This window comes from Arenimonas oryziterrae DSM 21050 = YC6267 (genome assembly GCF_000420545.1).
Lineage (GTDB): Bacteria > Pseudomonadota > Gammaproteobacteria > Xanthomonadales > Xanthomonadaceae > Arenimonas > Arenimonas oryziterrae.
The window spans coordinates 57,020-171,587 of sequence record NZ_ATVD01000002.1; the positions used below are offsets into that span (position 1 = coordinate 57,020).

Annotated in this window: 103 protein-coding genes, 2 tRNA genes, 1 other RNA gene and 2 pseudogenes (2 of these 108 cut by a window edge); 45 read left to right on the forward strand and 63 right to left on the reverse strand. The window is 65.1% G+C overall.

The window, feature by feature from the left end; genetic code table 11:
* Both G467_RS18490 and G467_RS0105045 read right to left on the reverse strand, forming a co-directional pair.
* Positions 1-654: the beginning of an efflux RND transporter permease subunit gene (locus G467_RS18490; RefSeq protein WP_022968644.1), read on the reverse strand. Its footprint begins 2,814 nt before the window's first position; the window shows 654 of its 3,468 coding nt (coding positions 1-654); the start codon lies at positions 652-654; the stop codon falls past the left edge of the window.
* Complete coding sequence (locus G467_RS0105045) at positions 651-1,790, reverse strand: efflux RND transporter periplasmic adaptor subunit (RefSeq protein WP_022968645.1); 1,140 nt, start codon at positions 1,788-1,790, stop codon at positions 651-653. Before G467_RS0105045 ends, G467_RS18490 begins: the two co-directional genes overlap by 4 nt.
* 253 nt (positions 1,791-2,043) lie before the next feature.
* Between G467_RS0105045 and G467_RS0105050 the strand changes: the two genes are divergently transcribed.
* Positions 2,044-2,373, forward strand: coding sequence for a c-type cytochrome (locus G467_RS0105050; RefSeq protein WP_022968646.1), 330 nt, complete (start codon positions 2,044-2,046; stop codon positions 2,371-2,373).
* A gap of 14 nt (positions 2,374-2,387) precedes the next feature.
* Entirely contained in the window at positions 2,388-2,735 is a 348-nt protein-coding gene (locus tag G467_RS0105055; protein WP_022968647.1) for a c-type cytochrome, read from the forward strand.
* 66 nt (positions 2,736-2,801) lie between these two features.
* Here the strand turns inward: G467_RS0105055 and G467_RS0105060 are convergent, their stop codons facing one another.
* Together G467_RS0105060 and G467_RS0105065 are read right to left on the reverse strand one after the other, a co-directional pair.
* Positions 2,802-3,692, reverse strand: coding sequence for a hypothetical protein (locus tag G467_RS0105060; protein WP_022968648.1), 891 nt, complete (start codon positions 3,690-3,692; stop codon positions 2,802-2,804).
* 52 nt (positions 3,693-3,744) lie between these two features.
* Positions 3,745-4,329, reverse strand: coding sequence for an NfuA family Fe-S biogenesis protein (locus tag G467_RS0105065; RefSeq protein ID WP_022968649.1), 585 nt, complete (start codon positions 4,327-4,329; stop codon positions 3,745-3,747).
* A gap of 101 nt (positions 4,330-4,430) precedes the next feature.
* On the opposite strand from G467_RS0105065, the gene G467_RS0105070 reads away from it, so the two are divergent.
* Positions 4,431-4,769 (forward strand): 4a-hydroxytetrahydrobiopterin dehydratase, encoded by a 339-nt coding sequence (locus G467_RS0105070; protein WP_022968650.1) that lies wholly within the window; start codon positions 4,431-4,433, stop codon positions 4,767-4,769.
* Between the two features lie 188 nt (positions 4,770-4,957).
* Positions 4,958-5,431: a hypothetical protein gene (locus G467_RS0105075; RefSeq protein WP_022968651.1), complete on the forward strand. Its 474-nt coding sequence runs from the start codon at positions 4,958-4,960 to the stop codon at positions 5,429-5,431.
* A gap of 44 nt (positions 5,432-5,475) precedes the next feature.
* On the opposite strand, the gene G467_RS0105080 is transcribed toward G467_RS0105075, so the two are convergent.
* Positions 5,476-6,429: an RluA family pseudouridine synthase gene (locus G467_RS0105080; protein ID WP_026802377.1), complete on the reverse strand. Its 954-nt coding sequence runs from the start codon at positions 6,427-6,429 to the stop codon at positions 5,476-5,478.
* Positions 6,430-6,795: 366 nt separating this feature from the next.
* On the opposite strand from G467_RS0105080, the gene G467_RS15510 reads away from it, so the two are divergent.
* Complete coding sequence (locus tag G467_RS15510; protein WP_022968653.1) at positions 6,796-9,957, forward strand: Rne/Rng family ribonuclease; 3,162 nt, start codon at positions 6,796-6,798, stop codon at positions 9,955-9,957.
* A 62-nt stretch (positions 9,958-10,019) separates the two neighbouring features.
* Here the strand turns inward: G467_RS15510 and G467_RS0105090 are convergent, their stop codons facing one another.
* Positions 10,020-10,655: a response regulator gene (locus G467_RS0105090; protein WP_022968654.1), complete on the reverse strand. Its 636-nt coding sequence runs from the start codon at positions 10,653-10,655 to the stop codon at positions 10,020-10,022.
* A 253-nt stretch (positions 10,656-10,908) separates the two neighbouring features.
* Here G467_RS0105090 and G467_RS0105095 point away from each other — a divergent pair.
* A tRNA-Ser gene (locus G467_RS0105095) sits at positions 10,909-10,998 on the forward strand.
* A 63-nt stretch (positions 10,999-11,061) separates the two neighbouring features.
* Here the strand turns inward: G467_RS0105095 and G467_RS0105100 are convergent.
* The 8 genes and pseudogenes from G467_RS0105100 to G467_RS0105135 form a co-directional block, all read right to left on the reverse strand.
* Positions 11,062-11,535, reverse strand: coding sequence for a YbjN domain-containing protein (locus tag G467_RS0105100; protein ID WP_026802378.1), 474 nt, complete (start codon positions 11,533-11,535; stop codon positions 11,062-11,064).
* A gap of 62 nt (positions 11,536-11,597) precedes the next feature.
* A pseudogene (locus tag G467_RS15515) lies at positions 11,598-12,521 on the reverse strand (LysR family transcriptional regulator); the annotation flags it as partial.
* The gene (gene serS, locus G467_RS0105110; protein ID WP_022968657.1) at positions 12,518-13,798 is read right to left on the reverse strand and encodes a serine--tRNA ligase; all 1,281 of its coding nucleotides are present in this window, start codon (positions 13,796-13,798) and stop codon (positions 12,518-12,520) included. The gene serS and the pseudogene G467_RS15515, both read right to left, overlap by 4 nt.
* Positions 13,799-13,912: 114 nt before the next feature.
* On the reverse strand, positions 13,913-14,479 hold the full coding sequence (locus tag G467_RS0105115; RefSeq protein WP_022968658.1) for a hypothetical protein: 567 nt from the start codon (positions 14,477-14,479) through the stop codon (positions 13,913-13,915).
* Between the two features lie 67 nt (positions 14,480-14,546).
* Complete coding sequence (gene crcB, locus G467_RS0105120) at positions 14,547-14,933, reverse strand: fluoride efflux transporter CrcB (RefSeq protein ID WP_022968659.1); 387 nt, start codon at positions 14,931-14,933, stop codon at positions 14,547-14,549.
* Positions 14,930-16,201, reverse strand: coding sequence for a replication-associated recombination protein A (locus tag G467_RS0105125; protein WP_081644611.1), 1,272 nt, complete (start codon positions 16,199-16,201; stop codon positions 14,930-14,932). The genes crcB and G467_RS0105125 overlap by 4 nt, the downstream gene beginning before the upstream one ends.
* A gap of 99 nt (positions 16,202-16,300) precedes the next feature.
* On the reverse strand, positions 16,301-16,960 hold the full coding sequence (gene lolA, locus G467_RS15520; RefSeq protein ID WP_022968661.1) for an outer membrane lipoprotein periplasmic chaperone LolA: 660 nt from the start codon (positions 16,958-16,960) through the stop codon (positions 16,301-16,303).
* Between the two features lie 56 nt (positions 16,961-17,016).
* Positions 17,017-19,341: a DNA translocase FtsK gene (locus G467_RS0105135; protein ID WP_022968662.1), complete on the reverse strand. Its 2,325-nt coding sequence runs from the start codon at positions 19,339-19,341 to the stop codon at positions 17,017-17,019.
* 210 nt (positions 19,342-19,551) lie between these two features.
* On the opposite strand from G467_RS0105135, the gene trxB reads away from it, so the two are divergent.
* From trxB to infA, 4 genes are all read left to right on the forward strand, one after another.
* Positions 19,552-20,505 (forward strand): thioredoxin-disulfide reductase, encoded by a 954-nt coding sequence (gene trxB, locus G467_RS0105140; RefSeq protein WP_022968663.1) that lies wholly within the window; start codon positions 19,552-19,554, stop codon positions 20,503-20,505.
* 23 nt (positions 20,506-20,528) lie between these two features.
* Positions 20,529-21,677 (forward strand): GNAT family N-acetyltransferase, encoded by a 1,149-nt coding sequence (locus G467_RS0105145; RefSeq protein ID WP_022968664.1) that lies wholly within the window; start codon positions 20,529-20,531, stop codon positions 21,675-21,677.
* Positions 21,643-22,377: a leucyl/phenylalanyl-tRNA--protein transferase gene (gene aat, locus G467_RS0105150; protein WP_022968665.1), complete on the forward strand. Its 735-nt coding sequence runs from the start codon at positions 21,643-21,645 to the stop codon at positions 22,375-22,377. Before G467_RS0105145 ends, aat begins: the two co-directional genes overlap by 35 nt.
* A 90-nt stretch (positions 22,378-22,467) precedes the next feature.
* The gene (gene infA, locus G467_RS0105155) at positions 22,468-22,686 is read left to right on the forward strand and encodes a translation initiation factor IF-1 (protein ID WP_022968666.1); all 219 of its coding nucleotides are present in this window, start codon (positions 22,468-22,470) and stop codon (positions 22,684-22,686) included.
* A gap of 86 nt (positions 22,687-22,772) precedes the next feature.
* Here infA and clpA read toward each other — a convergent pair whose 3' ends face one another.
* Positions 22,773-25,052, reverse strand: coding sequence for an ATP-dependent Clp protease ATP-binding subunit ClpA (clpA, locus tag G467_RS0105160; RefSeq protein WP_022968667.1), 2,280 nt, complete (start codon positions 25,050-25,052; stop codon positions 22,773-22,775).
* A 55-nt stretch (positions 25,053-25,107) separates the two neighbouring features.
* A complete protein-coding gene (gene clpS / locus G467_RS0105165; protein ID WP_022968668.1) occupies positions 25,108-25,434 on the reverse strand; it encodes an ATP-dependent Clp protease adapter ClpS in 327 nt (108 codons plus the stop codon).
* A gap of 111 nt (positions 25,435-25,545) precedes the next feature.
* Here clpS and G467_RS0105170 point away from each other — a divergent pair, with 111 nt between their 5' ends.
* The 5 genes and pseudogenes from G467_RS0105170 to acnA all read left to right on the forward strand — a co-directional run.
* Positions 25,546-26,022: a type III secretion system chaperone family protein gene (locus G467_RS0105170; protein ID WP_022968669.1), complete on the forward strand. Its 477-nt coding sequence runs from the start codon at positions 25,546-25,548 to the stop codon at positions 26,020-26,022.
* Positions 26,023-26,487, forward strand: coding sequence for an NUDIX hydrolase (locus G467_RS0105175; RefSeq protein ID WP_022968670.1), 465 nt, complete (start codon positions 26,023-26,025; stop codon positions 26,485-26,487).
* Positions 26,484-27,632 carry a tRNA 2-thiouridine(34) synthase MnmA gene (gene mnmA / locus G467_RS0105180; protein ID WP_022968671.1) on the forward strand — a complete coding sequence of 383 codons (1,149 nt, stop codon included), beginning with the start codon at positions 26,484-26,486 and terminating at the stop codon, positions 27,630-27,632. The genes G467_RS0105175 and mnmA overlap by 4 nt, the downstream gene beginning before the upstream one ends.
* A complete protein-coding gene (gene hflD, locus G467_RS0105185; RefSeq protein ID WP_022968672.1) occupies positions 27,629-28,228 on the forward strand; it encodes a high frequency lysogenization protein HflD in 600 nt (199 codons plus the stop codon). Before mnmA ends, hflD begins: the two co-directional genes overlap by 4 nt.
* Positions 28,229-28,362: 134 nt before the next feature.
* A pseudogene (acnA, locus tag G467_RS0105190) lies at positions 28,363-31,032 on the forward strand (aconitate hydratase AcnA); the annotation flags it as partial.
* A gap of 155 nt (positions 31,033-31,187) precedes the next feature.
* Here acnA and G467_RS0105195 read toward each other — a convergent pair.
* Positions 31,188-31,538 carry a nuclear transport factor 2 family protein gene (locus G467_RS0105195; RefSeq protein WP_425386820.1) on the reverse strand — a complete coding sequence of 117 codons (351 nt, stop codon included), beginning with the start codon at positions 31,536-31,538 and terminating at the stop codon, positions 31,188-31,190.
* A 199-nt stretch (positions 31,539-31,737) separates the two neighbouring features.
* Here G467_RS0105195 and G467_RS0105200 point away from each other — a divergent pair, with 199 nt between their 5' ends.
* Entirely contained in the window at positions 31,738-33,420 is a 1,683-nt protein-coding gene (locus G467_RS0105200; protein ID WP_022968675.1) for a long-chain fatty acid--CoA ligase, read from the forward strand.
* Between the two features lie 139 nt (positions 33,421-33,559).
* Positions 33,560-34,450, forward strand: a complete 891-nt coding sequence (locus G467_RS0105205; RefSeq protein ID WP_022968676.1) for a crotonase/enoyl-CoA hydratase family protein — start codon at positions 33,560-33,562, stop codon at positions 34,448-34,450.
* A 74-nt stretch (positions 34,451-34,524) separates the two neighbouring features.
* Here the strand turns inward: G467_RS0105205 and G467_RS0105210 are convergent, their stop codons facing one another.
* The 14 genes from G467_RS0105210 to hrcA form a co-directional block, all read right to left on the reverse strand.
* Positions 34,525-36,669 (reverse strand): ATP-binding protein, encoded by a 2,145-nt coding sequence (locus tag G467_RS0105210; RefSeq protein WP_022968677.1) that lies wholly within the window; start codon positions 36,667-36,669, stop codon positions 34,525-34,527.
* 21 nt (positions 36,670-36,690) lie between these two features.
* Complete coding sequence (locus tag G467_RS0105215; RefSeq protein WP_026802382.1) at positions 36,691-37,737, reverse strand: HD domain-containing phosphohydrolase; 1,047 nt, start codon at positions 37,735-37,737, stop codon at positions 36,691-36,693.
* 144 nt (positions 37,738-37,881) lie between these two features.
* Positions 37,882-39,393, reverse strand: coding sequence for a lysine--tRNA ligase (lysS, locus tag G467_RS0105220; protein ID WP_022968679.1), 1,512 nt, complete (start codon positions 39,391-39,393; stop codon positions 37,882-37,884).
* 38 nt (positions 39,394-39,431) lie between these two features.
* Positions 39,432-40,557 (reverse strand): peptide chain release factor 2 gene (gene prfB / locus G467_RS0105225; protein ID WP_155844835.1). Its coding sequence is split into 2 segments (ribosomal slippage): positions 39,432-40,484 and positions 40,486-40,557, totalling 1,125 coding nucleotides; the frame shifts between segments, so codons are not numbered across the junction.
* An 81-nt stretch (positions 40,558-40,638) separates the two neighbouring features.
* Complete coding sequence (recJ, locus tag G467_RS0105230) at positions 40,639-42,360, reverse strand: single-stranded-DNA-specific exonuclease RecJ (RefSeq protein ID WP_022968681.1); 1,722 nt, start codon at positions 42,358-42,360, stop codon at positions 40,639-40,641.
* A complete protein-coding gene (locus tag G467_RS0105235) occupies positions 42,357-43,286 on the reverse strand; it encodes a hypothetical protein (protein WP_022968682.1) in 930 nt (309 codons plus the stop codon). The genes recJ and G467_RS0105235 overlap by 4 nt, the downstream gene beginning before the upstream one ends.
* Before the next feature lie 9 nt (positions 43,287-43,295).
* Positions 43,296-43,775, reverse strand: coding sequence for a transcription elongation factor GreA (gene greA / locus G467_RS0105240; protein ID WP_022968683.1), 480 nt, complete (start codon positions 43,773-43,775; stop codon positions 43,296-43,298).
* The gene (gene carB, locus G467_RS0105245) at positions 43,772-47,014 is read right to left on the reverse strand and encodes a carbamoyl-phosphate synthase large subunit (RefSeq protein WP_022968684.1); all 3,243 of its coding nucleotides are present in this window, start codon (positions 47,012-47,014) and stop codon (positions 43,772-43,774) included. Before carB ends, greA begins: the two co-directional genes overlap by 4 nt.
* Position 47,015: 1 nt before the next feature.
* A complete protein-coding gene (gene carA, locus G467_RS0105250) occupies positions 47,016-48,137 on the reverse strand; it encodes a glutamine-hydrolyzing carbamoyl-phosphate synthase small subunit (protein WP_026802385.1) in 1,122 nt (373 codons plus the stop codon).
* Between the two features lie 194 nt (positions 48,138-48,331).
* Positions 48,332-49,051 (reverse strand): 4-hydroxy-tetrahydrodipicolinate reductase, encoded by a 720-nt coding sequence (gene dapB / locus G467_RS15525; protein ID WP_022968686.1) that lies wholly within the window; start codon positions 49,049-49,051, stop codon positions 48,332-48,334.
* Between the two features lie 53 nt (positions 49,052-49,104).
* Complete coding sequence (dnaJ, locus tag G467_RS0105260) at positions 49,105-50,238, reverse strand: molecular chaperone DnaJ (RefSeq protein ID WP_022968687.1); 1,134 nt, start codon at positions 50,236-50,238, stop codon at positions 49,105-49,107.
* 110 nt (positions 50,239-50,348) lie between these two features.
* Positions 50,349-52,265 (reverse strand): molecular chaperone DnaK, encoded by a 1,917-nt coding sequence (dnaK, locus tag G467_RS0105265; protein WP_022968688.1) that lies wholly within the window; start codon positions 52,263-52,265, stop codon positions 50,349-50,351.
* A 110-nt stretch (positions 52,266-52,375) separates the two neighbouring features.
* On the reverse strand, positions 52,376-52,894 hold the full coding sequence (gene grpE, locus G467_RS0105270; protein ID WP_022968689.1) for a nucleotide exchange factor GrpE: 519 nt from the start codon (positions 52,892-52,894) through the stop codon (positions 52,376-52,378).
* A 104-nt stretch (positions 52,895-52,998) separates the two neighbouring features.
* A complete protein-coding gene (gene hrcA, locus G467_RS0105275) occupies positions 52,999-54,054 on the reverse strand; it encodes a heat-inducible transcriptional repressor HrcA (protein ID WP_022968690.1) in 1,056 nt (351 codons plus the stop codon).
* A gap of 139 nt (positions 54,055-54,193) precedes the next feature.
* Here hrcA and recN point away from each other — a divergent pair, with 139 nt between their 5' ends.
* Positions 54,194-55,867, forward strand: coding sequence for a DNA repair protein RecN (recN, locus tag G467_RS0105280; protein WP_022968691.1), 1,674 nt, complete (start codon positions 54,194-54,196; stop codon positions 55,865-55,867).
* Positions 55,868-55,888: 21 nt separating this feature from the next.
* Here recN and fur read toward each other — a convergent pair whose 3' ends face one another.
* Positions 55,889-56,296 carry a ferric iron uptake transcriptional regulator gene (gene fur / locus G467_RS0105285; protein WP_022968692.1) on the reverse strand — a complete coding sequence of 136 codons (408 nt, stop codon included), beginning with the start codon at positions 56,294-56,296 and terminating at the stop codon, positions 55,889-55,891.
* Between the two features lie 91 nt (positions 56,297-56,387).
* On the opposite strand from fur, the gene G467_RS0105290 reads away from it, so the two are divergent.
* Positions 56,388-56,777: an outer membrane protein assembly factor BamE gene (locus G467_RS0105290; RefSeq protein WP_026802386.1), complete on the forward strand. Its 390-nt coding sequence runs from the start codon at positions 56,388-56,390 to the stop codon at positions 56,775-56,777.
* 33 nt (positions 56,778-56,810) lie between these two features.
* On the opposite strand, the gene G467_RS0105295 is transcribed toward G467_RS0105290, so the two are convergent.
* Together G467_RS0105295 and G467_RS0105300 are read right to left on the reverse strand one after the other, a co-directional pair.
* Entirely contained in the window at positions 56,811-57,110 is a 300-nt protein-coding gene (locus tag G467_RS0105295; protein ID WP_022968694.1) for an RnfH family protein, read from the reverse strand.
* A 2-nt stretch (positions 57,111-57,112) separates the two neighbouring features.
* Positions 57,113-57,544 carry a type II toxin-antitoxin system RatA family toxin gene (locus G467_RS0105300; protein WP_026802388.1) on the reverse strand — a complete coding sequence of 144 codons (432 nt, stop codon included), beginning with the start codon at positions 57,542-57,544 and terminating at the stop codon, positions 57,113-57,115.
* 67 nt (positions 57,545-57,611) lie between these two features.
* On the opposite strand from G467_RS0105300, the gene smpB reads away from it, so the two are divergent.
* From smpB to G467_RS15535, 9 genes are all read left to right on the forward strand, one after another.
* Positions 57,612-58,112 (forward strand): SsrA-binding protein SmpB, encoded by a 501-nt coding sequence (gene smpB, locus G467_RS0105305; protein ID WP_026802389.1) that lies wholly within the window; start codon positions 57,612-57,614, stop codon positions 58,110-58,112.
* Positions 58,113-58,142: 30 nt separating this feature from the next.
* The gene (locus tag G467_RS0105310) at positions 58,143-59,207 is read left to right on the forward strand and encodes an alpha/beta fold hydrolase (RefSeq protein ID WP_022968696.1); all 1,065 of its coding nucleotides are present in this window, start codon (positions 58,143-58,145) and stop codon (positions 59,205-59,207) included.
* Entirely contained in the window at positions 59,188-59,553 is a 366-nt protein-coding gene (locus G467_RS17375; protein ID WP_081644581.1) for a DUF805 domain-containing protein, read from the forward strand. The genes G467_RS0105310 and G467_RS17375 overlap by 20 nt, the downstream gene beginning before the upstream one ends.
* A 10-nt stretch (positions 59,554-59,563) precedes the next feature.
* On the forward strand, positions 59,564-61,786 hold the full coding sequence (locus G467_RS0105320; protein WP_022968698.1) for an FAD-binding protein: 2,223 nt from the start codon (positions 59,564-59,566) through the stop codon (positions 61,784-61,786).
* A 1-nt stretch (position 61,787) separates the two neighbouring features.
* The gene (locus tag G467_RS0105325; protein WP_022968699.1) at positions 61,788-62,852 is read left to right on the forward strand and encodes a hypothetical protein; all 1,065 of its coding nucleotides are present in this window, start codon (positions 61,788-61,790) and stop codon (positions 62,850-62,852) included.
* Positions 62,853-62,997: 145 nt separating this feature from the next.
* Positions 62,998-63,350, forward strand: a transfer-messenger RNA (tmRNA) gene (gene ssrA / locus G467_RS17780).
* Between the two features lie 130 nt (positions 63,351-63,480).
* Complete coding sequence (locus tag G467_RS18010; protein ID WP_155844836.1) at positions 63,481-63,954, forward strand: SEL1-like repeat protein; 474 nt, start codon at positions 63,481-63,483, stop codon at positions 63,952-63,954.
* Between the two features lie 170 nt (positions 63,955-64,124).
* On the forward strand, positions 64,125-64,478 hold the full coding sequence (locus tag G467_RS18495; RefSeq protein WP_425386825.1) for an STY0301 family protein: 354 nt from the start codon (positions 64,125-64,127) through the stop codon (positions 64,476-64,478).
* Positions 64,479-64,726: 248 nt separating this feature from the next.
* Positions 64,727-66,355 carry a S8 family serine peptidase gene (locus G467_RS15535; protein WP_022968701.1) on the forward strand — a complete coding sequence of 543 codons (1,629 nt, stop codon included), beginning with the start codon at positions 64,727-64,729 and terminating at the stop codon, positions 66,353-66,355.
* A 76-nt stretch (positions 66,356-66,431) separates the two neighbouring features.
* Here G467_RS15535 and G467_RS0105340 read toward each other — a convergent pair whose 3' ends face one another.
* The 11 genes from G467_RS0105340 to G467_RS0105390 form a co-directional block, all read right to left on the reverse strand.
* Complete coding sequence (locus tag G467_RS0105340) at positions 66,432-66,752, reverse strand: hypothetical protein (RefSeq protein WP_022968702.1); 321 nt, start codon at positions 66,750-66,752, stop codon at positions 66,432-66,434.
* A complete protein-coding gene (locus G467_RS0105345; protein WP_022968703.1) occupies positions 66,749-67,126 on the reverse strand; it encodes a phage holin family protein in 378 nt (125 codons plus the stop codon). Before G467_RS0105345 ends, G467_RS0105340 begins: the two co-directional genes overlap by 4 nt.
* A gap of 30 nt (positions 67,127-67,156) precedes the next feature.
* Positions 67,157-67,468 carry an ElaB/YgaM/YqjD family protein gene (locus tag G467_RS0105350; protein WP_022968704.1) on the reverse strand — a complete coding sequence of 104 codons (312 nt, stop codon included), beginning with the start codon at positions 67,466-67,468 and terminating at the stop codon, positions 67,157-67,159.
* 236 nt (positions 67,469-67,704) lie between these two features.
* Entirely contained in the window at positions 67,705-69,066 is a 1,362-nt protein-coding gene (locus G467_RS0105355; RefSeq protein WP_022968705.1) for an NAD-dependent succinate-semialdehyde dehydrogenase, read from the reverse strand.
* 12 nt (positions 69,067-69,078) lie between these two features.
* On the reverse strand, positions 69,079-69,921 hold the full coding sequence (locus tag G467_RS0105360; RefSeq protein WP_026802392.1) for an ABC transporter permease subunit: 843 nt from the start codon (positions 69,919-69,921) through the stop codon (positions 69,079-69,081).
* Positions 69,918-70,832, reverse strand: a complete 915-nt coding sequence (locus G467_RS0105365) for an ABC transporter permease subunit (protein WP_022968706.1) — start codon at positions 70,830-70,832, stop codon at positions 69,918-69,920. Before G467_RS0105365 ends, G467_RS0105360 begins: the two co-directional genes overlap by 4 nt.
* The gene (locus G467_RS0105370; protein ID WP_022968707.1) at positions 70,829-71,977 is read right to left on the reverse strand and encodes an ABC transporter ATP-binding protein; all 1,149 of its coding nucleotides are present in this window, start codon (positions 71,975-71,977) and stop codon (positions 70,829-70,831) included. The genes G467_RS0105365 and G467_RS0105370 overlap by 4 nt, the downstream gene beginning before the upstream one ends.
* A 63-nt stretch (positions 71,978-72,040) precedes the next feature.
* Positions 72,041-73,183: a polyamine ABC transporter substrate-binding protein gene (locus G467_RS0105375; protein WP_022968708.1), complete on the reverse strand. Its 1,143-nt coding sequence runs from the start codon at positions 73,181-73,183 to the stop codon at positions 72,041-72,043.
* Between the two features lie 115 nt (positions 73,184-73,298).
* Entirely contained in the window at positions 73,299-74,675 is a 1,377-nt protein-coding gene (locus G467_RS0105380) for an aspartate aminotransferase family protein (protein WP_022968709.1), read from the reverse strand.
* 23 nt (positions 74,676-74,698) lie between these two features.
* Entirely contained in the window at positions 74,699-76,087 is a 1,389-nt protein-coding gene (locus tag G467_RS0105385) for a glutamine synthetase family protein (protein ID WP_022968710.1), read from the reverse strand.
* A 3-nt stretch (positions 76,088-76,090) separates the two neighbouring features.
* Positions 76,091-76,846, reverse strand: coding sequence for a gamma-glutamyl-gamma-aminobutyrate hydrolase family protein (locus G467_RS0105390; RefSeq protein ID WP_022968711.1), 756 nt, complete (start codon positions 76,844-76,846; stop codon positions 76,091-76,093).
* A gap of 226 nt (positions 76,847-77,072) precedes the next feature.
* Between G467_RS0105390 and G467_RS0105395 the strand changes: the two genes are divergently transcribed.
* The 3 genes from G467_RS0105395 (at position 77,073) to G467_RS0105405 (ending at position 80,773) form a co-directional block, all read left to right on the forward strand.
* A complete protein-coding gene (locus tag G467_RS0105395; RefSeq protein WP_022968712.1) occupies positions 77,073-78,449 on the forward strand; it encodes a glutamine synthetase family protein in 1,377 nt (458 codons plus the stop codon).
* Between the two features lie 190 nt (positions 78,450-78,639).
* Complete coding sequence (locus G467_RS0105400; protein WP_022968713.1) at positions 78,640-79,917, forward strand: NAD(P)/FAD-dependent oxidoreductase; 1,278 nt, start codon at positions 78,640-78,642, stop codon at positions 79,915-79,917.
* A 13-nt stretch (positions 79,918-79,930) separates the two neighbouring features.
* On the forward strand, positions 79,931-80,773 hold the full coding sequence (locus tag G467_RS0105405) for a DMT family transporter (protein WP_022968714.1): 843 nt from the start codon (positions 79,931-79,933) through the stop codon (positions 80,771-80,773).
* On the opposite strand, the gene G467_RS0105410 is transcribed toward G467_RS0105405, so the two are convergent.
* The 7 genes from G467_RS0105410 to dksA form a co-directional block, all read right to left on the reverse strand.
* Complete coding sequence (locus tag G467_RS0105410; protein WP_022968715.1) at positions 80,770-81,309, reverse strand: DUF1697 domain-containing protein; 540 nt, start codon at positions 81,307-81,309, stop codon at positions 80,770-80,772. The two genes, G467_RS0105405 and G467_RS0105410, sit on opposite strands and share 4 nt — an antisense overlap.
* Positions 81,306-81,644, reverse strand: a complete 339-nt coding sequence (locus tag G467_RS18150) for a hypothetical protein (RefSeq protein ID WP_022968716.1) — start codon at positions 81,642-81,644, stop codon at positions 81,306-81,308. The genes G467_RS0105410 and G467_RS18150 overlap by 4 nt, the downstream gene beginning before the upstream one ends.
* A 77-nt stretch (positions 81,645-81,721) precedes the next feature.
* A complete protein-coding gene (locus tag G467_RS18155; RefSeq protein ID WP_162140740.1) occupies positions 81,722-82,129 on the reverse strand; it encodes an enhanced serine sensitivity protein SseB C-terminal domain-containing protein in 408 nt (135 codons plus the stop codon).
* A gap of 44 nt (positions 82,130-82,173) precedes the next feature.
* Positions 82,174-83,244 (reverse strand): hypothetical protein, encoded by a 1,071-nt coding sequence (locus G467_RS18160; RefSeq protein ID WP_162140741.1) that lies wholly within the window; start codon positions 83,242-83,244, stop codon positions 82,174-82,176.
* A 49-nt stretch (positions 83,245-83,293) separates the two neighbouring features.
* Positions 83,294-83,647 carry a hypothetical protein gene (locus tag G467_RS0105430; protein WP_155844837.1) on the reverse strand — a complete coding sequence of 118 codons (354 nt, stop codon included), beginning with the start codon at positions 83,645-83,647 and terminating at the stop codon, positions 83,294-83,296.
* Complete coding sequence (locus tag G467_RS0105435; protein WP_022968720.1) at positions 83,647-84,045, reverse strand: hypothetical protein; 399 nt, start codon at positions 84,043-84,045, stop codon at positions 83,647-83,649. The genes G467_RS0105430 and G467_RS0105435 overlap by 1 nt, the downstream gene beginning before the upstream one ends.
* Positions 84,046-84,216: 171 nt before the next feature.
* A complete protein-coding gene (gene dksA, locus G467_RS0105440) occupies positions 84,217-85,191 on the reverse strand; it encodes an RNA polymerase-binding protein DksA (protein ID WP_022968721.1) in 975 nt (324 codons plus the stop codon).
* Between the two features lie 100 nt (positions 85,192-85,291).
* Here dksA and yidD point away from each other — a divergent pair, with 100 nt between their 5' ends.
* Genes yidD through G467_RS0105455 form a run of 3 tightly spaced genes read left to right on the forward strand, consistent with a single transcriptional unit; the run spans position 85,292 to position 87,712 of the window.
* Positions 85,292-85,534, forward strand: a complete 243-nt coding sequence (gene yidD, locus G467_RS0105445) for a membrane protein insertion efficiency factor YidD (RefSeq protein WP_022968722.1) — start codon at positions 85,292-85,294, stop codon at positions 85,532-85,534.
* Positions 85,527-86,861, forward strand: a complete 1,335-nt coding sequence (locus G467_RS0105450) for a dihydroorotase (protein WP_022968723.1) — start codon at positions 85,527-85,529, stop codon at positions 86,859-86,861. Before yidD ends, G467_RS0105450 begins: the two co-directional genes overlap by 8 nt.
* Positions 86,858-87,712 (forward strand): M23 family metallopeptidase, encoded by an 855-nt coding sequence (locus tag G467_RS0105455; protein ID WP_022968724.1) that lies wholly within the window; start codon positions 86,858-86,860, stop codon positions 87,710-87,712. The genes G467_RS0105450 and G467_RS0105455 overlap by 4 nt, the downstream gene beginning before the upstream one ends.
* 177 nt (positions 87,713-87,889) lie before the next feature.
* Here G467_RS0105455 and G467_RS0105460 read toward each other — a convergent pair whose 3' ends face one another.
* The 8 genes from G467_RS0105460 to efp all read right to left on the reverse strand — a co-directional run bounded on the left by G467_RS0105460 (position 87,890) and on the right by efp (position 97,347).
* Positions 87,890-89,245: a DUF3999 family protein gene (locus G467_RS0105460; RefSeq protein WP_022968725.1), complete on the reverse strand. Its 1,356-nt coding sequence runs from the start codon at positions 89,243-89,245 to the stop codon at positions 87,890-87,892.
* Entirely contained in the window at positions 89,242-92,067 is a 2,826-nt protein-coding gene (locus G467_RS15545) for a DUF2339 domain-containing protein (protein ID WP_022968726.1), read from the reverse strand. The genes G467_RS0105460 and G467_RS15545 overlap by 4 nt, the downstream gene beginning before the upstream one ends.
* 145 nt (positions 92,068-92,212) lie before the next feature.
* The gene (gene folE2 / locus G467_RS0105470) at positions 92,213-93,157 is read right to left on the reverse strand and encodes a GTP cyclohydrolase FolE2 (RefSeq protein WP_022968727.1); all 945 of its coding nucleotides are present in this window, start codon (positions 93,155-93,157) and stop codon (positions 92,213-92,215) included.
* A gap of 101 nt (positions 93,158-93,258) precedes the next feature.
* Entirely contained in the window at positions 93,259-94,041 is a 783-nt protein-coding gene (locus tag G467_RS17380) for a hypothetical protein (RefSeq protein WP_022968728.1), read from the reverse strand.
* A 6-nt stretch (positions 94,042-94,047) separates the two neighbouring features.
* Positions 94,048-94,710, reverse strand: a complete 663-nt coding sequence (gene gph / locus G467_RS15555) for a phosphoglycolate phosphatase (protein WP_022968729.1) — start codon at positions 94,708-94,710, stop codon at positions 94,048-94,050.
* Positions 94,711-94,715: 5 nt separating this feature from the next.
* The gene (gene ubiG / locus G467_RS0105485; protein ID WP_022968730.1) at positions 94,716-95,417 is read right to left on the reverse strand and encodes a bifunctional 2-polyprenyl-6-hydroxyphenol methylase/3-demethylubiquinol 3-O-methyltransferase UbiG; all 702 of its coding nucleotides are present in this window, start codon (positions 95,415-95,417) and stop codon (positions 94,716-94,718) included.
* Entirely contained in the window at positions 95,414-96,757 is a 1,344-nt protein-coding gene (locus G467_RS0105490; RefSeq protein ID WP_022968731.1) for a TRZ/ATZ family hydrolase, read from the reverse strand. The genes ubiG and G467_RS0105490 overlap by 4 nt, the downstream gene beginning before the upstream one ends.
* Before the next feature lie 23 nt (positions 96,758-96,780).
* A complete protein-coding gene (gene efp / locus G467_RS0105495; RefSeq protein WP_022968732.1) occupies positions 96,781-97,347 on the reverse strand; it encodes an elongation factor P in 567 nt (188 codons plus the stop codon).
* Between the two features lie 98 nt (positions 97,348-97,445).
* On the opposite strand from efp, the gene epmB reads away from it, so the two are divergent.
* Both epmB and G467_RS0105505 read left to right on the forward strand, forming a co-directional pair.
* Entirely contained in the window at positions 97,446-98,450 is a 1,005-nt protein-coding gene (epmB, locus tag G467_RS0105500; RefSeq protein ID WP_022968733.1) for an EF-P beta-lysylation protein EpmB, read from the forward strand.
* Positions 98,451-98,525: 75 nt separating this feature from the next.
* Positions 98,526-100,601, forward strand: a complete 2,076-nt coding sequence (locus G467_RS0105505) for an EAL domain-containing response regulator (protein WP_022968734.1) — start codon at positions 98,526-98,528, stop codon at positions 100,599-100,601.
* A gap of 78 nt (positions 100,602-100,679) precedes the next feature.
* On the opposite strand, the gene htpX is transcribed toward G467_RS0105505, so the two are convergent.
* A complete protein-coding gene (htpX, locus tag G467_RS0105510; RefSeq protein ID WP_022968735.1) occupies positions 100,680-101,555 on the reverse strand; it encodes a protease HtpX in 876 nt (291 codons plus the stop codon).
* Between the two features lie 99 nt (positions 101,556-101,654).
* Here htpX and gluQRS point away from each other — a divergent pair, with 99 nt between their 5' ends.
* From gluQRS to phbB, 3 genes are all read left to right on the forward strand, one after another.
* Complete coding sequence (gene gluQRS, locus G467_RS15560; protein WP_022968736.1) at positions 101,655-102,563, forward strand: tRNA glutamyl-Q(34) synthetase GluQRS; 909 nt, start codon at positions 101,655-101,657, stop codon at positions 102,561-102,563.
* A gap of 115 nt (positions 102,564-102,678) precedes the next feature.
* A complete protein-coding gene (gene phaR / locus G467_RS0105520; RefSeq protein ID WP_022968737.1) occupies positions 102,679-103,200 on the forward strand; it encodes a polyhydroxyalkanoate synthesis repressor PhaR in 522 nt (173 codons plus the stop codon).
* A complete protein-coding gene (phbB, locus tag G467_RS0105525; RefSeq protein ID WP_022968738.1) occupies positions 103,197-103,937 on the forward strand; it encodes an acetoacetyl-CoA reductase in 741 nt (246 codons plus the stop codon). Before phaR ends, phbB begins: the two co-directional genes overlap by 4 nt.
* Before the next feature lie 16 nt (positions 103,938-103,953).
* Here phbB and G467_RS0105530 read toward each other — a convergent pair whose 3' ends face one another.
* Positions 103,954-104,871, reverse strand: a complete 918-nt coding sequence (locus G467_RS0105530; protein WP_026802396.1) for a M48 family metallopeptidase — start codon at positions 104,869-104,871, stop codon at positions 103,954-103,956.
* A gap of 13 nt (positions 104,872-104,884) precedes the next feature.
* Complete coding sequence (locus tag G467_RS0105535) at positions 104,885-106,714, reverse strand: formylglycine-generating enzyme family protein (protein ID WP_022968740.1); 1,830 nt, start codon at positions 106,712-106,714, stop codon at positions 104,885-104,887.
* 68 nt (positions 106,715-106,782) lie between these two features.
* On the opposite strand from G467_RS0105535, the gene rnd reads away from it, so the two are divergent.
* From rnd to G467_RS15565, 6 genes are all read left to right on the forward strand, one after another.
* Positions 106,783-107,871 (forward strand): ribonuclease D, encoded by a 1,089-nt coding sequence (gene rnd / locus G467_RS0105540; RefSeq protein ID WP_022968741.1) that lies wholly within the window; start codon positions 106,783-106,785, stop codon positions 107,869-107,871.
* A gap of 206 nt (positions 107,872-108,077) precedes the next feature.
* Positions 108,078-110,579 (forward strand): bifunctional aspartate kinase/homoserine dehydrogenase I, encoded by a 2,502-nt coding sequence (gene thrA, locus G467_RS0105545; protein ID WP_022968742.1) that lies wholly within the window; start codon positions 108,078-108,080, stop codon positions 110,577-110,579.
* A complete protein-coding gene (locus tag G467_RS0105550; protein ID WP_022968743.1) occupies positions 110,576-111,499 on the forward strand; it encodes a homoserine kinase in 924 nt (307 codons plus the stop codon). Before thrA ends, G467_RS0105550 begins: the two co-directional genes overlap by 4 nt.
* Positions 111,496-112,800, forward strand: coding sequence for a threonine synthase (gene thrC / locus G467_RS0105555; RefSeq protein ID WP_022968744.1), 1,305 nt, complete (start codon positions 111,496-111,498; stop codon positions 112,798-112,800). The genes G467_RS0105550 and thrC overlap by 4 nt, the downstream gene beginning before the upstream one ends.
* Before the next feature lie 52 nt (positions 112,801-112,852).
* Positions 112,853-112,928: transfer RNA gene (locus tag G467_RS0105560), tRNA-Ala, on the forward strand.
* Positions 112,929-113,011: 83 nt separating this feature from the next.
* Positions 113,012-114,568, forward strand: partial view of a bifunctional diguanylate cyclase/phosphodiesterase gene (locus G467_RS15565; protein WP_022968745.1) — the 5' portion only. 1,368 nt of this gene lie beyond the right edge of the window; 1,557 of the gene's 2,925 nt are visible here — the first part of the coding sequence; its start codon is at positions 113,012-113,014; the stop codon falls past the right edge of the window.

Sequence of the window (114,568 nt, forward strand, 5' to 3'; positions counted from 1 at the left end):
GTTGACGTTTTCCTGCTTGAGGCGGTCGATGACCGTGCTCGCCGGCAGATTGAGCTGCGCCAGGCGATCGGCGTCGATCTGCACCTGCACTTCGTCTTCCAGGCCGCCGGCAACCTTGATCGCGGCGACGCCTTCGACCGGCTCCAGACGCTTTTTCAGTTCATCGTCGGCATAGCGACGCAGCCGCATCAGTTCCGCCTGTTCGCTACCGTTCTGCACTTCCGGCGTGGTGAGCACCAGACGCATGACCGGCTCGGTCGACGGATTGAAACGCAGCAGCACCGGCGCCTTCGACTCCAGCGGCAGGCGCAGCACGTCGATCTTGTCGCGCACCTCCAGACTGGCCTGGTCCATGTCAGTGCCCCAGGCGAACTCGAGCACGACGTCGCTCTGGCCCGTACGCGAAATCGACTTGAGCTTGCGCAGGTTTTTGACGACACCGACCGCTTCCTCGATCGGCTCGCTGATCAGCGTTTCGATCTCGGCGGGCGCCGCACCGGTGTACTCGGTGCGTATCGTGAGCGTCGGATAGCTCAGGTCGGGCAGCAGGTTGACCTTGAGGTCGCGCAGCGCGATGAATCCGAAGATGACGAAGGTCAACGCCACCATGAACACGGTGACGCGACGACGTGTGGCGAACTCGGCAAGATTCATTTCTTGGGCGTCTCGGCAGCGGCGACGGGCGTGGTGGTGGCGTTGGCGCCGATGACCTGCACTTCGGTGCCGTCGCGGATCGCGACCTTACCGGCGGTGACGACCTGGTCGCCTTCCTTGACGCCGCTGACGATTTCCGCGAGCTCGCCGTTGCTGAAGCCGATTTTCACCGGCACGCGGGCGACCTTGGTGCCGCGCAGCACATAGACCGCCGGCTCGCCTTCGTCTTCGAGCAGGGCGATGCGCGGCACGGTGAGTGCATCCTGGCGCTGGTCATAGACGACTTCGATGCGTCCGAACATGCCCGGGCGCAGTTCCGGCGCATTGTCGAACACGCAGACCACGCGGAAGGTGCCGCTGCCCGAATCCATGACCGGACTGATGCGGTCGACGCGACCCTCGAACACCTTGCCGGGCACGGCATCGACGACCATATGCAGCGGCATGCCGTTCTTGAGACGGGCCATTTCGCGCTCCGGCACGTTCAACGCGGCCTCGAGATGCGAATTGTTGACGATGCGGAAGACCGGCGCGTTGAGCGTGATCAGGTTGCCCGGCTTGACCATGCGCTGGGCGATGACACCGCTGATCGGCGCGGTGATGTTGGTGTAGGACAGTTCGAGCTGCGCCAGCGCATAGCTCGCGCGGGCCGATTCGAGATCGAAGCGGATCTGTTCGCTGGCTTCGGCGCTGACGAGCTTCTGCTTCAGCAGTTCCTGCGAGCGGCGGTAGTTGTTCTCGAGCTTGTGCACGGTCGCGAGCTGGCGCTGCGCCTCGAGTCGCACCTTGTCACCGTCGATGCGCGCGAGCACCTGGCCGGCATGGACCTGATCGCCCTCTTCGGCAAGCAGTTGCACCATCACGCCGGAGGTTTTCGCCACGACTTGGGCTTCGCCGGGGGCGTCGAGATTGGCGGTGCCCGAGTAGCTGGCCGAAATCGGCTTGCGCGAGACCTTGGCCACTTCGACCGGCACGGCATCGACCTTCTTGATCGGCTTGCCGTCCTTGTCGACCTCGGCGCTGGCACCGTTGGGACCGGACGCGGCATTGGCATCCGGCGCGGAGCCTTTGCAGCCCCCCAGCGCAAGGCCCGCCAGGGCCAGGGCGACGGCACCGGTACGGATCAGGACAGGCATTCGGTTGGTGGCGGAGGAGGCGCTCATCGGGGCTCGCTTGTAGGGGTGGTGTTATAGTTGAATAGAACAGTAACGGATCACCCCCGAAAGCAGAATGTGCCGAAAGTCTAGGTGCGTTCCTGCAGGCAAGCCGCCGGTATCGGGCGACGCAGTGGGATGCGATTGTGCGCCCCCCTGTCTGCTCCGGGACCTCGCAGGCTATAATTTTGGTTTGACCTGCTCCGCCGACACTCATCCGCCGGAAACCCATTAGATGAAACGAGTTCTGCTCACCGCCGCCTGCCTGGCACTGGCCCTCGCCGCTGCCCCCGCCTTTGCCAAGGGCGACATCAAGAAAGGCAAGCAACTGGCCTATACCTGTACCGGCTGCCACGGCATCGCCGAATACAAAAACGCCTACCCGAGCTACCGCGTGCCCAAGATCGGCGGCCAGAACGAGCAATACCTCGTCGCGGCGCTGACCGGCTACAAGAAGGGCGAGCGCAACCATCCGACCATGCAGGCCCAGGCGTCGAGCTTCTCGGACCAGGACATCGCCGACATCGCCGCCTACCTGTCCAGCCTGGCTCCGGCCAAGAAGTGAACGGAATCGCTCCCATGACCCTGATCCGCATCGCCACCGTCTGCCTGTCCCTCGCCTTCGCGAGTTCCGCCCTTGCTGGCGCCACCGGCAATGTCGCCCGCGGCAAGGCCAAGGCCACGGCCTGCGCCGCTTGTCACGGCGCCGACGGCAACAAAACCCTGGACGCGACTTATCCGCGCCTGGCCGGCCAGTACCCGGACTACCTGTCCAAGGCCCTGCACGAGTACAAGAACGGCAAGCGCAAGAACGCCATCATGGCGGGCCAGGCGCAGGCCTTGAGCGACCAGGACATCGCCGATCTGTCGGCGTATTTCGGTTCGCTCGACAGCCACATCCACGACCTGAGCGGCCACGCGCGCTGAGTCTGCGCAGGCGTCGAGTTCGCGGAACGAAAAGGCCCCTCGCGGGGCCTTTTCTTTTGCTCGCCATCATTGCGCCGTTGCCGGCAAAGGGACCTCCGGCGGTTTGCGCTCCAGCGGCTTGCGGCATTCGCTTTCGTAAAGCGCGCGGGTCTTGCGCCAGATATCTTGCGATTTCGCCGCGACGATCAGGTCCCACCACGCCTGGCATTGTTTCTGTTCCTGCGCGCTAAGGGTCGCCGGATCGTCTTCCTTGAGCACGAAGCCGTTGTCGTTGCGCTGCACGCCGCACGCGCCGCCCAAGGCAAGCAGGGACACCTTGCAGACGATCTTCGCCTGCGGATTGCCCGGGATGCGGATGCGGATTTCCTTCGTGGACTTCTCCACGGCCTCGGTCAACAGTTCGGTCAGCAGATCCTGGTCGGGCTGCCAGTACTGATCGAAGCGCGTCGCCTCGTAGGCCAGCGCGGGCGGACGGTCGAAAAACGTGCCGGCTGCGTTGATGCCCGGGATCTGATATTCGAAAACGCGATCGTTGCTGTCGACCTTGGCGAGTTCGGCAATCAGGCTCTCGGGCAACTTGACCCGACCCGCGGCGTCGTAAATCTGCAAGGGAACGTTCTCGGGCTCAGGCGGCGGAGCGTCGGGCGACGTTTCCGTCGGCGTCTCGGACGGAGGTTCGACGGGCGTCGGCTCGGCAGACGCCGGTAGATGCACGACCATCGGTTCGAGCCGGGTTTCCTGCCGCGTGATGTAGCTCACTTCGATCGCGTCCGGACTCATGGACGGCGTCTCGGGCGACATCGCGCGCGCCAGCCAGGCGAAAGCGAGCACATGCAGGGAGGCGATGACCGCAAGCAGGGGCACGGACCAACGGAAACCGACGCGCGGCGCCGGTTTCGCCAACGAGAGCGGTCGCCAGGGGGCCGGCACCGGCAATTCGTCAAAGGCAGCCTGCATGTCACTCCGCACGTTGGGGGGCGGCGCTTAGTCCCGGCATCGCCGGAAAAGTTCAGCGGGCGATGTAGGGATTCTCGCCGGTGGCATGATCGGTCGCGTCGCGCACGGCAGTGATCTCGGGAATGCGCGCCATCAAGGTCTTCTCGATGCCCTGCTTGAGCGTGACATCGGCCATGCCGCAGCCATGGCAGCCGCCGCCGAAGCGCAGACGCACAACGCCGTCGCTGGTGATTTCTTCGAGCGATACCTGCCCCTTGTGCGACGCGAGCTGGGGATTGATCTCGGAATCGAGCAACCAACGCACGCGCTCGATCAAGGACGCATCGCCTTTCGGCGCTTCGCCCTTGATGCGCGGCGCACGAATGGTCAGTTGGCTGCCGGCACCTTGGGTCGCGTAGTCGATGTCGGCGCCGTCGAGGAAGGGCGCACTCGGCGCATCGACATACAGCGTGAACCCTTCGCAATCGAGCGACCACTCGTCGCCGAGCAGATCGCCGTTTTCGCAGAACTCCAGGCGGGCGTCGGCGCGCGGCGTGCCCGGATGCACGGCGGAAACGCGGATGCCCACGGCGTCGCCGCCCTGGGTCTTGAGCAGGTGACGGAAATAGGTCTGGGCGGATTCGGTGATATTGATCATTCGCCGATTTTATCCCATGGGCAGCTAAACTTCCGTTCGGCCCGCCCGTCTCCGACCAACGGAAACGGCGATCTCCGATTCCGCGACTCCAAGGAAAGCCCATGTCCCTGCTTGCCGAACTCGCCTCCCGCCATTGCAGCCCGCTGCGCGGCCAGGACCACCTGCTGCCGGAAGACAAGATCCGCGGCTATCTGAACGCCCTGCCCGACTGGGAGCGCATCGAGGACGGCCAGGCGATCAGCAAGACGTACCGCTTCGGCGACTACTACCGGACGATGGCCTTCGTGAATGCCCTCGCCTTCGTCGCCCACCGCGAAGACCACCATCCGGACCTGTCGGTGCACTACGACCGCGTGGTCGTACGCTTCTCGACCCACGATGTCGGCGGCCTGAGTCTCAACGATTTCATCTGTGCGGCGAAGGTGGAGCAGTTGGGCTGAGGACCATGCCGAAAATCAAAGTGAAATATTGCAATGCGTAGGTTGAGCGGCAGCGCTCCTACCCCGGTCACAAATGCGCTACAAGAAGATGAATCCCCGCCCGCAGTGGTGGACTTGGACCGAAGCTCCATCTAGGTTTCTATGGAGCTCATCGGAGACATCAAATGCGCAGGAAACGAGCTTCCGGAATGATTGCCGTCGTTGCGTTGGCAATCGGATCGGTCTGCGGCATCGCATGGTCTAAGTCTTTTTCCCTTTCCGTGCAGGAAGGAGAATCGTTCTGTACTCAGATTTCGATCTATCGATATGGGATTCTGGTTTCCAGGCAAACAATCTTGACGCGGGGCGGACAAGTCGCGCAGTCGGAACTGAGCGGAAACCCTCGCGGCGGTGCGTTAAGACTGAAGCTGAGGGTTGCGCCCGCAAGGATGCAGGGCCAGGAGCAGCAAGCTCACGTCATGACGACAATCCACGAAAAACTGGGCGATTCGTGGACCGTGCTCAACGACTCAGACTATCTCGTCACCATTGATCAGGAGACCTCGGTGTACAGGGACTCTCCACTGGGGCCCCTTGAGCTCCACATTCTCGTTTCTCCCGGCCCATTGAGCCTGATCCGCGAATCCCAAGTAGTCGAGCTAGCTGAACCCGCGCGACCTTAAGTTCTGATGCGGCCGATTCGGATGTCCGCATAACAACGGCTTGTTCAGGCCAACCGATCCAGCACTGCCTTCAAATCATCCGCCAGCGGCGCATTGATCAGGTAGGGCTTGGCGCCGCCTTCGAGGGCGAATTCCATCGACGCGGCATGCAGGAACAGGCGCTTGAGTCCGGCCTGTTCGGCGAGTTTCTTGTTGGCTTCGCGGTCGCCGTACTTTTCGTCGCCCGCGACCGGATGGCCAAGGTGCGCCGCATGCACGCGGATCTGGTGCGTGCGACCGGTCTCGATGCGGACTTCGCAGAAGCTGTGGCCGGCGCGTCGCTCGATCAGGCGGAAATGACTGACCGAGGGTTTGCCATTCGGGTCGACGCGCACCATGCGTTCGCCGCCTTGCATCACCGACTTCTGCAGCGGCATTTCGACCGTCATCGTGCCCTGCGGCATCTTGCCGACCAGCAGGGTCAAGTATTTCTTGTTCGGAGCTTCCTCGTCATCACCCTCGCGCAGCAGGGCCTGCAGTTCGAGCAAGGCGGCGCGCTTCTTGGCGATGATGAGGACGCCGGAGGTGTCGCGGTCCAGGCGATGCACGAGCTCCATCGTCTCGTCCGGGCGCAGGGCGCGCAGGGCTTCGATGACGCCGTAGCTCAGCCCGCTGCCGCCGTGGACGGCGATGCCGCTGGGCTTGTTCAGGGCGAACAGGGCCTTGTCCTCGTAGACGATGCTGGCCGCCAGGCGGTCGAGCATGCCCTTGGGCGGCGTCTTCACGTCGCCGACCTGGTCCAGTCGGACCGGGGGAATACGCACCTCGTCCCCGCCCGAGAGCCGGGTGTCGGGCTTGCAGCGCTTGCCGTTGATCCGGACCTGGCCGCTGCGGACGATCTTGTAAATGATGCTGCGCGGGGCCCCCTTGAGCTGGCCCAACAGGAAGTTGTCCAGGCGCTGACCATCCCGATCCTCGGGCACGAGGACCTGTTTCACACCGCCTGAGACTGTGGTCATGGGTTTCCCATCTGCTACACTAACACCGCGAGATAACGTCCTGATTTCGCTCGATAGTCGGCCGAAAGCCGCTGTTTGGCGAATCCCGACAGGCCGCTACCACACCCCACGGGGGTGACCATGTTAGCCGGTCTGGAAGGCAGACGGATATCGCCTCGGGGTGACGCCCGGGCAGATCCGGAAGACGCTCGGCGTCTTTCGGGACCCCTAACGAACAAATGTAAAGCGCTCCCGTGGGTTCGCCCGACGGTTTTTAGTAGCGCTGGAAGTTCCTGCCGCGATCCGACTGCGCCTGCGCAACGGATCGAGCTAGACGGGCGCGGACCCCCGGCGTTCCTCGCGGTTGAGCGCGTGAGGACACTGACAATGAAGCGGATGCTGATCAATGCCACGCAGGCGGAAGAACTGCGTGTCGCCATCGTGGATGGCCAGAACCTGTACGACATCGACATCGAGCAACCCTCGAAAGAACAGAAGAAGTCGAACATCTACAAGGGCCGCATCGTCCGGCTCGAACCTTCCCTCGAAGCCGCCTTCGTCGAATACGGCGGCGAGCGCCACGGCTTCCTGCCGCTGAAGGAAATCTCCCGCGACTACTTCGTCCCCGGCGTCGACCCCAACAAGGCCGGCCTGAAGGAAATCCTGCGCGAAGGCCAGGAAGTGGTCGTCCAGGTCGACAAGGAAGAACGCGGCAACAAGGGCGCGGCCCTGACCACGTTCATCTCGCTCGCCGGCCGCTACATGGTGCTGATGCCGAACTCGCCCACCGCCGGCGGCGTTTCGCGCCGCATCGAGGGCGACGACCGCCAGGCCCTGAAAGAAGCCATGGACGCGCTGAGCATTCCCGAAGACATGGGCGTGATCATCCGCACCGCCGGTGTCGGCCGCGACGCCGAAGAGCTGCAGTGGGACCTGGACTACCTGCTGCAGGTCTGGAAGTCGATCACCGACGCCGCCCTGGCCAAGCCGGCCTCGTTCCTGATCTACCAGGAATCGCGCCTGATCATCCGCGCGCTGCGCGACTATCTGCGCGCCGACGTCGGTGAAATCCTCGTCGACACGCCGGCGATGTATGAAGAAGCCAAAGACTTCATGCAGTCGGTGATGCCGCAGAACCTGCGCAAGCTCAAGCACTACACCGACGACATTCCGCTGTTCAACCGCTTCCAGATCGAATCGCAGATCGAGAATGCCTACGAGCGTCAGGTCCGCCTGCCCTCCGGCGGCTCGATCGTCGTCGACCAGACCGAAGCGCTGACCGCGATCGACGTGAACTCCTCGCGCGCCACCAAGGGCAGCGACATCGAAGAGACGGCATTCAACACCAACCTCGAAGCGGCTGAAGAAGTCGCGCGCCAGATGCGCCTGCGCGATCTCGGCGGCCTGGTCGTCATCGATTTCATCGACATGGGCTCGGGCAAGCACCAGCGCCAGGTCGAGGACCGCCTGCAGCAGGCGCTGCGTCACGACCGTGCCCGCGTGCAGATCGGCAAGATCTCGCGCTTCGGCCTGCTCGAGATGTCGCGCCAGCGCCTGCGTCCGAGCCTGGGCGAGTCGAGCCAGATCATCTGCCCGCGTTGCGACGGCCACGGCCGCATGCGCAGCGTCGAGTCGCTGTCGCTGTCGATCCTGCGCCTGGCCGAAGAGCATGCGATGAAGGAAAACACCGGGCAGGTCCTGGTGCAGGCCCCGTCGGAAATCGCGAACTACCTGCTCAACGAAAAACGCCGCGCCCTGCTCGAGATCGAGCAGCGCCACGAAGCGCCGATCATCATCGTCGCCGACGAGCAACTGGAAACTCCGCACTTCAACGTCTCGCGTCTGCGCGAAGGCGATCTGGGCGAAGAAACCGCCAAGCCCAGCTACCACCGCACCACGCCGCGCAAGCTCGAAGTCCATGCGCTGACCAAGGCGCACATGAACGTGCCGGACATGCCGGCCGTGACCCATGTGCGTCCGACGCAGCCGGCGCCGACGCGCGAATTGCGCGAAGACGTCGCCGAGGCCGTGGCACCGGCTATGGCCGCCGCTCCGGTCGCTGCCGCGAAACCGGGTCTGTTCGCTCGCATGAAGGCGTTTTTCGTCGGCGAAACGCCGGCGCCGGCGCCGAAACAGCGCAACGACCGCAATGAGCGTGGCGAACGCGGCGACCGCAATAGCGGTCGTGGCAACGAGCCCCGCCGTGGCGAACGTCCCAGCCGCGATCGCGGCCAGAGCCAGAGCCAGGGCCAGGGCGGTCGTGGCGCTCCCGGCCAGGGCGGCAATCGTCCGCCGCAGGGTGGCCAGCCCAAGCCGCAGCCGCAGGGCGGCAAGCCGCAGAATCCGCAGGGCAAGCCCGGCCAGCCGCAGCCGCCCAAGGCCGAGCGCAGCGAAGAGCAGATTCGCCTCGACGAACAACGCAAGCTCGAACAACAGCAGCGTCGCGAAGAGCAGCAGCGCAAGGAAGCCGAGCGTCGCGAAGCGCAGCGCCAGGAAAACATCAAGCGTGAGGCCGAGCGCCGCGCGGCCCGCGATGCGGCGCGCCAGGCTTCGCCGGAAGGCGCCGATGGCGTGACCGTGAGCGTCGATCCCGCGGCGCCCGTCGCTGCGGCTGTGGTCGCTGCTGGTGTCGCCGGCGAAGGTGCCGAACAGACCGCCGAAGGTGCGAATGCCGAAGGCGGCCGTCGCCGTCGTGGCCGTCGTGGCGGTCGCCGCCGTCGTCGCCAGGAAGGCGGCGCCGCAGATCCGAACGCCGCCCCGAATGCCTCCAACGACATGGACTTCGACGAAGAAGAGCCCGGCGACGACATGGAAGAAGGCGAGAGCACGTCGTCGTCTCCGCGTCCGTCCGGAAGCGTGGCGATGCCGGTCTTCGCATCCTCCCTCCCCGTGACTGCGTCGGAATCGGATTTCGATGATCTGTCGCCGGAACCCGAGGCCGTAGTGCGCACGCCGGCGGTGGAAACCCCGGTCGTCGAAACCGTCAAGGTCGAAACGCCCGTCGTGGAAACGCCGGTCGTGGTTGCCCCCATCGCGGTGACGCCGGCCGCGCCGGTGGTAGTTGCCGAAGCCAAGCCGGTGTTCGTCGCTCCGAGCGAGCCCGCCCCGGTCGTGGCCGCTCCGGCGGTTCAGCCGGTCGCCGCCCCGGCGCCCCGCGCGGAAACGCCGGTCGTCCCGGCGGCAGTCGTTCAGACCGCGCCCGTAACTCCGGTTGTCGAGACGCCGGCACCGCTCGAATTGGCGCCGGTCGAGAGCTACATCGCCCCGGTGGCCACGCAAGCCCCGTTGTTCCCGACGCAGGTGTCGCCGGCCGTCGAGTCCAAGCTCAGCCTCGAACCGACGCAAAACGAAAATCTGTGGTCGCGTCCCTCGACCCAGACCAGCGTTCCCGCACCGCCGGTGCAAACGCCGACGCCGACCCCGGCCGTGTTTACCACGAACATCGAGACGCTGCCCAACGAGTTCGCACGTATCGTGCCGCCGGTGGCGCCCGTCGATCCGCTCGACGACGACGAGAGTGTCGAAAAGCGCGATACGCCACTGAGCTGATTGGGCGCGAATCGCCGGAACCGGGAAGGCACCCTCACGGGTGCCTTTCTTTTTTCCCCTCGTCAGCCGACGAGCACCGGATCGGTGACGCCATGCTGCATCGCCATTCGCGCGAGCGCGATGGTGTCCTTGATCCCGAGTTTTTCCAGCAGACGATATTTGTGCGTCGCAACCGTCTTGCCGCTTAGGCTCAGTCGTCGTGCGATATCCTCCGCCCGCAGCCCTTGGCAGAACAGCATCGAAATCTCCAGTTCGCGCGGCGAGAGCTGGTCGAACGGCGACAGGTTCTTGCCGCCCAGTGCGAGCTTCTGCGCGATGTCGCCGCCTAGGTAGCGCCGTCCGCGGGCGGCTTCGCGAATCGCACGCAGCAGCTCCGACGCATCGCAGGCCTTGCCCAGATAGCCGCTGGCCCCGGCGTCGAGCAGGCGCTGCGGCATCGGGCCGTCTTCCTGGACCGACACGATGACCACCTTGGCGATCTCACCCTTGACCAGGCGATCGGTGATGTCGAGGCCGCTGACGCCGGGCAGATGCAGGTCGCAGAGCACCACGTCCGGACGCAGGCGCCGGATCATCGGCAGGCCGTCCTCACCACTGGCCGCTTCACCGACTACCTCCATGTCCAGCTCCTGCTGGAGAATCAGGCGATAGCCGGTCCGCACCAGGGCATGGTCATCGAGCAGAAAGACACGAATCATTGCACTCTCCGGCTGGTTTCCCCGACCCCACAGTACGAAGCCCGCTAGCTCAGAAACAAGACGCATAGCCGCAATTTCGGGTAGGAAAGCCCCTACCCGCCAGTTTCGCTAAACTAGTGTCCTTGGAGAGATGGCCGAGTGGTTTAAGGCAGCAGTCTTGAGTGAATCGTCCGGAACGATTCACGACGGCGCAGCCGGCCCCGCAGGGGCGCAGGGCAGGAAGCCCTGCGCAAAACTGCCGCAACAAATTAACGGAGAGATGGCCGAGTGGTTTAAGGCAGCAGTCTTGAAAACTGCCGTGGTAGTGATACCACCGTGGGTTCGAATCCCACTCTCTCCGCCAATCAAAAAACCGCCCATCGGGCGGTTTTCTGATTTCAGGAAACGGGCGCGCTCCCGGCTTTCCTCAAAGATCGAAATCCTTCGCAAACACCCCGACCGCATTCTCCCAGTTCTCCAGATACAGGCCGATCTGTTCGGTGCTCGAGCCTTTTTCCAGATCGAGGTCCATCTGGATGTAGGGATCGTTCTCTTCGTCCATGAACACGCTGGCGAAGCGGCGCGTGCGGTTCCACTTGTTGATCGCGTCGAGCGTCGTGCCTTCCTTGATGTCGATGCCGAGCTGGAACTGGATCGACTGGCAGCGGCCCTTCTCGCAGCCGTACATGAAGATCGAGAAGTTGTAGCCGGCGACGGCGCTCTCGACTTTCGGATCGCCTTCGCCGTCGACGCCGAGCTTGGCGCGGTAGCCGTTGTCCTGCAGCACGGTGACGAGCTCGGCGCCGCTGATGCCGGTGGTGATGTCGCGGGCCTGCGCCACGGAGGCGCCGGCGGAAAGTAGCAAGGCCGCGATCGCGGCAAACATCGGGGAACGGCGCATGTCGGCTCCTTCAGGGACGGGGTGGAAAATCAGTCGCTCAGATTGAGCGCCTTGTAATCTTTGCAGCTCAGGCGATTGGCCTCGATCACCGACGGCAGGCGCTCGGCCAGGAAATCGATGAACACGCGCACGGCCGGCAGCAGGCCGCGACGCGAAGGGAAAACGGCGTGGCAGATGCCCATCGGCAGATGCCATTCGCGCACCACCGGCTCGAGCTCGCCGCGACGGATAGCATCGGCACAATTGAGTTCCGGCAGCAGGGCGATGCCCATGCCGTCGCGCGCGGCCGCAAGCAGCAGCGGGAAATCGTGCGCCATCAGGATGGGCTGGATGTCGACGCGCTCGATCTCGCCGTTCGGGCCATGCAGGGACCAGCGCTGACGCGCTTCGTCGTCGCTCATCGACAGGGTCTGGTGCTGGGCGATTTCGGCGGGATTCTTGGGGCGGCCGACGCGATCGAGATACTTCGGGCTGGCGACCAGGAGTTCGCGGACATCGCCGAAGCGGCGCATCACCAACTCGCCGTCGTCGCTGAGCTGCGTGCGCACGCGCAGGGCGACGTCGAAGCCTTCCTGGATCACGTCCACGCGGCGATTGCTCACGTGCAGCTGCAGGCGCACCTGCGGGTATTTGCGCAGGAACTCCGGCACGAGCTGGGCCAGCGTTTCCTGCGACAACGCGACCGGGCAACTGACCTTGACCACGCCGCGCGGCTCGGCGCTGACGCGATCCACGGTTTCGCGCGCGGCCTGCGCTTCCGACAGCATCGTCTGCGCATGGCGGTACACGCTCTGGCCGACGTCGGTGACGGCGAAGCGGCGCGTGGACCGCTGCAGCAGGCGCACGCCCAGATCGGTCTCGAGCTGGGTGATGCGCCGGCTCAGTCGCGATTTCGGAATGCCCAGCGCGCGCTCCGCCGCGGCATAGCCGCCGTGCTCGACGACGACGGCGAAAAACTGCAGGTCATTCAGATCGGGGATTTTCATGCGATGCGCTCGAGCCCGCCCATGTACGGACGCAGCACGTCGGGAACCGTGATCGAGCCGTCGGCGTTCTGGTAGTTCTCCATGACCGCCACGAGCGCGCGGCCGACGGCGACGCCCGAGCCGTTCAAGGTGTGCACGGGCTCGGGCTTGCCGGTCGCGGGATTGCGCCAGCGTGCCTGCATGCGGCGCGCCTGGAAGGCCTCGCAGTTGGAGATCGAACTGATCTCCCGGTACATGCCCTGCCCAGGCAGCCAGACCTCCAGATCGTGGGTCTTGGTCGCGCCAAAGCCCATGTCGCCGGTGCACAGCAGCAGGCGGCGATACGGCAGGCCGAGCTTCTCCAACACCGCTTCGGCTGCGAGGGTCATTTTCTCGTGCACCTCGTAGCTCTCGTCCGGGCGCGCGATCGCGACCAGCTCGACCTTCTCGAACTGGTGCTGGCGGATCATGCCGCGCACGTCCTTGCCGCCGCTGCCGGCTTCGGCGCGGAAACACGGCGTGTGCGCGGTCATCAGCATAGGCATGTGTGCATCGTCGACGATCTCGTCGCGCACGAGGTTGGTCAGCGACACTTCCGAGGTCGGAATGAGATAACGCTTGCTGTCGCCGACGGTCGTGCTGAACAGGTCTTCCTCGAACTTCGGCAGCTGGCCGGTGCCGAGCATGCTGTCGGCATTGACCAGCAACGGCGTATTGACCTCGGTGTAGCCATGCTGACTGGTATGCAGGTCGAGCATGAACTGCGCGAGCGCGCGATGCAGGCGCGCGAGCTGGCCGCGGATGACGGTGAAGCGCGAGCCTGACAGCTTGGCGCCGGCTTCGGCATCGAGCCAGCGATGCCGTTCGCCGAGCGCGATGTGATCGCGCACCTCGAAATCGAACGTGCGCGGCGTACCGACTTTTTTCAGTTCGACGTTGTCACCCTCGTCCTTGCCGACCGGCACGGACGGATGCGGAATATTCGGCACGCCCTGGGCGATCGCGTCGATGTCGGAGCGAAGCACCTCCAGGCGCAATTCGGACACCTTGAGCTCATCGCCGATCGCGGCGACTTCCGCCATCAACGGCGCGACATCCTCGCCCTTGGCCTTGGCCTGACCGATCGCCTTGGAGCGGGTATTGCGCAGGTTCTGCAATTCCTGCGTGCGGCCCTGCAACTGCTTGCGCTCGGACTCCAGGCGTTCGATCGCGGCGACATCGAGCTCGTAGCCACGGGTCGCCTTCAGGCGGGCAGCAGTCTCGGCCAGCTGGCCGCGCAGGAGAACAGGATCGAGCATTCGGGCATTCCAGAAATGAAACAGGACACGGAATTATCACCGCGCCCTGCCCGTTTCCGCAACGAATTCCTGCGTTTTTCGCCCTCGGCCCGCAGCGGCCTCAACCCAGCGGGCTCAACCGCCTTTGCGTCCCAGCCACCAGGCCATGACGACACCGGAAATGGTCCAGCCCACGACCTGTTCCAGCAGATTGCCCAGCGTGAAATCGAACGGGAACAGATACCAGTTCCAGTAGGGCACGCTGACCGTGAGCCAGGAGAACAATCCAAGCGCCGCCGCGATCAGCACGCGCTTGCCGAAGCCGAACGCACCGAGCGCGAGCACAAACGCCACGACCAAGGCCGAGAGTGTGTCGCCGGCGACCTGCTTGATCAGATTCGGCGACATGTCGGCGATCGCCGGATTGCCGCCCGGCTCGTAGATCACGAAGGCATAGCCGCTGCCCTTGTTCTCTTCCGCAAACGCGGCGACGGCGGCCGGATCGTTCATTTTTTCCGGCGGCAGGCTCGGATACATGTACACGCCCGGACCGGAGGTCGACGGCGCGATCGCCGCCAAGGTCGCTTTCTGGTCGGTCGGTTCCTTCATGCCCATCTGTCCGATCGGCAGAACCATATGCGCCACGGCGCCCCACATGAAAAACACGATGCCACCCAACAGTCCCGCGATCAGTACACGCATGGCCGCCTCCTCCCCCGAGTAGTGTCCCGAGGCTATGCCGGCGAGTTGCCGCGTGCAAGCACAGACGTCAGGCGCGCAGCCATTCGGCCAGGCGCGCGCCCAGCCAGACCAAGGCGAAGCCGCTGACCAGACTCAGCGCGAGATAGCCGAACAGCAGGCCGGGTCGACCACTGCGGCTGTAGATGAGGCATTCGAGCATCAGCGCCGAATACGTCGTCAGGGCACCCAACACCCCGACGATGAGAAAGCTCCGCCAGTACAGGGCCGACGGTCCGCGTCCTTCGAGCCAGGCGAACAGGAAGCCGGCGGCGAACGAACCCATCAGGTTCACCGCCACCGTCCCCCAGGGCAGCCCGTTGCCGAACTGCCGCAGCAGGAAGTCGCCCAACAGGTGCCGCCCGGCTGCACCCAGTGCGCCGCCGAGCATGACCAGCAGGAGCAATGTCCCATTCATTCTTCGCCCCTGGCCTGCCGGCGCGCTGCACGCAGCTTGTCGAGTTTTTCCTTGAGCTTGATTTCCAGACCGCGCTCGACCGGTTCGTAGTAGACGCGTTCGCCCATGGCGTCCGGAAACCCGGTCTGCTCCAGCGCGATGCCGCCTTCGGCGTCGTGGTCGTACTGATAGCCGGTGCCGTAACCGAGCTCCTTCATCAGCTTAGTTGGGGCGTTGCGCAGATGCATCGGCACCTCCTGCGTCCCGTGCTCGCGCACGTCGCTCTTGGCCTGGTTGAAGGCCAGGTAGGCGGCGTTGGATTTCGCGCAACTCGCCAGATAGATCACCAGCTGCGCCAGGGCCAGATCGCCTTCCGGACTGCCAAGGCGTTCATAGGTGTCCCAGGCTTCGATCGCCATCTGCAGCGCGCGTGGATCGGCCAGCCCGACATCTTCGACGGCCATGCGCGTCATCCGTCGTGCGAGATAGACCGGATCGCAGCCGCCGTCGAGCATGCGCGTGAGCCAGTACAGCGCCGCATCGGGATTGGAGCTGCGTACGGACTTATGCAGCGCGGAGATCTGGTCGTAGAACTGCTCGCCTTGCTTGTCGAATCGGCGCGTGCGATCGGCGAGCACCTGGGCGAGCGTGGCTTCGGTGATGTGATCGTCTTCACCGGTCGCCAGTTCCGCGGCGATTTCCAGCAAGGTCAGACCGCGGCGGACATCGCCGTCGGCGGCCTGCGCGATGAGGCGCAGGTTCGCTTCGGAAATCTTCAGCGGCTGCCGGCCAAGCCCGCGTTCTTCGTCGGCAAGCGCGCGTCGCAGGGCATCGACGATGTCGTCGACGCCGACCGCTTCGAGCACATGCACGCGGCAGCGCGACAACAGTGCCGAGTTGAGCTCAAAGCTAGGGTTTTCGGTGGTGGCGCCGACGAACAAGATGGAACCGCGCTCGATGTGCGGCAGAAAGGCGTCTTGTTGCGCCTTGTTGAACCGGTGCACCTCGTCGACGAACAGGACGGTGCGGCGACCTTCGTTGAAACGGCTTTCGGCATCGGCCAGCACCAGACGCACGTCGGGAAGCCCCGACAACACCGCCGAAATGGCCCGGAACTCGGCATCGGAATATTTCGCGAGCAACAGCGCGAGCGTCGTCTTGCCGCAGCCCGGCGGCCCCCAGAGGATCATCGAATGCACATGCCCCGACTCCACTGCGCGGCGCAGAGCGGATCCGGGCGACAACAGGCGGCGCTGGCCGACCATTTCGTCCAGCGTCGCCGGACGCATGCGTTCGGCGAGCGGCTTCAGGCCTTCAGGTGGCTGAAACAGGGAGGGGGCGGCGGACTTGGATTTGCGCACCCGGCCATTCTAGCCGGGCGGACCGAATCAATCGCGCAGCGGGGTGACCTGGGCCGATTCGCCGACCTCGCCAACGACATCGGCGCCCTTGGGCGGCGTGAACTTGAACGCGCCGGCCGGGAAGCGCGGATTGCGCGCCCAGCCCGAAAAACCGATCACGGTGCGCTGGCCAAGACTGTCACGAAATTCCATGCGCACGAGGCCTTTCGCGCCAAAACCCAGGCGCGCCTGTTCGAACGGCGCCTCGTCGGGCTTCTTCGGCGTCAGCACCAGCCATTCCAGACCACCGGCCTTGCCGCCATCGCTGGTCTTGAACTGGCGATCCAGCTCGGTCGGATCGATCAGCACGGTCAGCGGACTGCCCTGCTCTTCGAAGCTCTGCTTGCGCACGGTGACCTGCTCCAATTCCGGATCGTAGATCCAGATGTGGTCCCCGTCGGCAACGATGAGCTGCTTGGCCGGCGTCGCGGTTTCCCAGCGAAACAGGCGCGGCGCGGACAGTTGCACGGTACCGGCGCTCTTCTCGGTCACGCGCCCGCTCGGGTCGGTGACTTGCTGCGAGAAATGCGCGCTCAGGCCCTTGAGGCCCTTGGTGAAGGCAGTGAGCTGCTCGCGGCCGCCCGCGTGAGCGAGCGTGCTGAGCGACAGAAGGGCGAAGCACAGAAGCGGTTTGACGACAGTGTTCATCGGAAGCCCGGCGAAGAATTGAAGGCAGAGTGCACAAACCTGCCTGAACAGACGGGTCAATGCCGTGGCGGGGGCGGCGCGAGCACGCTGCGATCGCCATTGTGTTCGGGCGGCGTGACCACACCGGCGGCTTCCATCGCCTCGATGAGGCGCGCCGCGCGGTTGTAGCCGATCTTCAGCCGGCGTTGCACGCCGGAGATCGACGCGCGCCGGGTTTCGGTCACGATCTTCACCGCTTCGTCATACAGCGGATCGGATTCGTCGCCACCGCCACCACCCGATTCGGGCAGGCCGGTTGCGCCGACGACGATGCCATCGCCCATCATCTGCACTTCCTCGAGCACGCCACTGATGTAGTCCGGGCCGCCGCCGTGCTGCTTGAGATGTTCGACGACGCGATGCACTTCCTCGTCGCTGACGAAGGCACCGTGCACGCGTTCGGGCATCGCGGTGCCCGGCGGCAGATACAGCATGTCGCCATGGCCGAGCAGGGTTTCCGCACCGGACTGGTCGAGAATCGTGCGCGAGTCGATCTTGCTCGACACCTGGAACGCGATGCGGGTCGGGATATTGGCCTTGATCAGGCCGGTGATGACGTCGACCGACGGCCGCTGCGTGGCGAGGATCAGATGGATACCGGCGGCACGCGCTTTCTGAGCGAGTCGCGCGATGAGCTCTTCGACCTTCTTGCCGACGATCATCATCATGTCGGCGAATTCGTCGATGAACACGACGATGAAGGGCAGTTCCTCGAGCTCGCGCGGCGCCTCGCCCAATTCCGGATTCGGCCGGAACAGCGGATCCATCAGCGGCTGACCCGCGTCCTTGGCGTCCTTGACCTTGCGGTTGAAGCCCGCGAGGTTGCGCACGCCGACCGCCGACATCACCTTGTAGCGGCGTTCCATTTCGGCGACGCACCAGCGCAGGCCGTTCGCCGCTTCCTTCATGTCGGTCACGACCGGCGCGAGCAGATGCGGGATGCCTTGATAGACCGACAGCTCGAGCATCTTCGGATCGATCATCAGCATGCGCACTTCTTTCGCCGTCGCCTTGTACAGCAGGCTCAGCACCATCGCATTGACGCCGACCGACTTGCCCGAACCGGTGGTGCCGGCGACCAGCAGATGCGGCATGCGCGCGAGGTCGGCGACGATCGGGCGACCGCCGATGTCCTTGCCCAGGGCGATGCTCAGCACGCTGTTGGACTTGTCGTATTCCTTGGAGCGCAGCAGTTCGGACAGATAGATCATTTCGCGCTGCGTGTTCGGGATTTCCAGGCCGACGACCGACTTGCCGGGAATCACGTCGACCACGCGCACCGACTTCACCGATAGGCCGCGGGCGATGTCCTTGTCGAGCGAGCTGATCTGGCTGCCTTTGACGCCTGGCGCCGGGTCCATTTCGAAGCGCGTGATCACCGGACCCGGGTAGGCACCGACGACCTGCACTTCGATGCGGAAATCCTTGAGCTTGAATTCGATCTGGCGCGACAGGGTTTCCAGCGTCTCTTCCGAATATCCCTTGGGCTGCGGCTTGGGATCGTCGAGCAGGGACAGCGGCGGCAGCGACTCGTCGCCGCCCACGTTGAACAGCGGAATCTGTTGTTCGCGCTGCGCGCGCTCGCTCTTTTCGATGACGGTCTTGGCCGGCGGCTCGATCTTGACCGGCTCGCGCTTGGCGCGTTTCTCGGTATCGATCTTGCGCACTTCCTCGCGTTCCTCGCGCAGGGCGCGCGTGCGCTGCCACTCGGCGGCTTCCTGCTTCTTCTCGGAGAACCGCGCCACGGCCTTGAGCACCAGGCCGCCGATCCAGTCCATCAGCGCGAACCAGCTCAGGCCGGTCGCCAGCGTCACCGACATCATCAGGACGGCGAACAGGAACAGGTTGCCGCCCATGCCACCGAACACGCTCTGCATCGAGCGTCCGCCGACCTGGCCGAGGATGCCGCCGGACTCGGCCGGAAGATTGGGCGCGGGGCCGCCGATCAGATGCAGCAGACCCGTCGCACTGACCAGGAAGCCGACCATGCCAATGAGACGCAGCGCGGGACCAAAATCCACACGGCCGTCGCCGTCCGAGTCCAGGCCGAACAGCGCGATCCAGGCAATGCCGCCGAGCACGAACGGAATCGTGTAAGCCACGTAGCCGAAGAACCAGAACGCCAGGTCGGCCAGATACGCACCGGCGAGGCCGCCGATATTGTGCAATTGCCCGGTGACGCTGCCGGTGCGCGACCAGCCCGGATCGTCGGTCGAATAAAAGACCAGACTCGCGAGCAGATAAATCAGCAGCGGCGCGATGGCCACCAGGGCCAGTTCGCGCCAGAGTTTTTGACGGCGCTCGTCGCCGACGGCCGCAGTTTTACCGGAAGATCGAGCCACCGTAAGAATCAGCCTCAGCTAAGGGTCGTAGTCGCTTGTTTGCAAGGCGAAGTTATACCGTAAAACCCCCGCCACTTCCCATCCCGCCGCCTCGCCTAACACACCGCCGGCGGGAATTCCCGCCTTGATTTAGGCCCTTGCCAACCCCAAGCTTGCGTCATGCCGCGCGATGACGCGCCGGCTTCCCTCCTTCGACGACTCCGGCCAGCCATGACCGCTCCCAAGCATTGCCATCTCCTGATCCTCGGCTCCGGCCCCGCCGGTTACACGGCCGCGGTCTACGCGGCCCGCGCCAATCTCAAGCCGGTCATGATCACTGGCCTGCAGCAGGGCGGCCAGCTGATGACCACGACCGAAGTCGACAACTGGCCCGGCGATGCCCACGGCCTGATGGGTCCGGACCTGATGACGCGCATGCAGGCGCATGCCGAGCGCTTCGAGACCGAGATCATCTTCGACCACATCCACTCGGCCGACCTTTCGCGCCGCCCCTTCCATCTCAAGGGCGACAGCGGCGAATACACCGCCGACGCACTGATCATCGCGACCGGCGCCAGCGCGAAATATCTGGGCATCGAGTCCGAACAGAAGTTCATGGGCAAGGGCGTGTCCGCCTGCGCGACCTGCGACGGCTTCTTCTTCCGCGATCAAGAGGTTGCGGTGATCGGCGGCGGCAACACCGCGGTCGAGGAAGCGCTGTACTTGGCCAATATCGCCAAGAAGGTCTATCTCGTGCATCGCCGCGACAAGTTGCGCGCCGAGAAGATCCTGCAGGACAAGTTGTTCGCCAAGGCCCAGGCCGGCAAGATCGAACTGATCTGGGACCATGGCGTCGACGAGGTGCTCGGCGACGACAGCGGCGTGACTGGCATGCGCATCCGCAGCGTGCTGGACGATTCGACGCGCGAGATCGCACTGCAAGGTTTCTTCGTTGCGATCGGACATACGCCGAACACCTCGTTGTTCGAAGGCCAGCTCGAAATGAAGAACGGCTACTTGCAGATCAAGTCCGGCACCGACGGCGGCGCCACCGCGACGAGCGTGCCCGGCGTGTTCGCCGCAGGCGACGTCGCCGACCAGGTCTACCGCCAGGCGATCACCTCGGCCGGCTTCGGTTGCATGGCCGCGCTGGACGCCGAGAAGTTCCTCGACAAGGAACATTGATCCCACGGCGCTAAAGTGCCGTCATGACTGAACTGCGCCTGCTGTCCTCCCTGAGTGAACTCCCAGCCGAAAGCTGGGACGCGCTGCACGACGGCAGCAACCCGTTCGTGAGTCATGCCTTTCTCTCGGGCCTGGAACAGCAGCGCTGCCTGCGCGACACCTTCGGCTGGACACCGCGCCACGCGGCCCTGTTCCGCGCAGGAAAGCTGGTGGCAGCGGCGCCGGCCTACCTCAAGAGCAATTCGCACGGCGAATTCGTGTTCGACCACGCCTGGGCGCATGCCTACGACCGCCATGGCCTGGATTACTACCCCAAGTGGCTGGTTGCAGTGCCCTACTCGCCCGTGACCGGTCCGCGCATCCTCGCCCGCGACCTTCTCGCACGCCGCACCCTGCTGGCTGCGATGCTCGAGCAGACCCGTCGCGATGGACTGTCGTCCCTGCATGCCAATTTTCTGGAAGAGGCCGAATTGCCGGCCTTCGACGGGCATTGGCTCGCGCGCGGCGATGTGCAGTTCCATTGGCGCAACGACGCCGACTGGGCGGACTTCGACGCCTTCCTCGCCGCGCTTACCAGCAAGAAACGCAAGAATCTGCGTGCCGAACGCGAACAGGTGCGGCGCGCGGGCGCCAGCTTCCGCGTCGTGCACGGCGACGAAGCCAGCGAGACCGACCTCGCCGACATGCACGCGTTTTATTGCGCGACGCAGATGCACAAGGGCAATCATCCCGCGCTGACCCTGGCGTTTTTCCGCCATCTGGCCACGTCGATGCCGCGCCAACTCGTGCTCATCCTGGCGTCGCGAAATGGCGAAACCATCGCCGGCGCCCTCTGCCTGCGCGGCGGACAGACCCTGTACGGCCGTTACTGGGGCGCGAGCGAAGAATTGCCGGGTCTGCATTTCGAAACCTGCTACTACCAGGGCATCGACTACTGCCTGCGCCAGGGTTTACGCGTGTTCGAGCCCGGCGCCCAGGGCGAACACAAGATCGCCCGCGGCTTCCTGCCGGTGCTCACGCACAGCCGTCATTTCATCGCCGACGCCCGTTTCGCCAAGGCGATCGCGCCCTGGTGCGCGGACGAGCGCAATGGCGCATTGCGCTATCGTGAGCTCGTCCTGCAGCACAGCCCCTACCGTGACCCGACTGCCGATCCCCTTCCTCGCCGCTGACCCCGCCTCGGCGTTTCCGCCTGCGGCACGGGCTCTGCGCGAGCCCGACGGCCTGCTTGCGGCAGGCGGCGACCTGAGCCCGACGCGGCTGCTGAATGCCTACCGGCACGGCATTTTTCCCTGGTACTCCGAGGGCCAGCCGATCCTGTGGTGGACGCCGGATCCACGCCAGGTGTTTCGTACCGACGGCGTGCAGCTCTCATCGAAGTTTCGCCGGCAGTTGCGCCGTTCGCCCTGGACCTTGCGTGCGGACACTGCTTTCGCGCAGGTCATCACCGCCTGCGCGATCGCGCCGCGACCCGGCCAAGACGGCACCTGGATCACCGCCGACATGGTCGCGGCGTACATCGCGCTGCACGAACTCGGGCATGCGCACAGCGTGGAAGTGTTCGACGGCGAGCGACTGGTCGGCGGCATCTACGGCGTGGCGATCGGCAAGATGTTCTTCGGCGAGAGCATGTTCAGCGCCGACTCGGGCGGATCGAAGGTGGCGCTGGCGGGACTGGCCCGATTGCTCACGGACTGGGGCTGGCCCTGGATCGACGCCCAGGTGGAAAACGAACACACGCGCTCGCTGGGCAGCATTCTGTTGCCACGCAGCCAGTTTCTCGCCGAGGTGAACCGGCTGTCGGCCCTGCCCGGCATTCCCGGCCCCTGGACCGGCCGTGTCGGCATGATCGACGCCAAAAGTCTCGCCTAAGCCCTTGGATTAACGAAATTTTTGCTTGCGGACCCGATCCGTGGCATCATTCGCGACTTTCGTGGCGCAAGCCCAACTTCAAAGCGACGCATGTCCAAAGACGATTCCATCGAATTCGAAGGCACGATTCTCGAAACCCTGCCGAACACCGTGTTCCGGGTGAAGCTCGAGAACGGCCATGTCATCACCGCCCACATCTCGGGCCGTATGCGCAAGAACTACATCCGCATCCTGACCGGCGACAAGGTGAAGGTCGAAATGACCCCCTACGACCTGACCAAGGGACGGATCACCTACCGCATGAAATAAGGCGGGCGTGAGCAAAGAAAACGGCGGCCGATGGCCGCCGTTTCCGTTTCTGTCCCGGGCGCCCTGAGCGGGCGCTGCCGTCGCGCTTATTCGACCGTCGCCGGCAGCAGCTTCTCCGGCTCGGCCTGGGCATCGACGACCAGGTCGCCATCGCGCACGTCCACGCTGACGCGGCCGCCATTGACCAACTTGCCGAACAGCAGCTCGTCGGCCAGCGGACGCTTGATCTTGTCCTGCAGCAGGCGCGACATCGGACGCGCACCCATGAGCGGGTCGAATCCGTGTTCGGCCAGCCACTGGCGGGCTTCCGGCGTCGCCGAGAGGCTGACGTGCTTCTCGTGCAACTGCGCCTCGAGCTCGATCAGGAACTTGTCGACCACGCGCAGGATGTGCGCGAAGCCCAGACCATGGAACTGGATGATCGCGTCCAGTCGGTTGCGGAACTCCGGCGTGAAACCCTTGCGAATGACTTCCATCGCATCCGTCGAATGATTCTGCTCGACGAAGCCCATCGTGCGACGGGCTGCCTGCTGCGCACCGGCATTCGTCGTCATCACCAGCACGACATTACGGAAGTTGGCTTCGCGACCGTTCGTATCGGTCAGGATGCCGCGGTCCATGATCTGCAGCAGGATGTTGAACACGTCCGGGTGCGCTTTCTCGATCTCGTCGAGCAGCAGCACGCAGTGCGGCGTCTTGACGATTTTCTCGGTCAGCAGACCCCCCTGGTCGAAACCGACGTAACCCGGGGGCGCGCCGATGAGGCGGCTCACCGAATGCGCTTCCATGTATTCGGACATGTCGAAACGCACCAGTTCGATACCCAACTGCATCGCCAGCTGCTTGGTGACTTCGGTCTTGCCCACACCGGTCGGGCCGGCAAACAGGAAGTTGCCGATCGGCTTGTCCGGCGTGGACAGGCCCGAACGCGCCAGCTTGATCGCCGACACCAGGGTCTCGATCGCCGGATCCTGGCCGAAGATGACCATCTTGAGATTACGCTCGAGGTTGCGCAGCACATCCTTGTCCGATGCGCTGACCTGCTTGGTCGGGATGCGCGCCATCTTGGCGACGATCAGCTCGACTTCCTCGACATCGATCACGCGCTTGCGGTCGGCTTCGCTGCGCAGGCGCTGACGCGCGCCGGCTTCGTCGATGACGTCGATCGCCTTGTCGGGCAGCAGACGATCGCCGATGTGCTTGACCGACAGATCGACCGCCGCCTGGATGGCTTCGGCGGTGTATTCGACTTCGTGGTGCGCCTCGAAACGCGGCTTGAGGCCGTGCAGGATGGCGACCGCCTCGGTGATCGAGGGTTCGACGACGTCGATCTTCTGGAAACGCCGGGCCAGCGCCCGGTCCTTTTCAAACACGCCACGGTATTCCTGGAACGTGGTCGAGCCGATGCAGCGCAGCTCGCCGTTCTGCAGCACGGGCTTGATCAGGTTGGACGCGTCCATCGTGCCGCCGGACGCCGAACCGGCGCCGATAATGGTGTGGATCTCGTCGATGAACAGGATCGCACGCGGCTCCTTCTTCATCTGCGCGAGCACGGCCTTGAGACGCTTCTCGAAATCGCCGCGGTATTTCGTGCCGGCCACGAGGGCGCCCAGGTCCAGCGAATAGATGATCGCGTCCTTGAGCACCTCCGGAACCTTGCCCTCGACGATGCGCCAGGCCAGACCTTCGGCGAGCGCGGTCTTGCCCACGCCGGACTCGCCGACGTAGAGCGGGTTGTTCTTGCGGCGGCGGCAGAGCACCTGGATCGTGCGCTCGACTTCGTCTTCGCGGCCGATCAGTGGGTCGATCTTGCCTTCGCGGGCCAGGTCGTTGAGATTGCTGGCGAATTCCTGCAACGGGTTGCCCTTCGGCTCACCCTCGCCTTCGCTGTCCTGACGGGATTCGGCCTGCGCCTTGTCCTCGTTGCCGTCGCCGACCTTGGCGATGCCGTGGGAGATGTAATTGACGACGTCCAGGCGCGTGATGTCCTGCTGCTGCAGCAGGTAGACGGCGTGGGAGTCCTTCTCGCCGAAGATCGCGACCAGCACGTTGGCGCCGGTGACTTCCTTCTTGCCGGAGGACTGCACGTGGTAGACGGCGCGCTGCAGGACACGCTGGAAACCCAGCGTCGGCTGCGTATCGCGGGCATCGTCGGCCGGGAGTACCGGCACGCTGTCGTTGATGACCTGCTGCAGACCGTCGGCGAGTTTGCCGTGGTTGAAGCCGCAGGCCTTGAGCACCGCGACCGCGGCCGGGTTCTCAAGCAGGGCCAGCAGCAGGTGCTCGACGGTCATGAACTCATGACGGGCTTCGCGCGCCTGCTTGTAGCACTGGCCAATGGAGTATTCGAGGTCCTTGCTGAACATGGGGTTCTCCGGAAACGTTCACTCCAAGATGGGGCCACCGCTCTCGATTTCCAGCCTAGGCCTTTTCCATGCTGCACAACAGGGGATGCTGGTGCATACGGGAAAACTCGTTGACCTGGGTCACTTTCGATTCAGCCACGTCGCGCGTGTACACGCCGCAAATTCCCTTGCCCCGGGTGTGGACGTGCAGCATCACCTGGGTGGCCTTTTCGCGGTTCAGAGCGAAGAAAACCTGCAGTACCTCGACGACGAAGTCCATGGGGGTGAAATCGTCGTTGAGCAGCACCACCTGGTACAGGGGCGGCCGGACCACCTCGGGTTTGGCCGTCTCGACAGCCAGGCCGTGGTGGTGTTCGTGCTCGGGAGGATTGTTCTGGGCCATGCCCCAGTATAAATCGGGGCGACCTCGCCGGATGCAAGCATGGACTAAGTTCCGGGTTTCGTTTCAGAATGCGGTGCCGGCCATCCGGCCTGCCAGACCAGGGGAAAGGGTATGAAAAAGCTTTACATGGCTGCCTCGGCGGCCCTGATGCTGTTCGTGGGATCCGCCAGCGCGGCCAGTTCGGACGCGGTGATCAAGGCCCAGCTCGAGAGCAAAGGCATCAAGTTCGAAATCGACGGCGACGGCGATTTCAAGATCGTCTACAAGGTCGGCACCAAAGGCCGCACCCAGCTGGTGTTCGTGCGCAGCTCGGTCAACACCTACGGCACCCTCAAGGTCCGCGAGATCTGGTCGCCTGGCTACAAGAGCGAAACCACCGATTTCCCGCCCCTGATCGCCAATACCCTGCTGCGCGAGAACCACAGCGTGAAGCTGGGCGCCTGGGAGGCCAACGAAAACATCGCCATGTTCGTGGTGAAGATCGCTGCCGACGCGAATGCCGAGCAGCTGGTCGACGCGATCGAAGCGGCAGTCAACTCCGCTGACAAGCTTGAAGAAAGCATGAGCGGCAGCAAAGACCAGTACTGATTGAACTATCGCAACCGCAAGTTCTGGCAACCGGACGTCACCGTCGCCACCATCGTGGTGCGCGACGGTCGTCTTCTCATGGTGGAAGAAGAAGTGGGCGGCAGGACCGTGCTCAACCAGCCTGCCGGCCATCTCGAACCCGACGAGTCGCTGACCGATGCGGCCTTGCGCGAGACGCTGGAGGAAACCGGCTGGCAGGTGCGCCTGCAGTCCTTCGTCGGCGCCTACCAGTGGAAAGCCCCGGAAACCGGCCGCCACTACCTGCGCCTGGCTTTTTCCGCCGAGCCGGTCGAACACGATCCGCATCGCAAGCTGGACGAAGGCATTCTCCAGGCGCTGTGGATGACGCCCGCCGAACTATCGGCCGATACCGCCCGCCACCGCAGCCCGCTCGTCTGGCGCGTGGTCGAGGATTTCCTGGCCGGGCGGCGTCTGCCGCTGGCCGCCCTGACCCACCTGTCATGAACACCCCCGTGCAAGACCCCTCCTCGCCGCGATCCGCGCGCGTGATCGTCGGCGTTTCCGGCGGCGTGGATTCGTCGGTGACCGCGCTCGTGCTCAAGCAGCAGGGAGAATCGATCGCCGGGCTGTTCATGCAGAACTGGGACGAAGATGAGAGCGGCGAGTGCCGCGCGGAGGACGATCGCCGCGACGCGATCGGTGTCTGCGGCCGTCTCGGCATCCCGTTCTTTGCACGCAATTTCGCCAGAGAATACTGGTCGGGCGTGTTCGAGCACTTCCTTTCCGAATACCGCGCGGGCCGCACGCCCAATCCGGACGTGCTGTGCAACCGCGAGATCAAGTTCAAGACCTTCCTCGACGAGGCGCGTGCCCTGGGCGCGGAAAAGATCGCGACCGGCCACTACGCCCAGGTGGGTTGGCGCGATGGCCGCTGGCGGCTGCTGCGCGGCGCCGACGGCGACAAGGACCAGACTTATTTCCTGCACCAACTCGGCCAGGAACAGCTCGCCGCGACCTTGTTCCCGATCGGGCACCTGCCCAAGGCCGAGGTGCGTCGCCTGGCGGCCGAGGCTGGCCTGCCAACTGCGCAGAAGAAGGACTCCACCGGCATCTGCTTCATCGGCGAACGCGACTTCCGCGACTTCCTGGGCCAGTACATTCCCGCCCAGCGCGGCGACATCCGCAGTGTCGACGGCAGCAAGGTCGGCGAACACGATGGCGTTTTCTACTACACCCTGGGCCAGCGCGAAGGCCTGCACATTGGCGGCGTGAAAGGCCGGCCGGCGGCGCCCTGGTTCGTCGTGGGCAAGGATGTCGCCACGAACGTGCTATTCGTCGACCAGGGAACAGACAGCGAATGGCTGCACTCGCGCCTGCTCGACAGCGAACCGGCCCACTGGGTAGGCGGCGCGCCACCGGGGACGCGCCTGCGCTGCACCGCCAAGACCCGTTACCGTCAGCGCGACGAAGACTGCGAGGTGACCGTGCGCGACGATGGCAGCGTGTCCGTCCGCTTCGATCGACCGCAACGCGCGGTGACGCCGGGGCAGTCGGTGGTGTTCTATGCCGGCGACGAATGCCTCGGCGGTGCGGTGATACTGCGCACCGACGCCCGTCTCGAACAACAACTGGGGCACCGCGCCGCATGAAAGACCGAGTCCTCGCCCTCGCCGGCCTGTTGCAGGCGATCAAGCTCGTCCAACAGATGGCCAACAACGGCCAGTCGGAGACGCAGCCGCTGGCGACCTGCATCGACAGCCTGTTCCGCTTCGATGCCGAGAGCACCGAGGCCGTCTATGGCAGCGCCCAGGAACTCGAATCCGGCCTGCGCCGCCTGATCGCCCAGCTCGACGGCGGCGATCGCGATGCCGCGCAGACCCGCATGGCCATGAACGTCATGGGCCTGGAGCGCCGTTTCGTCGCCTCCGACGCCGTGGTCGCGGCGGTGCAGCGCACGCTCGGTGACATCCAGCGCCAACGCGATCATTGGGGGCCGACCCATCCCACCGTGCTCAGTCGCCTCGGCGAGCTCTATGCCGAACAGATCAGTCCGCTCGGACCGCGCGTGCTCGTCCAGGGCAACCCGGTTTATCTCGGGCAGCCCGACGTCGTTGGCGAGGTACGTGCGGCCCTGCTCGCCGCGCTGCGGGCCGCCGTGCTCTGGCGCCAGGTCGGCGGCAGCTACTGGGATTTCCTGTTCTCGCGCAAGGCGATGACCGAGACCGCGCGCAGCCTGCTCGCCTGAGCTTATTTGGCTCCAGATCGCGGCGTCATGGCGCCAGAAGACCGCTTCTTGAGGCATAATATGGGGCTACCGGCGTGCCTTACCCGCCCGGATTTCAGCCAAGTCCCATAGCCAAACCCTCAGGAGCCCCCTCCATGTCCGACTCCTTCGCGACCCGCGACCAGCTCAGCGTCAACGGCACGTCGTACACGATCTACAGCCTGGCCAAGCTCGGCCAGCGCTACAACCTGGCCCGCCTGCCGTTCTCGATGAAGATCCTGCTCGAGAACCTGCTTCGCTGCGAAGACGGCGTGTCGGTCACCAAGGAATCGATCGAAGCCGTCGCCAACTGGGTCGCGACGAAAGAGCCGGACACGGAAATCGCCTTCATGCCCGCCCGCGTCGTCCTGCAGGACTTCACCGGCGTGCCCTGCGTCGTCGACCTCGCCGCGATGCGCGACGCCGTCGTCAAGCTCGGCGGCTCGGCCTCGAACATCAATCCGCTGATTCCCTCGGAACTGGTCATCGATCACTCCGTGCAGGTCGACGTGTTCGGCAAGCCCAGCGCCCTCGACGAGAACGGCGCGATCGAATTCGCGCGCAACGGCGAGCGCTACAGCTTCCTGCGCTGGGGCCAGAAAGCCTTCAACAACTTCAAGGTCGTGCCGCCGAACACCGGCATCGTGCACCAGGTGAACCTGGAGAACCTCGCCCGCGTGGTGATGGAGCGCGACATCGACGGCGTGAAGTACGCGTTCCCGGACACCGTGTTCGGCACCGACTCGCACACCACGATGATCAATGGCATCGGCGTGCTGGGCTGGGGCGTCGGCGGCATCGAAGCGGAAGCGGCGATGCTCGGCCAGCCGAGCTCGATGCTGATTCCGCAGGTCGTCGGCTTCAAGCTGACCGGCAAGCTGCCGGAAGGCGCGACCGCGACCGACCTCGTGCTGACCGTCACCCAGATGCTGCGCAAGCACGGCGTCGTCGGCAAGTTCGTCGAATTCTTCGGCTCCGGCCTGGAGCACCTGCCGCTGGCCGACCGTGCGACGATCGCCAACATGGCGCCCGAATACGGTGCGACCTGCGGCATCTTCCCGGTCGACGACGAGGCGCTGAACTATCTGCGTCTGTCGGGCCGCGACGAGAAACTCATCGCGCTCGTCGAAGCCTATGCCAAGGCCCAGGGCCTGTGGCGCACCGATGCCGAAGCCGAGTACAGCGCCGTGTTGTCGCTGGACATGGGCACCGTGCTGCCCTCGCTTGCCGGCCCGAAGCGTCCGCAGGACCGCGTGCTGCTCACCGACATGAAGGCGAACTACCACGCCAGCCTCGAAGGCCTGATCGCGAACCGCAAGCCCAAGGCCGAAACCGTGCAGCGCTTCGACGCCGAAGGCGGCGACCAGCCGCAGGCCGAGCACCTCGCCTCCAAGCCCCGTTCGAAGATCCGCATCAAGGATGCCGACTGCGAGCTCGGCGACGGTTCCGTCGTCATCGCCGCTATCACCTCGTGCACGAACACGTCCAACCCCGCCGTGATGCTGGCCGCCGGCTTGCTGGCGCGCAACGCCGTCGCCAAGGGCCTGACCGCGGCGCCGTGGGTCAAGACCTCGCTCGGGCCGGGCTCGCTGGTGGTCACCGACTACCTCAAGAAGGCGGACGTACTGGGCGACCTCGAGAAGCTCGGCTTCTACGTCGTCGGCTACGGCTGCACGACCTGCATCGGCAACTCCGGCCCGCTGCCGGACGAAGTGTCCAAGGGCATCGCCGAGAACGACCTCGTGGTCGCGTCGGTGTTGTCGGGCAACCGCAACTTCGAAGGCCGCGTGCATGCCGAAGTAAAAATGAACTACCTCGCCTCGCCGCCGCTGGTGGTGGCTTACGCGATCGCCGGCACCGTCGACATCGATCTATCGAAGGATGCGCTGGGCACGGGCAAGGACGGACAGCCGGTCTACCTCAAGGACATCTGGCCGTCGAACAAGGAAATCAGCGACAACATCCTGCGCACGATCGGTCCGGACATGTTCGCCAAGAACTACGCCGACGTGTTCAAGGGCGACTCGCGCTGGAACCAGATCGCCTCCCCGGACGGCGAGAGCTATCAGTGGGACGGCGACTCGACCTACGTCAAGAATCCGCCCTACTTCGACGGCATGTCGATGGCGATCGGCAAGATCGAAGACATCCACGATGCGCGCCTGCTCGGCCTGTTCGGCGACTCGATCACCACCGACCACATCTCGCCGGCCGGCAACATCAAGGCCAGCTCGCCTGCGGGCAAGTTCCTGCAGTCGCGCGGTGTCGCTCCGACCGACTTCAACAGCTATGGCTCGCGCCGCGGCAACGACGACGTCATGGTGCGCGGCACCTTCGCCAACATCCGCATCAAGAACCTGATGCTGGGCGGCGAGGAAGGCGGCAACACCCTGCATTTCCCGGATGGCGAAAAGCTGGCGATCTACGACGCGGCGATGAAGTACAAGGCCGAGGGCGTGCCCCTGGTCGTCATCGCGGGCAAGGAATACGGCACCGGTTCGTCGCGCGACTGGGCGGCCAAGGGCACCAACCTGCTCGGCGTGAAGGCTGTCATCGCCGAAAGCTTCGAGCGCATCCACCGTTCGAACCTGGTCGGCATGGGTGTGCTGCCGCTGCAGTTCCTCGACGGCCAGAACGCGGCGTCGCTCGGACTCAAGGGCGACGAGGTGTTCTCGATCACCGGCCTGAAGGACGGCGCCGGCAAGGTTGCCGACGTGGTCGCGAAGAAAGCCGACGGTGGCGAAATCCGCTTCCAGGCGCAGGTCCTGCTGCTGACGCCGAAGGAAGTCGAATACTTCCGTCACGGCGGCATCCTGCACTACGTGCTGCGTCAGCTGGCCAGCAAGAAAGCCGCCTGAGTCTTTCGACTGGTCAGTAAGGAAAAAGGCGGCCTAGGCCGCCTTTTTCGTTTCCCGGGTCTGACGACAGTGACACAGCCAGATCAGAGCGAGGGATCCCACGTCGCCGAGATCAGTTTCCAGTCGCCGTCCTGCATCCGCCAGCCGGTTTCGACCTGGTAGACCTGCGCGCTGTCGGGCAACCAGCCCGAACCGCCGCTGGTGGCCGCGGTGAATCGCACCGTCGCGCGGTCCTGGCCGAACAGCTTGACGTCCATCGGGCCCAGCTGCACGCCGACCTTCTCGTTGCGCAGCGATACCAGGGTGACGAAGCGCCGGAACGACTCGCGATCCATACCGCCGGGACCGCCGAAATCCTCGGCGATCGGTGCGAACAATTCGTCCGCGTCGCGCGCCTCGGCGGCGGCCTGCATGCCGGCGATGGTGTCGCGCAATTTCTGTTCCGGCGGCTCGTGGCTACAGCCTGCGAGCAGGCCCGCGCAGGCCAGCGCGGAGGCCGTCACAAGGCCGTGCAGCCAGCGCCGGCGCGCCTTGCCAGCCCCTAGTGCGTATGCTCCAATCGGGTCATCCACGGCTTCCGTCCTCCATCGTACGGTGAGGGGTCCGGCCTGAGTTCGCGAAAGGAAGATCCGCATGAGCAATGAGCGTCCCTGGCTGGCCAGCTATCCGGAAAACGTTCCGGACGAGATCAATGTAGACGAGTATCCCTCGATCGTCTCGGTGCTGAGCAAAGCCTGCGAACGCTACAACTCCCGCCCCGCTTTCGCCAACTACGGCAAGTCGCTGACCTATGCCGAAGTCGACCGGCTGAGCGCCCAGTTCGCCAACTACCTGCTCAACGAGCTCAAGCTCAAGAAGGGCGACCGCGTCGCCCTGATGATGCCGAACGTGCTGCAGTACCCGATCGCGATCTTCGGCGTGCTGCGCGCCGGCTTGACCGTCGTCAACACCAATCCGATGTACACCGGCCGCGAGCTCAAGCACCAGCTCGTCGATTCCGGTGCCACCGTGATCGTGGTCATGGAGATGTTCGCGCACACCGTCGCCGACGTCGTCGCCGACACGCCGATCAAGCAAGTCATCACCACCTGCATCGGCGACCTGCTCGGTTTCCCGAAGGGCCCGATCGTCAACTTCATGCTCAAGTACGTGAAGAAGATGATTCCCGACTACCGCCTACCCGGCGCGATCAGCTTCCGTCGCGCGCTGGCCCTCGGCGGCGACAAACCGCTGCCGCAGATCGACATCCGCGCCGGCGACATCGCCTTCCTGCAGTACACCGGCGGCACCACCGGCGTCGCCAAGGGCGCGATGCTCACGCATCGCAATCTGGTCGCGAACATGCAGCAGGCCTCGGCCTGGATCGGCAAGGACGTCAGGGAGGGCGAAGAGATCATGATCACCGCCCTGCCGCTGTATCACATCTTCGCGCTGACCTCGAACTGCCTGGTGTTCATGAAGTTCGGCGGCCTGAATCTGCTGATCACCAATCCGCGCGACATGCCCGGCTTCGTGAAAGAGCTCGCAACTAGCAAGTTCACTGCGATCACCGGCGTGAACACGCTGTTCAACGGCCTGCTCAACACGCCCGGCTTCGACAAGATCGATTTCTCCACCCTGCACCTCGCTCTCGGCGGCGGCATGGCCGTGCAGCGCGCGGTCGCCGAGCGCTGGAAGAAGGTCACCGGCGTGACGCTTGTCGAAGCGTACGGCTTGACGGAAACCTCGCCCGCCGCGTGCATGAATCCCCTGGACCTGGCCGACTACAACGGCGCGATCGGTCTGCCGATTCCCTCGACCGACTGCTGCCTCAAGGATGAAGAAGGCCGCATCATGCCCCTGGGCGATGTCGGCGAACTTTGCGTCAAGGGTCCGCAGGTGATGCTCGGTTACTGGCAGCGTCCCGAAGAAACGGCGAAGGTCATCGACGCCGAAGGCTGGCTGCATACCGGCGACATGGCCAAGATGGATGCGAACGGCTTTTTCTTCATCGTCGATCGCAAGAAGGACATGATCCTCGTCTCGGGTTTCAACGTGTACCCGAACGAGATCGAGGACGTGATCGCGACGATGCCCGGGGTTCTGGAGGTCGCGGCGGTCGGCGTACCGGACGAAAAATCCGGCGAGGCAGTGAAGGTCGTCATCGTGAAGAAGGATCCGGCGCTCACTGCCGAACAGGTCAAGGCTTTCTGCCGGGAGAACCTCACGGGCTACAAACTGCCCAAATTTGTGGAGTTCCGCACAGAATTGCCGAAATCCAACGTCGGCAAGATCCTGCGCAGGGAGTTGCGAGACTCGCCAAAGACCACCGCCTGAGGCGGCGGCAGCTCCGGAAGGGAGACAGGCGCACTGTGGGAGTGCCTAGCACACATAAAGGCCGGGTGTACACTGGTTTGGCCCCTGCCAGTCAGGGATGTCTGATCGTGTCCTCCCCTCTCCTCCCTGGAGTACTGCCATGTCCCTGCTCGAGCGCGTCACCCTTGAAATCGGCTCCCCCCTCGTCCGCAATTTCAGCGAATCGTCCACCGGAACCGACTGGTTCTACATGCATGCCGGCGGCCAGACGCCCGGCTATCACCCGTGTTTCTCCGAGCGCCTGCTTCAGGAAATGAAGCGTGGCCAGGAAGACCTGCGCCGCTCGCTTGCCGCCAACAACGATCCGCAAGCCGGCATCCACCACCTGATCCTGGCTTCCGATGCGGACGTGTTCAACCTGGGCGGCGACCTGTCCCTGTTCGCGCGCCTGATTCGCAGCGGCAACCGCGGCCGTCTGCTCGAATACGCCAAGCTGTGCGTCGAAGTCGCCTTCAACTTCTCGCGCCTGTACGAAGATCGCGTGCACAGCATCGCCGTGGTCCAGGGCGACGCGCTCGGCGGCGGCTTCGAAGCCGCGCTGTGCTGCCACACGATCATCGCCGAGGAAGGCACCGGCATGGGCTTCCCCGAAGTCCTGTTCGACCTGTTCCCGGGCATGGGCGCTTACACCTTCCTGACCCGCCGCGTGACCCCGGCCCAGGCCGAGCGAATGATGCTCGACGCCAAGGTTTACCCGGCCGAAGAACTGCTTGCGATGGGCGTCGTCGACTATGTCGTGCCCAAGGGCGAAGGCATCCAGGCCGCGCGCGAACTCGCCCGCCGTCACAAGCGCATCGGCAATGCCCTGCGTTCGATGAATGCCGTGCGCCAGTCCTGCCGCCCGGTCAGCCTCGAAGAACTGCTCGCCGTCACCACCGAATGGGTCGACGCAGCGATGCGTCTGAACGATCGCGCGCTGAAGACGATGGAACGCCTGATCCGCGCGCAGCAGCGTCGCGCCGACACCCTGCCGATGATCAATGCGCGATGATTTGCCGTTTTCGCGACTGACCGCGCCGTTCCCGGGCGGTCGGTCGCGGCAGGAAACCGTCTGCCGGACCCGACCTAGTTGTTGTCCGGGCTCGAGCCGCGTCCGGAATTTCCGTTCTCCGCCTGGATCAGGCGGGCGACTTCGCTTCGCGTCTGTTCGGCCACCACGGTCAGCTGCGAGGTCAGCTCGCTGACCAGCTTGCGCTGTTCGCGCGCCAGCGCCTCGTCGTTGGCCCGCATGATCTGCATGCAGCGCTCGGCCAGAATCTGCGCACCCATGTTTTCGGCGACGCCCTTGAAGGCGTGCGCCGCCTCGCGGAAATCCTCCCAGGCCCGCAGAGAGCCGGCGCGCGAGAGTTCGGCCAGGCAGCCCGAGGCGTCCTTGAGGCATTGCTCGACGAAATCGCGCAGAAAGGACTCGCCCAGATTCATCGCGGCCAGTTCCTGCAGCACCGCAGGATTGACCATCGGCCGCGCGACATCGGTGACCGGACGCACACCGGGCAGCTTCTGCGGCGAAATCAGGTCCGCGATCGTTTCCAGCAGCTTGCCCACGACCACAGGCTTGGTCAGATAGGCCGGCGCGCCGGCGGCTTCGGCATCCTTGACCGCCTGCACCGTGGCATCGGCGCTGAGCACGATGACCGGCGTCGATTTCCCGCCCGCCTGCATGAAACGCAGCTGGCGGATGACATCCAGGCCGGTCAGGTGCGGCATGTGCATGTCGAGGATGGCGATGTCGATGTTGCCGATTTCCAGTGCGTCCAGCGCTTCCTCGCCGTCATTGACCGCAGTCACCTTGTGGCCGGCGCGTTCCAGGATGCGGGTCAGCACGACGCGATTGGCGTGCTGATCGTCGGCGACCAGCACGCGCAGGGACCGCACGCGCGCCTTGTGCCGGATGAACGGATCGTCGAAGGACACCACCTTGCCGCTTTCGGATTCGGGCGAGGCCGCACCGGGTTCCTGCACGCGCATCGGCAGCTCGACCCAGAAGTGGCTGCCGCCGCCGGGGTTGTCTTCCAGACCGATCTGACCGCCGAGCAGTTGCGTGAGCGTCTTGGCGATCGTGGTGCCCAGACCGGTGCCGCCGAAGCGTCGCGTCGGCCCCATGTCGACCTGTTCGAACGCGCGGAAAATGCGTTCCTTGTCCTCGGCTGAAATGCCGATGCCGGTATCGCGCACCGAGAAACGCAGCAAGGGCGCCAGCTCGCTGCCGCCCTGGTTGCTCACCTTCAGCGCGACTTCGCCCTGTTCGGTGAACTTGACCGCGTTGTGCATCAGATTGAGCAGGATCTGCGTCAGGTGCGCGCCGTCGCCATGCACGCGCACGGGCACATCGTCGTCGATGGTGGCTTTCAGCAGCAGTCCCTTGCCGGCGGCATGCGGCTGCAACATCTTCTGCAGGCGATGCACCAGATCGTGCAGGTTGAAATCCGCGTCCTTGCGCTGCAGCTTGCCCGCTTCGATCGCCGAGATGTCGAGCACATCGTCGACCAGGAGCAGCAAGGTCTGCGCCGAGGTGTAGATGACTTCGGCCGATTCACGCTGGTCGGGCGCGAGGCGCGTGCCGGTCAGCAGCTCGGCCATGCCGATGATGCCGTTGAGCGGCGAGCGGAATTCGTGGCTCATATTGGCCAGGAAGCGCGACTTGGCAGCATTGGCGCGCTTGGCTTCCTCGGTGGCGCTGTGCAGGTCCTTGAGCAGCGAGGACAGGTACATCGGGATCGCGATCAGGCCGACGCCGAGACCGCCGGCGAGGTAGACATGGTCGCGCCAGAAATCGCCGAACCACACCACCGACAGGAACGACGCCGCCGCCAGCGTCGACGCAGCATGCAGGTAATGCGTACCGTAGCGCAGGCCGTTACCGATCGTCACCCAAAGGATCAGCACGTAGAGCGGTGCGAGCTCTTCGGCCTTCAGCGTCATCAGGGTCGCGAGCGTTGCGTAGTCGGCGAGCATGCCCAGCCAGCGGCGAACATGGGAAACGCCGGGATCGAAGGCGATGCTGGCGACGATGCCGAGGCCCACCACGGCTTCGGCCAGCATGATCAGCACCATCGGCTGCACGTCCAGCGCCGGGCCGGCGTAGGCCTGCAAGGCGCCCAGATAGGCCAGGATCAGGCAGGCGATGATCAGCCGCACCAGCGCCTGCACGTGTTCGCTATCGGGACGATTGCGAAACGGCTGGAGCCAGCGGGAGCTGTGAAGGGTCACGGGCGGGGTCGCCGGGTCAGGTTACGCCACGGGGGCTGCGGTGAAAGTGCGATGGATCGCCGCGACTTCATTGCTGCGGCCATCCAGGATACGGATCAGGTCGGGATCGAAATGCCGTCCGGAGGATGCCTTGAGACTCGCAAGCGCTTCCTCGATGGTTTTCGCCGGGCGATACGGGCGGTTGCTGGTCATCGCATCGAGCACGTCCGCGACGGCGACGATGCGCGCCGACATCGGAATCGCCTCGCCGATGAGGCCATTCGGATACCCGCTGCCGTCCCAGCGCTCGTGATGCGCCAGCGCGATCTCGGCACCGACCTGGATGAAATCGCTGTGGCTGTCGCGCAGCATCTCGTGCCCGATCAGGGTGTGCGTCTGCATGCGCTTGCGCTCGTCGTCGTCGAGCGGGCCGGGCTTTTGCAGGATGGCATCGGGAATGGAGATGTTGCCGATGTCGTGCAGCGGCGCGGCGTATTCGATCAGGCGGATGTTGTCATCGTCGAGTCCGGCGCTCTCGGCGATCAGCCCGCTGTAGCGCGAAATCCGCTCAACATGGTGGACGTCGTTGCCTTCGCGCTGGCCGGTCGCCTTGGCCAGACGCGTGAGCAGGTCGCGCTCGCGATGCTCCATCTCGTGGATGCCCGACAGCAGCTGGTGCTCGAGCAGATGCGCACGCGACTTCAGCGACTGTTGGCGCTGGCGCAGTTCGAGCAGATTCTTGCAACGCAGGCGCAATTCGCGCGGGCGCACGGGCTTGACCAGGAAATCGATGACGCCGGCTTCGAGCGCGGCCTGTCGGATCGGTTCGTCGCCGACGACGGTGACCAGGATGATCGGCACATCGCGCTGCGACAGCGGCCGGCGGAAGCGACGCGCAAATTCCAGCCCGTCCATCTTGGGCATGCGGTAATCGAGGATCACCAGGTCCGGCGGCTCTTTCTGCGAATACAGCAGCGCCTGCACGGGATCGGGGAAATCGGTGACCTTGATCTCGGGGCTGATGTCCTCGACCAAGTGGCGGAGCATCGTCCGCTGTGAGGCTTGATCATCGACGATCAATACACGCATGAGTCGCACCCATCCGGGAAACCGAATGGGTTGAGCATACGCTTATCAGGCCGAACCTGAACAGTGTCCCGCAAGTGCCTGATTGCGGGCCGTAAGCGGCCGTGACCGGGCTGCCGCCACTGCCCTCCGGCGGCCCCACGTCGGTCAGGCCGATTCGGGTCGCATGTAGGGGAACAGCAGCACGTCGCGGATCGAATCCGAGCCGGTCAGCAGCATGACCAGACGGTCGATGCCGATGCCCAGGCCACCGGTCGGCGGCAGGCCCACTTCCAGGGCGCGGATGTAGTCGGCATCGAAATGCATCGCCTCGTCGTCGCCGCCGTCCTTCTGCTCGACCTGGGCCTGGAAGCGTGCGGCCTGGTCTTCGGCGTCGTTGAGCTCGGAGAAGCCGTTCGCGATCTCCTTGCCGCCGATGAAAAGCTCGAAGCGGTCGGTCAGCTCGGAATCGACGTCGTTCGCACGCGCCAGCGGGCTCACCTCGACCGGATGGTCGGTGATGAAGGTCGGCTGGATCAGCGTGTGCTCGACGGTCTTCTCGAAGATTTCCAGCAGGATCTTGCCCCAGCCGTAGCCCTTCTTGACGTGGATTTTCAGGCGTTCGCAGTGACGGCGCATGGCATCGAGATCGCGCAGTTCCGCCCGCTGGATTTCCGGGTTGTGCTCGAGCACCGCCTCGGTCATTGACCAGCGCCGGAACGCCGGGCCGATGTTGATTGCGTTGCCGTCCCAGGTCAGCGCATTGGTGCCGAGCACCGATGTGGCGACGTCGCGGATCACGCCTTCGGTCAGGTCCATGATCTCGGTGTAAGTGGCATAGGCCTCGTACAGCTCAAGCATCGTGAACTCGGGGTTGTGCCGCGTCGACACCCCCTCGTTGCGGAAGTTGCGATTGATCTCGTAGATGCGCTCGAGGCCGCCGACGGTGAGGCGCTTGAGGTAGAGCTCGGGCGCGACGCGCAGGTACAGGTCGAGGTCCAGCGCATTGTGGTGCGTCATGAACGGCTTGGCCGTGGCGCCGCCAGGAATGTAATGCATCATCGGCGTTTCCACTTCCAGGAAACGGCGCGCATCGAGCCAGCTGCGCATCGCCGAGACGATCTTCGAGCGCTTGATGAAGACGTCGCGCGCTTCCGGATTCACGATCAGGTCGACGTAGCGCATGCGATAGCGCTGCTCGACGTCGGACAGGCCGTGGAACTTGTCCGGCAAGGGCCGCAGCGACTTGGTCAGCAGGCGCAGCGTGCTGGCCTTCACCGAGAGTTCGCCGGTCTTGGTGCGCGTGAGCACGCCGGCGACGCCGACGATGTCGCCGATGTCCCAGCCCTTGAAGGCATCGTAGCTTTCGCCCAGATCGTTCGCGGTCAGGTAGAGCTGGATGCGGCCGCTCATGTCCTGGATCTGCACGAAGCTGGCCTTGCCCATGACGCGTTTGAGCAGCATGCGGCCGGCGATCTGCACGCGACGCGGCGTCGCTTCCAGTACTTCCGCCGTCCAGTGCTCCTTGTTGGCGAACTCCGCCTGCAGGTCGGCCGCGTAGTCGCCCCGTTTGAAATCGTTCGGGAACGCAATGCCCTGGTCGCGGATCGCCTTGAGCTTGCCGCGGCGCTCGGCGATGAGCTGGTTTTCGTCGACGGGGGCGATGGTCGGTTCGGTCATGGTTCTGCCAGGGAGATCGGAGGTAGGAGCGAAAAAAATCAGGCCGCGTCGACGCGTTTGGAACCCGCCGCCAGGCCCGATTTCAGGCTGGCTTCGACGAATTCGTCGAGGTCACCGTCCAGCACCTTCTGCGTGTCGGTGCGTTCGACGCCGGTGCGCAGATCCTTGATGCGGCTCTGGTCGAGCACGTAGCTGCGGATCTGGCTGCCCCAGCCGATGTCGGACTTGGTCGCCTCGAGTGCGTTCTTTTCCGTGTTGCGCTTCTGCACTTCCATTTCGTACAGCTTGGCCTTGAGCATCTTCATCGCGGTGTCGCGGTTCTGGTGCTGGCTGCGGCCGGTCTGGCAAGCGACCACGGTATTGGTCGGGACGTGGGTGATGCGCACGGCCGATTCGGTCTTGTTGACGTGCTGGCCGCCGGCGCCGGACGACCGGTACACGTCGGTACGCAGATCGGCCGGATTGATATCGATCTCGATGTTGTCGTCCACCTCGGGACTGACGAAGACCGAGGTGAAACTCGTGTGCCGGCGATTATCGGAATCGAACGGCGACTTGCGCACGAGGCGATGCACACCGATCTCGGTCTTGAGCCAGCCGTAGGCGTACTCGCCTTCGACGCGGAACGTCGCCGACTTCACGCCGGCAACGTCGCCAGCGCTGACTTCCATCAGCTCGGTTTTCCAGCCGCGGTTTTCGCAAAAGCGCAGGTACATGCGCAGCAGGATTTCCGCCCAGTCCTGCGCCTCGGTACCGCCGGCACCGGCCTGGATATCGACGAAGCAATTGGAGGCATCGAGTTCGCCGCCGAACATGCGCTGGAATTCCAGCTTCTCCAGTCGCGCCGCGATCTTGTCGACATCGGCGACGACGGCCGCGACGGTGCCTTCGTCATCGTCCATTTCCGCCAGGTCGAGCAATTCGGCGGCCTCGACCAGACCGTCGGTGTTGCCGCTGATCTCGGACGTGGTTTTTTCCAGGAACGAACGTTCCTTGCCCAGGGCCTGCGCCCGTTCGGGTTCGTTCCAGATGGCGGGATTTTCCAGCTCGCGGCTGACTTCTTCGAGGCGTTCTAGCTTTGCATCGAAGTCAAAGATACCCCCTCAGCGAATCCAGCCGACCCTTGAGGTCGGCGATTCGCTGGCGGATGAGGTTGAGTTCCATGGAGAGGACAGGACCTATAAAAAACAGGGGGCAATGATACCAGCCCGGGACCTTGCGCAGCGGGCGCGAAACCGCGCGGACTCAGGCCGCCTGCCAGTGCCGGACCAGCAATTGCACGTCGCGGCGACCGCGAAAATCGTCGGGCTCCAGCTGATAGGCGACGTGGATGCGTCCGGGCGGGGGCTGTTCACGCCAGCCGCCGAAATGGATCGCCGAGATCGCCGCCCTGCCCCCGTCCGGCACCAGGGACATTTTCAGATGCCGGCCACCGAGCACGCGCCACTCGCGCACTTCGAAGAGGCCGTCGAACAAGGGCTCGGGAAACCCCTGCCCCCAGGGGCCGGCCAGGCGCAAGGCCTCGGCCAGATCGCGGCCGGATTCACTCACGGTCAGCGGGCCGTCGCTGAGGATTTCCGAGTGCAGCCAGTCGGGCGACATTCGCGCTTCGGTCGTGGCCGCGAATGCGACGCGGAATGCTTCGAGACGGTGCGCGTCCAGGCTCAGACCGGCGGCCATCGCATGCCCGCCGAAGCGTTCGATCAAACCCGGATTCTGTGCATCGATGAGAGCCAGGGCATCGCGGATATGGAACCCGGGAATCGAGCGCGCCGAGCCGCGCAAGGACGTACCGCCCGGTTCGGCGGGCGCGAACGCGATCGTCGGTCGGTGCACACGATCCTTGATGCGTGAGGCCACCAGCCCGATCACGCCCGCATGCCAGGCGGCATCGAACAGGACCAGGCCCGCCGGCAGCGCGCCATCGTCCAGCGGCAGGCGCTGCACAAGCAATTCGGCGTCGTCGACCATGCTCTGCTGCAAGTCGCGACGTTCGGCATTGATGCGATCGAGCACCTGCGCCAGCTCGCGCGCGCGAAGCGGGTCGTCGCAAAGCAGGCACTCGATGCCCAGCGCCATGTCCTCCAGACGCCCCGCCGCGTTCAGACGCGGTGCGAGTGCGAAGCCGATATCGTTGGCCGTGAGTTTGCCCAGATCGCGCCCGGCGACATCAGCCAGGGCTCCCAGGCCCGCCTGCCCCTGCCCTTGCCGCAGGCGTCGTAGACCCGCCGATACCAGCAAGCGATTGTTGTAGTCCAACGGCACGAGATCGGCGACGGTCCCGACAGCAACCAAGTCGAGCAGGCGCGACAGATCCGGCTCGCCGTTCGGGTACGCGCCGGCATCGCGCTGGTGGCGGCGCAGGGCCAGCAGCAGATAGAACATCACGCCAACGCCCGCGAGCGCCTTGCTCGGAAATGCGTCGCCGTCGAGATTGGGATTGACGATGACATCGGCCATCGGCAACTGCGGTCCTGGCAGATGATGGTCGGTGATCAGCACCTGCCAGCCACGCGCTTTCGCCGCCGCGACGCCGGCGTGACAAGCGATGCCGCTGTCCACGGTGATCAACAGATCGGGCGAGAGCGCGACCAGGTCGTCGACCAGGGCCGCCGACAGTCCGTAGCCGTGCGTGACCCGGTTCGGCACCTGGTAGCTCACGCGCGTGGCGCCGAGCAGGCGCAGGCCGCGCACGGCGACGGCCGTGCCGGTCGCGCCGTCGCAGTCGAAATCGCCGACGATGACGATGTGCCGTTGCGCCGCGATGGTTTCGGCGAGCAAGGCGACCGCCGCCTCGAGGCCACCGAGACTGTCGGGCGGCAACAGGCGAGCGAGTTTAAGCTCCGCTTCCTCGGGGCTGCGCAGGCCGCGTGCGGCGTAGATGCGCTGCAGGACGGCCGGCACCGACGCCGGCCAGCCTGAAAATTCCGGCACCGGGCGCCGGACGATGCGCGGCTCGGCGATCACGCGTCGAGCTGGGACAAGGCACGCCGCCAGAACCGCCAACGCTGACCGGAGGCGATGCGCCAGCGCACACCGTCGGCGAAATCGAGCAGCACACTGGCATAGCGCGTGCCCAGCTGGCCGATCGCCGGCTGCAGATGATCGCGCTCGATGGCGTCCCATTGCCGCGCGTGGCGCAGATCAACGAGGACGGACCCGGTGTCGCCGGGTCTCGCGTCGGCGCCGGCCAGCGTCGCCAGGGCGCGCAATTCGACGTCGTCGCCCACGACGTGCGGTGCGGACACGCTCACCGCATCGGGCAACACGCCACCGCCCCAGAACCAGAGGCTGTTCACCGGCATCCGACCGGCGGCGATGCGCTCGGCGTTGCGCGGATGGTTGTGCAGCAGGATCTGCCCTTCGTTGAGCAAGGCGCGCCAGCGACGTCCCTCGGGGCCGTCCGGCAGATGCGCAAGCAGATCTTCGCCGAGGCCTTCCATCGGTGTGGTGAACACCGGCAGTTTCGATTCGCGCGGCAGCATCAGGTACCAGCGTTCCGGCGCACCCGCGGAGATCGGGAAGCCGGTGTCGCCGAACAGCGGCTTCAGCGGTCGGATGAACGCCTCGGCTTCTTCGGCCGTCAGTCCGAGATTACCGAAGGCCATGAGCCGCACGCCGTTGACGTCCGGCCGCACATACACCGGATCGGCGCGCAGCCAAGCATGGATCGGAGCGTCGCCGGCATCCGCCTGGCGGGTGATCGCCGCCATCGGCCAGCCGCGTGGCAACAACTGGAAATAGCGCAGCAACTGCGCGCGATCGCCGGGCTCGGCGGCATCGAGACGATCGGCGCGGCCCAGTCGCTGGGCCGTTTCCGGCGCCAGCGCCTGGCCCGCGAATCGACGGCGCTCGGGAAGCAGCAGGCTCAGGCTGTCGACGGGCGCGCCCATGCGTCGGCCTCAGCCGATGTAGCGCACCGTGAGGATGTCGTACTCGCGCTGGCCACCGGGCGCTTCGATGGTGATCGTATCGCCCTGGTGTTTGCCGATCATCGCGCGCGCAATCGGCGAAGAAATCGAGATCTTGCCCTGCTTGATGTCCGATTCCAGGTCGCCGACGATCTGGTAGGTCACTTCTTCGTCGCTCTCGGACGCGCCCAGCTCCACGGTGGCGCCGAACACGACGCGATCGCCGGCATTGAGCGTGGCGACGTCGATCAGCTGGCAGTGCGACAGCACGTATTCCAGCTCCTGGATGCGGCCTTCGATGAAACCCTGCTGTTCGCGGGCGGCGTGGTACTCGGCGTTTTCCTTGAGATCGCCGTGCGCGCGGGCCTCGGCGATCGCATTGATCACCGCCGGGCGCTTGACCGACTTGAGGTTCTCGAGCTCTTCGCGCAGACGCTGGGCGCCCTGGGTGGTGAGAGGAGCGATGCTCATCCTTGAAGTTCCTTGTGCAATTCCTGCAGCGACCAGACGCGCGGGTGGTTACGGGTGTCGATCGCCTGAATCAGCGCGCGCGCACCCGGGATGGTGGTGGAATACGTTACCCGATGCTGCAGCGCTTCGCGACGGATCGAGAAGGAGTCGGCGATCGCCTGCTTGCCTTCCGTGGTGTTGACGATATAGACGATGTCGCCGTTCTTGATCAGGTCGACGATATGCGGGCGGCCTTCGATGACCTTGTTGATGCGCGCGCATTCGATGCCCTGCTCGCCCAGGTAGGTCGCGGTGCCGCTGGTGGCCACGAGGGTGTAGCCGCGGCTGACCAGCAGTTTCGCGACATCGGCGACACGCGGCTTGTCGCCATCGCGCACCGAAATGAACACCTGACCGACCTGCGGCGCCTTGATGTTGGCCGCTTCTTCCGCGCGCCCGAACGCTTCCTCGAACGTACGGCCGACGCCCATGACTTCGCCCGTGGAGCGCATTTCCGGGCCGAGGATCGGGTCGACGCCCTGGAACTTGGCGAACGGGAATACCGCTTCCTTGACCGAGTAGTACGCGGGAATGATCTCGCGCGTCTTGCCCTGCGCCGCCAGCGACTGGCCGACCATGCAACGCGCGGCGATCTTGGCCAGCGGCGAGCCAATGGCTTTCGACACGAAAGGCACCGTGCGCGAAGCACGCGGGTTGACCTCCAGCACGAAGATGGTTTCGCCACCTTGCGCGTCGAACTGGATCGCGAACTGCGCGTTCATCAGGCCGACGACCTTGAGCTCGCGCGCCATCATCGTCATCTGCTCGCGCAGCTGGTCCTGGATCTCGACGCTCAGCGTGTACGGCGGCAGCGAGCAGGACGAATCGCCCGAGTGCACGCCGGCTTCCTCGATGTGCTCCATGATGCCGCCGATCAGCACGCCGCCTTCGGCGTCGGCGATCACGTCGACGTCGACCTCGACGGCGTTGTCGAGGAAGCGGTCGAGCAGGACCGGCGAATCGTTGGACACCTGCACCGCTTCGCGGATGTAGCGCGACAGGTCCTCGTCGGAATAGACGATTTCCATCGCGCGACCGCCGAGCACGTAGCTCGGACGCACGACCAGCGGATAGCCGATGGCCTTGGCGTGCGCGAGTGCTTCTTCCGGCGTACGCGCCGTGCGATTGGGCGGCTGACGCAGGCCGAGGCGTTCGATGAGCTGCTGGAAGCGCTCACGGTCTTCGGCCAGGTCAATCGAATCGGGCGAAGTGCCGATGATGGGTGCGCCCGCGGCTTCCAGCGCGCGCGCGAGCTTGAGCGGCGTCTGGCCGCCGTACTGCACGATCACGCCTTCGGGTTTCTCGACATCGATGATCTCGAGCACGTCCTCGAGCGTCAGCGGTTCGAAGTACAGGCGATCGGAGGTGTCGAAGTCGGTCGACACGGTCTCCGGATTGCAGTTGACCATGATGGTCTCGTAGCCGTCCTCGCGCAGAGCCAGCGCGGCATGCACGCAGCAATAGTCGAACTCGATGCCCTGGCCGATGCGGTTGGGACCGCCGCCGAGCACCATGATCTTCTTGCGATCGGTCGGCAGAGCCTCGCATTCGTCCTCGTAGGTCGAATACAGGTAGGCCGTCGACGTCGCGAACTCCGCCGCGCAGGAATCGACGCGCTTGTACACCGGGCGCACGTTGAACGCGCGACGCAGCGCGCGCACGGCCGATTCGTCGGTGCCGGTGAGCTGGGCGATGCGCATGTCGGAGAAACCCTTGCGCTTGAACTGGCGCAGGCGCTTGGCGTCGAGGCCGGCGAGGCCGTCGTGGTGCATCTGGCCTTCGATCGCGACGAGCTCTTCGATCTGGTCGAGGAACCACGGATCGATGAAGCTGAGCTTGAACACGTCGTCGACCGACAGGCCGGCGCGGAAGGCTTCGGCAACCTGGAACAGACGCTCCGGACCGGGCTCCTTCAGATCGCGCTTGATGCGCAGCAGGCCGTCTTCGCCCTGGGCCGCCGCACCGGTGGGGTCGAGACCGACCTTGCCGATCTCGAGGCCGCGCAGCGCCTTCTGCAGCGATTCCTGGAAGGTGCGGCCCATCGCCATGACTTCGCCGACCGACTTCATCTGCGTGGTCAGGCGCGCATCGGCCGCCGGGAACTTCTCGAATGCGAAGCGCGGAATCTTGGTGACGACGTAGTCGATACTCGGCTCGAACGAGGCCGGGGTGACGCCGCCGGTGATCTCGTTGCGCAACTCGTCGAGCGTGAAGCCCACGGCGAGTTTCGCCGCGACCTTGGCGATCGGGAAACCGGTGGCCTTGGACGCCAGCGCCGACGAGCGCGACACGCGCGGGTTCATCTCGATGACGACGACGCGACCGTCCTGGGCATTGATGCCGAACTGCACGTTCGAGCCGCCGGTGTCGACGCCGATCTTGCGCAGCACCGCGATCGAGGCATCGCGCAGGCGCTGGTATTCCTTGTCGGTGAGCGTCTGCGCCGGCGCGACAGTGATCGAGTCGCCGGTATGCACGCCCATCGGATCGAGATTCTCGATCGAGCACACGATGATGCAGTTGTCCGCCGTGTCGCGGACGACTTCCATCTCGAATTCTTTCCAGCCCAGCACGGATTCCTCAACCAGCACTTCGCTGGTCGGCGACAGATCCAGGCCGCGCTTGACGATCTCGATGAGTTCTTCGCGGTTGTACGCGATGCCGCCGCCGCTGCCGCCCAGCGTGAAGCTCGGGCGGATGATGGTCGGGTAACCGACGCGGGTCTGGATCTCGATCGCCTGCTCGAGCGTACGCGCGACTTCGGCTTTCGGGCATTCCAGGCCGATTTCCTTCATCGCGACGCGGAACAGCTCGCGGTCCTCGGCCATGCGGATCGCTTCGCGCGAGGCGCCGATGAGTTCGACGCCGTATTTCTCCAGCGTGCCGGCATCGGCCATGTCCAGGGCGCAGTTCAGCGCGGTCTGGCCGCCCATCGTCGGCAGCAGCGCGTCGGGCTTTTCCTTGGCGATGATGCGTTCGACCGTGGCCGGATTGATCGGCTCGATGTAGACGGCGTCGGCCATGTCCGGGTCGGTCATGATCGTCGCGGGATTGGAGTTCACCAGGATGACCCGGTACCCCTCTTCGCGCAGCGCCTTGCAGGCTTGCGCGCCGGAGTAATCGAACTCGCAGGCCTGGCCGATGACGATCGGGCCGGCGCCGATGATCAGGATGCTCTTGATGTCAGTACGTTTTGGCATCTCAGCGTGCCTCCATGATCTGGATGAAGCGGTCGAACAGCGGCGATACGTCGTGCGGACCGGGACTGGCTTCCGGATGACCCTGGAAGCTGAAGGCGGGCGCGTCGGTCAGGGCGATGCCCTGGTTGGAGCCATCGAACAGCGAGCGATGCGTCACCCGCACGTTCGCCGGCAGCGTGCTCTCGTCGATCGCGAAGCCGTGGTTCTGGCTGGTGATCATCACGCGACCGATATCGAGATCGATGACCGGGTGGTTGGCGCCGTGATGACCGAACTTCATCTTCATCGTCTGCGCGCCGGCCGCGAGGCCGAGCAGCTGATGACCCAGACAGATGCCGAAGGTCGGAATCTTCGCAGCGAGGAATTCCTTGATCGCCGCGATCGCGTAGTCGCAGGGCGCCGGATCGCCGGGGCCGTTGGACAGGAACACGCCGTCGGGTTTTTCCGCGAGCACCTGCGCGGACGGCGTCTGCGCCGGAACGACGGTGACCTTGCAGCCGCGTTCGGCAAGCATGCGCAGGATGTTGCGCTTCACGCCGAAGTCGTAGGCGATGACGTGGAACTTGGCGTCAGCGCGCACGAACTCGTTGCGGTCCAGATCGAGCTGGCCTTCGGTCCAGACGTAACGCTCGCGCGTGCAGACTTCCTTGGCCAGGTCCATGCCCTTGAGACCGGGGAACTTGCGCGCGGCCTCGATCGCCTTGTCGACGTCGATGTCGCCGGCCATGAGCGCGCCGTTCTGCGCACCGCGATCACGCAGCAGACGGGTCAGCTTGCGGGTGTCGATATCGGCGATCGCGACCACGCCGCGCGCGGCGAGCCATTCGGGCAAGGCGACCTGGCTGCGCCAGTTGCTGGGACGACGCGGCACATCGCGCACGATCAGGCCGGAGGCATACACCTCGCCCGATTCGTCGTCCTGACTGGTGCAGCCGGTGTTGCCGATATGCGGGTAGGTCAGCGTGATCAGCTGCCGGGCATAGGACGGATCGGTGAGGATTTCCTGGTAACCGGTCAGCGCGGTGTTGAACACCACTTCGCCGACGGAAAGGCCGGGCGCGCCTACGGAAATGCCCTCGAATACGGTGCCGTCTTCGAGTGCAAGGATCGCGGTTTGGGTCACGGGAACTCGCCTTGTCTGGGTGAACCGCCCCGGTCCACCGGGCTGCGGCAGACCGCGAACGAGGCAGGAGGCCAAGTTCGTGGGGGATAGGGGTTCAGGCGAGCGGGAATTCTAGCCGTCGAGGCCGAATCTGTCCACGGAAAAAACGTCCCCGACGCGGGTGCGGACGCGCAAATGCCGCCAGGACGCGGGCCTCAGCTCGCGAAGATCAGATCGGCGAGTCGATAGTTGCCGGCTGCCCGGCCGCGGAGATGCGCCGCGGCCGACAATGCCCCGCGCGCGAAAATGTCGCGGTTCGTGGCCCGGTGCGTGAGTTCGATGCGCTCGCCCGGGCCGCTGAATTGCACCGTGTGTTCGCCGACGATGTCGCCGGCACGCAAGGACGCATAGTGCGGCGGCGACCCGCGCCCGTCCGCGACGGCGGCGCCCAAGGTTAGTGCCGTGCCGGACGGCGCGTCTTTCTTGTGGATGTGATGCGCTTCGATGACATCGGCATCCCAGCCCGACAAGGCGCGTGCGGCGCGGCGCGACAATTCTTCCAGGACGACGACACCGAGACTGAAGTTCGATGCCCACAGCACCGGAATCACCTGACCGGCGGCATCGAGCGTCTCGCGCTGTCCGTCCGACAGGCCGGTCGTACCGCTGACCAATGCAGCTCCGCGCACGACGCACGCCGCGAGCAGGGAATCAAAACCCTCGGGCAAACTGAAATCGATCGCGATGTCGAAAGCCGGACAACGCGCGAGATCGGCACTCGCGAAAACCGGCACCGCCACGCCGTCGATGGCGCGACCGGAATGCGATACCGCGGCGACCACGCTCAACGCGGGGTTTTCCCGCGCCAGGCGCAGCAAGGCCAGGCCCATGCGGCCGCTGGCGCCGTGGATGAGAACGCGGAGGGGATCGGTCATGGCCGCAGGCTAGCGGCCGGAAGCCGGTCTGCGCAAGCCTCGCGCGAACGCGCTTACGAGGTCATGCGATCCCAGAAAGCCTTCACGCCATCGAGGAAGCCGCTGGAGCGTGGCGAATGCCGTGCGCCCTCCTCGCCTTCGAACGTCGACTCGAAGTCCTTGAGCAGCTCGCGCTGCCGCGCGGTGAGGTTGACCGGCGTTTCCACAACCACCCGGCATAGCAGGTCGCCGGTGCCGTGGCTGCGCACGGACTTCACGCCTTTGCCGCGCAGACGGAACAGCTTTCCGGTCTGCGTTTCCAGCGGCACCTTGATCAGGGCCTCGCCATCGAGCGTCGGCACGACGACATCGGCACCGAGCGCGGCCTGCGCGAAACGGATCGGCACTTCGCAGTACAGATCGTCGCCGTCGCGCTTGAAGATGTCGTGTTCGCGGACCTGCACTTCCACGTACAGATCGCCGGCCTGGGCACCGGCCGGACCGGCCTCGCCCTCGCCTTGCAGGCGGATGCGGTCGCCGTTGTCGACGCCCGCGGGGATTTTCACCGCCAGCACTTTCTCGTCCTGCAGACGGCCGTTGCCGTGGCAGTTCTTGCAGGGTTTGGCGATCGTCTGGCCGCGGCCGCCGCAGGACGGGCACGGCTGCTGCACCGAGAAGATGCCGCGCTGCATGCGCACCTGGCCGCGACCGGCACAGGTTTTGCAGGTTTCGACCTTGCCGTCTTCCGAGCCCGAACCGCTGCAGGGTTTGCAGGCCACAAGCGTCGGCACTTCGATCTGCTTCTCGACGCCGAACACGGCTTCTTCGAGGTCGAGCTCGATGACGTAACGCAGGTCGGCGCCGCGGCGCGGACCGCGCTGCTGACGTCCGCCACCAAAAATGTCGCCGAAGATGTCGCCGAAAATATCGTTGACGTCGCCGAAGCCCGGACCCGGGCCGCCGCCACCGCCGCCCATGCCGTGTTCGAACGCGGCATGGCCATGCTGGTCGTAAGCGCGGCGTTTGCCGCCGTCGGACAGGACTTCGTAGGCTTCCTTGGCTTCCTTGAAACTCGCCTCGGCCTGCTTGTCATCCGGATTGCGATCGGGATGGTGCTTTTGCGCGGCGCGACGGTACGCCTTCTTGATTTCGTCCTCGTTGGCATTCTTCGCCAGGCCGAGAACCTCGTAATAGTCACGCTTGCTCATCAAAAATCCCCGATCGCCATCACGCTGCTGCCCGTGTTGAGCGGCCCAAAGGGTCCGCTCGAACACGGGCAGTTATTCCGCGCGCGGGGACCGCGCGCAGGAATAACCACTTATTTCTGGTCGTCCTTGACCTCGGTGAACTCGGCGTCCACCACGTCTTCGGCCTTGCCCGCGGGTTCGCCGGCCGGACCGGCGTCGCCGCCGCCCTGCCCGCCCTGCGCTGCGGCATGCAGCGACTGGCTCGCCTGCTGCAGCGCATTGGTCTTGGCTTCGATCTGACCCTTGTCGTCGCCCTTCATCGCAGTCTCGAGCTCGGACAGCGCGGTTTCGATCGCGGCCAGCTGTTCGCCGGCGACTTTCGAACCATGCTCCTTGATCGCGCTGCGGGTAGCGTGGATCAGGCCGTCGGCCGCGTTGCGCGCGGTGACCAGCTCATGGAACTTCTTGTCTTCCTCGCGATTGGCTTCGGCGTCGCGCACCATCTGCTGGATTTCTTCCTCGCTCAAGCCCGAACCGGCCTTGATCTCGATGCGCTGTTCCTTGCCGTTCTTCTTGTCCTTGGCCGAGACGTGCAGGATGCCGTTGGCGTCGATGTCGAAGGACACCTCGACCTGCGGCATGCCGCGCGGCGCCGGATCGATACCGGAAAGATCGAACTTGGCCAGCGACTTGTTGTACCGGGCCTGTTCGCGCTCGCCCTGCAGCACATGCACGGTGACGGCGGACTGGTTGTCCTCGGCGGTCGAGAAGGTCTGTGCGGCCTTGGTCGGGATGGTCGTGTTCTTTTCGATGATCTTGGTGAACACGCCGCCCATGGTCTCGATGCCCAGGCTCAGCGGGGTCACGTCGAGCAGCAGCACGTCCTTGACGGTACCGGCGAGCACGCCGCCCTGCACGGCCGCGCCGATGGCGACGGCTTCGTCGGGGTTCACGTCCTTGCGCGGTTCCTTGCCGAAGAACTCGGCGACGGCCGCCTGCACTTTCGGCATGCGGGTCTGACCGCCGACCAGGATCACTTCGGTGATCGCGCTCGCGCTCAGGCCCGAATCCTTCAGGGCGATGCGGCAGGGCTCGATCGTCTTCTTGACCAGATCATCGACCAGGGCTTCGAGCTTGGCGCGGGTGAGCTTGATGTTCAGGTGCTTGGGACCCGAGGCATCGGCGGTGACGTACGGCAGGTTCACATCGGTCTGCTGCGAGGTCGACAGCTCGATCTTCGCGCGCTCGGCCGCGTCCTTCAGGCGCTGCAGGGCCAGCGGATCCTTGCGCAGGTCGATGCCCTGCTCCTTCTGGAACTCGTCGACCAGGAAGTCGATGACGCGCTTGTCGAAGTCTTCGCCGCCCAGGAAGGTATCGCCATTGGTGGCCAGCACTTCGAACTGCTTCTCGCCGTCGATTTCGGCGATCTCGATGATCGACACGTCGAAGGTGCCGCCGCCGAGATCGTAGACCGCGATCTTGCGGTCGCCGCCCTTTTTGTCGAGGCCATAGGCCAGCGCGGCCGCGGTCGGCTCGTTGATGATGCGCTTGACGTCGAGACCGGCGATGCGGCCGGCGTCCTTGGTTGCCTGGCGCTGGCTGTCGTTGAAGTAAGCCGGCACCGTGATCACGGCTTCGGTGACCGTCTCGCCCAGATAGGCTTCGGCGGTCTTCTTCATTTTCTCAAGCACCTTGGCCGAGATTTCCTGCGGCGCCATCTTCTTGCCGTCGCTGGTCTGCACCCAGGCGTCGCCGTTGTCGTGCGCGAGGATGCCGTACGGCACCAGGTCGAGGTCCTTCTTGACTTCCGCGTCGGAGAATTTGCGGCCGATGAGGCGCTTCACCGCGTAGAAGGTGTTCTTGGGATTGGTGACCGCCTGACGCTTGGCCGAGGCGCCGACGATGACTTCGCCGTCCTTGGTGAACGCGACGATCGACGGCGTGGTGCGGTCGCCCTCGGAATTCTCGATGACCTTGGCGACGCCGCCTTCCATGACCGCGACGCAGCTGTTGGTCGTGCCCAGGTCGATACCGATGATCTTGCCCATTGTGATTCTCCGTGTTTCTTGCGACCGGCTGAGCCGTGCCGCGATTCAAATGCCTGAGGCCTATTTGGTGGCCATCATTCCGTTTTCAAGACGCTGTATTGCGAATTCGTTCAATCCCGGGCGACGACGACCAGGGCCGGCCGCAAGAGGCGCTCGTTGAGCAGGTAGCCCTTCTGGAACACCTGCACCACGCTGCCGGGCGCCGCGTCGGGCGCATCGGCCTGGCTGATGGCCTGGTGGTGATCGGGGTTGAAGGGCTGGCCGACCGGATCGATGCGGGTCAGACCGTTGTCGCCGGCCACCTTGAGCAGTTGCTTGAGCGTGAGGTCCAGGCCGTCGCGCAGGGGGCCGGCGTCGGGGCCAGCCGCGGTGAGTCCGGCATCGAGGCTGTCGAACACCGGCAGCAATTCGGCCAGCAGACGTTCGTTGGCGAACTTGCGCGCCATGTCGACGTCGCGCGCCAGACGCTTGCGCTGGTTGTCGAGCTCGGCGCGCTCGCGCAGGGTTTCTTCCTTAAGGGCCACGATGGTCGCGCGCAACTGGTCGAGCTCGGCTGCGAGCAGCTCGTTCTCGGACACGCTGCCGTCTTGAGGCGCTTCGGCGCCTGGCTGGGAGTTTTCCGTATGCATGGTCTTCCTGCTGACTGGGATCTGCGATCCGCCCGCGCTGCGGGGGTCGGCAAATCTATGGGGCCTGGGGGGCCGGTTTCAAGCTTTTTCTTCGCCGGATGCGCTCAGATCGTCGGCGATTCGGGGTCGAACGCCGCGCCCAGCAGGTCGGCCGTGGCCTGGACCATGGGAATGACGCGCTCGTAGGCCATGCGGGTCGGTCCGATGACCCCCAGAACGCCCAGGACCTTGCCCTGGCTGGCATAGGGCGCTGTGATGACGGTACAGGCCTCCAGCGGCGCCAGGCCGCTTTCCTCGCCGATGAAGACCCGGACGCCGGGCGCGTTGGTGCAGCGCTCCAGCAGGGCCAGGATCTCGCGTTTGCGGGAAAAGGCCTCGAACAGCTCGCGCAGGCGCTCCATGTCGGACAGCTCCTGCAGCCCCATGAGCCGGGTCTGGCCGGCGAGCAGCATGTCTTCGGTCCCGCTGCGCTGGTCCGCGCCGGACAGGGCCTGCTCGGACAACTCCACGGCGGCCGACAGCACGCGCTCCATCTCGCTGCGGGTATCGCGCAGCTCGCGCAGCAGGGTGGTACGGATATCGGCCAGCGGTCGGCCGGCAAAATGGGCATTGAGGTAGTTGGCGCTCTGCTCGAGTTCGCTCGGCGTATACGCCCGGCGGGTCTGGATGATGCGGTTCTGCACCTCGTTGTCGGTGAACACGAGGATGACCAGCACCCGGTGCCCGTCCAGGGGCACGAAATCGATGTGCTTGAACGCGAACGCCGCGCGCTGCGGCACGGTGACCACGCCCACGAACTGACTCATCGCCGACAGCAGCTCGGACGCATTGGCCAGCAGGGCCTGGGTGCCGACCCCGACCGGCATGCTCGAGCGCAGGCGGTCGAGATCGGGATCGGCGAGCGGCTGCATCTGCAGCAGCGAATCGACGAAGACCCGGTAGCCCTGCGCGGTCGGAATGCGCCCGGCCGAGGTATGCGGTGCGGCGAGCAGTCCGATTTCCTCCAGGTCGGCCATGACGTTGCGAATCGTCGCCGGACTCACGTCCAGGCCCGACTGTTTGGCCAAAGTGCGGCTGCCCACGGGCTCGCCATCGCGGATGTGCTGGGCGATCAGGGTACGAAGCAGGCGGCGGGCGCGCGGGTCGAGAGGCAGACTCATGCCTCATAGATTAGGCCGCGCGGGGGATGACGCAAGCGCCGAGAAGACCCTTCCGATCGCCGCCGTCTCAGCTTTTCGGACAGGGGGCTGAGAAATTGTCCGAACGAACCCCGCTCCGTTTCAGGCAAAATCGCGCCCAATGCTCAATCACCTCACCTTGAAAGACTTCGCCGTCGTCAGCGCCTCGGAATTGGCCTTCGGCCAGGGCCTGACTGCGGTGTCCGGCGAAACCGGCGCCGGCAAATCGCTGATCGTCGACGCCCTGCTGTGGCTCACCGGCACGCGGGCGGACGCCGGCATCGTCCGGCATGGCGCCGAGCGGGCCGAGCTGGCGGCCGAATTCGGCCTGCACGATGCCCCGGATGCGGCCGCCTGGCTACGCGACAACGACCTCGACGACGCCGACGGCTGCCAGTTGCGCCGTGTCATCCGTGCCGACGGCGGCTCCCGGGCCTGGATCAACGGGCGCCCGGCCACCCTCGCCCAGCTGTCCGAGCTCGGCGGCTTGCTGGTCGAAATCCACGGCCAGCACGAACACCAGGCCCTGCTCGAACGCGGCCATCAGCTGGGTCTGCTCGATGCTTTCGGCCAGCACGAGCCGCGCCTGGCCGAGGTGCGCACCCTGGCGCAGGCCTGGGCCGAGCTGGACCGGGAAATCACCGAAATTTCGCGCGCGGGCGATGTCGCCGACCGCATCGGCTACCTCGAGCACCAACTCGGCGAACTGGGCAAGGAAAATCTCGAGGTGTCGGACATCGACGAGATGCTCGGCGCGCACCGGCGCCAGTCGCATGCCGCCAGCCTGCTCTCCGGCTACGACCTCGCGCTGACCCGCCTGGCGGGCGACGACGGCCTGTCCGTGACCCGCGGCCTGCGCCAGGTCGCCGGCGAACTGGCCCGGCATGTCGACGCCGAACCGCGCCTGGCCGAGATCGTGAGCCTGTTCGAATCGGCGGAAATACAGCTCGCCGAAGCGGCGAGCAGCCTCGAGCGCCTGCGCGACGATCTCGACCTCGATCCGCAGCATCTGCAGCAGCTCGAGTCGCGCATGGCGCGTCTGCACGATCTCGCGCGCAAGCACCGCGTGCCGCTCAATGAACTCGCGCATCGTCGCGATGCGATCACCGCCGAACTCGATGCGCTGCGCCACGCCAGCGAGCGCAGCGACTCCCTGTTCGCCGAACGCGAAGCCGCCGGTCAACGCTGGCAGGCGGCCGCCGAAAAACTCAGCGCCGCGCGTATCGCGACAGCCAAACGCATCGGCAAGGCCGTCTCCGCCTTGATGGGCGAATTGGGCATGGCAGGCGGGGTTTTCGCGGTGGAATTGACACCGCAGGATTCGCCCAAGCCGCATGTACTCGGTGCCGAACGCTGCGAATTCCTGGTCTCGGCCAACCCCGGACAGCCGCCGCGCGCGCTGCGCAAGGTCGCCTCGGGTGGCGAGCTGGCGCGCATCAGCCTGGCGATCGAAGTCGCGGCCCTGGGCCTGGATTCGGTGCCGACGATGATTTTCGACGAAGTCGACACCGGCATCGGCGGCGCAGTCGCCGAAGTCGTCGGCCAGAAGCTGCGAACCCTCGGGAAAACGCGACAAGTGCTGTGCGTGACCCATCTGCCGCAGGTCGCGGCGCAGGGCCATCATCATTTCCAGGTCAACAAGGCCGTCAACGGCAGCGCCACCTACAGCGCGGTCTCGGTGCTCGACGACAAGGCGCGCATCGAAGAACTCGCGCGCATGCTCGGCGGCGTGGAAATCACCAAGGAAACCCGCGCGAACGCCAAGCAGATGCTCGGCAAGGCGCAATCCGCCTAGACGCGGACGGGTGGCAGGCGATTACTTCTTTTTCTTGGGCCGCACATAGAGCACGAGGCTGTGCTCTTCGATCACGTAGCCATGCTTGTCGGCGATCTGCTTTTGCAGCATCTCGATTTCCGGGCTGGTGAACTCGATGACCTTGCCCGTTTCCATGTCGACCATGTGGTCGTGGTGCTGGCCACGGTCCATCTCGTACACCGCCTGGCCGCCCTCGAAGTTGTGCTTGAGCACGAGGCCGGCGGCTTCGAACTGGGTCAGGACGCGATAAACCGTCGCCAGGCCGATGTCCTCGCCGCTGTTGAGCAGCTCGCGATAGATGTCTTCGGCCGAGAGGTGGCGGATGCTGGTGGTTTCCAGCAGCTCCAGAATTCGGATTCGGGGGTGGGTGACCTTCAGGCCAACCTTGCGCAGATCCTGCGATTCCATGAATCTTCCGCTCCCATGCAACTTATCGGGCCGACGCCGGTCGGTGCTTGGTGTATTATCGCCCGGCTACCCTCCTTTGACTATGCTCACGATGCGCAAGGCTCTCCTTCTCATTCTCTCGGCCGTGCTGGTTTCCGGCTGCAACTGGGTTTACCGCCAGCCCGTGTACCAGGGCAACCTGCTCGAACAGAAATACGTCGAGCAGCTCAAGGAAGGCATGAGCCGTCAGCAGGTGGAAACCCTGCTCGGTACGCCGCCGGTGTCCGATCCCTTCCACCAGGAACGCTGGGACTACGTCGCGACGGAGCGCTACAAGCGCAACCCGACCGAGGTGAAAAACCTCACCGTCTGGTTCGAAAACGATCAGGTCAGCAAGTGGGAGGGCGAATATTTCCCGGACCACAACGAAGCGCTGCTGCGCCAGGCGCAGAAGTTCGGCAATCTGCCCAAGGACAAGGACAAGGACAAGAAAGGCCGCTGATCGCGCGTCTTTCGTCCGGGTCTGAAAACGCCGCTATTCGCGGCGTTTTTCTTTTCCGCCGGCACGTTCGCGGCGCGCCTGCTTGGGATCGGTGCGCAGTGCGCGCACCAGCTCGATGCGGTCGCCGTCGTGCAGGACCGTTTCGGAGGTCGCCGGTCGGCTGAAAATCGCCAGAGCGACCGTGGCCTCGCGCCAGCCGGGCACTTTCGCGTCCAGATCGGCGTGTGCCAACGCCTCGCCGACGGTGGCGCCGGCCGGCAGGTCGAGCGGCACGTGCCAGGCGCGGTCGGGCAAGGCGAAAACCACTTCGATGCGCAGACGGGGCGCGTCCATGCTCAGTCGTCGCTGCGGTTGGCTTCGCGGCAGAAATCGTCGACCAGACGGTCCGCCAATCCCTGGAAACCCAGGGCCAGCGCCGAGCCCACGAGCTTCCCGGCGACGTCGAATTCCATGCTGAGGCTGACTTTGCACGCGTCCTCGGCCAGGGAATGGAACACCCACAGACCGCTGAACTTGCGGAACGGTCCTTCTTCGAGCATCAGTTCGATGCGGGTCGGCGGCGTCAGCGAATTGCGGGTGGTGAAACCGATGCGCAGCCCGGCCACGCGCAGGTCCAGGCGCGCGAGCATGTGATCTTCGGACTGTTCGATGACTTCGGACGACTCGCACCAGCTGAAACGGCGCGGATAGGCGGCGACATCGTTGACGAGGCCGTACATGCGCGCCGCCGAATGCCGCACCAGCGCGTGTCGGTGGATGCTCGTCATGCCCCTGTCCCCATCAAAGGTTCCCTGCCCGGCCGCGCATCGGCGACAATGGGTGCAAGGAAACTCCATGTCCAATAAGAAAGAAGCCAAGAATAGCGCAGGCACCCAGGGCAAGACGATTGCCCTGAACCGCTCTGCGCGCCACGATTACCACCTCGAAGCCCGCTACGAGGCCGGTATCTCCCTGCTTGGCTGGGAGCTCAAGTCCATCCGCGCCGGCCGCCTGAACATGGGCGACAGCTATGCGATGGTCAAGAACGGCGAAATCTTCCTGTTCGGCTCGCAGATCACGCCGCTGATCTCGGCCTCGACCCACGTCATCCCCGACGATCGCCGTACGCGCAAGCTGCTGCTGCACCGTGCGGAGATCGATCGCCTGGTCGGCAAGGTCGAACGCGAGGGCTACACCTTGATTCCCACCGCCTGCTACTGGTCGGGTAACAAGGTCAAGCTCGAACTGGCGCTGGCGAAAGGCAAGCAGGCCCACGACAAGCGCCAGGCCAGCAAGGACGCGGACTGGGCGCGCGAGAAGCAGCGCACGATGCGTCGACACAACAAGAACGCCTGACGCCGGGCCAAAAATCATGCGGGCAGCCCAATGAAACCTTCGCTCCCCGTTCTCGTCCTGCGCTGGAGTTTCCGTTTGCTGCTCGGCGGCGTGATGGTGATCGCGCTCGTGCTGCTCGCTTTCCGCTGGCAGGCGCAGCAGCGCGAAGTGCGTGATCCGCAGACATCCGCGCCGGCAACTGGGCGTTTCGTCGATGCCGCCGGCCTGCATTTTTTTGTCCAGGAAGCAGGACCGATGCAGGGTCCGGTCGTCGTTTTCATCCATGGCACCGGTGCCTGGAGCGAGACCTGGCGCGAATCGATGCAGACCGCCGCGGCGGCCGGATATCGCGCCATCGCGCTGGACGTACCGCCTTTCGGCTATTCGCAACGTCCCGCCGACGGCGACTATTCGCGTGCGGCGCAGGCCCGTCGAATCTTGGGCGTGCTCGATGCGCTGAAGATCGACCGGGTCGTGCTCGTCGGTCATTCGTTCGGCGCCGGGGCCACGATGGAGACGGTCTTCCTTGCTCCCGAACGCGTGCGCGGTGTCGTGCTGGTCGACGCGGCGCTGGCACTGACGCGCGATCCCGACGCCGATCCCGAGGGCCCGTGGGCCTTGCGCGCCTTTCTCGCCGCCGCCCCCGTACGCGATGCCGTGGTCGCCAGTCTGCTGACCAATCCCGACTACACCGAGCGTCTGCTGCAGAAATTCGTCCACGACCCGCAGGCCGCCACGCCGGCGCGCGTGCAGGTCTACCAGCAGCCGCTCGCGCTCGCAGGAAGCACCTCCGCGGTGGGCCAATGGCTGCCGACGCTGCTGCTCCCGGGACCGCCATCGAAGAGCGACGACGCAGACGCCTACCGGACACTGCGCCTGCCGGTGCGATTGATCTGGGGCGACCAAGACGACATCACGCCGCTCGCACAGGGCCGGCAGATCGAGACCCTCGTGCCCGGCGCGCATCTGGTGTCGCTGCCCGGGATCGGACATATTCCGCAGATCGAAGACAGCCCGCATTTCCGCACCGTCCTGCTCGAACAGCTGCAAGCGATCGTGCCGTCCGCCCCTCCCGCCAGCGAGCCCCTGCCGACCGATGCCCTCCTCTCTCATTGATGCTCTGGCTTCGTTGCGCGGCCGGCTTCCGCGGCTGCGTTTCTGCTACCTGTTCCTGGCCCTGATCGCAGCGTTCGTGCTGTCGTTCGTCGGACTCGAGAATCTGCTCGGACGCGCCAGCACGTGGGTCCTGTATCCGCCGGCGTTCTGGATCGCCCTGTCGTTGACGACGCGGCGCTACCACGACCTCAACAAGCGCGCGTGGTGGCTGCTCGTGCTGCTCATTCCCCTGCTCGGTCCGATCTGGGTGGGCTTCGAGCTGTTCCTGCGTCGCGGCACGACCGGCGACAACCGCTTCGGTCGCGACCGCCTGTCCGCCGTGCACGACTATCACGTGGTCAAGTGAGACGCGGACCATGGACAGCAATCCGCTGATCATCAACGACGTCACCGGCCTCAACCCGGTGGCGGTCTGGGCCATCGTCAAACCGGCCTCCGTCGCCGAAGTGCAGGAAGCAGTACGGCGTGCGTCCGGACCGATCTCGATCGGCGGCGGACGTTTCAGCATGGGCGGACAGACCGCGAGCCCGGGCAGCCTGCATGTCGACATGCGCGGCATGAACCGCATCGTCGCGTTCTGGCCGATGGAACGACGCATTCGCGTGCAGGCCGGCATTCGCTGGTGCGACATCCAGAAGTTCGTCGATCCGCACGATCTTTCGGTCAAGATCATGCAGAGCTACGCCAATTTCACTGTCGGCGGCTCGCTGGGCGTGAATGTGCATGGCCGTTACATGGGCCTCGGCCCACTGATCCTGTCGGTGCGCGCGATCTCGCTGGTGTTGGCCAATGGCGAACGCGTCGAAGCCAGCCCGAGCGAAAACAGCGAGCTGTTCTACGGGGTGATCGGCGGCTACGGCGGCCTGGGCATCGTCGTGGAAGCCGAACTCGAGCTCGCCCCGAACGTACGCATGGAGCGCGTCTCGCAGAAGATGCCGGTCGGCGACTATCTCGCGCACTTCCGCAAATCCGTGCGCAATTCCTCCGACGCGATTTACCACAACGCCGACATCTATCCGCCGCACTACGGCTCGGTGCGTTCGGTGACATGGCGCGAGACCGACAAACCGGTCACCGAGCCACGCCGTTTGATGCCGGCCAAACCCGATTATCCGCTGGAAAAATATTTCCTCTGGGCGATGACCGAAACCCCCTGGGGCAAATGGCGTCGCGAATTCCTCATCGACCCGCTGTTGTTCGCGACCGGCAAGGTCTGCTGGCGCAATTTCGAGGCCGGCTACAACGTCGCCGAGCTCGAGCCCGCCTCGCGCCGTTTCAGCACCTACGTGCTGCAGGAATACTTCGTTCCCTACGAGCGCTTCGACGAATTCGTGGCGAAGATGGCCGAGATCCTCCGCCGCCATCGCGTGAACATGCTCAATATTTCCGTGCGGCATGCGGTCGCCGACCCGGGCTCGCTGATGGCCTGGGCACGCCAGGAGTGTTTTGCGTTCGTGCTCTATTACAAGCAGCGCACGCGCGCGAACGCCCGCCATCGCGTCGCCGTCTGGACGCGCGAGCTGATCGAAGCCGCGATAGCACTGGGCGGCAGCCACTACTTGCCGTATCAGGCGCATGCGACGTCCGAACAATTCCATCGCGCCTACCCGCGCGCGCACGAGCTGTTCGCGCTCAAGCGCCGCCTCGACCCCGATTTCCGTTTCCGCAACGTGATCTGGGACCAGTATTACGCGCCGACATTGGCGCCGCAGGAAGACCGACCCATGGCGACGAACTCCGAGTTCCACACCGTCTACAACGACACCGCCGGGCACGACGGTTTTTATCGCTTCCTGCAGAACGTGTACCGCTTGTATCCGGAGGACCGCTTCCACACGCTGATCAAGGACGCGGTGGGCCGGCATGGCGACGACGAGAGCATCTATCGCGACCTGCAGACCCGGCTGCCGGGCATCAAGCCCTTCCTCGCCGACCTGTTCTATGCCCTGCCCTCGCTGAAAAAGCAGAAGCAGGAAATGACCCGGCAGACCCTGGCGATCCTCGGCACGCGGCGGAAGTTCGACGGCTACGTGGAAATCGGCACGACCGGCCGCTACGTGAAGAGCCTGCGCAAGGCGTTGGATCTGAGCGGCCCGGTGCATCTGGTCAACGATGTCGCCCCGGGCAATTCGCCAGTCGACCTCATCGAGCGCGGACAACTGGGTCAGGCCGGCGCCTTCACGATGATGGACTACCGCGCGATTCCGGCCAGTGCTGTGCCCGATGCCAGCGCCGATCTGGTGACCTGCTACATCGGCCTGCATCATTGCCCGCCAGACACGCTGGAGGAGTTCGCCGCCTCGATCGCGCGCATGCTGCGCCCCAGCGGTGTCTTCATCCTGCGCGACCACGAAGTCGATTCGCCGCAGATGAATGCCTTCGTGTCGCTGGCACACACCGTCTTCAATGCCGGCCTCGGCGTGCCCTGGGAAACCAATCAGGCCGAGCTGCGTTTCTTCGCGCCGCTGCAGCGCTGGATCGACCTGCTGGCGCGGCATGGACTGCGCGACAGCGGTCAGCGCCTGCTGCAGGCCAACGATCCTTCGATCAATACGCTGCTGATGTTCACCAAGGACTGACATGGCGACTTCGATGCGCGCGCGGCGGTGGTCGGCGGCTTGGCTGCTGCTGTGTCTGGCCGGTTTCGCCGCCGCGGTCGTGCCGGCGGCGCCGACCCAGATGACGCCGGAAGCGGACCGGCGCGGTGAAGACCAGACCTTTCTCACCTATCCCGAGTGGTTTCTGGTCTACAGCCCGGACGAATTCGCCGATTTCCTGAAAGCCGGGAAGAATCCCAGCGAGTTTCCCTTCATCGGCCATCTGCAGCAGTTCTGGCAGGCCTACGGCGCGATCTATCGCATCACCGGCGACCGCTATGACTTCAATGGCGAATACCACACGATGATCGGCGTGATCGGCGTGAGCACGACGCTCGAATACGGACTGAAATCCGCCTACGAAACCGTGGTCGGTCGGGTGACCGAACTCACGGCGGGCGGCACCGCGACCGAAGAAGACCGCCTGGCGGCGGAAGTCGCGCGCGACTACGTGGATTTTCTCGCGCTGCAGCCCTGGTACGAATACGATTTTTCCGCGCGGCTCAAGCAGGTATGGACGGACACGCCCTGGGTCGGCCCGAACATGCTGCGCAAATGGGAACGCAAGTACTGGCTGACCAGCGAGTACGCCGGCAAGGCGATCTACGGCTGGCTGATCGGCAAGGCGACGCGGTCGAGCTTCGAGAAACCGAAACTGGAGACCGTGGCTTGGGTGGACGGTTTTCCCGCGGAGTCGACCGGCCTGCCATCGGACCTGCGCGTGATTCGCCGCGAAGCTGACGGACATGCGCTGATCGCACTGCCGCGCTATGCACCATTCACGACCGAATCGCTGCAGCTGGCGCAACGCGGCGTACGTTTCGAGGAGATCGCCGGTAATCGGGACGCCATCCTGATCACGGTCATCGCCCCGGGCGACTGGCGCGCGCCGGACCGCTGGCCGTATCGGGTGCTGTTCCTGCAGCCGGTGCTCACGCGCGCCAACCAGCAACGTCTGGCGGTGGTGGTGCCGGTGAAGGATCTGGACCGCGCCTTGCTGGAACTGGCGCAGGCGCCGTATCGCCTCGAGCACGTCTACGACTATTGAGGGACAGCTGACTCCCTCTCCCGCTTGCGGGACGACCGAAGGGAGTGCAGAGCTGAGGGCCAGGGTGAGGGCAGCCTCACCTTGATGTACCCGCGCTCCACCCCCATACTGTGATCGTCGGTAGATTCAAGATTTCCGTGTTTCCGGGGGTGTCCTGGCTTCGACGGGGGTCGCAAAGTCGACTGGCGCATGCCGAGGGGGCGACTGTCCTCGTTAATCCAGTAGCAAACTTTAGTTGCCAACGACGACAACTACGCTCTCGCCGCTTAAGGCGTAAGCCCCGAACCCACTTGTGCCCGTGCTCGTGGATGTAGGGTCATTATCACGGAACCAGCTGGGGCGGCGACCCGCCAACCCCAGCCTAAACTTAGCGGGTGTGTCTGACGGTGTGCTTCGCACGTCGTGTTTCCGTCAGGCGAGATCTAACGGCGAGCTAAGCATGTAGTGCCGGAGATGGAGTGCTCTCGGACGCGGGTTCAACTCCCGCCACCTCCACCAACAAAGACGAAGGGCCGCGCAAGCGGCCCTTTTTCTTTGCCTCTGGATATCGGCGTCCCTATCGAGACGATGTAGCCGCAAAAAATGTACCCTGATCCTGGTACGAACCAGCTTAAGTTCAGGAAGAAGCATGCGAATTCAGTCCGCCTCAGCAATCCTGGCAGTGATAGCCATTGCGTTGGCGCAAACCGGATGTTCGGAGCCCCAATCTCAAGTTGACGGCGCACGACAATGGAGTTGCTACAAGGTTTCGGAGTCTGGCTCGACGAAAGCGGGTTTTCCTCAATCAGAAGACAAGCAGCGCCTGGCTCTGTCGGGAGACAAGGATGCTGCGTTTGATCTTGCACGGGAAGCGATGAATGTCAGCCCGCCGCTTTCCAGGTGCTGGTTGGTTGTTGCCTCCGAGAACGGCCACGCGATTGCGCAATACAACCTATGGGCAACATTGCGGCACAGCTCGGATAGCAGAGACATGTCGAGAGCCGTCTTTTGGCTCGATAAATCTGCGGATCAAGGCTTCGACAGGGCAGTAAACGACCGGAAAATTTCTGAGCTCTGGATTCGATCCGTAAAGGCAGGAAGGCCAAGTAAATACCGTGAATAGGGGAGCCCACTGCTTGTTTCACGACGCGACATGAAGACCACCCAGGTCCAACACGAAGACAAAGTTGCTCTGGCCCCGTTGCCGTACCTATCTAACCCGTAGATCCACAGGGTCCGGTAGGCAAATTCCTTCTCAGCCGCGCTTAGGTGATGCTCATGCCCCTGATCTTCATGTCTCTCGCATTGGCCACCAACCTGGCCTGCCCCGCTAGCATCACCGATCGCCAAGAAGCGCACTCCATTCCATCTGGCTGGAAGGCACAATCGAGTTCCGGCCCCAGGCTGCTTCGTAATGTGGATGTATACAGCGGCCTCCCAAAGCGAAACTTCCTACTTGTCGGGTCGGATGTACCTTCAAACATAACGGTCTGGACTTTCTCAGGACAGCAAGACATTTGGGTGGAGTGCAGGTACGAAAACTCGGCGATTGTGTTGACCAGAAACATGGGAAAGATAAAGAAGTGCAACCTGACGCCGCGAAAAGGAGGCAGCTTGGAAGGGGCGAAATTTTCATGCTCGCGATAGTTGGCATGAAATCTCACCCATTTCGGACTTCAGGGGCGACAGGAACCCTGTTTCACGCGGAACTACCCGCCCCCCCTCGCAAGAAACGAAGGGCCGCGCAAGCGGCCCTTTTTCTTTGCACGTGGAAAACCCCGGACGCTTGCTGGCATTCGGCGCACCTTCGTCCCAAACCGGTTGCTGTCGGTGCGCAGGCCATCTAGGTTTCCTTGTTTGCGTTGCGCCCAACCAACCACTCGGGGAAAACCAAGATGAAAAAGACGCTGCCTTGCCTGCCGCTGCTGCTCGCGGCTTTCGCCGCCAACGCCGTGTACGCGCCGCCGACCCTGGCCTGCCGGGACGGCGGCGGCACCGAACCGACGATGGTCAAACGCTATGTCGTGCGCTTCCGGGCGCCGTCGACGAGCGCCACGACCGATGCCCAGCAAGCGCAGACCCTGTCCCAGTTCACCGCCGGCTTCGGCGCCCGGGCGCAATGGGTGCGCCGCACCGCGGGCGGCGCGAACGTGATCCGTTTCCTCGGCAGCGATCCGGACGCCGTCGCCCAGGCCCTCGAGCAGCTCGCACAGCGCTCCGACGTCGCCTACGTCGTCGAAGACAAGCTCGTGTCCGCGGCCGTTGTACCCAATGACCCGATGTATTCGCAGCTGTGGGGCCTGACCGCCACGCCCTCGGGCATTTCGGCGCCGAGTGCCTGGAATCGCGGCACCGGCACCGGCGCGGTAATCGCGGTGCTGGACACGGGTATCACCGCGCATCCCGATCTCAACGCCAACCGGCTCGCGGGCGGTTACGACTTCGTGTCGACACAGACATCGGGCAATGACGGCAACGGTCGCGATGCCGATGCGAGCGATCCGGGCGACTACTACACCCTCAACTGCGAAATGATTTCCTCGTCCTGGCATGGCACGCATGTCTCGGGCACGGCGGCCGCCGTCGGCAACAACGCCATCGGCGTGGTCGGTGTCGCCTACGGCGCGAAGATCCTGCCCGTGCGCGTCCTGGGCGGCGGTGGCGGAACCATGGCCGATGTGGCCGACGGCATCATCTGGGCCGCCGGCGGCGCCGTTCCCGGCGTTCCGCTCAATCCCACGCCGGCCACGGTCATCAACATGAGTCTGGCCGGGTTCTCCAGTTGCGGTCCGGTCGAGCAGGAAGCAATCGACTTCGCCATCAATGCCGGCATTCCGGTCGTGGTCGCGGCAGGCAACTGGAACACCGACGCGAGCCAGTTCAGCCCGGGCAATTGCAATGGCGTCATTACCGTCGGCGCAACGACCAACACCGGTGCGCGCGCGAGCTTCAGCAACTACGGCCCGCTGGTGGAAATTTCGGCCCCGGGCGTGGACATCCTGTCGACGCGCAACTCCGGCACGACCTACCCGGCGACGCCCACCTATTCGCTGCTCTCGGGCACCAGCATGGCGACGCCGCAGGTCGCTGGCGTGGTTGCGCTGATGCAGTCGATTTACCCGCGAACGCCGCGACAGATCACCCAGATCCTGCAGCTGACGGCCAAGCCTTTGCCGGTCGGCTGCGCCCCGGGTTGCGGCGCCGGCATCGTCAATGCCGATGCGGCCGCCACCGCAGCCGCGACGTGGCCGGCGGTGCTGTTCCATCCCGAGCGCACGTCGGCCTGCAGTTCGTCCGTGGTGATGTACACCACGAACAACACCTCGGTCGATCCCGATGACGCGATCGTGAGCGTGCTTTGGGACTACGGCGACGGCCGCACCTCGACCGACTGGTCGCCAACAATCAAGTACCCCAATGCCTCACCGAACACGCGTCGTATCACCCTGACGGTCACCGATGCGGCCGGCCACTCCTTCAGCGATGCGATCGATGTGGACACCCATTTCAGCTGCACGCTCTAGACGTCAACGCATCGCGCGACGCAACAGGAAAGGGCCGCGCAAGCGGCCCTTTCTTCGACAGGTCGATGGCGATGAATCAGTCGTGTTGGCGCCGGCGCCGTTTGACGAAGATCGCGCTCAGCCGCTGCGCGATCCGCCATCCGGCCAGGGCCAGCGGCACGGCCTTGATGATCCAGTTCAGGCGCGTCGCGGAGAACATCGCCGCGAGGCTGCCCAGTCCACCGGCGCCGGCTCCGGCGCCGAACATGCCCAGCAGCGCCGGCACACGCTGCAGATGGGTCATCGGATCACGCAGTTCGCGCAGGTTGGCGACGACCTCCAGACGATGCGACTCCGCCTCGAGCCGCAACAGCTTCTTGCGCAGATCGCGCTGCGACAGGCGGGCGTTGTCTGTCATGGCAGCAGGCGCTCCCGGTCGCGGCGCAGTTCGTCGAGCGTCATCGCGAACGGGGCCGGATCGTTCTTCATGCCCTGCCAGACAAAGGCCAGGCAACCCGCGCCGAGGATCAGGAAACCCGCACCGAGCCCGATCACCGCAACCAGTCGATAGGCCGGATCGATCATCAGCACCACGCCCAGCGCCACGGTCAGCAGGCACAGCAGGATCGCGCCTGCACCGAGAATCGACAGCACCAGGGTCTTGATCAGACGCTCGCGCGCCTCCTCGACCTCGATGCTGAAGATGCCCAGATGCGACTGCAGCAAGCCCAGAAGGCTCGCCACCAGGCGTTGCAGCGGACCGGGCGCCGGCTTGGCGGGCGCGTCAGTCACGGGAAACCTGCGCTGATTTCAAGACCGGGCTCAGCGGCGCGAAACCAGCATGCCCACCAGGAAACCGACGCCGACAGCGACGCCGATCGACTGCCACGGATTCTCGTGCACGTATTCGTCGGTGGCCTTGGCGGCGACCTTGGCCTTGTTGGCGACCAGCTGCTCGGTTTCGATGAGCTTGGCCTTGACGTTCTGCAGATTCGACGCGATGCGCTCGCGCAATTCGCGCGCCATCTCGCCGCCCTCGCTGGCGACATCCTTGATCATGGCTTCCGTATCGGCCAGCACATCCTGCAGGTCGGCCATCAGCTCTTCCTGGTCGGCTCTCGTTGCCTTTGCCATTTCAATACTCCTCGGGGGTGGTGATTGACGATGCTCGCCGGGCGAGTGGGACCAGTATAGGTCCCGAGCCCGCCGGCCATGCAACCTGGATATGAAGCGTCGGACTTCCTTGCACTATGCCCGCCAAGATCATGCGCCCGCCTCACGACAGCGGTTTTACCGTCGCAGATTGCACGGCGATTCAAAACCCGTCGCGACTATCCCAACCGGCGCTAAACGCAGGCGCCGGAAATCACTCAATCGACGTAGACGGTTTTGATGTTCATGAACTCGTGGATGCCGTGCTCGGCCAACTCACGACCGAAACCAGAAGCCTTGGTACCTCCAAACGGCAAACGCACGTCACTGCGGACGATCGCGTTGACGAAGCAGGCGCCGGCACGCAGCTGCCGGGCGACGGCTTCGCCGCGCGCCTTGTCGGTCGTCCACACGCTCGCGCCCAGGCCAAAGCTGGTGTCGTTGGCCACGCGCACGGCCTCGGCATCGTCGCGGACACGCAGGATACTCGCGACCGGACCGAACAGTTCCTCGCTGTAGGCCGGCATGCCCGGCTGGACGAAGTCGAGAATCGACGCCGGATAATGCGAGGCGCCCTGCCCCGGCGCGCAGCCAAGCAGGGGCTTGGCGCCGGCGGCGATGCTCTTGCTCACCTGGCCATGCAGCTCGTCGCGCAGGTCGGCACGCACCATCGGGGCGAGCGTGGTCGCGGCGTCGTTCGGGTCACCGACCTGCAGCTTGCGGCTGGCTTCGACGAAACGTTGCACGAAGGCGTCGGCGATCTTCTCGGTAACGATGAAGCGCTTGGCCGCGATGCAGGTCTGGCCGGCATTGCCGAAGCGCGAGCTGACCGCCATCGGCACGGTTTTGTCGAGGTCGGCATCGTCGAGCACGACGAAAGGATCGCTGCCGCCGAGCTCAAGCACGCATTTCTTGAGGTTCTGGCCGGCGGTCGAAGCGACCGAGCGCCCCGCCTTATCGCTGCCGGTCAAGGTGACGGCATGCACGCGCGGGTCGGCGATGACCTTGGCCGCCATGGCATTGTCGATATGCAGTACGCCGAGCACGCCCTCGGGAATGCCCGCACGCTGCACCATCTCGGCGATGACGTCGGCGCAACGCGGCACGTTGGTCGCATGCTTGAGCAAGGCGACGTTGCCGGCCATCAGGCCCGGCACCAGGAAGCGGAATACCTGCCAGATTGGGAAATTCCACGGCATGACCGCGAATACGCAGCCCAGCGGCTCGTAGGTGACGTAGCTGCGCACGGCCTCGGTCTTGATCGGCTGGTCGGCCAGGTAGTCGGCCGCGTGGGCGGCATAGTAGTCGCAGGCGCCGGCGCATTTCTCGACTTCGGCAAGCGCTTCGCGACGAAGCTTGCCCATCTCGGCGGACATGATGCCGGCGATGCGCTCGCGGTGTTCGCGCAACTGCGCGCCGACCTTGACCACGAAGGCGCCGCGCTCGGCCAACGGCAGCGCCGACCAGGCCGGAAACGCCGTCTGCGAACGGGCAAGAATGACCTCGACCGCCGCCGCGTCGATGTAGTCGTAGCGATAGTCGACCTGCCCGGTCCAGGGATTGGTGATTTCAACTGTCATGACACCCTCGCTTCAGCCGTTCTGCACGGCCAATTGCATATCGCGCTGGCGGCGCTTTTCTTCCCGGTAGGACACCCACCAGCCGATCATCGCCGCCGTGGACACCACCAGCACGAGCAAGCTGGCCAGTGCATTGATCTTGGGATTCAGGCCCAGACGCACGGAGGAGAAGATCTTCATCGGCAAGGTCGTCGCATCCGGGCCGGCCACGAAGCTGGATATCACGACATCATCCAACGACAGCGTGAAGGCCAGCAGCCAGCCCGACATCAGCGCGGGCATGATGATCGGCAGGGTGATCACGAAAAACACCTTGACGCGGTTCGCACCCAGGTCCATCGCCGCCTCTTCCAGCGACTTGTCCAGCTCCGCCAGGCGCGAGGACACCACCACGGTCACGAAGGCCATGGTGAAAGTGACGTGCGCGATCCAGATCGAGACCATGCCCTTGGGCGAGAGCCCGAACGGTGCGAACAAGGTCACGAACATCAGCAGCAGGGACAGGCCGGTGACCACTTCCGGCATCACCAGCGGCGCGGTGATCAGGGCGCCGAACAGGGTCTTGCCGCGGAAGGGTTTGAACCGCGTCATCACCATCGCCGCCAGCGTGCCCAGCACCACGGCGGCCGTCGCCGACAGGAACGCGATCTTCAGGCTAACCCACGCCGCGCGCAGCATCGAGTCGTCGTCGAACAGCGCGCTGTACCACTTCAGCGAGAAGCCGGTCCAGGTCGAGCCCAGGCGCGATTCGTTGAACGAGAAAACGATCAGCAACAGGATCGGCAGGTACAGGAAGGCATAGCCCAGTCCCAGCACCACCCGTCCGCCCCAGTTCGCAGGCTGGCCCTTGCTCATGTCAGGCGACCCTCCAGCTCACGCTGCTGATAACGGTTGAACACGATGATCGGAATCAGCAGCAGGATCAGCATCACGATCGCGACCGCCGAGGCCATCGGCCAGTTGTTGGCGCTGAAGAACTCGCTCCACAGCAGACGACCGATCATCAGCGTGTCCGGTCCGCCAAGCAGCTCGGGAATCACGAATTCGCCGACCGCGGGAATCATCACCAGCATGCAACCGGCGATGATGCCGCCGCGCGACATCGGCACGGTAATGCTCAGGAAGGCTTTCCAGGGCTTGGCGCCGAGATCGTAGGCCGCTTCCAGCAGGCGCATGTCCAGCTTCACCAGGTTCGCGTACAGCGGCAGGATCATGAACGGCAGGTACGCATAGACGATGCCGATGTACGCGGCCAGCGGCGTGTTCATGATGCGCAACGGCTCGTCGATCAGGCCGATACCGAGCAGGAACCGATTGAGCAATCCGTTGCTTTGCAGGATGCCCATCCAGGCGTAGATGCGAATGAGGAAGGAAATCCACGAGGGCAGCACGACCAGCATCATCGCGATGTTGCGCGAGGATGGCGACATGCGCGCGATCGTGTAAGCCATCGGATAGCCGATCAGCAGGCAGAAGAAGGTCGAGACTGCGGCGATCTTTACCGAGCTCAGATAGGCCTGCACGTACTGCGCGTTGCTGACCAGCTCGAGGTAGTTGCTCAGGTTGAGCTTGAGCGTAACCGCGTCGTCGACGAATTCCAGGATTGGCGTGTACGGCGGAATCGCGATCGCCTGCGTCGCGAAAGAGATCTTCAGCACGATGAAGAACGGAATCGCGAAGAAGACCAGCATCCACACGTACGGCACCGAGATCACGCCCCAGCGCGGCCCGGGCAGCCATCGTTTCAGCGCGCGCAGGGCGCTCATGCGGTCAGCACCACGCCGGCGTTCTCGCCCCAGGACACCCAGACCTGGTCGTTCCAGGTGAAGGATTCGCTCGCCCAGCGCTTGCGATTGGCGAAGTTGGCCATGAGTTTGTAGCCGCTCGGCAGGCGCAGGTGGTAGACCGAATGGCTACCGTAATAGGCGATGTCCTCGATGATGCCCTGCGCCTTGTTGTGCGGCTGATCGGGCTCTTCGCGGCTGATGGTGACTTTCTCGGGGCGGACCGCGAACGCGACCTCCTGCCCTTCGAAGCCGCTGATGCCGTGGCCGATGTGGATCAAGTCCTGCAGCATCGGCGAACGGATGGTGACGTAGTCGGCTTCGTCGTTCTCGACCTTGCCTTCGATGACATTGAGCGAGCCGATGAACTCCGCCGCGAACCGGCTGGTCGGCTGCTCGTAGATCTCGTCGGGCGTGCCGACTTGTCGGATGCGACCGGCGTCCATGAGCGCGATGCGATGCGCCATCGTCATCGCCTCTTCCTGGTCGTGGGTGACCATCACACAGGTCACGCCGAGTTTTTCGATGATGTTCACCAGCTCCAGCTGCATCTGCGAGCGCAGCTTCTTGTCGAGTGCACCCATCGGCTCGTCGAGCAGCAACAGCTTCGGGCTCTTGGCCAGCGACCGCGCCAGCGCCACGCGCTGCTGCTGGCCGCCGGACAACTGGTGCGGCTTGCGCTTGGCATACTTGCCCATCTGCACGATGCCGAGCATTTCTTCGACGCGCCGGGCGATCGCTTCCTTGCCGTGACCGTCCTGCTTGAGTCCGAACGCGATGTTCTGTTCGACCGTCATGTGCGGGAACAAAGCGTAGGACTGGAACATCATGTTGATCGGGCGATCGTAGGGCGCGAGGTCGTTGAGCACCTGGCCGTCGAGCTCGATCTTGCCCGAGGTCGGCCGTTCGAAGCCCGCCAGGCACCGCAGCAGGGTCGACTTGCCGCAACCCGAGCCGCCCAGCAGGGCGAAAATCTCACCCTTGCGGATCGACAAGCTGACATCGTCGACAGCCACGAAACCGTCGAACTCCTTGCGGACTTCGACGATGCGGACGTAGTTCTGGTCGCCCAGTTTTTCCGTCCGTGCGGACGGATCGGACGGCGGCGTGGCGGTCTGCGAAACCATGGGCGCTCCTGCAATGGATTCCGAAAGCAAGCGGGGCCGGTTACCGGCCCCGCCCCGTGTCGCTTACCGGCTCTTGAGCGCGGTCCAGACCTCGGTGTACTTCTTGCTCACTTCCGGCGGCAGCACCGCGAGACCGAACAGCTTGGTATCGATGGTTTCCTTGCTCGGCGTGATCATCGGGTCCTCGGTGATCGACTTGTCGACCAGGGACTGCGACGCGGCGTTCGCGTTCGGATAGGACACGTAGTTGGAAATCTCGGCGATGATTTCCGGGCGCATCAGGAAGTTGATGAACTTGTGCGCATTGCCCGGATGCTTGGCCGACTTGGGGATGGCCAGCATGTCGAACCACATCGCCGCGCCTTCCTTGGGAATGCTGTAGCCGATGTGCACGCCGTTCTTGGCCTCTTCCGCGCGCGCCTTGGCCTGGATGATGTCACCCGACCAGCCGACCACCAGGCAGGCGTTGCCGCTGGCCAGGGCTTCGATGTATTCGGAGGAATGGAAGTTGGAGATCGAGGGACGGATCGCCTCCAGCGCGGCAGCGGCCTTGTCGATGACCGCGGGATCGAAGCTGTTCGGCGGCTGGCCGATCGCGTGCAGGGTCGAGGGAATGATTTCCGAACCGGCGTCGAGGAAGGTCACGCCGCAGCTCTTGAGCTTGGCCAGGTTCTCGGGCTTGAACACCAGGTCCCAGCTGTTGACGACGTCGGTGGTGCCGAAGGCCGCCTTGATCTTGTCGATGTTGTAGCCGATGCCGGTCGTGCCCCAAAGATAGGGGACGGCGTAGGCATTGTCGGGATCAACGTCGGTGAGCTTGGCCATCAGGCCCGCATCCATGTTGCCCCAGTTGCTGAGCTGGCTGCGATCGAGTTTCTGGTAGGCGCCGGCCTTGATCTGGCGACCCAGGAACGAAGACGAAGGCACCACGATGTCGTAGCCGGTGTCGCCGGCGAGGATCTTGGACTCCAGCGTTTCATTGCTGTCCATCTCGTCGTAGGTGACCTTGATGCCGGTCTCGGCCTCGAACTTGGCGATGGTCTCGGGCGCGATGTAGTCCGACCAGTTGTAGACGTTGAGCACCTTCTCCTCTTCGGCGACGGCCGGACCGGCGCCGGGCTTGGGCGCATCAGCACTGGGTGCCGAGTTGTTGCAGGCGGCGAGCATCACGCCGGCGATCATCAAACCCATCAAGTGCCGTTTCATCGCTGAATCCTCCAAGGAAGGGAATCGGACTGGAAAACTTTCTTCGGGTCCGCCGGAACGCGGCGGCAAGACACCCCGGCAAAGATACTCCGATGCCGGGAAATGTCAGCTGGCCTCAGCGACCCGTCGCCATGCCGAGCTCGCGCGCGGTCAGGTCGAGGGCCTTCCAGGCTTTTTCCGCCATCTCGTCGATCTGCGCCTTGCTGATGACCAGCGGCGGCGAGAGCAACATCGAATCGTAGGTCGCACGCAGGATCAGCCCCTGGTTCAAGGCATGGTCGCGGCAGGTGACGCCGACCTTGCCCCGGTCCTCGAAGTTCGTGCGCGCCGGTTTGGCCGGCACCAGCTCCAGCGCGCCGACCATGCCGACGATGCGCGCCTCGCCCACGAGCGGATGCTCGCCGAGCTGTGCCCATTTTTTCGCCAGGTACGGGGCAGTGTCGTTCTTGCACGTCTCGACGATTTTTTCGTCCTGCAGGATGCGGATATTTTCCAGCGCCACCGCCGCGCAGACCGGGTGGCCGGAATAGGTGTAGCCGTGCGCGAGCTCGCCGCCTTTTTCCTTGAGCACGCCGGCAACGCGATCGTTGAACATTACCGCGCCGATTGGGATGTAGCCCGAACTCAGGCCCTTGGCGATCGGCATGATGTCGGCCTGGAAGCCGAAATACTGCTGGCCGAACCACTCGCCAGTGCGGCCGAAGCCACAAATCACTTCGTCGGCGATCAGCAGCACGTCGTATTTGCGGCAGATGCGCTCGATTTCCGGCCAGTAGCTCATCGGCGGAATCCATACGCCGATCGCGCCCATGATCGGTTCGCCGATGAAGGCGGCGACGCGCTCCGGTCCGAGTTCGAGGATCTTGTCTTCCAGACGCCGCGCCGCGACCAGACCGTATTCCTCCGGCGACAGATCTCCGCCATCGCTGAACCAAAACGGCGGATCGATGTGGTGGATATCGGGAATCGGCAGCCCGCCCTGCTTGTGCATGCCCTTCATGCCGCCCAGGCTGGCGCCGGCCACCGTGGAGCCGTGATACCCGTTATGCCGGCCGATGATGATGTTCTTCATTGGCTGGTCCTGCACGGCCCAGAAATGCCGGACCAGGCGCAGGATGGTGTCGTTGGCTTCAGAGCCGGAATTGGTGAAGAACGCGTGGTTCAGATCGCCCGGCGTCAGCTCGGCGAGCTTGGCCGAGAGCTGCACCGTCGGCTCGGTCGTGCAGCTGAAGAAGCTATTGTAGTAGGCCAGCTGCTCCATCTGCTTCGCCGCGACCGCGCCCAGTTCCTTGCGGCCATAACCGACGTTCACGCACCACAGACCCGCGAAAGCGTCGAGCAACTGGTTGCCCTCGGCATCCCAGACGTAGACGCCCTCGCCCTTGGTCAGGATGCGCGTGCCTTTCTTGGCCAGTGCGGCGTTGTCGTTGAACGGATGCAGGTGATGCGCGGCATCGAGCTGTTGCAGGGTCTGGCGGTGGTGCAGGTCCATGGGATCTCCGGCGAAGTCGGGGGTCAGACGTTGAGCAGCAGGAACTCGCGCTCCCACGAACTGATGACCCGGAAATAAGTCTGGTATTCCTTTTGCTTGACTGCGATGAAGGCGCGCACGAAGCGATCGCCGATCAATCCGCGCAAGGGCGCGCAGGCGTCGAGCATGCGCAGCGATTCTTCCAGCGAGCGCGGCAGCTGGTAGCCGATGTCCTGCGCGCTGCCGGCAACCGGTTCGGTCGGCAGCAGTTTTTCCTGGATACCCAGATAGCCGCAGGCCAGGGTCGCGGCCATGGCGAGATACGGATTGGCGTCAGAACCGGCGAAGCGGCTTTCCACACGCGTGTTCTCGATGTCGTCCATCGGCACGCGCAGGCCGCAGGTGCGGTTGTCAAAGCCCCACTGCACATTGATCGGCGCGACCTCGCCCATCGCCAAGCGGCGATAGGAATTGACGTTGGGCGCGAAGAACGGCATCGCCATCGGCACGTACTTCTGCAGGCCACCCAGGTAGTGCTGGAACAGCTTGCTGTGCTCGCCGGCTTTCTTGCCCGCAAACAGGTTCTTGCCGGATTTGGCGTCCACCATGCTCTGGTGGATATGCATCGAGCTGCCCGGCTCGTTTTCCATGGGCTTGGCCAGGAAGGTCGCGTAGATGCCGTGGCGCAAGGCCGCCTCACGCATCGTGCGCTTGAACAGGAACACCTGGTCGGCACGCGACATCGGATCGGCATGCTGGAAATTGACTTCCAGCTGCGCCGCGCCCGACTCGTGGATCAGGGTGTCGACGTCGAGCTCCATCGCCTCGGCGTAGTCGTACATCATGTCCAGGATCGGATCGAATTCGTTAACGGCGTCGATCGAATAGGACTGCCGCGCCGTTTCCGGCCGGCCGGACCGGCCCGCCGGCGGCTGCAACGGGAAATCGGGATCGGTGTTCTTCTGGACGAGGAAGAATTCCAGCTCCGGCGCGACGATGGGCTTGAGGCCCATCTCGTCGTACAGGGAAAGCATGTGCCGCAGCACGCTGCGCGGCGCCAGTTCGTGCGGCTTGCCGTCGCGCGTATAGCAGTCGTGGATGATCTGCGCGGTCGGATCGCTGGCCCAGGGCACCATGCGCACGGTTTCCGGGTCCGGACGCAGATACATGTCCGAATCGGAGGGAGACACCAGTTCGTAGTATTCGTCGGGATAGTCGCCGGTCACCGTGGTGACGAAAATGCCCTCAGGCAGGCGCGTGCCGTAGTCGTGCGAGAACTTCGCCGCCGGGATGATCTTGCCGCGCGCGTTGCCGGTGATGTCGGGCACCAGGCACTCGACCTCGGTGATGCGCCGGTCCTTGAGCCAGCGCAGCAGCGAACTTTCCTGCGCCTGCGGGCTACTGTCCTTGGACGATGTCTTTTTCTTGGCCATGGATCACGCTCGTTGTTCGGCGCGCGTGCGACAAGCCGCCGCGAACGCCTGGAAGATGCCGAGATAAAAAGGGTTTTCGCGCACTTTCCATTCCGGATGCCACTGGACGGCCAGCAGGAAACTGTCGTTGGACGCCAGCGACACCGCTTCGATCAGACCGTCGGGGGCAGTGGCCTCCACGCGCAGGCCAATCCCCAGGTCGCGCACGCCCTGCCCGTGCAGGGAATTGACGTCCGCTTCCGGGGCGCCGGCGATTTTCGCGAGCAGGCCTTCGGGCGCCAGACGCACCGGATGCGCCGGTCCGTACTGATCGTCGAGCGTGGCATTGAGGTCTTCGCGGTGATCATCGTAGTCGCCGGCCTCGTGCACCTTCTGGTACAGCGTGCCGCCGAGGGCCACGTTCACTTCCTGCAGGCCGCGGCAGACCGCGAGCACCGGCACCTTCATCTCGATCGCCAAGGGCACCAGGGGCAAGGTCGTGCCGTCGCGGGCAGGATCGTGCAGGTTGCCCGCGTAGCTGGGCTCGAGGCCGTAATGATGCGGTTCGATATTGCTGTAGGCGCCGGTGAGCAGCAGCCCGTCGAGGCGTCCGAGCAGGTCGCGCAGGTCCAGGGACGGGGTCAGGGACGGGATGAGCACGGGGACGCATTGGGCGCCGTCGACGATCGCGCGTATGTACTTCTCGCCCACCGCCTGGAAGGGGTGAAGCCCGATCTGCTTGCGGTCGGACGGAAGCCCGACGAGCGGTGCTGACGGCATGCGCGGCTCGGTGTGAAGAGTCTCCGAACACTACCCCGGCTGTTTGATTTTATCAACGGCCAACGAGAATATTCACCGTCCCGACATTTTGCTGCAAAGCACCAATCCGGCCTGCAATGGCCGTTGCAGCCCGAAACCGGCCGATCCGGCCGAATCACGGTGATGAGTATTTTTTACGGTTTTTCGGACTCTGCTAGACTCCGGCCAGCCACGCCGCCTTGAATGGATGCCGATGATGACAAGCAATCTCCTGCCCGATGACGATGCCGCCGAGCTGCAGCAAATCGCGGGCTGCGAAATGATCGATCTGCTGTTGCCGGACATGAACGGGCTCCTGCGCGGCAAGCGCATCACCCGCGATGCGCTTGAGAAGGTCTACGCGAATGGCGTGTGCCTGCCGATGTCGCTGATCGCCACCGACATCACCGGCAACACGGTCGAGGAAACCGGCCTGGGCTACGACATCGGCGACGAGGACCGCATCTGCCGTCCGATTCCCGGCACACTGAAAGTCGTGCCCTGGCAGCGACGCCCGATGGCGCAGGTGCTGCTGGGCATGGAAGACGGCAAGGGCGGCATGTTCGCGGCCAATCCGCGCGAGGTGCTCAAGCGCGTGCTCGCGCGCTACACGGCCAAAGGCCTGACGCCGGTCGTCGCGGTCGAACTGGAGTTCTACCTGCTCGACCAGGAGCTCGACGAGAAGGGCCGCCCGCGCACATCGATCAATCCGGCAACCGGGGCGCGCAACCACAGCACGCAGGTCTACTACATGGAAGACCTGAACGACTATCAGGACTTCACCGATGCGGTGACGGAAGCCTGCCGGGCGCAGCACATCCCGGCCGACACAGCCGTGGCGGAATACGCGCCGGGGCAGTTCGAGATCAATCTCAAGCATCGCAAGGACGCGCTGGTCGCCTGCGACGACGCGATCCTGCTCAAGCGGGTGATCAAGTCCGCAGCGGCCGATCATGGGCTGATGGCGAGTTTCATGGCCAAGCCGTTCGTGGACCAGGCCGGCAGCGGCACGCATATCCATGTCAGCGTGCTCGACAAGGACGGCAACAACATTTTTGCGTGCACGCCCGAACAACCCTGCGATGCGCTGCGCCACGGCGTCGCCGGTCTGCAGCAGGCGTCGAAGGACTGCATGCTGATGTTCGCGCCGCATGCCAACAGTTACCGGCGCTTCGTGTTGAATGCGTTCGTGCCGCTCAACGATTGCTGGGGCTTCAACAATCGGACGGTGGCGATGCGGATTCCGCACAGCGACGAGGCGAATACACGCATCGAGCACCGGATCGCCGGCGCGGATGCCAATCCCTACCTGGTGACGGCGGCGGTGCTGGCCGGCATCCTGTCGGGACTCGAAAGCAAGGGCGATCCGGGTCCGCCGATCGTCGGCAATGCCTATGAGCAGACGGAGGCGCGCGAGCTGTTCTGGCGCGACACGATCCGGGATTTCATGGGCAGTGCCTTCGTGAAGGACACGTTCGGTGCGGAGTTCCAGCACATCTACGGGCAGCAGAAGCTCAAGGAGATGCGCAGCTTCTACACCGAGGTGACGACGCTGGAAATCGACTGGTACCTGCGCCAGGTGTAGGCGCCAGCTCGCTGGCGACCGATTTCGCCATTTGTCCGGCACCGCGAACCACAGGGAATCGCGCGACTCGCCGTGAATACGTCCCTGTAGGCTCGGGGGCAGCATCCCTGCTGCCCACGGTCGCGCGACTCCCTGTGGCTCGCGATGCCTCGTTTCTCGTGGACTGACCTGCCTGGGAAGCTCTTACCTCATGATTGCCTCGCATATCCCTTCCTACTACACCGCCAGTGCGCCGCCCTTCCCTGCGCAGCCGGCGCTGGCAGGCGTCGAGCGCGCGGATGTGTGCATTCTCGGAGCGGGCATCACCGGCTTGTCGACAGCGATCGAACTGGCCGAGGCGGGATACCGGGTCATCGTGCTCGAAGCCGAACGTATCGGTTGGGGAGCCTCGGGGCGCAGTGGCGGCCAGGCGATCTTCGGATATGGCTGCGATCAGTCGAAGATCGCGGCGCTGATCGGCAAGGAGGATTCGCGCAGGCTGTTCGACTGGTCGCTGGAAGGGGTGCGGCTGATTCGCGAGCGCTGCGCAAAATACGCGATCGACTGCGACTGGCGCGACACCCATGCGCATGTGCCGATCAAGCCGCGGCAGGTGGTCGAGCTCAAGCTCTGGCAGCAGGATCTGGCCGAGAACTATGGCTACGACGTGCAATGGTGGGAACGCGATCAGCTACGCGCGCAACTCGCCAGCGATCGCTATCTCGGCGCCCTGGTCGATCCGAACAGCGGGCATCTGCATCCGCTGAAGTACACGCAGGGACTGGCGCGCGCTGCGCTGTCGCTCGGCGTGCGCATTTTCGAAGGTTCGAAGGTCACGGCGCTGGTTCGCGGCGACAAGCCGGTGCTCCAGACAGCGGCCGGTGAAGTGCATTGCGATTTCGCGGTGCTCGCGGGCAATGCCTATGTGCGCGGCATCGCGCCCGAGCTCGACAGCAAGATCATGCCGGTCGGCACCTACATCGGCGCAACGGAGTCTCTCGGGCCCGAGCGGGCATCCGCGCTGATCGGCAACGATATGGCGGTCGCGGACATCAACTGGGCGCTGGACTATTTCCGCTTGAGCGCCGATCACCGGCTGCTGTTCGGCGGACGCGCCAGCTATTCCACGCTGCCGCCGCCGAATCTTTCCGGCACGATGCGCCGGCGCATGACCCGGGTGTTTCCGCAGCTGGCGGGCGTGAGGTTCGAATACGTCTGGGGCGGTTATGTCGACATCAGTCTCAACCGTGCGCCGCACTGGGGCCGACTGGGCGGCAATGTCTATTTCGCGCAGGGATTCTCCGGCCACGGCATCGCCGCGACCGGCTTGGCCGGGCGCCTGATGGCCGAAGCGATCCGCGGGCAGTCCGAGCGGCTGGATGTGTTCGCGAAGATTCCGCACCTGCCCTTCCCCGGCGGCCGCGCGTTCCGCACGCCGATGCTGGTGGCCGCGATGGCCTGGTACAAGCTGCGCGACGCGATGTTCTGAGGCGACTGACCCGATGCCGCCCGTCCGGATTCTCGTGTTGACCGTGCTGGCGATGCTGGCGTTCGCGGCCAATTCCCTGCTCTGCCGGTTGGCCCTGCGCGAGACCGCGATCGATCCGGCGACGTTCACCGGATATCGCGTGATCTCCGGTGCGCTGGTGCTGTACGTGTTCGTGCGATTGCGCGGCGACCGCGCGCGCCTTTGGGATGGTGGCTGGGCCTCCGCGCTGGCGCTGTTCGTGTACGCCGCAGCGTTCTCCTTGGCCTATGTCAGCCTGTCCGCGGGTACGGGTGCCCTGCTGTTGTTCGGCGCGGTGCAGGTGACGATGCTCGTCGGTGGCTGGCGGGCCGGCGAACGCCCGTCTCCGCTTCAGGCGCTGGGTTTGCTGCTCGCCTTTGCCGGCCTGCTGGTCCTCGTGCTGCCGGGCGTCAGTGCGCCGCCCTGGACCGGTTCGGCACTGATGTTGCTCGCCGGCATCGCCTGGGGCCTGTATTCGCTGCGCGGACGCGGTGTGAAAGATGCGGCGGCGGCGACCGCTGGCAACTTCGCACGGGCGATTGTGTTTGCGCTGATCTTTTCCGGCGCGATGGCCGGCTCGGCGCACTGGGATGCCCGGGGCGCGCTCTACGCCGTTGCGTCGGGCGCGATCGCCTCCGGTCTCGGATACGCGATCTGGTACACGGCTTTGCGCGGGCTGCGGGCGAGCAGCGCCGCGTCGGTGCAACTGAGCGTGCCGGTTCTCGCGGCGATCGGCGGCGTGCTCTTTCTCGGCGAATCGCTCACGCTGCGCCTGGTCGTGGCGACTCTGACCATTCTCGGCGGCATCGCCCTGGTGCTGCGGCCGGTGCGCGCCTAGGCCACCGGATACTTCGAAACCAGCTTTCGCACCGTGGTGATGTTGCGGAACGTGGCCTTGCCCTGCAGGGCGCGTTCGATCGTGGCATTGGACAGCTTGGAATCGGCCTGGTTGATGTGCGCCAGCCAATAGACCTCGCGACCGGCGACGTGGAATTCGTGCGCATTGTCGGCCAGTGCGAGAACGGCCGCCTTGGCGCTCACCGTCAGCGGGGCCGCCAGGAAGCCCACATACAGTCCATGCGCCTTCGCGATGGTGCCCGCGGGAAACGGCGAGTATGCGGCGACCTCGGCCAGTTCGGCATTCGTCCGCAGGAAGGTCGCGACTTCATAGCCGAGCGCCTTGTGCAGGCCCGTGGCAATGCGCTTTTCCAGCGCTGCGGCATCCGCCGAGCGCGAGCGGAAGATCACATTACCGCTGGCGATGAAGGTCTCGACCTCCTGCAGCTTCATGGCTTCGAACAGCGCCCGCAACGCGTCCATCTTGACGATGCGGCCGCCGACATTGATCGCACGCAGGAAGGCGAGGTAGATCACGGGCTTGCACCCTGTCCGTTCGCCACCGGCGACCCCAGCGTGCGCAGCCACAGGCGGGCCTGCAGGAACCAGAATACGAAGGCCGGCGATAACACGAACAGGCCGATCATCAGCGGCTCGCGCGCCCGCACCGGCGTATCGGAGCCATGCAGGCAGTCGTTATGGGCGCAGCCCACGACGAGAAACAGCACGAACAGCAGCGCCGGCGCGGCATAGAGCAACGCATGCCGCAGACAGGACCAGAACGCCGGCCAACGCCGGGTCGCCGCGAAGAACACGAATCCGAACACCAGCCAGACTGCCCCGACCACGAAATGGCCGAAGAGCAGCTTCATGAAAATTTCTCCGACCTGTAGTGCGAGCATGGGACTACCGTTTCGTCTGGCTATTCTTAGAAGAAACGATCTCTTGATCAGTCTCGAACATAGAACGGCTCCGCCTTGGCTTGGGCGATCACTTTCCGCTGGAGATCGGGCGTCAAAAGCAGGACTTCGAGCTCCTTCTCCGGAGGTGCAACACCGGCAAACGCCGAAATCGCAGCATTAATCGCCTCACTGTTGGCCTCACCGTCAAAGACGATACTCAGGGTAAAGTGACTGACCCCGCCTTCGTCAAACCGCTTCAACAGATACGCACACTGGACATCGCGATATTTTTTTAAGACGGCAGTCATTGCCGACTTGGCTGTACGGTCTAACTGCTCCCATTCGGCCGACATTGGCTTGTCGTAGGGAGTCAATAGCGGCGGCTCTTGGCTGTGGCCAGAACGGGCGCAACCAAGCAGCGCCAGACACACTAGTGCGACGGTAAATAATTTCATGAAAATACGGCCATTGATTGGGCCAACGTCACGGCGTTCATGCCTCATGTTCCATAAAACACATGGTGCAGCCCGTAGTAAGCCATGAACATCACGACCAGGGCCAGCGTGTAAAGGCCGGTCATGAAATACGCCTCGGTCCACAGGCCCTTGTCGCGCAGCACCAGCATGTTGCGGGCCTCGGTCGGGCCGCGGAAGAACAGCACGAACAGGATCGCGATGATCATCAGATGGCCGATCGCGTCGATCATCCCGAACTCGAAGATCGCGAGCACGAATACCGACTGCAGTCCGAACGCGACCACGCGCCCGACCATCGAGGCGGCGCCGAGCAGCACGAAGGTGATGTTGAACTCGACGAAGCCGGCCAGGATCATGTAGTTCATCGGCGTCATGCCCATCAGCATGCCGGGCTTGGCGGCCAGCAACGGGTAGGTCCATTGCGGATACGCGAATTTTTCGATCGCCGCCCAGGTCAGGGTCAGACCGGTCGCGGCGAACAGCACGATGAAGCCCGACTTGCGCCAGGCGCCCTGCTCGATCGCCGAGACAAGAAAGAAATAACCGATGCCCAGGAAGATCATGTAGTCGATCAGGTGATACAGGCCGTAGTCGCCGATCGCGGCGGCGTACAGCACCAGGATGCCGGCTCCGGTGACCGGCGCGGTGCGCCGCCATAGCGCGCAGAGCGCCATCACCAGATGCAGCCAGGGCACCCAGGCAGCATGGGTCAGCAGTTCCGGCGTCAGATAGAAACTTGTGCCGTAGATCCAATGCCAGGCAGCGAGCGCGAGGAAAAAAATCGCCGCGCAGACACGCATGACCCAGATCGACGAGCCGTCGAAACGGCGCATGCGCGCATCGAGATCGGCCAGGAAACCGCGGCGCACGGCCAGTCGGTCGACGATGAAGAAGAAGTAGATCGCCACCAGGGACAGCATCAGCATGTCCACGAAGAACGGCTCGCTCAGCACCTCGCCGATCGGCCGCGGCACTTCGGCCGGATCGGCCTTGGCGAACCATTTGACGTGCGCCTCCGCAGCGCCGGCGACCAGAAGCAAGCCCAGCCACACTCGGGATGGAATTCGTGCAAGCCAGGATCGTGCAGTGGTCATCGAGGCTTCCTCGCCGGGACTATCGGAAGACATGCCGCACTCTCAGGAGCTAGTTCCCTGCCACTTTCCCCGCCACGCACCGCTCCATTTCCGGCATCGATCCCGACGACATCGTGCACTCGAACTGCGGACGCGCCATGTCCTTCAGGGCTTCGCATTCCTGCAGGTAGCCTTCTTTCAGCGTCATCGACTCGCGGTCGACGTTGTTGCGGTATTCGGCGGGCAGCTCGGCAAGAATCATCGTCAGCTGCTTTTCTTTCATCTGCTTGCATTCACCGGCGGTGAGCGGTTCGCGGCTACCGCGGCCACTGCCGCTGCAGCCGGCAAGGCCGGCCGCCAGAAGCAAAAGGCCTGCCGAACCGAGCTGGAATTTTGACAAGGATTTCCCGCGAACCCGGCTCATTACGGCGCTGCCGGCGGCTGGTAGCTTTCCTGCCATTTTTCACAGGCGCTGGCCTTTTCCGCGTCGCCGAGCTTGGCGAACTTGAGCTTGAAGTCGGCGACCATCGCCGTGTTGAATTCCTCGATGGATTTCCACTTTTCCGGCAACCCGCTCACGGCGACTACTTTGCCGCGCGCGATGGCCTCGGCATTGGCCTGCAGCCACTGCTCGGTGGCCGTCGACATCGCCTGCTTGTCCGCGACAATCGGTGCGCACAGGTCCAGCGTCGCGGGCGCGCCGACGCTCTTTAGATACACGAACCAATCGTCGAGCTCCGCCTTGGTCGGCTCAGCGGCGAAACACAGGCCGGAAGCAAAAACGAGGCTGGAAACAAAAAGGGACCGGACAATATTCTTCATGACGTACCAAGCTCCAGAAACGACGGGACCCCGGTATCGGGGCATGATCCCAGTATCGGGAGAAACAACGCGCGGAACAACACCATTCGTCCCTCGCCCGCCAAGAAAAAGCCCCGCATCGCGGGGCTCTTCTTTTCGATCGGTCGATCCCGGCTTTCGCCGGGAAGGCGACTAGTCGCCCATCTGCTTCTGCAGATGTTCCCAGCGCTCCTGCGCGTCGAGCGTACGCTCGGCGGTCAGGCGGGCTTCGAGGCGGTCGAGGCCGATTTCTTCGCCGGTGTCGACGCAGTAACCATAGCTGCCGTCTTCCACGCGCTTGAGCGTGCTGTCGATCTTGTTGATCAGCTTGCGGTAGCGGTCGCGCGTGCGCAGTTCCAGCGAGTTCTCGGTTTCGCGCGTGGCACGTTCGGCTTCGTCGCCGACGTCACGCACTTCTTCCTTGAGGTTCTCGATGGTCTGCTTGGACTCTTCGATCAGGTCGGTCTTCCACTGCAGCAGGCGCTGGCGGAAATACTCGAGCTGGTACGGGCCCATGTACTCCTCGCTGGCCTTGGGCTTGTAGCCCGCCGGCAAGGTGACGCGCACGCGCGCGGCAGCGGGCTTGACGCGTTCCGGACGCGGTTTGGCCGGCTTCACGTAACCGGCGCGCACGCCGACATCGCGCGGCTTGGCCGGTTCGACCTTGACCACCGGCGCAGGCGCCGGAGCGGCCTTGCCCGTGGATTTCGCAGCCGGCTTGGCGGCAGGAACAGCAACGGGCTTCGCCGCGGGCGCCGCTTTCGCGGGCGGAGCGGCCTTGACAACGGGTTTTGCGACGGGCTTGGCAGCGGGCTTCGGAGCCGGCTTGGCAGCAACGACGGGTTTCTTGACAGGCTTGACGGCGGGCTTGGCGGCTTGCTTCTTGGCAGGCGGCGCAGCCTTCTTGACCGTTTTCGCCGGAAGTTTCTTGGCTACGGTCTTAATGGTCTTCTTCACTGGTTTGGCGGCGGCCTTCTTGGCCGGGGCCTTCTTGATGGGTTTGGCAGCCTTCTTGACCGGCTTGGGCGCAGGTTTGCCCTTCACCGTCTTCTTGACCGGCTTCGCAGGCTTGGCGGGCTTCTTGGCGGCCGGCTTCACGGCCTTCTTAGCGGGTTTCTTGGCGGCCACTCGGGCGTATCCTCTCTCTGTCCTTGAGGCTCAAAGGCGGCGTGTTATAGCCTAGTCCTTCACGAGCGGCAACCTTAGCCCGCACTGCCCGGCCGCGCAAATGATCAAATATCTGGTGTTGTTCCTGCTTCGCGGCTACAAGTTGTTGATAAGTCCGCTGTTAGGCCAACGCTGCCGTTTCTACCCCAGTTGCTCCACGTACACGATGCAGGCGGTCGAACGTTTCGGCGCCGTGCGCGGCAGTTGGCTGGGCCTGAAGCGGATCGGGCGCTGCCACCCCCTCCATCCCGGCGGGCTCGACCCCGTCCCCGACGAATACCCCTGCGGACACCGACATGACTGATTTGCTGATCCAGAACGCCCGCATCGTCAACGAGGGCCGCGAATTCGACGGCGACCTGCGCATCCGTGGCGACCGCATCGAGACCATCGGCACTGGCCTCTCGGCCCGCCCTGGCGAAAAAGTGCTCAACGCCAACGGTCGTGTGCTCATGCCCGGCGTCATCGACGCCCAGGTGCATTTCCGCGAACCGGGCATGGAATACAAGGGCAATCTCGACACCGAACCGGCGGCTGCGGTCGCGGGCGGCGTCACCAGCTATCTCGACATGCCCAACACCAAGCCGCCGGCGCTGAGCAACGATGTGCTCGAGGACAAGTACACCCGCGCCGCCGGACGCTCGCGCGCGAATTTCGGTTTCTACTTCGGCGCCAGCAACGACAACCTCGAGAACATCCGCCGCATCAATCCGAAAACGACGCCCGGCCTGAAGATCTTCATGGGCGCCTCGACCGGCAACATGCTCGTCGACGACCCGGCCGTGCTCGAAGGCATGTTCGCCGACTGCCCGACGCCGATCATCACGCACTGCGAAGACACGCCGATGATCGACGCGGAGATCGCCAAGGCACGCGCGATCTACGGCGAAGACATCCCGGTCGACCTGCACGGCGAGATCCGTTCGCGTGCAGCCTGCTTCAAGTCGACCGAACTCGCGATCTCGATGGCGAAGCGGTTCGACACCTCCCTGCATGTGCTGCACATCAGTACCGCCGAGGAACTGATGCTGTTCTCGCCGGGCCCGGTCATGGGCAAGCGCATCACCGCCGAAACCTGCGTGCATTTCCTGCATTTCGCGCGCGAGGACTATGCGCGCCTGGGCAACCTGATCAAGTGCAATCCCGCGATCAAGGAAGCCAGCGACCGAGCCGCCCTGCTGCGCGCCGTTGCCGAGGACCGCGTCGACGTGCTCGCGACCGATCACGCGCCGCATACCTGGGACGAGAAACAGCAGAAATACGAAAAAGCCCCGTCGGGTCTGCCGCTCGTGCAGTTTTTCCTTGTTTGCGCGCTGCAAAAAGTGCGCGACGGGCATTTCTCCCTGCCCCACCTCGTGCGCAAGATCTGCCATGCGCCGGCGCAGCGATTCGATATCGCCGACCGCGGTTTCCTGCGCGAAGGCTATTTCGCCGATCTGGTGCTGGTCGAACCGGACGGCGGCACGACGGTCACGCGAGAGAGCGTGGTCAGCCGCTGCGGTTGGTCGCCGTTCGAGGGCGAGCGCTTCGATGCCCGCGTTGCGGCCACCTTCGTCAATGGCGAACTCGCCTGGAACGGATCGCAACTGGTCGGTCCGCCGATCGGACGCCGTCTGGAGTTCGCACGATGAAGCACGGTTTCGCGGTCCTGTTGCTGCTGGCGTGTGCCGCCTGCGCGAGTACGCCGATGCAGTCGGCGCCGGCGCAGGCATCGGTGGATGCTCGCATGGTCATCCCTGAAAAAGCCCTCCAAGGCTCGCTCGTGGAAGGCCGGGTGACGCCGGGCAGTCGCGTGGTTTATGACGACAAGAGTTTGCGCGTCGCGGCCAACGGTCGTTTCGTGTTCGGTGTCTCGCGCGAGCAGACCGGCGTGGCGACGCTCAAGATCACGCCGCCCGGCGGGCCAACCCTCACCGTCAACGTGGCGATCGTCGACCGCGAATTCCCGCATGAACGCATCGATGGCGTGCCCGAATCGACCGTCAACCCGCCGCCGGACATCGCCGCACGCATCGAACGCGAGCAGGCGGAAGTCAGCACCGCACGCCTGCGCGACGACGACCGCACGGATTTCGACGTGGCCTTCATCTGGCCGGCGTCGGGTCGCATCAGCGGCGTGTTCGGCGGCCAGCGCATCTACAACGGCACGCCGAAGTCGCCGCATTCGGGCCTGGACGTCGCTGCGCCGAAAGGCACGGCGATCCAGGCACCGGCCGCCGGCATCGTCACCTTCGCCAACCCCGATCTGTATCTGACCGGCGGCACCGTGCTCATCGATCATGGCCACGGCGTGAGTTCGAATTTCCTGCACATGAGCCGCATCGACGTGAAAGTCGGCGACCGTGTGGAACAGGGCCAGGTCATCGGCCTCGTCGGCGCCACTGGCCGTGCGACCGGTCCGCATATGCACTGGGGCGTGAACTGGTTCAACGTGCGTGTGGATCCGCAGTTGCTGGTGGATCCTAAGGCGAATCCGCAATAGTTCTCGCCATTGGCGAGACCCCTCATCCGGCCTGCGGCCACCTTCTCCCCGGTGGGGAGAAGGGAATCTCGCTGCGGCAGATGACTCCCTCTCCCGCTCGCGGGAGAGGGCCGGGGTGAGGGCCGCCTTTGACTCCCTCTCCCGCTCGCGGGAGAGGGCCGGGGTGAGGGCAGCTACTCAGCTCGCCGGCGGCGCCTTGAGCAACTTCAACACCATCACAATCACCACCACCGCACCCAGCAGCAACACGCCCCACAACACCCAGGTGCGCTTGTCTTCGCTGCTGTAGGCCTTGAGCGCATCGACGCCGCCGGCCTCGCGCATCGGGCCCAGGCTCGCGGACGTCGGCTGCCAGTCAGCGCCGTATTTCGAACGCACCTGACCGACCAGCGCCTCCAGCGGGAAATCGCTGCGCTGCGCACGCGGGCTGCCGGCAGTGATCACGTACGGGCCTTTGCCGTGCGTGAGCAGCAGCCAGGGCTCGGGCCGGAACGCGAGTTTCAGCGCCGGCGCTTTTTCCAGATCGATGTTCGCCTCGATACGCCATTCGCGACGTCGCTCGATCGCGGTGTCCAGCGGCTCGTTGTCGAGCTCCAGACCGGCGCCGCGCAGGCGGAACGCGGTCAGGCTGCCGACGTATTGCCAGTCCGCGCGCGCGTCGTCGCGCACCGAGATCGTGAAGGCGGCGATGGTGTTGTCGTCGGCGAGATCGATCGCAACCTGCTCGACCGGAATGCGCGCCGGCAAGGAATACGTGAACGCGCGGCCATCGCGCTTGCCGACAGCGGCGGTGAACCAGCGTCGCGCCGGCGGCTGGGCACGCAGGCCCGGCGGTCGCAGCTGCAGACGCACTTCCGACACCGGCAGGCGCACGTCGGCCGCGAGCGGACGAATACGCAGATAGCGCGCTTCGGTCGGCGGAATGTCGATATGGCGGCGCGCGAGCATCTGCCCGCTCTGACGCAGTTGCGCGATCGTCGCCGAGCCCACCAGGGTGTGCCAGTTCTCGAGATCGTCGCTCGCGTCGATGGCGACCTGCGCAGTGATGTCCGGAGCGTTTTCGCCTAGTCCGAACGAAATACCTTCGATCAGATGGTCCTTGGCGCGGACATCCACCAGCACATCGCGACCGCCCGGCGCATCGCCGGCATTGAAACTCGCGTCCAGTTGCAGTTCGCCATCGGTGCCGCGGCTCACATGCAGGTGCATGTCCGAGCCCGGCGCGGCGCCGACGGTCGACGCCGCAGAGGACGACGGCACCGCGAACCACACCGCCTCGCGCCACACGCTCGGCGGCGGGCAATAGCTCGGCGGCATCGGCCCAAACGGCAGCGGCTCGCCATCGGCGTTGAACGCCGCGATATCGAGCAGGTCCGGGCGCAGCGTCTGTCCGTATACCGATTCATCAAGCTGCAGCGCATACGCGCCCTCGCCTTCCGCGACGACGGGCCACTGTTTGGCGAAATCGGCCGGCTTGCTCGCGGCGGCGGTGCCGCTGAGCAACAGGCCTGCGATGACGAGCGACAACCTCATGCGGACTCTCCCTCTTCGATTTTCGGCGGCGAGGGCGCGATGTAACCCACGCCGACCAGCAACAGGCCCACGACCAGGCAGGACACGATGCCGGTGACATTGCCCAGATACAGACGGTCCACCAGGGCCAGCTTGAACAGCACGATGCCCAGCAGCACCGCACCGCCCATCCACAGTCCGCGATCCACGCGACGCGAGCCCAGGATCCAGGCACCGACGCCGAGCAGGCTCCAGACTACGGTCAGGCAGGTCTGCGTGAAGCCCGAATCCAGAATGTCCGGACCCCAGGGCTCGCCATGCCAGTGGTGCACGGTGCGCAGTACGGCCAGGCTCACGAATACGAAGCCGACGAACGGCCAGGCGCCGCGCATTCCCGAGAAGGCCGACTTCGTCCGCAGCAGCTTGCCGTACAGCATCGCGGCGAGCGCCATCAGGCCCAGCTCCAGCGGATTGAGCAGCGGCAGATACGGCAAGGGAGCCGCACTGCCTTCGAGGAACAGGCCAACGCCAAACGCGAACAACAGCAAGGGAATCGCCAGTCCGAACCAGCCCAGGGCATAGCCTTCGAAAGCCTCCGCACGCGGCCAGCCAAACCACGGCGGCGCACGCCACAGACCCAGCGTGAGCAGACCCACCGGCGCGAGATCGGCGACGAAACGCCAGCCCTGCGCGAGTCCCTGCGCATCGCTGAAGTCCTCGAGCTGCAAGGTCGCGAGCAGGGCCAGCGTCCACAGACCGAGAATGTGCGACAGCGCCAGGCTGCGCGACGGCTGCTCGCGTCCGCCCCACAACGCCGCGATCAGCACGGCGCCGTACAGCGCCCACATCGCCACGGCCGGTGCATTGAGCGGCGCGCCGAACTCTTCCTGCGCGTAGAGCCCCATCAGCAGACCGAAGATCGCGCTGACACCGACAAACCAGTTCAGGCGCAGCCAGGACAGCAGATGGCGCAGCGCGGCGGCAATCGCGATCGTGGCCGTCAGATACAGCATGAAGTAGCGCCACAGACCGACAATTTCCTCGGCCGGATCGACCTGGGTGATCGCTGCGAGGAACCACCAGCCCATCCCCCACAGGAACAACAGCGCCGACAGTCCGCGCACCGGACGATGTCGATCGTGGATGAAGGCCAGCAGCACGCCCGAGAACGCGAGAATCGCCGCACCCAGCCACGAAGGATTGAGCAGGAGATTGTCCGGCGACAGATAGTCGCCGGTGTTCGCGAACAGGCTGATCACGTACGAGCCCGCGGCGAGCAATTGCAGCAGCAGGCCGCTGATCCACGGGAAGGTGCGGTTCTGGCGGATACCGAGCCAGGCTACGCCGGCGCCTTCGAGCGCCCACAAGGTCGCGGTCGTGCCGGCCGAGAACGCCAGCGGAATCGCGAGCGTGGCGAAACCCAGCGCGAGCGCGCCGTAGGCTTCGGTGAGCAGGCGTTCGTCGCGACGACGGCGCAGATAGAACACCAGGCCGGCGTACACGATCGCCACGACCAGCGCGCTGAATGCCAGACCGATGCGATCGTCCTTGAGTAGCACCGCCTGCAAGGGGAAAGCCACCATCGGCGTGCCGAACACCAGGGTGCCGTCCACCCAGGGGCGCCGGTGCTCGGTCTGGCGAATGACGTACAACAGACCGATGACGACGTAGAACACGAAGAACAGGATCAGGAAGGGTTCGACCGTGGAGAACATTTCCGGCCGGTAGTTTTTCGCGCCCCAGACCGAACCGACACCAAAGGTGAAAGCAAAGCCCATCAGGTTGAGCAAGCGCCAGCTCTGCTTCCAGGAAATCGCGAACACCGCGGCATTGAGCACCGCGTAGTAAGAGAACAGGCCGATGTAGTTGTTGCTGCCGCTGTTGATGAGCACCGGCGCCAGATAGCCGCCCAGGAAGCCGAGCACGGCCAGCGGCATGTTTTTCTGCAGCACGGACAGGAAGGCCGCACCGCCGACCAGCACGACGATCATCGCAAAAGCCGGCATCGGATCGAGCAGACCGTACATCTTGTACGCGCCGAACACCGTCAACAGCAGGATGCCGATGCCACCGCCCTGCAGACTCAGACCGAAGGCCGGACGGCTCGTCCGTTCGCGGAAACCGAACGCCAGGGCGAGCAGACCCGCGACGCCCGCACAGATGAAGCGCATCGCGACCGGGAAAGTGAAATAGCCTTCCGCGGCGGCATAGCGCAGGGCCGCCGCGACGCCGGCGAACAGCACCAGCACGCCGATCTTCACCGGCACATTGCCTTCGGTAAACCAGGCCTTGATGCTGCCCGCGAATTTCTCCAGCGGGCCGGGCTCGGCGGGTGCGCGCGGACGCGGCGGCGCTTGCGGACGCGGCGGCGGCATCGCACCGGCGCCGCCGGTGGCCGAAGAAGACAAGGGACTGCCGGCACGTTCGGCGAAACGCGCACGCGCGGCGGCGATGCTGGCTTCGTCCAGTCCTGGCGGCAAGGGGTCGGCCGACGGACTGCGCGGCGTGGGCATCGCGGGAATCGGCGGCGGACCGCCGGTCGCACGAACCGGCGCCGGCGTTTCCGCGGCGGCGGCGGCCGCGGGCGTCTGCGCGGGCGTTTCAGCCGGTGCGGGCGTGGCTGGGCGCGGCGCGGCGGCAGGCGACGGCATCGCCGGCGTCAGCAGACGCAGATGCATTTCCTGCAGTTCGCGATCCTGCGCATCGATACGCCGGCGCAATTCCACCAGGGACCACAGCAGGTAGGGAATGAGGAAGCCGACGACGCCACCGAACAGCCATCGGTTGGTCCCCGACAAGATCACGCCGATGAAGAGACCGAGTATTCCCAAGACCCAATTCATGCTGCCCCTGCGTGTGTTGGTTTCGTGCAGTCTGCATGAACGCCGGGCGCAATAACAACGAAGGCCGGGCGATTGCCCGGCCTTCGTGTTTGATTTTCGTTATTCGCCGATGCCGATGCGAGGCAGCGGCACGATCGGACGCCGATCAGTACCCGCCGGCCACACCCTTGGTGGCGACAGCGACGGCGTTGTGCGCGTGCAGGCTTTCGAAATGCGTGGCGCGCACCCAAAAATCGGCGACGCGTTCGTCTTCATCGAGCGTCTTCTGCATGCGCCGCGCCGCGTCTTCGCAGAACATCAAATTCTGGCCGTTGAGACGCGCAAACGCCTGCTCGTCGACACGTTTCACCGCGGTCTGCACGGGCGTTTTCAGCGCCGCTTCGATGCGATCGATGATGTCGATGAACGGCAGGTTCTGGAACGACGGCACCAGCCGGACCTTGACCTCGGCCGTGCTGCGCTGGCTGTGCGGCGTCGCCATGATGCCCTGCTCGCTGCCCAGCCATTGCAGGACCGCGTCGTGGTCGAGCGGCGAGCCAGCGGCGAAATCTTCGCGGAAGCGTTCCTGGATCAACTGCCGCGCGAGCGCGGCCGAACACGGACACGTGCTCGAGTAGGTCACGTCCACACCGACCTCAAGCGAGAACTGGCCGCGGTCGAGCAAGGCGTTGACGCTGACCGGATACGACTTCCAGCCGGTGTTGTCGCTGACCAGGGCGGGACGGCGCACGAGATAGTCGAAATGGATCTGCAGCATCGCGCGGTCCGACAGATCGGCGTGCGAGTCGAGGAAATCCTTGAGCAGGCGACGGATGCTGCACGGCGACACCGGCTCCGACGACAGCGCCTTGTCGACGTGCAGGTACAGGCGCGACATGTGGATGCCGCGCGCTTCCGGACGCGTGAGATTGACGAAGGCGTTGACGCGCGCACCGCTGGTGATCGTCTGGCCATCCGCGCCGACGACGCCGACCGGCGCGTGGATCTCGCCCATGCCGACCCACTCGAGCGCGCCGGCGACCGACGGACGCGCCTCGTTGGCGATGTCGGGCAGGACGCGGGCCAGGTTTTCCTGGTTGATGGGGGCCATTGGCGCTCCGGGAAGAATTCGGCAGTGGAAGGTAAATGGGGACGGGTGCAGGGTACGTCAAGCGCTCCGACGGGGCCATGACGGCGCCGCAACAGCGTGTTTCAGGCATCGCGCGCGGCGCGCCAGGCGCGCCAGAGCGTTGCCGGCGGGAGCGGCTCGGAAAATCCCCGCCCGCTCGCCAACCGCGCCAGACGCGCCGCATCGAAGCGTCGGCGCCCGCGCCGGATCAATGCCGCCGGGCCCGGGCAGCGCGCGAGTTCGGTCGCCAGTTCCCCGGCCCAGTCGCGCAGCAGCGCCTCGCCCTGCCCCGCGGCAATCTGGCTGAGGCTCAGGCCATGGCGCGCGAGCAGATGCATCGGCAGCCGCGCCTGATCCTCGGCCGCGAGTCCTTGCGGCAATCGCTGCAGCAACCAATGGATGGCCAGCGCGCGCGCGGCCGGCTCCTTGCCGTCGACGGCGAACAACGCGGTTTCGACCGCGATGACGGCCCGCGCGAGCGGCAGAAGCGCCGCGATCGCTTCGGCGGTATCGGCCGGTCGCGACTCATCGCCAACCGCGTCGAGCAAGGCGCGCCCCAACGCCGGCCACGGTGCAGCCTGCGCGGAAAGCACCTCGGTCAGAGGATGACGATGCCGGCCCTGGCCCATGCCGATGAGTTCCTCGGCCCACCAGCCGCATTTCACGCCGGTCACGCGCGCATCGCTGAGCTCGAACAGCGCCTCGCGCAATTCATGCAACAACGCGCCCCAGGCCAGAAGCCGGTACTGCTCTTCCGGCGCGCAGAACACCGGCAGCACGCGCATCTCGGGCTCGCGCGCCTGCCACTTGCCCACGTAATGCGCGATGGCATCGACCGCGGGCACGGTGTCGGAAGAATCTGACATCGGAATTCAGCGAACGAGAATGCCGGGCGCAAGCAGGCCCGAGGGTTGCTCGACCAGGACATCGGCCTGCCAGGCCGACGGGTCTTCGTGCGCCTCGCGGTATCCCCACAGGGCCGCGATCGATTTCATGCCGGCATGACGCGCTGCGATGATGTCGCGCTCGTCGTCGCCGACATACACGGCGTCGGCGGCCTGCACGCCCAGGGTTTCGGCGGCGAGAAACAGCTGGTCGGGATCGGGTTTCTTGCGCGGCAGCGTGTCGCCGCCGATCAGGACCGCGCAACGCCGACTCCATTGCATCGTCGCGACGACTGCCTCCGCCAGATAGTGCGGCTTGTTGGTGACGATGCCCCAGCGGGCGCCGGCGCCTTCGATGGCGTGCAGGACGTCTTCGATACCGGCGAACGGCGTGCTGTGTTCGGCGACGGCCTGTGCATACACCTCAAGGAATGCCGGCACCAAGGCCTCGCGGGCGGCGGCATCGCGATCGGGGAACGCCACAGCAAGCATCGCCCGCGCGCCCTTGGACACGACGGGCCGGATCGCGGCGAGCGGCAAGGGCTCGCCGCCCTCGCGCCGCACGATGACGTTGAGCGCATTGAGCAGATCCACGGCACTGTCGACCAGGGTGCCATCGAGATCGAACAGCACCACGGGTGTGCAAACCATCAGGCTCACGCCTTCACCGCGCAGGCCAGGTAGTTGATGTCCGTGCGCCGGTTGACCCAGGCCTTGTGGCGCAGGGGATCGTAGGCCAGGCCGCTGACGTCCTCGAGGGCGAAACCGGCGTCACGCAGCCACGCGGACAACTCGGCCGGCCGGATGAAACTCTTGTAGTCGTGCGTACCGCGCGGCAACAGATTGGCGAGGTACTCGGCACCGACGATCGCAACCGCGAATGCCACCGGCGTGCGATTGAGCGTGGACACGAACAAGCGGCCCCCGGGCTTGAGCAGACGCGCGCAGGCGCGCAGCACGGACGCGGGATCGGGCACGTGCTCGAGCATTTCCATGCAGGTGATCGCGTCGAACGTGCCGGGCGCTTCCTCGGCCAAGGCTTCGACCGATTGCAGCTTGTAGTGCACGCTCAGGCCCGATTCGAGCAGGTGCAGCTTGGCGATTTCCACGAGCTCGGGCGCGAGATCGAGCGCGGTGACGTGCGCGCCTTCGCGCGCGAGTGCTTCGCTGAGCAGGCCGCCGCCGCAGCCGACGTCGAGCAGCTGCGCACCGCGCAGGCTCACGCGCTCGGCGACATAGCCCAGACGCGCGGGATTGAGTTCGTGCAAGGCGCGCTGCGGACCGTTTTCGTCCCACCAGCGGTTGGCGAGTTCGCCGAACTTGGTGATTTCGGCCTGACTGACGTTCACGGTGCTCATGACTGCTTCCCGATCGCGGCGATGCGCCGCTGCCACTGTCCGGCCTTGGCGCGCAGCGCGACCGAATCCATGTCGACGAGTTCGCCGTCGGCGAGCTTGCGCTGGCCGGCGATCCAGACATCGCGGACCTGATGCCGGCCGGTCGCGTACACCAGTTGCGAAATCACGTGATAGAGCGGTTGCGTTTCCAGTGCGTCCATCGACACCAGGCTCAGGTCGGCCTGCTTGCCGACGGTGATGCTGCCGATGCGGTCGTCCATGCCGATCGCCTTCGCACCGCCGAGGGTGGCAATGCGCAGGGCGCTGGCGGCGTCGAGCGCGGTCGCGTCCATCGCCACGCCCTTGGCCAGCAGCGCGGCGGTACGCATTTCGTCGAACATATCGAGATCGTTGTTGCTCGCGCAGCCGTCCGTGCCCAGGCCAATGTTGACGCCGGCGCGGCGCAGTTTCTCGATCGGGCTGAAACCCGAGGCGAGTTTGAGGTTGGATTGCGGGCAATGCAGGACCGAGGTGCCGCGTTCGGCGCACAAGGCGATTTCCGCGTCGGTCAGCTGGGTCATGTGCACGGCGATCAGGCGTTCGTTGACCAGGCCCAGACGATCCAGGCGCGCGAGCGGGCGCTGGCCGTGCTGCTTGATGGAATCCTCGATTTCCTGCGCGGTTTCATGCACATGGCAATGCACGGGCACGTCCAGCTGTTCGGCGAGCATGCGGATGCGCTCGAAACTCGCATCGCCTACCGTGTACGGCGCATGCGGCGCGAACGACAGGCGCACGAGGGAATCGCGCCGGTAGTTGTCGTGGACTTCCAGGCCCTTGTCGAAGTATTCGGCTGTGCTCGCGGCCCAGGCCGACGGGAACTCGATGACCGGCAGGCCGACCAGCGCGCGAAAGCCGAGGCGGCGATAGGTCGCGGCCTGGGCATCGGGGAAGAAATAGCTTTCGTTGCAGCAGGTGGTACCGCCGCGAAGCATCTCCGCGACCGCGAGCTCGCAACCGTCGGCGACGAATTCCGGACTCATCACCGAGGCCTCGATCGGCCAGACGTGTTCGGTGAGCCAGGGCATCAGCGGCAGATCGTCCGCAACGCCGCGCATGAGCGTCATCGGATTGTGCGTGTGGGCATTGACCAGGCCGGGAATCAACGCGGCCTCGGGCCGGCTGACGGTCTGGGCGGGTGCGTAAGTCGCGCGCGCTTCGGCGCGCGGCAGCACGGCGATGATCGCGCCGCCGGAAACAGCGACGGCGTGGTCGGTGAGGACCACGCCGTGCGGTTCGACGGGCACCACCCAGCCGGCTTCGATCAGGAGATCACAGGGCAGCAGGGGGTCGTCGGTCATCAAATTTTTCCGTGGCAGGGGGCTTACTTCACGCGGCTGACGTATTCGCCGGTGCGCGTGTCGACCTTGATGATTTCGTCCTGGCCGACGAACAGCGGCACGCGGACCACGGCACCGGTTTCGAGCTTGGCCGGCTTGCCGCCGCCGCCCGAGGTGTCGCCGCGCACGCCCGGATCGGTCTCGACGATCTTGAGCTCGACGAAGTTCGGCGCCTGCACGGCGATCGGCGTGCCGTTCCACAGCGTGACCACGCAGGGCTCTTCGCCCTTGAGCCAGTTCTTGGTCTCGCCCACGCCCGTGGCGTCGGCCTGGACCTGCTCGAAGGTTTCCTGCTGCATGAAGTGCCAGTACTCGCCGTCGCTGTAGAGGAACTGCATGTCCGTGTCCATGACGTCGGCGGCCTCGAGGTTGTCGGTGGCCTTCATCGTCAGTTCGACCACGCGGCCGGTCTTGATGAAGCGGTACTTCACGCGGGTAAAGGCCTGGCCCTTGCCCGGCTTGACGTATTCGGTGTCGGTGATGACGCACGGCTCGCTGTTGACGATGATCTTCATGCCGTTCTTGACGTCGTTCATGCCGTAGCTGGCCATGGGTAAAGCTCCTGAAAAACCGCGCCGCTGATGCCATCGCTGGCGGCGGCTACAATAGATGGACGAATCGGGGCCAACCGGCCCTGCGCTAGCCCGCCATGATAACCGCCCCAACCCCCACTCCCCAAGCCAAGTCCTGGCAGCTGCACTGGCGCGAGGCCGTCCGCGATCCGCGCGAGCTCCTGCGCCTGCTCGGCCTGGATGCCGAAGCGGCCCGGATTTCCGAGACGGCCGCGGCCCAGTTCCCGCTGCGGGTCCCGCGCGGCTTCGTAGCCCGCATGCAGCCCGGCGACCTGGGCGACCCCCTGCTGCGGCAGGTCCTCCCGGTCGTCGATGAAGACCGCCTCGTGGCCGGCTTCGACCTAGACGCGGTGGGCGACGCGGCCGCGCGCGGCGCGACCGGCCTCATCCATAAATACGAAGGCCGCGCGTTGCTGATCGCGACCGGCAGCTGCGCCGTGCACTGCCGCTACTGTTTCCGGCGGCACTTCCCCTACGGCGAAGAAACCGCCGCAGCGAACCACTGGCAGGCCGCCCTCGACTACCTGCGCGCCGATCCGGGTATCAGCGAGGTGCTGCTCTCGGGCGGCGACCCCCTGTCCCTGGCGACGGGCAAACTCGCCGAACTCACCGATGCCCTCAGGACCCTGCCCCAGATCCGCCGTCTGCGCCTGCATACGCGCCTGCCCGTGGTCCTGCCCGAGCGCATCGACGAGGAACTGCTGACCTGGCTGGCGCGACTGCCCTGGCCGGTGGTCGTGGTCATCCACGCCAACCACGCCCGCGAGATCGACGCCTCGGTCGGCCAGGCGGTGGCCGCGCTGCGCCGCACCGGCGCGACCGTGCTCAACCAGGCCGTGCTGCTGCGTGGAATCAACGACGAGGCCGGCCGCCTCGCCGAGCTGTCCGAGCGCCTGTTCGAGATCGGCGTGCTGCCCTACTACCTGCATCAGCTCGACCGCGTCGCGGGCGCGGCCCATTTCGAAGTCGACGATGCCACGGCGATCGCACTGCATCGTGAACTCATGACCCGGCTTCCGGGCTATCTTGTCCCCCGGCTGGTCCGGGAAATTCCCGGCGAGGCCAGCAAGACCCCGGTGTGATTGGCTTTCGCCCACATGCTTCTGGTATTGTTGAAAGCCCACGTGCAAGTCCTTGAACAATAAGGAGTGCCATAGATGGCACAGCAGGACGCAGTGATCCGCCTGCTTTTGGTCGAAGACCAGCTGGAAGACGCTGAACACCTCATCAGCATGCTGCGCAATGGCGGCATGGCAATCCGTCCGCAACGTCCTGAATCCTCGGACGAGCTCGATGCGCTGCTCGCCAACCAGAGCATCGACGTCGTGCTGGCCGGCTATACGGCCAAGTACATCGATTTCACCAGCGTCGCCAAGCGCGTCGAAGCCACCGGCAAGGATATTCCGGTGCTCGCGTCGACGGTCGCGCTGGATGAGGCCACCGTGCTCGGCGCCATCGCCGCCGGTGCCCGCGACGTCGCCCTGCGCACCAAACCCGAACATGTCCAGTTCGTCGTGCGCAACGAATTCAACGCCCTGCTCGCCCGCCGCGGCCTTCGCCACATCGAAGCGGCCCTGCGCGAGACCGAGCGCCGCTGCGACGCGCTGATTTCCTCGTCGCGCGATCCGATCGCCTACGTGCACGAAGGCATGCATATCCGCGCGAACCAGGCCTATCTGGAAATGTTCGGTTTCGAAGGCTTCGACGAGATCGAGGGCCTGTCGGTGCTGGATCTCATCGCACCGGCCAACGCCGATACGTTCAAACAGTTGCTCAAGAAGATCAGCAAGGGCGAAGCGCCGCCGCGCCAGCTGGAAATCGGCGCGCAGCGCGTGGACGGCAGCAAATTCGACGCCGTCATGGAGTTCACGCCGGCGACTTACGAAGGCGAATCCTGCCTGCAGATCGTGTTCCGCCAGCAGACCGTCGATGCCAACATGGCCGCCGAGCTGGACAATCTGCGCCAGCGCGATCCGCTGACCAGTCTGTACAACCGCCAGTACTTCATGACCGAAGTCGAGACCGCGGTCGCCGCCGCCGCCGACGGCAAGGGCAAGCAGTCGCTGCTGCTGGTCGAGCCGGACAACTACGAAGCGCGCGTCGACGAAATCGGCCTGGCATTGGCCGACGATCTGCTCAAGGAGATCGCCAAGCGCCTGTCGGCGAACCTCGAAGGTGAGCCCGTCGTCGCCCGCTTCAGCGATCACACGTTCGCCGTGCTCTGCCACGATCACGACCACAAGCAGACCCAGGCGCAGGCCGAGCGCATCCGCGCCGCCTTCGACGGCCACGTGCTGGACCTGGGCAAGCAGTCGATCACGATGACCGTGAGCATCGGCGGCGTGCAAATCGGCGAGAAGATCGCCAGCGTTCCGCAGGTACTGGGCAAATCCAATCAGTGCCTGCAATCGGCCGAAGGCGTGGGCGGCAACCGCATCGAGATCTTCGATCCGGCCGCACGCGACCGCGCCGAGGAAGAACGCCTGCAGGCCTGGGTGCAGCGCATCAAGGAAGCTCTCAGCGAAGACCAGTTCGTGCTCAATTTCCAGCCGATGATCAGCCTCACCGGCGATCCGGCGGAAAACTACGAAGTGCTCGTGCGCATGAAGGCCCCGTCCGGCGAAATCGTCTCGCCCGACCAGTTCATGCCCATCGCCGAGGAACATGGCCTGCTTACCGACATCGATCGCTGGGTCATCGGCCGCACGATCGCGTTGCTCGCCGAGCGCAAGAAGGCCGACAAAGACACGACGCTGTACGTGAAGCTCACCCCGGCCTCGCTGGCCGAAGGCGATCTGCACAACTTCATCAGCACCCAGCTCAAGGCGAACGGCGTCACCGGCGACAAACTGGTGCTGCAGCTGCCGGAATCGAAGATCTACACGCATCTGCGCCCGCTGCAGGCGTTCCAGAAGATCGTCGGCGCGTTCGGCGTGCGTCTGTGCCTGGAGCAGTTCGGCACCAGCCTCAACTCGTTCCAGATGCTGTCGCATTTCGACCCGGCGATCCTCAAGATCGACCGCAGCTTCATCCTCGAGCTTGCCAAGAACGCCGACAGCCAGAAGAAGGTGCGCGAGTTCGCCGAGGAAGCGCGCAAGCGCGGCAAGATGACCATCGCCGAGTTCGTGTCCGACGCCGGCAGCATGACCGTGCTGTTCTCGATCGGCGTGGATCTGGTGCAGGGCAACTTCCTTGCGCCACCGGCACCGACGATGAACTACGAGTTCGGCTGAGCGACGCCCCGCGGCGTTCCATCCGGACAGAAAAAACCCGCCGAAAGGCGGGTTTTTTCGTTACAGCGCACGCAAACCTCAGGATTCGCGCAGCTTCTGGATGCGCACTTCCAGCGGCGGGTGACTCATGAAGAGCCCCTGCACGCCGCGCGCGATGCTGCCGGAAATACCGAAGGCACTGATCGCCGTCGGCAAGGCCGCCGCCTGGCCGTGATTGAGCGCCAGACGCTCCAGCGCCGCGATCATCTTTTCCTTGCCGGCCAGACGGGCACCGCCGGCATCGGCGTGGAATTCGCGCCAGCGGCTGAACCACATGACCACGATCTGGGCGAGCAGGCCGAACGCGATATTCAGCAAGGTCACGATCAGAATGTAGGCCAGGCCACCGCCCTCACGATTACCGAAGATGGCCGAGTCGATGATGCGGCCGACCACGCGCGACAACACGATCACGAAGGTGTTCAGCACACCCTGGATCAGCGCCATCGTCACCATGTCGCCGTTGGCTGCGTGGCTGATTTCGTGTCCGAGCACCGCTTCGGCTTCATCACGACTCATCGATCGCAGCAGGCCGGTCGACACCGCGACCAGCGAATTGTTGCGGCTCGGTCCAGTCGCGAAGGCATTGATGTCGGGGGCATCGTAGATGCCGACCTCCGGCATCTTGATGCCGGCCGCGTCGGCTTGGCGGCGCACCGTCGACACCAGCCACTGCTCGAGCTCGTTGCTCGGCTGCTCGATCACGTGCATGCCGGTCGAGCGCTTGGCGACCCATTTGGAGATGAGCAGCGAAATCATCGCGCCGCCAAAGCCAGCCAGCGTGGCGATGACCAGGGTGATCCCGGTATTGCCCAGCCGGATGCCGAAGTAACCCTCCAGCACCATGAGCACCAAATTCAGCAGGACGATGACCGCCAGGTTGGTGGCCAGGAACAGACCGATTCGCTTGAACATGCATTTTCTCCGTGCCGGCGCAGGGCCGGCGTCAAGGCAACAGATGGAGCAGTTCCCTGCTAAATTCAAGATGATACCCATCTCGCCAGGCATTGCCTCTTGAGTCCGCCCGCCGTCGTCTCGCCCTACCGCGGCCGCTTCGCGCCCTCGCCCACCGGCCCCCTGCATCTGGGCTCGCTTCTCGCGGCGCTGGGCAGCTGGCTCATCGCGCGTCATCACAACGGTGAATGGCTGTTGCGCGTGGAGGACATCGATCCGCCGCGTGAAGTCGCCGGCGCCGCAAGCGAGCAGATCCGCGTGCTGGAGGCGTTCGGCCTGGTGTCCGACCACCCCGTCGTCTGGCAGAGCCGGCGCAGCGATCTGTACGCCGCCGCCCTGCGCCGCCTGCTCGATCAGGGCGACGCGTTCACCTGCCGGTGCAGCCGCAGCGACCTGATGGCGAGCGATGGCCTGCATCGGCAATGCGTCGCGCATCCTTCCGGACGCGTGCACGCCTATCGACTGCGCGTACCGGACGCGACGCTCGGCTTCGACGATCGCCTGCGCGGCCGGTACGAACAATCGCTGCGCCAGCAGGTCGGCGATGTCGTGCTCAAACGTGCGGACGGGCTCTGGGCCTACCAGCTGGCCGTCGTGGTCGATGACGGCGAACAGGGCATCACTGACGTCGTGCGCGGCGCCGACCTGCTCGACTCCACGCCGCGGCAGATCCTGCTGCAGCAGCGGCTCGGCTTGCCCACGCCGACCTATGCGCACCTGCCCCTGCTGCTGGATGAAAAAGGCAGCAAATTGAGCAAGTCGACAGCGAGTCTGCCCGTCGATCCGGACGATCCCTTGCCGGCCTTGCGCCTGGTCTACGGTGCGCTCGGGCAGCCGACAGCAGCACTAGGCACCGGGCAAACCACCAGCGTGCTCCAACGCGCGCTGGCAAGCTTTGATCCGGCTCTCATTCCTGCCAAGGAACGGCGTGTTATCGACCTTCACCCGGGCGCCTTTCCATACGCCTGATCGTGCTTAGCGGCTGTGCAGAATAATCACCACCCGTGCGCTTGCAAGCGGCCTGTCGACAGGCGATGCTCAGCCTCTTCGCGGCCGTCTTTTGCGGCTGCATTCCGGGGTGGTCATGTCACAAGTACGCATCATCAAGAAGTATCCGAATCGTCGTCTTTACGACACCGAGATATCGAGTTACGTCACGTTGGAGGATCTTCGCCAACTGATCGTCGACGGCGAAAGCATCGAAGTGCGCGACGCACGCAGCGGCAACGACCTGACGCGATCGGTCCTGCTGCAAATCATCGCCGAGCATGAGGATATCGGTCAGCCGATTTTCTCGACCTTGCTGCTCAGTCAACTCATTCGCCTGTACGGCGATTCGTTGCAGGGCGTCATTGGAAGTTATCTCGAGCGCAGCCTGCAATCGTTCAACGAACAGCAGCAGCAGATCCGCGGCCATCTCGGCAGCCTGATGGGCCAGACGCCGTGGTCGCTGATCAACCAGATCACCGAGCGCAACATGGAAATCTGGAAGGGCGTGCAGCAGGGCCTGATGAACGGCCTGTCGACGCCGCCGGAAAAACCCAAGGCGACGGTCAAACCCGTGGCCAAGCCGCGTAGCCGCGCGCGGGTCAGCGTCAGGCAATGAATCATCGCGTCGCGCTGGTCACCGGCGGCCTGGGCGGTATCGGAACGCAGATCTGCCGGCGACTGGCCGGCGACGGTCTGCGCGTGATCGCCGCCGACCTGGCGACGGATGCCGCACGTCGCCAGGGTTTTTTCGACGCCCTGGCGGGGCTCGACGTGCACGTCGAAACGGTCGATGTCAGCAGTTACGACGACTGCGCGGCCCTGGTGCAGCGTATCGAAGCCACGCATGGCCCGATCGACGTGCTGATCAACGGCGCCGGCATCACCCGCGACGCCAGCTTCCGCAAGATGACGCAGGAGCAGTGGAATGCCGTGCTCGGCGTCAACCTCGACAGCGCCTTCAACCTGTGCAAACAGGTTGTCGACGGCATGTGCGAGCGCGGCCGCGGCCGCATCGTCAACATCAGCTCGATCGTCGGCCAGGCTGGCGCGTTCGGACAGGTCAACTACGCGGCGGCGAAAGCCGGCATGCACGGATTGACCATGGCGCTGGCGCGGGAAGTCGCGCGCAAGGGCGTGACGGTGAACAGCATCAGCCCGGGCTACATCCAGACGGCGATGACCGCCGCGATTCCCGACGAGGTCCGGAATCAAATGATCGCCAACATTCCGATGGGACGCATGGGGCAGCCGGACGACATCGCGCAGGCGGTCGCCTTTCTGTGCAGTGACGCGGCGTCCTACCTGACCGGCGTGAACCTGCCGGTCAACGGCGGGCTGTTCATCAGCTTCTAGACGGCGCGGAAGCGGTCTAGCGCGCGGGCGGCTGGCCCTGGCAATACTTCGCGTAGAACTGCTCGGCCTTCGGCATCAGCGTCTGCAGATGCTGGATGCGGTTGGCCGGATCGGGATGCGTCGAGGCGAATTCAGGCGGACGCTGGCCGCCGGATTGCTCGGACATGCGCTCCCACAAACCGATCGCCTCATGCGGATTGAAACAGGCGGCCGCCGCGAGCATCAGACCCACTTCGTCGGCCTGCGATTCGTGATCGCGCGAAAACGGCAGCAGCACGCCGTACTGCGTGCCCGCGCCGAGCGCCGACATCACCATCTGCTGTTGTTGCGGATCCATGTCGCCGACCGCGACGCCGGCGGCCATCTGGCCGAGCTGCACGAGCTTCTGCTGTGCCATGCGCTGCGAGCCGTGACGCAGCAGGGCGTGGGCGATCTCGTGGCCCATGACCACGGCCATCGCATCCTGGTTCTGCGCGACCGGAATCAGGCCGGTATACACCGCCATCTTGCCGCCGGGCAGGCAGAAGGCATTGGCCTGGTCGGACTGGATCACACTGACATCCCACTGGAAGCTGTCAGCGATGTGCTGCGGTTCGGCGCCGTTGGCCTTGGCCAGATCGTTTTCGACGTCGTTTGCCCGCGCCTCGAGCCGCGCCGCGATCGCCTTGATCTGCCGCGAGGCTTCGGCGGAGGAATCGAGCACCGGTTCCTGGCTCAATACTTCGTTGTAGGCCTGCAGGCCGAGCATCGCTTCCTCTTCGATCGAGGTGTCGATCATCGCCTTGTTGCCGGTGTACGGGTCGATCGTCTGATTCGAAAAGTAGTAATAGAGCGCGTACGCGCCGAACAGCAGAATGACCCACCAGCGCAGGCCGCCGCGCCGCTGTCCGCCGCTCGCGTAGCTCGATTGCTGGCTCGTCGGGTCCATGCGCATGCTGCTTCTCCGCTCAGAGTTCGCGTACGACCCGGAATCCGAGTCGCGCGCCGGTGGTATCGGCGTCCATCGGCAGTCTAAACGCCGATCGTGCCTGATCCAAGGAACTGCCCCAGGAAGCGCCGCGCACCACGCGCTGCTCGCAACCGGGGTTCACCCAGGCGCTGCCGTCGACGGGCGCGCGCTGGTAGCTTTCGTGCCAGCAATCGAGCGTCCATTCCGACAGATTGCCGGTGAGATCGAACGCGCCGAATTTCTCCGGCGGGAAACTGCGCACCGGCGCCGCGCCCCAATAACCGTCGCGATAGCTCGGAATCGCATTCGCCCACCGGCGACCGCTGCGCGAGACGTCGCCTTCGCCGGTCAGATTGCCGACCAGACGATCGGGTGCGCCGGCGCCCCAGGGATAGGCTGTCTTGCTGCCGCCGCGCAGCACATATTCGAACTCCGCCTCGCTCGGCAAACGGTAACGCTGACCGGTCTGCTTGCTCAGCCAGGCGGCAAACGCCTGCGCGTCTTCGAAAGCGACATGCATCACCGGTAAGTTCGGCGCCGCCGGTCGGCCGATATGGTCGCGCCGCCAGTCGACGCCCTCGTGTTCGCTCATCAGGCCGCCTTTTTCGTCGTAAACGGTCGAGCGGCCCGTGCGCGAAGCGAGCGGACGATAGCCGCTGGCGACGATGAAACGCCGGAATTCGGCGACGGTGACTTCGCTGCGCGCGATCGCGAATCCACGCGCGAACACCACCGCATGCACCGGATTCTCGTTCGCGGTGCGCTCGGCCTCGTCCTCGGGCGAGCCCATGTCGAAGCGGCCGTAGGGAACAACCACCATTTCCGGACCGCGACCGCCGCTTGCCAGGGTTTCGGCAAAGGCCTGTGCGGGTTTGAACGGGCCGTAGTGGCGCGCCAGATGGATGCGCTCGCGAAGGGCCTCGACGGCAGCCGGTTGCGCGGCGATCCGCGCCAGATGCGCGAGCGTTTCGTCAGCCTGATCCAGGGCGAGTTTGTCGACCGCGGCATTGCCCTGGTCGATCAACGCGCCGGTGAGCGCCTGGCGCAATTCGACGATGCGCATATCCATGACGGCGGTTTGCGGCGCGCCCGGCAGCACGCGCTGCGCTTCGAGCAGATAGCCATCCGCCGCCTCGAAATCCTCGGCGCTGGCGGCTTTCCAGGCCAGACGCAGGCGCTCCTCGTGCAGTCGCGCCAAGGCCTGCCGCGCCGGCGCGTAGTCGGGCAAGGCCTTCAGCGCACGCTGCAACAGGTCGCGCGCGCTCTTGCCCGCGGGCTCGAGCACATGACCTTTTTCGGCTTCCTGCTGCGCACGGGCGATCAGGGCGTCGGCGCCATGCGCCTGCGCGAGCGTCTTGCGATACGGCGCCAGCAGCGGCGCCTCGGGCGAGGTGGCGATGGCCATCGCCTCGATGCGCTCGGCCTGCTTCAGATCGCCGGCGGCGATGCGCAGCGCGCCCTCCGCGAGCAGGGCCTCGACTGTCGTCTGCAGACCTTTTTTTGCCTCTTCGTTGGCCGGCTCCAGCCGCGACACCACCCAATACAATTCCAGCGCACCCGGACCGGGACTGCTGCCCCGCTCCAGCTGGCCGCGGGCCAGCGCCTGGCGGGCCAGGGCCAGGGTCTGTGCGACCTGTCCAGGTTCGACCGTCGGCAGATTCGGCACCCAAGCCGGCGGCGCGACAGCCGGACCGTCGCTGAGCGTAAGGTCGACCTCGGCGTCGGGAGCGGTGCGGGGCGGTGCTTCGGCCGGTGCACGCGAATCGCTGCAGGCGGACAGGAAGCAACACAGCACCAGACACGTGGTCAGCAATCGCAGCCGGGTCATCGACACGCCTTGGCCCGTTGAGAGGTTCCGTAGGCTAACCTGTGCGCTTTGGGCAATCAAAGGACACCGTGAGCGACTGGATCGATACGCCCGAGGCGCTGCGCGCCCGGCTTCAGGCCTGGGGCAACCCGGAAATCGTCGCCCTGGACACGGAGTTCATCCGCGAGCGCACCTACTATCCGCAGCTCGCCCTGGTGCAGCTGGCGATCCCCGGCGAGGTCCTGCTGGTCGATCCGCTGGCGCCCGGCGTCGCGGAGGCGTTGCGGCCGCTGCTGATCGATCCGTCGATCATCAAACTCATGCACAGCGCCAGCGAAGACCTGCAGGCCCTGTCGCGCGGCTGCGGTGTCCTGCCCTCGCCGCTGTTCGATACCCAGGTCGCCGCCGCGATGGGCGGTTTCGGTGCCGGGCTGGGCTACCAGAAACTCGTGGAACAGATGACGGGCGTGACGCTGGAAAAAGGCGAGACGCGCTCGGATTGGCTGCGCCGCCCCTTGTCGGAATCGCAGCTCAAGTACGCCGCCGACGACGTGCTGTATCTGCACGCCGCGCACACGGTACTCGCGGCGAAACTCGCCGAACTTGGCCGCTCCGCCTGGCTGCAGGCCGATTGCGAACGCGCGATCCGCAACGCCGGCAGCGACGCCGACGACGTGCATCCGCACCTGGCCGTGCGCAGCGCGCAGATGCTCGATGCCGACGGTCAGGCGCGCCTGTGCCGCCTGCTGCGCTGGCGCGATGTCGAAGCGCGGCGTTCGGACAAACCCAAGAGCTGGATTCTCGACAACGAACTCGCGGTCGCGCTGAGCCGGCGCGTCCCCGACGATATCCATCGTTTCAATGAATTCCTCGACCGCAATCCGAAAGCGCCGCGCAAATCGCGGCGGGAATTGTTCGCCCTGCTCAGCGAACCGCTGACCGAGGCCGAACGCGCGATCCCGCTCAACCGCAGCGGCGAGAACCTCGACAAGCAGCGCCTGAAGGCGATGCAGGAAGCAGTCGCCGCCGTGGCCCTGCCGCTGGAACTGCCCGAAGGCCTCTTGTGCGCGCGCAAGCATCTCGAAGCCCTGCTCGAAGGCCGCGGCTGGCCGCCGGCGCTCGAAGGCTGGCGCCGCGATCTGCTCGAACCGGTGCTCGCGCCCCTGATCCCGGCTTGACAGGGGCCCGTGCCATCGGTTCCACTCGGGTCATGACCTTCCGCACCACGACGACTATTACCACCTCCACTACCGGTACCCGGTCGGTGCGGTGGCTCGTTCGCGGATAAGTTTCTCTTCGCAAACCCTGGCCCCGCACCTCGTCGAGGATGCGGACGCGCCCAGCCCCCTTCCCGACGAATGCAGGGCCTCCCTTTGGAGGCTTCATGAATTCGCCCGCTGTCGTTCCTGCCGATCACGCCGCTGCGGCCCCCGTCACCGTCGCCCACAAGTTCGGCGGATCTTCGCTCGCCGATGCCGGCTGTTTCCGGCGCGTCGCCGCGAACCTGCGTGAGCGCAGCGAACGTGAACAAGTGATCGTCGTCTCGGCGATGCAGGGCGTGACCAATGCCCTGCTCGCGCTCGCCGACGCCGCCGTCGCACAGACGAACGATTGGCAGAACGACTGGGCGGCGCTGCGCGACCGCCATCTCGCCGCCGCAGCCGCACTCACCGGTGAGGCCAGCGAAACACAGGATTGGCTGCAGTTGCGCTTCGAAGAACTGCACGGCCTGCTCAATGCGTTGTCGGTGCTCGGAGCGCCTAGCCGCGAGGCGCTGGAACTGATCCAGGGCCTGGGCGAAGTCTATTCGGCGCGTCTGCTGGCCGATCACTTCCGTCGCGAAGGCGAGGCCTGCGCCTGCCTGGACGCGCGCGAGGTCCTGCTGGTCGCACACGGCGAACTCGGCGTCTCCGTGGACTGGCCGGCGAGCAGTGCACGCCTGGCCGATTGGCGCAGCGCGCATCCGGAACCGCGGATCGTCGTCACCGGTTTCGTCGCACGCAATGCCCAAGGCCGCGCGACCACCCTGGGCCGCAATGGCAGCGATTATTCCGGCGCGATTTTCGCGGCGCTGTTCGACGCGGCCGAACTGCATATCTGGACCGATGTCGACGGCGTGCTCTCGGCCGACCCGCGCGTGGTTCCCGAAGCCGTGCCGCTGGCCACGCTGTCCTATCACGAGGCCTGCGAGCTCGCGTACTTCGGCGCCAAAGTCATCCATCCGCAGACGATGACGCCGGCGCTCGCGCGCGGCCTGCCCATCTATATCCGCAACACCTTCCGTCCGCACCTGCCCGGCACGCGCATCGCCGCCGAGAGCACGCCCGACGGTCCGGTGAAGGGACTGACGCTATGCCCGGACCTGGCCCTGCTCAATGTCGAAGGTGCGGGCATGATCGGCGTGCCGGGCACGGCGCAGCGCGTGTTCGCGGCGCTGCGCGTGGCCGGTGTATCGGTGGTGATGATCTCGCAGGGCTCGTCGGAGCATTCGATCTGCTGCGTCGTCCGGGCCGCGGAGTCGGCGCGTGCGCAAACGGCGGTCGCCGATGAATTCGCGGCCGAACTGGCGCGCGGGCAGCTCCAGAGCATCGGCGTGGTACCCGACATCAGCGTGCTCGCCGCCGTCGGCGATGGCATGGCCGGCACGCCCGGCGTCGCCGCGCGTCTGTTCGATTCGCTGGCCCGGGCGCGCGTCAACGTGCGCGCAATCGCGCAGGGCGCCTCGGAGCGGAACATCTCCGTCGCCCTGGCCAGCAAGGATGCCGAACGCGCGCTGCGCGCGGCGCATGCCGGTTTCTGGCTGTCGCCGCAGACGATCTCGATCGGCGTGATCGGTCCGGGCAAGGTTGGTGCCGCCCTGCTCGAACAGCTGCAGGAAGCGATCCCGCGCCTGCGCCGCGAGGCGAATCTGGATCTGCGCCTGCGCGCGCTCGCGAACAGCCGCACGATGTGGCTCGATCCGCTCGGACACGCACCCGAACACTGGCAGGCGCATCTCGATGGCGCCACCGAGGCCTGCGACCTCGCCCGCTTCGCCGCGCACGTGCGCACCGAGCATCTGCCGCACGCGATCATCCTCGACTGCAGCGCCAGCGATCACGTCGCCGCGCACTACGCCGACTGGCTGGCACAGGGCATCCATGTGATCACGCCCAACAAACATGCCGGCGCGGGCCCCTGGCCGCGTTTCCAGGCGATCCGTGCCGCGAGCGCGGCGACCGGCGCGCGCTTCCGCTACGAAGCCACCGTCGGTGCCGGCCTGCCCGTCATCCAGACTCTGCGCGACCTGCTCGATACCGGCGACAGCCTGCATTCGGTCGAAGGCATCTTCTCCGGCACGCTCGCCTGGCTGTTCAACCGTTACGATGGCCGCATGCCCTTCTCCGAACTCGTCCATGAAGCCCACGCCCTGGGCTATACCGAACCCGATCCGCGCGACGACCTGTCGGGCACGGATGTCGCGCGCAAGCTCGTCATCCTCGCGCGCGAAGCCGGCTTGCCGGTGTCGCTCGAGCAGGTGCGCGTCGAGAGTCTGGTGCCGGCATCGCTGGCCGGCGTGTCGCGCGAGGATTTCATGGCCCGACTCGGCGAAGGCGATGCAGCGATGCAGGCCCGGCACGCGCAGGCCACCGCGGCAGGAAAGGTCCTGCGCTACGTCGCGCGCTTGGACCAGTCGGGCGACGCGCAGGTCGGTCTGGTCGAATTGCCGGGTGACCACGCCTTCGCGCATCTGCGCTTGACCGACAACGTCGTGCAGTTCAGCACGCGTCGCTACGCGAGCAATCCGCTGGTCGTACAAGGCCCCGGCGCCGGACCGGAGGTTACCGCCGCCGGCGTGTTTGCCGATCTGCTGCGCGTCGCTTCCTCGCTCGGAGCGCGGGTATGAGTTCGGACATCCGCGCGTTCTCGCCCGCGAGCGTGGGCAATGCCGGCGTCGGTTTCGACATTCTCGGCCACAGCATCGACGGACCCGGCGATCTGGCGATCGTGCGCCGGATCGCCGAACCCACCGTGCGCATCGCCGCGATCCGCGGCACCACGGTGGATTTGCCAAGGGTGGCCGAGAAGAACACGGCCGGCATGGCCTTGCTGTCTTTGCGCGAAGGGCTCGGGCTGGAACACGGATTCGAAATCGAGCTGGAGAAAGGCATTCCACTCGGCTCGGGCATGGGTGGGTCGGCGGCGTCCTGCGTTGCTGCTCTCGTTGCCGCGAACGCCCTGCTGGCGACGCCGCTGACACCCGAACAGTTGTATCCGCATGCGCTCGCCGGCGAAGCGGTCGCGAGTGGCAGCCTGCACGGCGACAACGTCGGGCCGATGCTGCTCGGTGGCTTGGTACTGGCGACGAAGGATGCGCTGGTGCGCATTCCCGTGCCGGCGCACTGGCATTGCGTGCTCGTGCATCCCGACGCGGTGCTCGAGACACGGCGTGCGCGCGAGGCCCTGAAAGGTCACTACGCGCTCGGAGACTTCGTCGCGCAGAGTGCGAATCTCGCGCTGGTGCTGGCCGGATGTTTCCAGGGCGATGTCGCCCTGGTGCGGCGGGGCTTGAGCGATGTGCTGGTCGAACCGCGGCGGGCGCCACTGATCACCGGATTCGCGGAAGTGAAAACCGCCGCGCTCGACTGCAACGCCCTCGGCGCGAGCATCTCGGGCGCGGGCCCGAGCGTCTTCGCGTGGTTCGAGAGCCGCGCGGACGCCGAGGCCGCCGCCACCGCGATGCGTGCGGCATTCGCGACTGCGGGCTTTGCGAGCGAAAGTTTCGTGTCGCCAATCGCTGGTCCGGCTGCGCGGGTACTGCCATGAACTTCGTCAGCACGCGTGCACAGGCGCCCGCCGCGTCATTGAGCGCCGCGATCGCGGCGGGACTGGCGCCTGATGGCGGCTTGTACGTCCCCGATACGCTGCCCCGGTTTTCACCAGAAGAGTTTTCCGCGGATGAGACGCTCGCCGAGATCGCCGCGCGACTGCTGCGGCCCTTCTTCGCCGGCGATGCGCTGGCGCCCGAGTTGGACGCTATCTGCCGCGAGGCATTCGATTTCCCCACGCCCCTGCGCGCCCTTGCCTCGCCCGGCGATCACGTGCTCGAGCTGTTTCATGGACCCACGGCCGCGTTCAAGGACGTCGGTGCGCGTTTCCTCGCCGCCTGCCTGTCGCGCCTGCAACGCGGCCAGACGCGGGAGCTGACGATTCTCGTGGCGACCTCGGGCGATACCGGCGCGGCGGTCGCCGCCGCATTCCACCGGAAACCGCATCTGCGCGTGGTCGTGCTGTATCCCGACGGGCGCGTGTCGCCGCGACAGGCGCACCAATTGGGTTGCTTCGGCGACAACATCCTCGCCCTGCGCGTGGCCGGCAGTTTCGACGACTGCCAGGCGCTGGTGAAACAGGCGCTCGCCGATCGCCCGCTGCAGGCGCGAGTGCCGCTCAGTTCGGCCAACAGTATCAGCCTGGGTCGTCTGCTGCCGCAGATGAGCTACTACGCGGCGGCGGCCCTGCAACACTGGCGGCGCGAACACACGCCGCTGCATTTCGTCGTGCCGACCGGCAATCTCGGCAATGCGTTCGCCGGCATCCTGGCGCGCGCCTGCGGACTGCCGATCGGTCGGATCGCGCTGGCGAGCAACGACAATCGCGTGCTGCCGGATTTTTTTGCCGGCGGCGACTACACGCCGCGGGCAAGCCGCGCCACGCTCGCCAACGCGATGGACGTCGGCGCGCCGAGCAATTTCGAGCGCTTGCGCTGGCTCTATCCGGACCCCATCGCCCTGCGCGCCGCCTTCGAGGCCCTCGCCGTGCCCGACGAAGCGATCCGCGCGGCGATTTTTGAAAGCCGGCGCCGCCTCGACGAGACCGTCTGTCCGCATACCGCCACCGCCCTGGACCTGCTGGTTCGCCTGCGCGCCCGCGGCGAAACCGGGGCCTGGGCCGTGGTCGCGACCGCGCATCCGGCCAAGTTCGAGAGCATCGTCGAACCCCTGATCGGCGAACCCGTGCCGGTGCCACCCGCCCTAGCCGCCCTGTTGGAACGGCCCGCCCGGGCCGAGCCGCTGGCCGCGGACTACGCGGCACTGCGGGCGCGATTGCTCGCCGCGTCGCCCGGGTGAAGATCGGATTTGGCGACTCGGCGCGACGCGTTGTATCATTCGCCTACCCCGTGGGGGGGTAGCTCAGCTGGGAGAGCGCATCGTTCGCATCGATGAGGTCGTGGGTTCGATCCCCATCCTCTCCACCACAGATTCAACAATGAAGCCCGCCTCGCGCGGGCTTTTTTGTGCCCGATGGATTTCGGGAGTAGTCTCGGGACAGGGGGCTTCCATGAAGGATCTGGGCGATCTTCTGAGCGCGCGGTTGCCGGTTCGTCCATCGCGCGCCGAGGGTGCGGCTGACCGGTTTCTCGCGCTCGTGCAGACACGGACCGCCGCCGCGCTGACCGAAGTCGCGACGCAACTGGTCCGCGATCTGCTCGGCACGCGCCGGGTCGAACTGCTCCTGCCCGTCGCTTCGTCCCCGGCCGACACGCCCGCGACACGCGCCGACGTCCAGCAGCACCCCGATGGCAGTCTGTCCCTGACGATCCCGCTGGTCGCCGGTGCGGCGCGACTGGACATCGATCTGTCCGCCGATCAGACCCGCCTCGACGACACCCTGCCGGTGCTGTGCGAACTCGTCGATCTCATCGATCTGCGCCTGTCGGAATTGCTCGCCGCCGACCAGTTGCGTCAGGCCGTCGCCGCCGCACAGCGCCAGGAGCACCTGCAGCACGCGCTCTACACGATCGCCGATCTCGCCTATGCCGATCTGGACATGCGCGAAATGCTCGCCCGCGTGCACGCGATCCTCAGCGGCCTGACCTATACCGAGAATCTGTTCATCACGCTCTACAACGTCGAGCGCGATGCGATGACCTTTTGCTACGACGCCGACCAGGGCAGTCCGCAGCTGCTGCGCGACGGCATCGAGATGGCCGGCGTCGACTATCCCAACAGCCTGACCCTGGCCCTGCTGCGTCGCGGTCGCTCGATGATGGGACCGAGCGCGGTGCTGCGCAGCGAACTCGGCCTTACGCACGATCCGCGCCTGGGCCCGGAATGCGTGGACTGGCTGGGCGTGCCGATGATGGAAGGCGACCGCGTGCGCGGCGCGGTGGTCGTGCAAAGTTACGACGAGGCCATGCGCTATACCGAAGAGGACCGTGCGCTGCTGTCCTTCGTCGCCCAGCACATTCTCGTCGCGGTCTCGCGCAAGCAGGCGCAGGACGAACTCGAACGCGAAGTCGAACGTCGCACCAGCGAGCTGGCCGAAGCCAATGCCGTCCTGCGCGGCGAAGTGCAGGAGCGCGAGCGCGCGCAGCAGCTGCAGGCCGCGCTGTTCCGCATCGCCGAACTCGCCGGCGCGCACGGCAGCTTGGACGAATTCTACGCCGGCATCCACGGCGTGCTGGGCGAGCTGCTGGACGCGCACAATTTTTTCATCGCCATGCTGTCGGAGTCGGGCCAGGAGCTGTCCTTCCCGTATTTCGTCGACGAGCGCGACGATCGCCTGCCCACGCGCCGGCTCACCAATGGCATCACCGAATACGCCCTGCGCAATCGTCGCCCCTTGCTGGCGCATGCGGCGGAAATCCGCGCCCTCATCGAGGCCGGCGAAATGGTCATGTTCGGCACCCTGCCCGAATGCTGGCTGGGCGTGCCGCTGCTGCTGGAAGGACGCGAAGTGGGCGTGCTCGTGGTGCAGAGTTACGACCCCGATGTGGGCTTCACACTCGAAGACCAGGAAGTGCTGGAATTCGCCTCGTACCACATCGCGACCGCGCTCGAGCGCAAGCAGGCCCAGGATCGCCTGCGCAGCGCCTACGACGAACTCGAGCAGCGT

Coding starts and splice junctions, on each gene's coding strand:
- efp (WP_022968732.1), bottom strand. CDS start 97,347: ATGGCCAGCTACGGCATGAACGACGTCAAGAACGGCATGAAGATCATC.
- G467_RS18495 (WP_425386825.1), top strand. CDS start 64,125: ATGTCTCTCGCATTGGCCACCAACCTGGCCTGCCCCGCTAGCATCACC.
- G467_RS0105380 (WP_022968709.1), bottom strand. CDS start 74,675: ATGGACCTGCACCACCGCCAGACCCTGCAACAGCTCGATGCCGCGCAT.
- clpA (WP_022968667.1), bottom strand. CDS start 25,052: ATGTTCAGCAAGGACCTCGAATACTCCATTGGCCAGTGCTACAAGCAG.
- G467_RS0105370 (WP_022968707.1), bottom strand. CDS start 71,977: ATGGTTTCGCAGACCGCCACGCCGCCGTCCGATCCGTCCGCACGGACG.
- G467_RS15535 (WP_022968701.1), top strand. CDS start 64,727: ATGAAAAAGACGCTGCCTTGCCTGCCGCTGCTGCTCGCGGCTTTCGCC.
- G467_RS0105295 (WP_022968694.1), bottom strand. CDS start 57,110: ATGGACGCGCCCCGTCTGCGCATCGAAGTGGTTTTCGCCTTGCCCGAC.
- G467_RS0105100 (WP_026802378.1), bottom strand. CDS start 11,535: ATGCGCCGTTCCCCGATGTTTGCCGCGATCGCGGCCTTGCTACTTTCC.
- yidD (WP_022968722.1), top strand. CDS start 85,292: ATGATCAAATATCTGGTGTTGTTCCTGCTTCGCGGCTACAAGTTGTTG.
- epmB (WP_022968733.1), top strand. CDS start 97,446: ATGATAACCGCCCCAACCCCCACTCCCCAAGCCAAGTCCTGGCAGCTG.
- G467_RS18155 (WP_162140740.1), bottom strand. CDS start 82,129: ATGAAATTATTTACCGTCGCACTAGTGTGTCTGGCGCTGCTTGGTTGC.
- G467_RS0105455 (WP_022968724.1), top strand. CDS start 86,858: ATGAAGCACGGTTTCGCGGTCCTGTTGCTGCTGGCGTGTGCCGCCTGC.
- G467_RS0105080 (WP_026802377.1), bottom strand. CDS start 6,429: ATGACCACAGTCTCAGGCGGTGTGAAACAGGTCCTCGTGCCCGAGGAT.
- folE2 (WP_022968727.1), bottom strand. CDS start 93,157: ATGGCCCCCATCAACCAGGAAAACCTGGCCCGCGTCCTGCCCGACATC.
- mnmA (WP_022968671.1), top strand. CDS start 26,484: ATGAACACCCCCGTGCAAGACCCCTCCTCGCCGCGATCCGCGCGCGTG.
- G467_RS0105060 (WP_022968648.1), bottom strand. CDS start 3,692: ATGCAGGCTGCCTTTGACGAATTGCCGGTGCCGGCCCCCTGGCGACCG.
- htpX (WP_022968735.1), bottom strand. CDS start 101,555: ATGTTCAAGCGAATCGGTCTGTTCCTGGCCACCAACCTGGCGGTCATC.
- G467_RS0105200 (WP_022968675.1), top strand. CDS start 31,738: ATGAGCAATGAGCGTCCCTGGCTGGCCAGCTATCCGGAAAACGTTCCG.
- trxB (WP_022968663.1), top strand. CDS start 19,552: ATGACCGCTCCCAAGCATTGCCATCTCCTGATCCTCGGCTCCGGCCCC.
- G467_RS0105355 (WP_022968705.1), bottom strand. CDS start 69,066: ATGACAGTTGAAATCACCAATCCCTGGACCGGGCAGGTCGACTATCGC.
- clpS (WP_022968668.1), bottom strand. CDS start 25,434: ATGGCCCAGAACAATCCTCCCGAGCACGAACACCACCACGGCCTGGCT.
- G467_RS0105235 (WP_022968682.1), bottom strand. CDS start 43,286: ATGGGCGCGCCCGTCGACAGCCTGAGCCTGCTGCTTCCCGAGCGCCGT.
- G467_RS0105375 (WP_022968708.1), bottom strand. CDS start 73,183: ATGAAACGGCACTTGATGGGTTTGATGATCGCCGGCGTGATGCTCGCC.
- G467_RS0105310 (WP_022968696.1), top strand. CDS start 58,143: ATGAAACCTTCGCTCCCCGTTCTCGTCCTGCGCTGGAGTTTCCGTTTG.
- crcB (WP_022968659.1), bottom strand. CDS start 14,933: ATGAATGGGACATTGCTCCTGCTGGTCATGCTCGGCGGCGCACTGGGT.
- grpE (WP_022968689.1), bottom strand. CDS start 52,894: ATGCATACGGAAAACTCCCAGCCAGGCGCCGAAGCGCCTCAAGACGGC.
- gph (WP_022968729.1), bottom strand. CDS start 94,710: ATGGTTTGCACACCCGTGGTGCTGTTCGATCTCGATGGCACCCTGGTC.
- G467_RS0105215 (WP_026802382.1), bottom strand. CDS start 37,737: ATGCGTGTATTGATCGTCGATGATCAAGCCTCACAGCGGACGATGCTC.
- G467_RS0105125 (WP_081644611.1), bottom strand. CDS start 16,201: ATGCGTCCGGCGACGCTGGACGAAATGGTCGGCCAGCGCCGCCTGTTG.
- G467_RS0105365 (WP_022968706.1), bottom strand. CDS start 70,832: ATGAGCGCCCTGCGCGCGCTGAAACGATGGCTGCCCGGGCCGCGCTGG.
- G467_RS0105360 (WP_026802392.1), bottom strand. CDS start 69,921: ATGAGCAAGGGCCAGCCTGCGAACTGGGGCGGACGGGTGGTGCTGGGA.
- greA (WP_022968683.1), bottom strand. CDS start 43,775: ATGAGCATCGCTCCTCTCACCACCCAGGGCGCCCAGCGTCTGCGCGAA.
- G467_RS0105290 (WP_026802386.1), top strand. CDS start 56,388: ATGCGCAAGGCTCTCCTTCTCATTCTCTCGGCCGTGCTGGTTTCCGGC.
- G467_RS0105045 (WP_022968645.1), bottom strand. CDS start 1,790: ATGCCTGTCCTGATCCGTACCGGTGCCGTCGCCCTGGCCCTGGCGGGC.
- G467_RS0105075 (WP_022968651.1), top strand. CDS start 4,958: ATGATTGCCGTCGTTGCGTTGGCAATCGGATCGGTCTGCGGCATCGCA.
- hflD (WP_022968672.1), top strand. CDS start 27,629: ATGAAAGACCGAGTCCTCGCCCTCGCCGGCCTGTTGCAGGCGATCAAG.
- fur (WP_022968692.1), bottom strand. CDS start 56,296: ATGGAATCGCAGGATCTGCGCAAGGTTGGCCTGAAGGTCACCCACCCC.
- G467_RS0105450 (WP_022968723.1), top strand. CDS start 85,527: ATGACTGATTTGCTGATCCAGAACGCCCGCATCGTCAACGAGGGCCGC.
- G467_RS17375 (WP_081644581.1), top strand. CDS start 59,188: ATGCCCTCCTCTCTCATTGATGCTCTGGCTTCGTTGCGCGGCCGGCTT.
- G467_RS0105340 (WP_022968702.1), bottom strand. CDS start 66,752: ATGACAGACAACGCCCGCCTGTCGCAGCGCGATCTGCGCAAGAAGCTG.
- G467_RS0105145 (WP_022968664.1), top strand. CDS start 20,529: ATGACTGAACTGCGCCTGCTGTCCTCCCTGAGTGAACTCCCAGCCGAA.
- G467_RS0105050 (WP_022968646.1), top strand. CDS start 2,044: ATGAAACGAGTTCTGCTCACCGCCGCCTGCCTGGCACTGGCCCTCGCC.
- lysS (WP_022968679.1), bottom strand. CDS start 39,393: ATGACCGAACCGACCATCGCCCCCGTCGACGAAAACCAGCTCATCGCC.
- G467_RS0105350 (WP_022968704.1), bottom strand. CDS start 67,468: ATGGCAAAGGCAACGAGAGCCGACCAGGAAGAGCTGATGGCCGACCTG.
- G467_RS0105385 (WP_022968710.1), bottom strand. CDS start 76,087: ATGGCCAAGAAAAAGACATCGTCCAAGGACAGTAGCCCGCAGGCGCAG.
- G467_RS0105115 (WP_022968658.1), bottom strand. CDS start 14,479: ATGCGTGTACTGATCGCGGGACTGTTGGGTGGCATCGTGTTTTTCATG.
- lolA (WP_022968661.1), bottom strand. CDS start 16,960: ATGAACACTGTCGTCAAACCGCTTCTGTGCTTCGCCCTTCTGTCGCTC.
- G467_RS0105435 (WP_022968720.1), bottom strand. CDS start 84,045: ATGAAGAATATTGTCCGGTCCCTTTTTGTTTCCAGCCTCGTTTTTGCT.
- G467_RS0105530 (WP_026802396.1), bottom strand. CDS start 104,871: ATGCGCATGGACCCGACGAGCCAGCAATCGAGCTACGCGAGCGGCGGA.
- G467_RS0105550 (WP_022968743.1), top strand. CDS start 110,576: ATGAGTTCGGACATCCGCGCGTTCTCGCCCGCGAGCGTGGGCAATGCC.
- G467_RS0105205 (WP_022968676.1), top strand. CDS start 33,560: ATGTCCCTGCTCGAGCGCGTCACCCTTGAAATCGGCTCCCCCCTCGTC.
- phaR (WP_022968737.1), top strand. CDS start 102,679: ATGTCACAAGTACGCATCATCAAGAAGTATCCGAATCGTCGTCTTTAC.
- G467_RS0105065 (WP_022968649.1), bottom strand. CDS start 4,329: ATGATCAATATCACCGAATCCGCCCAGACCTATTTCCGTCACCTGCTC.
- G467_RS18160 (WP_162140741.1), bottom strand. CDS start 83,244: ATGACCACTGCACGATCCTGGCTTGCACGAATTCCATCCCGAGTGTGG.
- serS (WP_022968657.1), bottom strand. CDS start 13,798: ATGCTCGATCCTGTTCTCCTGCGCGGCCAGCTGGCCGAGACTGCTGCC.
- dnaJ (WP_022968687.1), bottom strand. CDS start 50,238: ATGAGCAAGCGTGACTATTACGAGGTTCTCGGCCTGGCGAAGAATGCC.
- G467_RS0105490 (WP_022968731.1), bottom strand. CDS start 96,757: ATGACCGACGACCCCCTGCTGCCCTGTGATCTCCTGATCGAAGCCGGC.
- smpB (WP_026802389.1), top strand. CDS start 57,612: ATGTCCAATAAGAAAGAAGCCAAGAATAGCGCAGGCACCCAGGGCAAG.
- G467_RS0105390 (WP_022968711.1), bottom strand. CDS start 76,846: ATGCCGTCAGCACCGCTCGTCGGGCTTCCGTCCGACCGCAAGCAGATC.
- G467_RS0105400 (WP_022968713.1), top strand. CDS start 78,640: ATGATTGCCTCGCATATCCCTTCCTACTACACCGCCAGTGCGCCGCCC.
- G467_RS0105090 (WP_022968654.1), bottom strand. CDS start 10,655: ATGATTCGTGTCTTTCTGCTCGATGACCATGCCCTGGTGCGGACCGGC.
- G467_RS17380 (WP_022968728.1), bottom strand. CDS start 94,041: ATGTCAGATTCTTCCGACACCGTGCCCGCGGTCGATGCCATCGCGCAT.
- hrcA (WP_022968690.1), bottom strand. CDS start 54,054: ATGAGTCTGCCTCTCGACCCGCGCGCCCGCCGCCTGCTTCGTACCCTG.
- thrC (WP_022968744.1), top strand. CDS start 111,496: ATGAACTTCGTCAGCACGCGTGCACAGGCGCCCGCCGCGTCATTGAGC.
- G467_RS15510 (WP_022968653.1), top strand. CDS start 6,796: ATGAAGCGGATGCTGATCAATGCCACGCAGGCGGAAGAACTGCGTGTC.
- G467_RS0105320 (WP_022968698.1), top strand. CDS start 59,564: ATGGACAGCAATCCGCTGATCATCAACGACGTCACCGGCCTCAACCCG.
- recN (WP_022968691.1), top strand. CDS start 54,194: ATGCTCAATCACCTCACCTTGAAAGACTTCGCCGTCGTCAGCGCCTCG.
- G467_RS15545 (WP_022968726.1), bottom strand. CDS start 92,067: ATGAATTGGGTCTTGGGAATACTCGGTCTCTTCATCGGCGTGATCTTG.
- G467_RS0105430 (WP_155844837.1), bottom strand. CDS start 83,647: ATGAGCCGGGTTCGCGGGAAATCCTTGTCAAAATTCCAGCTCGGTTCG.
- G467_RS18010 (WP_155844836.1), top strand. CDS start 63,481: ATGCGAATTCAGTCCGCCTCAGCAATCCTGGCAGTGATAGCCATTGCG.
- thrA (WP_022968742.1), top strand. CDS start 108,078: ATGAATTCGCCCGCTGTCGTTCCTGCCGATCACGCCGCTGCGGCCCCC.
- phbB (WP_022968738.1), top strand. CDS start 103,197: ATGAATCATCGCGTCGCGCTGGTCACCGGCGGCCTGGGCGGTATCGGA.
- G467_RS18150 (WP_022968716.1), bottom strand. CDS start 81,644: ATGAAGCTGCTCTTCGGCCATTTCGTGGTCGGGGCAGTCTGGCTGGTG.
- G467_RS0105070 (WP_022968650.1), top strand. CDS start 4,431: ATGTCCCTGCTTGCCGAACTCGCCTCCCGCCATTGCAGCCCGCTGCGC.
- G467_RS0105325 (WP_022968699.1), top strand. CDS start 61,788: ATGGCGACTTCGATGCGCGCGCGGCGGTGGTCGGCGGCTTGGCTGCTG.
- dnaK (WP_022968688.1), bottom strand. CDS start 52,265: ATGGGCAAGATCATCGGTATCGACCTGGGCACGACCAACAGCTGCGTC.
- G467_RS0105395 (WP_022968712.1), top strand. CDS start 77,073: ATGCCGATGATGACAAGCAATCTCCTGCCCGATGACGATGCCGCCGAG.
- G467_RS0105460 (WP_022968725.1), bottom strand. CDS start 89,245: ATGAGGTTGTCGCTCGTCATCGCAGGCCTGTTGCTCAGCGGCACCGCC.
- G467_RS0105055 (WP_022968647.1), top strand. CDS start 2,388: ATGACCCTGATCCGCATCGCCACCGTCTGCCTGTCCCTCGCCTTCGCG.
- G467_RS0105170 (WP_022968669.1), top strand. CDS start 25,546: ATGAAAAAGCTTTACATGGCTGCCTCGGCGGCCCTGATGCTGTTCGTG.
- dapB (WP_022968686.1), bottom strand. CDS start 49,051: ATGACCGATCCCCTCCGCGTTCTCATCCACGGCGCCAGCGGCCGCATG.
- G467_RS0105505 (WP_022968734.1), top strand. CDS start 98,526: ATGGCACAGCAGGACGCAGTGATCCGCCTGCTTTTGGTCGAAGACCAG.
- G467_RS0105300 (WP_026802388.1), bottom strand. CDS start 57,544: ATGACGAGCATCCACCGACACGCGCTGGTGCGGCATTCGGCGGCGCGC.
- G467_RS0105405 (WP_022968714.1), top strand. CDS start 79,931: ATGCCGCCCGTCCGGATTCTCGTGTTGACCGTGCTGGCGATGCTGGCG.
- ubiG (WP_022968730.1), bottom strand. CDS start 95,417: ATGAGCACCGTGAACGTCAGTCAGGCCGAAATCACCAAGTTCGGCGAA.
- infA (WP_022968666.1), top strand. CDS start 22,468: ATGTCCAAAGACGATTCCATCGAATTCGAAGGCACGATTCTCGAAACC.
- carB (WP_022968684.1), bottom strand. CDS start 47,014: ATGCCAAAACGTACTGACATCAAGAGCATCCTGATCATCGGCGCCGGC.
- G467_RS0105535 (WP_022968740.1), bottom strand. CDS start 106,714: ATGACCCGGCTGCGATTGCTGACCACGTGTCTGGTGCTGTGTTGCTTC.